110 protein-coding genes, 1 tRNA gene and 1 pseudogene (2 of these 112 running past the window's edge) are annotated in these 113,884 nt (G+C 59.9%); 55 read left to right on the plus strand and 57 right to left on the minus strand.

Features of this window, described 5'->3' with window-relative positions; all coding sequences use genetic code 11:
* The 4 genes in view from nirB to cobA are tightly spaced (at most 10 nt apart) and all read left to right on the plus strand, a layout consistent with a single transcriptional unit that may run on beyond the window.
* Positions 1-1,355, plus strand: partial view of a nitrite reductase large subunit NirB gene (nirB, locus tag KW841_RS07965; RefSeq protein ID WP_007971499.1) — the 3' portion only. The gene continues 1,099 nt to the left of window position 1, outside the view; only the last 1,355 of its 2,454 coding nucleotides appear in the window; its start codon lies beyond the left edge, outside the window; the stop codon is at positions 1,353-1,355.
* The gene (nirD, locus tag KW841_RS07970) at positions 1,352-1,669 is read left to right on the plus strand and encodes a nitrite reductase small subunit NirD (RefSeq protein ID WP_007971500.1); all 318 of its coding nucleotides are present in this window, start codon (positions 1,352-1,354) and stop codon (positions 1,667-1,669) included. Before nirB ends, nirD begins: the two co-directional genes overlap by 4 nt.
* Complete coding sequence (locus KW841_RS07975) at positions 1,669-4,386, plus strand: nitrate reductase (RefSeq protein WP_218475096.1); 2,718 nt, start codon at positions 1,669-1,671, stop codon at positions 4,384-4,386. The genes nirD and KW841_RS07975 overlap by 1 nt, the downstream gene beginning before the upstream one ends.
* A 10-nt stretch (positions 4,387-4,396) precedes the next feature.
* Complete coding sequence (cobA, locus tag KW841_RS07980) at positions 4,397-5,197, plus strand: uroporphyrinogen-III C-methyltransferase (RefSeq protein ID WP_218475098.1); 801 nt, start codon at positions 4,397-4,399, stop codon at positions 5,195-5,197.
* Positions 5,198-5,261: 64 nt separating this feature from the next.
* Here the strand turns inward: cobA and KW841_RS07985 are convergent, their stop codons facing one another.
* The 8 genes from KW841_RS07985 to ppsA all read right to left on the minus strand — a co-directional run bounded on the left by KW841_RS07985 (position 5,262) and on the right by ppsA (position 13,453).
* Positions 5,262-6,308: an OmpA family protein gene (locus tag KW841_RS07985; protein WP_007971503.1), complete on the minus strand. Its 1,047-nt coding sequence runs from the start codon at positions 6,306-6,308 to the stop codon at positions 5,262-5,264.
* Positions 6,309-6,415: 107 nt separating this feature from the next.
* Positions 6,416-7,006 carry an RNA polymerase sigma factor SigX gene (gene sigX / locus KW841_RS07990; protein ID WP_075949123.1) on the minus strand — a complete coding sequence of 197 codons (591 nt, stop codon included), beginning with the start codon at positions 7,004-7,006 and terminating at the stop codon, positions 6,416-6,418.
* 90 nt (positions 7,007-7,096) lie between these two features.
* Positions 7,097-7,921 carry a mechanosensitive ion channel domain-containing protein gene (locus KW841_RS07995; RefSeq protein WP_007916401.1) on the minus strand — a complete coding sequence of 275 codons (825 nt, stop codon included), beginning with the start codon at positions 7,919-7,921 and terminating at the stop codon, positions 7,097-7,099.
* A 2-nt stretch (positions 7,922-7,923) separates the two neighbouring features.
* Positions 7,924-8,172, minus strand: coding sequence for a hypothetical protein (locus KW841_RS08000; RefSeq protein WP_007971509.1), 249 nt, complete (start codon positions 8,170-8,172; stop codon positions 7,924-7,926).
* 62 nt (positions 8,173-8,234) lie between these two features.
* Complete coding sequence (locus tag KW841_RS08005) at positions 8,235-9,230, minus strand: zinc transporter ZntB (protein ID WP_218475100.1); 996 nt, start codon at positions 9,228-9,230, stop codon at positions 8,235-8,237.
* Positions 9,231-9,257: 27 nt separating this feature from the next.
* Complete coding sequence (gene rraA / locus KW841_RS08010; protein WP_173900792.1) at positions 9,258-9,746, minus strand: ribonuclease E activity regulator RraA; 489 nt, start codon at positions 9,744-9,746, stop codon at positions 9,258-9,260.
* A 140-nt stretch (positions 9,747-9,886) separates the two neighbouring features.
* Positions 9,887-10,876 (minus strand): alpha/beta fold hydrolase, encoded by a 990-nt coding sequence (locus KW841_RS08015; RefSeq protein WP_218475103.1) that lies wholly within the window; start codon positions 10,874-10,876, stop codon positions 9,887-9,889.
* A gap of 201 nt (positions 10,877-11,077) precedes the next feature.
* Positions 11,078-13,453, minus strand: coding sequence for a phosphoenolpyruvate synthase (gene ppsA, locus KW841_RS08020; RefSeq protein ID WP_007971525.1), 2,376 nt, complete (start codon positions 13,451-13,453; stop codon positions 11,078-11,080).
* A 174-nt stretch (positions 13,454-13,627) separates the two neighbouring features.
* Here ppsA and KW841_RS08025 point away from each other — a divergent pair, with 174 nt between their 5' ends.
* Complete coding sequence (locus KW841_RS08025) at positions 13,628-14,446, plus strand: pyruvate, water dikinase regulatory protein (protein WP_007971527.1); 819 nt, start codon at positions 13,628-13,630, stop codon at positions 14,444-14,446.
* 207 nt (positions 14,447-14,653) lie between these two features.
* On the opposite strand, the gene prpF is transcribed toward KW841_RS08025, so the two are convergent.
* The 5 genes from prpF to KW841_RS08050 form a co-directional block, all read right to left on the minus strand.
* Complete coding sequence (prpF, locus tag KW841_RS08030; protein WP_007971529.1) at positions 14,654-15,856, minus strand: 2-methylaconitate cis-trans isomerase PrpF; 1,203 nt, start codon at positions 15,854-15,856, stop codon at positions 14,654-14,656.
* Positions 15,857-15,922: 66 nt separating this feature from the next.
* Entirely contained in the window at positions 15,923-18,517 is a 2,595-nt protein-coding gene (gene acnD, locus KW841_RS08035) for a Fe/S-dependent 2-methylisocitrate dehydratase AcnD (RefSeq protein WP_102698814.1), read from the minus strand.
* 203 nt (positions 18,518-18,720) lie between these two features.
* Positions 18,721-19,848, minus strand: a complete 1,128-nt coding sequence (gene prpC / locus KW841_RS08040) for a 2-methylcitrate synthase (RefSeq protein WP_046042905.1) — start codon at positions 19,846-19,848, stop codon at positions 18,721-18,723.
* Between the two features lie 163 nt (positions 19,849-20,011).
* Positions 20,012-20,902 carry a methylisocitrate lyase gene (prpB, locus tag KW841_RS08045; protein ID WP_046816178.1) on the minus strand — a complete coding sequence of 297 codons (891 nt, stop codon included), beginning with the start codon at positions 20,900-20,902 and terminating at the stop codon, positions 20,012-20,014.
* Positions 20,899-21,618, minus strand: coding sequence for a GntR family transcriptional regulator (locus KW841_RS08050; protein WP_007971537.1), 720 nt, complete (start codon positions 21,616-21,618; stop codon positions 20,899-20,901). Before KW841_RS08050 ends, prpB begins: the two co-directional genes overlap by 4 nt.
* A 296-nt stretch (positions 21,619-21,914) precedes the next feature.
* On the opposite strand from KW841_RS08050, the gene KW841_RS08055 reads away from it, so the two are divergent.
* From KW841_RS08055 to pabB, 4 genes are all read left to right on the plus strand, one after another.
* Positions 21,915-22,451 carry an ATP-dependent zinc protease gene (locus KW841_RS08055; RefSeq protein ID WP_218475106.1) on the plus strand — a complete coding sequence of 179 codons (537 nt, stop codon included), beginning with the start codon at positions 21,915-21,917 and terminating at the stop codon, positions 22,449-22,451.
* A gap of 5 nt (positions 22,452-22,456) precedes the next feature.
* On the plus strand, positions 22,457-23,992 hold the full coding sequence (locus KW841_RS08060) for an inactive transglutaminase family protein (RefSeq protein ID WP_218475108.1): 1,536 nt from the start codon (positions 22,457-22,459) through the stop codon (positions 23,990-23,992).
* The gene (locus tag KW841_RS08065; protein ID WP_007971543.1) at positions 23,992-24,978 is read left to right on the plus strand and encodes an alpha-L-glutamate ligase-like protein; all 987 of its coding nucleotides are present in this window, start codon (positions 23,992-23,994) and stop codon (positions 24,976-24,978) included. Before KW841_RS08060 ends, KW841_RS08065 begins: the two co-directional genes overlap by 1 nt.
* A 234-nt stretch (positions 24,979-25,212) precedes the next feature.
* Complete coding sequence (pabB, locus tag KW841_RS08070; protein ID WP_218475110.1) at positions 25,213-26,556, plus strand: aminodeoxychorismate synthase component I; 1,344 nt, start codon at positions 25,213-25,215, stop codon at positions 26,554-26,556.
* A 112-nt stretch (positions 26,557-26,668) separates the two neighbouring features.
* Here pabB and thrH read toward each other — a convergent pair whose 3' ends face one another.
* Positions 26,669-27,286 carry a bifunctional phosphoserine phosphatase/homoserine phosphotransferase ThrH gene (thrH, locus tag KW841_RS08075; protein WP_218475113.1) on the minus strand — a complete coding sequence of 206 codons (618 nt, stop codon included), beginning with the start codon at positions 27,284-27,286 and terminating at the stop codon, positions 26,669-26,671.
* A 173-nt stretch (positions 27,287-27,459) separates the two neighbouring features.
* Between thrH and KW841_RS08080 the strand changes: the two genes are divergently transcribed.
* From KW841_RS08080 to KW841_RS08090, 3 genes are all read left to right on the plus strand, one after another.
* Positions 27,460-28,200, plus strand: a complete 741-nt coding sequence (locus KW841_RS08080; protein WP_218475116.1) for a phosphoadenylyl-sulfate reductase — start codon at positions 27,460-27,462, stop codon at positions 28,198-28,200.
* Between the two features lie 566 nt (positions 28,201-28,766).
* Complete coding sequence (locus KW841_RS08085; protein WP_218475118.1) at positions 28,767-30,308, plus strand: NCS1 family nucleobase:cation symporter-1; 1,542 nt, start codon at positions 28,767-28,769, stop codon at positions 30,306-30,308.
* 56 nt (positions 30,309-30,364) lie between these two features.
* On the plus strand, positions 30,365-31,093 hold the full coding sequence (locus KW841_RS08090) for an aspartate/glutamate racemase family protein (protein WP_218475120.1): 729 nt from the start codon (positions 30,365-30,367) through the stop codon (positions 31,091-31,093).
* A 132-nt stretch (positions 31,094-31,225) separates the two neighbouring features.
* On the opposite strand, the gene KW841_RS08095 is transcribed toward KW841_RS08090, so the two are convergent.
* Positions 31,226-32,149, minus strand: a complete 924-nt coding sequence (locus tag KW841_RS08095; protein WP_218475123.1) for a LysR family transcriptional regulator — start codon at positions 32,147-32,149, stop codon at positions 31,226-31,228.
* A 124-nt stretch (positions 32,150-32,273) separates the two neighbouring features.
* On the opposite strand from KW841_RS08095, the gene KW841_RS08100 reads away from it, so the two are divergent.
* Entirely contained in the window at positions 32,274-33,020 is a 747-nt protein-coding gene (locus tag KW841_RS08100) for a 3-oxoacyl-ACP reductase family protein (RefSeq protein ID WP_218475125.1), read from the plus strand.
* A 140-nt stretch (positions 33,021-33,160) separates the two neighbouring features.
* Here the strand turns inward: KW841_RS08100 and KW841_RS08105 are convergent, their stop codons facing one another.
* Entirely contained in the window at positions 33,161-33,856 is a 696-nt protein-coding gene (locus tag KW841_RS08105; RefSeq protein ID WP_218475127.1) for an HAD-IA family hydrolase, read from the minus strand.
* 247 nt (positions 33,857-34,103) lie between these two features.
* Here KW841_RS08105 and KW841_RS08110 point away from each other — a divergent pair, with 247 nt between their 5' ends.
* Positions 34,104-37,325 (plus strand): RHS repeat-associated core domain-containing protein, encoded by a 3,222-nt coding sequence (locus KW841_RS08110; protein WP_218475130.1) that lies wholly within the window; start codon positions 34,104-34,106, stop codon positions 37,323-37,325.
* On the opposite strand, the gene KW841_RS08115 is transcribed toward KW841_RS08110, so the two are convergent.
* The 6 genes from KW841_RS08115 to KW841_RS08140 form a co-directional block, all read right to left on the minus strand.
* Positions 37,306-37,530, minus strand: a complete 225-nt coding sequence (locus KW841_RS08115; RefSeq protein WP_218475132.1) for a hypothetical protein — start codon at positions 37,528-37,530, stop codon at positions 37,306-37,308. The genes KW841_RS08110 and KW841_RS08115 overlap by 20 nt on opposite strands.
* Positions 37,531-37,637: 107 nt before the next feature.
* Entirely contained in the window at positions 37,638-37,820 is a 183-nt protein-coding gene (locus tag KW841_RS08120) for a hypothetical protein (RefSeq protein ID WP_015096083.1), read from the minus strand.
* Positions 37,821-37,836: 16 nt separating this feature from the next.
* Positions 37,837-38,304, minus strand: a complete 468-nt coding sequence (locus KW841_RS08125; RefSeq protein WP_007971923.1) for a YMGG-like glycine zipper-containing protein — start codon at positions 38,302-38,304, stop codon at positions 37,837-37,839.
* A 112-nt stretch (positions 38,305-38,416) separates the two neighbouring features.
* Positions 38,417-38,785, minus strand: coding sequence for a hypothetical protein (locus tag KW841_RS08130; RefSeq protein WP_007971921.1), 369 nt, complete (start codon positions 38,783-38,785; stop codon positions 38,417-38,419).
* Between the two features lie 310 nt (positions 38,786-39,095).
* The gene (locus tag KW841_RS08135; RefSeq protein ID WP_033047548.1) at positions 39,096-39,284 is read right to left on the minus strand and encodes a hypothetical protein; all 189 of its coding nucleotides are present in this window, start codon (positions 39,282-39,284) and stop codon (positions 39,096-39,098) included.
* Between the two features lie 144 nt (positions 39,285-39,428).
* Complete coding sequence (locus KW841_RS08140) at positions 39,429-39,749, minus strand: YbjQ family protein (protein ID WP_218475135.1); 321 nt, start codon at positions 39,747-39,749, stop codon at positions 39,429-39,431.
* 300 nt (positions 39,750-40,049) lie between these two features.
* Here KW841_RS08140 and KW841_RS08145 point away from each other — a divergent pair, with 300 nt between their 5' ends.
* The gene (locus tag KW841_RS08145; RefSeq protein ID WP_218475138.1) at positions 40,050-40,634 is read left to right on the plus strand and encodes a hypothetical protein; all 585 of its coding nucleotides are present in this window, start codon (positions 40,050-40,052) and stop codon (positions 40,632-40,634) included.
* A 144-nt stretch (positions 40,635-40,778) separates the two neighbouring features.
* On the opposite strand, the gene KW841_RS08150 is transcribed toward KW841_RS08145, so the two are convergent.
* The 3 genes from KW841_RS08150 to KW841_RS08160 form a co-directional block, all read right to left on the minus strand.
* Entirely contained in the window at positions 40,779-41,111 is a 333-nt protein-coding gene (locus KW841_RS08150; protein WP_008017639.1) for a type II toxin-antitoxin system HicB family antitoxin, read from the minus strand.
* Entirely contained in the window at positions 41,108-41,362 is a 255-nt protein-coding gene (locus tag KW841_RS08155; RefSeq protein WP_218475140.1) for a type II toxin-antitoxin system HicA family toxin, read from the minus strand. The genes KW841_RS08150 and KW841_RS08155 overlap by 4 nt, the downstream gene beginning before the upstream one ends.
* 318 nt (positions 41,363-41,680) lie before the next feature.
* Positions 41,681-41,770, minus strand: a tRNA-Ser gene (locus KW841_RS08160).
* 308 nt (positions 41,771-42,078) lie between these two features.
* On the opposite strand from KW841_RS08160, the gene KW841_RS08165 reads away from it, so the two are divergent.
* From KW841_RS08165 to KW841_RS08175, 3 genes are all read left to right on the plus strand, one after another.
* On the plus strand, positions 42,079-42,768 hold the full coding sequence (locus tag KW841_RS08165; protein WP_218475142.1) for a crotonase/enoyl-CoA hydratase family protein: 690 nt from the start codon (positions 42,079-42,081) through the stop codon (positions 42,766-42,768).
* A 214-nt stretch (positions 42,769-42,982) separates the two neighbouring features.
* Positions 42,983-43,705, plus strand: coding sequence for a 1-acyl-sn-glycerol-3-phosphate acyltransferase (locus KW841_RS08170; RefSeq protein ID WP_218475144.1), 723 nt, complete (start codon positions 42,983-42,985; stop codon positions 43,703-43,705).
* 163 nt (positions 43,706-43,868) lie between these two features.
* The gene (locus tag KW841_RS08175) at positions 43,869-44,840 is read left to right on the plus strand and encodes a magnesium and cobalt transport protein CorA (protein ID WP_218475146.1); all 972 of its coding nucleotides are present in this window, start codon (positions 43,869-43,871) and stop codon (positions 44,838-44,840) included.
* On the opposite strand, the pseudogene KW841_RS29625 reads toward KW841_RS08175, so the two are convergent.
* The 4 genes and pseudogenes from KW841_RS29625 to KW841_RS08190 all read right to left on the minus strand — a co-directional run.
* Positions 44,836-44,922 (minus strand): annotated as a pseudogene (locus KW841_RS29625) (outer membrane lipoprotein carrier protein LolA); the annotation flags it as partial. The gene KW841_RS08175 and the pseudogene KW841_RS29625 overlap by 5 nt on opposite strands.
* Positions 44,923-45,002: 80 nt before the next feature.
* Positions 45,003-45,725, minus strand: coding sequence for an amidotransferase (locus tag KW841_RS08180; protein WP_007971914.1), 723 nt, complete (start codon positions 45,723-45,725; stop codon positions 45,003-45,005).
* Positions 45,726-45,820: 95 nt separating this feature from the next.
* Entirely contained in the window at positions 45,821-47,965 is a 2,145-nt protein-coding gene (locus KW841_RS08185; RefSeq protein WP_218475148.1) for a 3-hydroxyacyl-CoA dehydrogenase NAD-binding domain-containing protein, read from the minus strand.
* Between the two features lie 24 nt (positions 47,966-47,989).
* Positions 47,990-49,195 (minus strand): acetyl-CoA C-acetyltransferase, encoded by a 1,206-nt coding sequence (locus KW841_RS08190; RefSeq protein WP_218475150.1) that lies wholly within the window; start codon positions 49,193-49,195, stop codon positions 47,990-47,992.
* Positions 49,196-49,820: 625 nt separating this feature from the next.
* On the opposite strand from KW841_RS08190, the gene KW841_RS08195 reads away from it, so the two are divergent.
* Positions 49,821-50,621: a cytochrome c gene (locus KW841_RS08195; RefSeq protein WP_218475472.1), complete on the plus strand. Its 801-nt coding sequence runs from the start codon at positions 49,821-49,823 to the stop codon at positions 50,619-50,621.
* A gap of 123 nt (positions 50,622-50,744) precedes the next feature.
* Here KW841_RS08195 and KW841_RS08200 read toward each other — a convergent pair whose 3' ends face one another.
* From KW841_RS08200 to KW841_RS08245, 10 genes are all read right to left on the minus strand, one after another.
* Positions 50,745-51,554, minus strand: a complete 810-nt coding sequence (locus KW841_RS08200) for a transglutaminase family protein (RefSeq protein WP_116582385.1) — start codon at positions 51,552-51,554, stop codon at positions 50,745-50,747.
* On the minus strand, positions 51,551-52,501 hold the full coding sequence (locus KW841_RS08205; RefSeq protein ID WP_007971901.1) for an alpha-E domain-containing protein: 951 nt from the start codon (positions 52,499-52,501) through the stop codon (positions 51,551-51,553). Before KW841_RS08205 ends, KW841_RS08200 begins: the two co-directional genes overlap by 4 nt.
* A 12-nt stretch (positions 52,502-52,513) precedes the next feature.
* Positions 52,514-53,923: a circularly permuted type 2 ATP-grasp protein gene (locus KW841_RS08210; protein WP_218475153.1), complete on the minus strand. Its 1,410-nt coding sequence runs from the start codon at positions 53,921-53,923 to the stop codon at positions 52,514-52,516.
* 404 nt (positions 53,924-54,327) lie between these two features.
* Positions 54,328-54,672: a ribonuclease E inhibitor RraB gene (locus tag KW841_RS08215; protein ID WP_056721847.1), complete on the minus strand. Its 345-nt coding sequence runs from the start codon at positions 54,670-54,672 to the stop codon at positions 54,328-54,330.
* A 210-nt stretch (positions 54,673-54,882) separates the two neighbouring features.
* Positions 54,883-55,116, minus strand: coding sequence for a hypothetical protein (locus KW841_RS08220; protein WP_104449798.1), 234 nt, complete (start codon positions 55,114-55,116; stop codon positions 54,883-54,885).
* Between the two features lie 206 nt (positions 55,117-55,322).
* Positions 55,323-56,198 carry a polyamine aminopropyltransferase gene (gene speE, locus KW841_RS08225; RefSeq protein WP_218475155.1) on the minus strand — a complete coding sequence of 292 codons (876 nt, stop codon included), beginning with the start codon at positions 56,196-56,198 and terminating at the stop codon, positions 55,323-55,325.
* Positions 56,199-56,459: 261 nt separating this feature from the next.
* Positions 56,460-56,651 carry a PLD nuclease N-terminal domain-containing protein gene (locus KW841_RS08230; RefSeq protein ID WP_085716868.1) on the minus strand — a complete coding sequence of 64 codons (192 nt, stop codon included), beginning with the start codon at positions 56,649-56,651 and terminating at the stop codon, positions 56,460-56,462.
* Between the two features lie 83 nt (positions 56,652-56,734).
* Positions 56,735-57,265, minus strand: a complete 531-nt coding sequence (locus KW841_RS08235) for a hypothetical protein (RefSeq protein WP_218475157.1) — start codon at positions 57,263-57,265, stop codon at positions 56,735-56,737.
* Between the two features lie 249 nt (positions 57,266-57,514).
* Complete coding sequence (locus tag KW841_RS08240; RefSeq protein WP_218475159.1) at positions 57,515-58,033, minus strand: ankyrin repeat domain-containing protein; 519 nt, start codon at positions 58,031-58,033, stop codon at positions 57,515-57,517.
* 97 nt (positions 58,034-58,130) lie between these two features.
* Positions 58,131-59,969 (minus strand): long-chain-acyl-CoA synthetase, encoded by a 1,839-nt coding sequence (locus KW841_RS08245; RefSeq protein WP_218475161.1) that lies wholly within the window; start codon positions 59,967-59,969, stop codon positions 58,131-58,133.
* A 353-nt stretch (positions 59,970-60,322) separates the two neighbouring features.
* Between KW841_RS08245 and KW841_RS08250 the strand changes: the two genes are divergently transcribed.
* A complete protein-coding gene (locus KW841_RS08250) occupies positions 60,323-60,601 on the plus strand; it encodes a DUF3509 domain-containing protein (RefSeq protein ID WP_033047898.1) in 279 nt (92 codons plus the stop codon).
* Between the two features lie 119 nt (positions 60,602-60,720).
* Here KW841_RS08250 and mtnC read toward each other — a convergent pair whose 3' ends face one another.
* The 5 genes from mtnC to aroC are packed head-to-tail and all read right to left on the minus strand — an operon-like array spanning position 60,721 to position 64,870.
* Positions 60,721-61,404 carry an acireductone synthase gene (mtnC, locus tag KW841_RS08255; RefSeq protein WP_218475163.1) on the minus strand — a complete coding sequence of 228 codons (684 nt, stop codon included), beginning with the start codon at positions 61,402-61,404 and terminating at the stop codon, positions 60,721-60,723.
* A gap of 4 nt (positions 61,405-61,408) precedes the next feature.
* Positions 61,409-61,954, minus strand: a complete 546-nt coding sequence (locus KW841_RS08260) for an acireductone dioxygenase (RefSeq protein WP_007974895.1) — start codon at positions 61,952-61,954, stop codon at positions 61,409-61,411.
* 20 nt (positions 61,955-61,974) lie between these two features.
* Positions 61,975-62,601, minus strand: a complete 627-nt coding sequence (locus KW841_RS08265; protein WP_095964025.1) for a methylthioribulose 1-phosphate dehydratase — start codon at positions 62,599-62,601, stop codon at positions 61,975-61,977.
* A complete protein-coding gene (locus tag KW841_RS08270; RefSeq protein ID WP_218475165.1) occupies positions 62,598-63,749 on the minus strand; it encodes an MFS transporter in 1,152 nt (383 codons plus the stop codon). The genes KW841_RS08265 and KW841_RS08270 overlap by 4 nt, the downstream gene beginning before the upstream one ends.
* Before the next feature lie 29 nt (positions 63,750-63,778).
* Entirely contained in the window at positions 63,779-64,870 is a 1,092-nt protein-coding gene (gene aroC, locus KW841_RS08275; protein WP_007974902.1) for a chorismate synthase, read from the minus strand.
* Between the two features lie 83 nt (positions 64,871-64,953).
* Here aroC and KW841_RS08280 point away from each other — a divergent pair, with 83 nt between their 5' ends.
* Both KW841_RS08280 and KW841_RS08285 read left to right on the plus strand, forming a co-directional pair.
* Positions 64,954-65,952 carry an alpha/beta hydrolase gene (locus KW841_RS08280; protein ID WP_218475168.1) on the plus strand — a complete coding sequence of 333 codons (999 nt, stop codon included), beginning with the start codon at positions 64,954-64,956 and terminating at the stop codon, positions 65,950-65,952.
* Between the two features lie 99 nt (positions 65,953-66,051).
* Positions 66,052-66,843, plus strand: coding sequence for a hypothetical protein (locus KW841_RS08285; RefSeq protein WP_218475170.1), 792 nt, complete (start codon positions 66,052-66,054; stop codon positions 66,841-66,843).
* 127 nt (positions 66,844-66,970) lie between these two features.
* On the opposite strand, the gene prmB is transcribed toward KW841_RS08285, so the two are convergent.
* Positions 66,971-67,879: a 50S ribosomal protein L3 N(5)-glutamine methyltransferase gene (gene prmB, locus KW841_RS08290; protein WP_218475173.1), complete on the minus strand. Its 909-nt coding sequence runs from the start codon at positions 67,877-67,879 to the stop codon at positions 66,971-66,973.
* A gap of 239 nt (positions 67,880-68,118) precedes the next feature.
* Here prmB and KW841_RS08295 point away from each other — a divergent pair, with 239 nt between their 5' ends.
* The 5 genes from KW841_RS08295 (at position 68,119) to KW841_RS08315 (ending at position 70,896) form a co-directional block, all read left to right on the plus strand.
* Positions 68,119-68,709: a cysteine hydrolase family protein gene (locus tag KW841_RS08295; protein ID WP_007974909.1), complete on the plus strand. Its 591-nt coding sequence runs from the start codon at positions 68,119-68,121 to the stop codon at positions 68,707-68,709.
* 131 nt (positions 68,710-68,840) lie between these two features.
* Complete coding sequence (locus KW841_RS08300; protein ID WP_218475175.1) at positions 68,841-69,161, plus strand: hypothetical protein; 321 nt, start codon at positions 68,841-68,843, stop codon at positions 69,159-69,161.
* Between the two features lie 78 nt (positions 69,162-69,239).
* Positions 69,240-69,797 carry a Smr/MutS family protein gene (locus KW841_RS08305; RefSeq protein WP_007974913.1) on the plus strand — a complete coding sequence of 186 codons (558 nt, stop codon included), beginning with the start codon at positions 69,240-69,242 and terminating at the stop codon, positions 69,795-69,797.
* A 77-nt stretch (positions 69,798-69,874) separates the two neighbouring features.
* Positions 69,875-70,420: a GTP cyclohydrolase I FolE gene (folE, locus tag KW841_RS08310; protein ID WP_003204506.1), complete on the plus strand. Its 546-nt coding sequence runs from the start codon at positions 69,875-69,877 to the stop codon at positions 70,418-70,420.
* A gap of 104 nt (positions 70,421-70,524) precedes the next feature.
* Entirely contained in the window at positions 70,525-70,896 is a 372-nt protein-coding gene (locus tag KW841_RS08315) for a glutathione S-transferase N-terminal domain-containing protein (RefSeq protein ID WP_007974915.1), read from the plus strand.
* A gap of 173 nt (positions 70,897-71,069) precedes the next feature.
* Here the strand turns inward: KW841_RS08315 and KW841_RS08320 are convergent, their stop codons facing one another.
* Positions 71,070-72,236 carry a PLP-dependent aminotransferase family protein gene (locus KW841_RS08320; protein WP_218475178.1) on the minus strand — a complete coding sequence of 389 codons (1,167 nt, stop codon included), beginning with the start codon at positions 72,234-72,236 and terminating at the stop codon, positions 71,070-71,072.
* Between the two features lie 82 nt (positions 72,237-72,318).
* On the opposite strand from KW841_RS08320, the gene KW841_RS08325 reads away from it, so the two are divergent.
* From KW841_RS08325 to KW841_RS08335, 3 genes are all read left to right on the plus strand, one after another.
* Positions 72,319-72,765, plus strand: coding sequence for a MarR family winged helix-turn-helix transcriptional regulator (locus KW841_RS08325; RefSeq protein WP_218475181.1), 447 nt, complete (start codon positions 72,319-72,321; stop codon positions 72,763-72,765).
* 336 nt (positions 72,766-73,101) lie between these two features.
* Positions 73,102-74,451 (plus strand): NCS2 family permease, encoded by a 1,350-nt coding sequence (locus tag KW841_RS08330; RefSeq protein ID WP_015096117.1) that lies wholly within the window; start codon positions 73,102-73,104, stop codon positions 74,449-74,451.
* Positions 74,452-74,523: 72 nt separating this feature from the next.
* On the plus strand, positions 74,524-75,150 hold the full coding sequence (locus tag KW841_RS08335; RefSeq protein WP_053157031.1) for a LysE family translocator: 627 nt from the start codon (positions 74,524-74,526) through the stop codon (positions 75,148-75,150).
* Between the two features lie 193 nt (positions 75,151-75,343).
* On the opposite strand, the gene uraH is transcribed toward KW841_RS08335, so the two are convergent.
* Positions 75,344-75,697: a hydroxyisourate hydrolase gene (gene uraH / locus KW841_RS08340; RefSeq protein ID WP_007974925.1), complete on the minus strand. Its 354-nt coding sequence runs from the start codon at positions 75,695-75,697 to the stop codon at positions 75,344-75,346.
* A 434-nt stretch (positions 75,698-76,131) separates the two neighbouring features.
* Here uraH and puuE point away from each other — a divergent pair, with 434 nt between their 5' ends.
* The 8 genes from puuE (at position 76,132) to KW841_RS08380 (ending at position 84,298) form a co-directional block, all read left to right on the plus strand.
* Complete coding sequence (puuE, locus tag KW841_RS08345) at positions 76,132-77,058, plus strand: allantoinase PuuE (RefSeq protein WP_102673301.1); 927 nt, start codon at positions 76,132-76,134, stop codon at positions 77,056-77,058.
* A complete protein-coding gene (uraD, locus tag KW841_RS08350; protein ID WP_218475183.1) occupies positions 77,055-77,570 on the plus strand; it encodes a 2-oxo-4-hydroxy-4-carboxy-5-ureidoimidazoline decarboxylase in 516 nt (171 codons plus the stop codon). The genes puuE and uraD overlap by 4 nt, the downstream gene beginning before the upstream one ends.
* A gap of 89 nt (positions 77,571-77,659) precedes the next feature.
* Complete coding sequence (gene alc, locus KW841_RS08355; protein ID WP_007974931.1) at positions 77,660-78,655, plus strand: allantoicase; 996 nt, start codon at positions 77,660-77,662, stop codon at positions 78,653-78,655.
* A 124-nt stretch (positions 78,656-78,779) separates the two neighbouring features.
* Positions 78,780-79,283 (plus strand): ureidoglycolate lyase, encoded by a 504-nt coding sequence (locus KW841_RS08360; RefSeq protein ID WP_007960046.1) that lies wholly within the window; start codon positions 78,780-78,782, stop codon positions 79,281-79,283.
* Between the two features lie 50 nt (positions 79,284-79,333).
* The gene (locus tag KW841_RS08365) at positions 79,334-80,635 is read left to right on the plus strand and encodes a urate hydroxylase PuuD (protein WP_218475185.1); all 1,302 of its coding nucleotides are present in this window, start codon (positions 79,334-79,336) and stop codon (positions 80,633-80,635) included.
* A 192-nt stretch (positions 80,636-80,827) separates the two neighbouring features.
* Positions 80,828-82,180: a nucleobase:cation symporter-2 family protein gene (locus KW841_RS08370; RefSeq protein WP_102699324.1), complete on the plus strand. Its 1,353-nt coding sequence runs from the start codon at positions 80,828-80,830 to the stop codon at positions 82,178-82,180.
* Between the two features lie 169 nt (positions 82,181-82,349).
* Positions 82,350-83,135 carry an outer membrane protein OmpK gene (locus KW841_RS08375; RefSeq protein WP_218475187.1) on the plus strand — a complete coding sequence of 262 codons (786 nt, stop codon included), beginning with the start codon at positions 82,350-82,352 and terminating at the stop codon, positions 83,133-83,135.
* A gap of 377 nt (positions 83,136-83,512) precedes the next feature.
* A complete protein-coding gene (locus KW841_RS08380) occupies positions 83,513-84,298 on the plus strand; it encodes an outer membrane protein OmpK (protein ID WP_007974939.1) in 786 nt (261 codons plus the stop codon).
* A gap of 69 nt (positions 84,299-84,367) precedes the next feature.
* Here KW841_RS08380 and KW841_RS08385 read toward each other — a convergent pair whose 3' ends face one another.
* From KW841_RS08385 to KW841_RS08395, 3 genes are all read right to left on the minus strand, one after another.
* Positions 84,368-87,178 carry an RHS repeat domain-containing protein gene (locus tag KW841_RS08385; RefSeq protein ID WP_256357736.1) on the minus strand — a complete coding sequence of 937 codons (2,811 nt, stop codon included), beginning with the start codon at positions 87,176-87,178 and terminating at the stop codon, positions 84,368-84,370.
* Positions 87,179-87,249: 71 nt separating this feature from the next.
* On the minus strand, positions 87,250-88,419 hold the full coding sequence (locus KW841_RS08390) for a patatin-like phospholipase family protein (protein WP_218475190.1): 1,170 nt from the start codon (positions 88,417-88,419) through the stop codon (positions 87,250-87,252).
* Between the two features lie 164 nt (positions 88,420-88,583).
* Positions 88,584-89,516: a lipid A biosynthesis lauroyl acyltransferase gene (locus tag KW841_RS08395; RefSeq protein ID WP_218475192.1), complete on the minus strand. Its 933-nt coding sequence runs from the start codon at positions 89,514-89,516 to the stop codon at positions 88,584-88,586.
* 118 nt (positions 89,517-89,634) lie between these two features.
* Here KW841_RS08395 and minC point away from each other — a divergent pair, with 118 nt between their 5' ends.
* From minC to KW841_RS08430, 7 genes are all read left to right on the plus strand, one after another.
* Positions 89,635-90,372: a septum site-determining protein MinC gene (gene minC / locus KW841_RS08400; RefSeq protein WP_046037759.1), complete on the plus strand. Its 738-nt coding sequence runs from the start codon at positions 89,635-89,637 to the stop codon at positions 90,370-90,372.
* A 202-nt stretch (positions 90,373-90,574) separates the two neighbouring features.
* Positions 90,575-91,387, plus strand: coding sequence for a septum site-determining protein MinD (minD, locus tag KW841_RS08405; RefSeq protein ID WP_007974946.1), 813 nt, complete (start codon positions 90,575-90,577; stop codon positions 91,385-91,387).
* A 3-nt stretch (positions 91,388-91,390) separates the two neighbouring features.
* Positions 91,391-91,645 carry a cell division topological specificity factor MinE gene (gene minE / locus KW841_RS08410; RefSeq protein WP_007974947.1) on the plus strand — a complete coding sequence of 85 codons (255 nt, stop codon included), beginning with the start codon at positions 91,391-91,393 and terminating at the stop codon, positions 91,643-91,645.
* Between the two features lie 91 nt (positions 91,646-91,736).
* A complete protein-coding gene (locus KW841_RS08415; RefSeq protein ID WP_007974948.1) occupies positions 91,737-92,372 on the plus strand; it encodes an RluA family pseudouridine synthase in 636 nt (211 codons plus the stop codon).
* Between the two features lie 201 nt (positions 92,373-92,573).
* Positions 92,574-93,863 carry a M18 family aminopeptidase gene (locus KW841_RS08420; RefSeq protein WP_007974949.1) on the plus strand — a complete coding sequence of 430 codons (1,290 nt, stop codon included), beginning with the start codon at positions 92,574-92,576 and terminating at the stop codon, positions 93,861-93,863.
* 159 nt (positions 93,864-94,022) lie between these two features.
* Positions 94,023-94,199, plus strand: a complete 177-nt coding sequence (locus KW841_RS08425) for a hypothetical protein (RefSeq protein WP_008048365.1) — start codon at positions 94,023-94,025, stop codon at positions 94,197-94,199.
* Between the two features lie 78 nt (positions 94,200-94,277).
* Complete coding sequence (locus KW841_RS08430; RefSeq protein ID WP_218475194.1) at positions 94,278-96,428, plus strand: mechanosensitive ion channel family protein; 2,151 nt, start codon at positions 94,278-94,280, stop codon at positions 96,426-96,428.
* A 65-nt stretch (positions 96,429-96,493) separates the two neighbouring features.
* Here KW841_RS08430 and phnR read toward each other — a convergent pair whose 3' ends face one another.
* Entirely contained in the window at positions 96,494-97,207 is a 714-nt protein-coding gene (gene phnR / locus KW841_RS08435) for a phosphonate utilization transcriptional regulator PhnR (protein WP_007974952.1), read from the minus strand.
* A gap of 363 nt (positions 97,208-97,570) precedes the next feature.
* On the opposite strand from phnR, the gene KW841_RS08440 reads away from it, so the two are divergent.
* The 6 genes from KW841_RS08440 (at position 97,571) to KW841_RS08465 (ending at position 102,923) form a co-directional block, all read left to right on the plus strand.
* Positions 97,571-98,635, plus strand: coding sequence for an ABC transporter substrate-binding protein (locus KW841_RS08440; protein ID WP_007974957.1), 1,065 nt, complete (start codon positions 97,571-97,573; stop codon positions 98,633-98,635).
* A 178-nt stretch (positions 98,636-98,813) separates the two neighbouring features.
* Positions 98,814-99,620: an alkaline phosphatase family protein gene (locus KW841_RS08445; RefSeq protein WP_218475196.1), complete on the plus strand. Its 807-nt coding sequence runs from the start codon at positions 98,814-98,816 to the stop codon at positions 99,618-99,620.
* Positions 99,621-99,625: 5 nt separating this feature from the next.
* A complete protein-coding gene (locus tag KW841_RS08450; protein ID WP_165824810.1) occupies positions 99,626-100,462 on the plus strand; it encodes an ABC transporter permease subunit in 837 nt (278 codons plus the stop codon).
* The gene (locus tag KW841_RS08455; RefSeq protein ID WP_218475198.1) at positions 100,449-101,249 is read left to right on the plus strand and encodes an ABC transporter permease; all 801 of its coding nucleotides are present in this window, start codon (positions 100,449-100,451) and stop codon (positions 101,247-101,249) included. Before KW841_RS08450 ends, KW841_RS08455 begins: the two co-directional genes overlap by 14 nt.
* Positions 101,246-102,235 (plus strand): ABC transporter ATP-binding protein, encoded by a 990-nt coding sequence (locus KW841_RS08460; RefSeq protein ID WP_218475200.1) that lies wholly within the window; start codon positions 101,246-101,248, stop codon positions 102,233-102,235. Before KW841_RS08455 ends, KW841_RS08460 begins: the two co-directional genes overlap by 4 nt.
* Before the next feature lie 34 nt (positions 102,236-102,269).
* Complete coding sequence (locus KW841_RS08465; RefSeq protein ID WP_218475202.1) at positions 102,270-102,923, plus strand: HAD family phosphatase; 654 nt, start codon at positions 102,270-102,272, stop codon at positions 102,921-102,923.
* Positions 102,924-103,036: 113 nt separating this feature from the next.
* On the opposite strand, the gene KW841_RS08470 is transcribed toward KW841_RS08465, so the two are convergent.
* Positions 103,037-103,999: a zinc-binding dehydrogenase gene (locus KW841_RS08470; RefSeq protein ID WP_218475205.1), complete on the minus strand. Its 963-nt coding sequence runs from the start codon at positions 103,997-103,999 to the stop codon at positions 103,037-103,039.
* 138 nt (positions 104,000-104,137) lie between these two features.
* On the opposite strand from KW841_RS08470, the gene KW841_RS08475 reads away from it, so the two are divergent.
* Together KW841_RS08475 and KW841_RS08480 are read left to right on the plus strand one after the other, a co-directional pair.
* On the plus strand, positions 104,138-106,219 hold the full coding sequence (locus tag KW841_RS08475) for a carboxy terminal-processing peptidase (protein WP_007974972.1): 2,082 nt from the start codon (positions 104,138-104,140) through the stop codon (positions 106,217-106,219).
* Between the two features lie 146 nt (positions 106,220-106,365).
* Positions 106,366-108,156, plus strand: coding sequence for a bifunctional diguanylate cyclase/phosphodiesterase (locus KW841_RS08480; RefSeq protein WP_218475207.1), 1,791 nt, complete (start codon positions 106,366-106,368; stop codon positions 108,154-108,156).
* 173 nt (positions 108,157-108,329) lie between these two features.
* Here KW841_RS08480 and KW841_RS08485 read toward each other — a convergent pair whose 3' ends face one another.
* The 5 genes from KW841_RS08485 to KW841_RS08505 form a co-directional block, all read right to left on the minus strand.
* Positions 108,330-108,737 (minus strand): sel1 repeat family protein, encoded by a 408-nt coding sequence (locus tag KW841_RS08485; protein ID WP_218475209.1) that lies wholly within the window; start codon positions 108,735-108,737, stop codon positions 108,330-108,332.
* Entirely contained in the window at positions 108,738-109,109 is a 372-nt protein-coding gene (locus KW841_RS08490) for a hypothetical protein (protein ID WP_003223109.1), read from the minus strand.
* Positions 109,106-109,447 (minus strand): helix-turn-helix transcriptional regulator, encoded by a 342-nt coding sequence (locus tag KW841_RS08495; RefSeq protein WP_007974980.1) that lies wholly within the window; start codon positions 109,445-109,447, stop codon positions 109,106-109,108. Before KW841_RS08495 ends, KW841_RS08490 begins: the two co-directional genes overlap by 4 nt.
* 114 nt (positions 109,448-109,561) lie before the next feature.
* Complete coding sequence (locus KW841_RS08500; RefSeq protein WP_218475212.1) at positions 109,562-110,017, minus strand: YkvA family protein; 456 nt, start codon at positions 110,015-110,017, stop codon at positions 109,562-109,564.
* Between the two features lie 292 nt (positions 110,018-110,309).
* Positions 110,310-111,026 carry an FKBP-type peptidyl-prolyl cis-trans isomerase gene (locus KW841_RS08505; protein WP_102699340.1) on the minus strand — a complete coding sequence of 239 codons (717 nt, stop codon included), beginning with the start codon at positions 111,024-111,026 and terminating at the stop codon, positions 110,310-110,312.
* A 267-nt stretch (positions 111,027-111,293) separates the two neighbouring features.
* Between KW841_RS08505 and KW841_RS08510 the strand changes: the two genes are divergently transcribed.
* Together KW841_RS08510 and KW841_RS08515 are read left to right on the plus strand one after the other, a co-directional pair.
* Positions 111,294-113,096, plus strand: a complete 1,803-nt coding sequence (locus KW841_RS08510; protein ID WP_218475213.1) for a di-heme-cytochrome C peroxidase — start codon at positions 111,294-111,296, stop codon at positions 113,094-113,096.
* A 28-nt stretch (positions 113,097-113,124) separates the two neighbouring features.
* A protein-coding gene (locus KW841_RS08515; RefSeq protein WP_218475215.1) for a catalase family protein crosses the window boundary here: on the plus strand, positions 113,125-113,884 show its 5' portion. The gene runs 377 nt beyond the window's last position; 760 of the gene's 1,137 nt are visible here — the first part of the coding sequence; its start codon is at positions 113,125-113,127; its stop codon lies off the right edge, out of view.

Genomic DNA, 113,884 nt, shown 5'->3' on the forward strand with positions numbered 1-113,884 from the left:
CCTGCCTGTATGGCGATACGGCCGACGGCGGCTGGTACTTCCGGCAGATCCGTGAAAACCACGCCATCAGTGAGATCCGCGATCATCTGATGTTTGGCGAAAACGCTTTGGGTGACGTAGGGCACCAGGGCCAGGACAAAGCCATGAGCATGGCCGACACGGCCGAAGTCTGCGGCTGCAACGGCGTGTGCAAAGGCACCATCGTCAAAGCCATTCAGGAACACGGGCTGTTCAGTGTCGACGAAGTGAAGAAACACACCAAGGCTGCCAGCTCCTGCGGTTCGTGCGCGGGGTTGGTGGAACAGATCCTGATCAACACGGTGGGCGGCGCCGCCGACGTCAAACCGAAAAGCGAAAAGGCCATCTGCGGCTGCAGCGACCTCAACCACGGACAAATCCGCCAGGCCATCCGCGAGCAGCACCTGCTGACCATCGCCGGCACCCTGAGCTACCTGAACTGGCGTACACCCAACGGCTGCGCCACCTGCCGGCCGGCGCTCAACTACTACCTGATTTCCACCTGGCCGGGGGAAGCCAAGGATGATCCGCAATCGCGCCTGATCAACGAACGCGCCCACGCCAACATTCAGAAAGACGGCACCTATTCGGTCGTCCCGCGGATGTGGGGCGGCGTGACCAATCCTTCGGAACTGCGGCGCATTGCCGACGTTGCCGACAAGTACAACGTACCGATGGTCAAGGTCACCGGCGGCCAGCGCATCGACTTGCTGGGGATCAAGAAGCAGGACTTGCCGGGCGTCTGGAAAGACCTCGACATGCCGTCCGGCCATGCCTACGGCAAATCCATCCGCACCGTGAAGACCTGTGTCGGCAGCGAGTTCTGCCGCTTTGGCACGCAGAACTCCACACAACTTGGCATTGAACTGGAACATGACCTGTTCAACATGTGGTCGCCGCACAAAGTGAAACTGGCTGTCTCCGGTTGCCCGCGCAACTGCTCGGAAGCGGGCATCAAGGACGTAGGCATCATCGGCGTCGATTCCGGCTGGGAGATGTACATCGGCGGCAACGGCGGGATCAAGACCGAAGTCGCGGAATTCTTCGTCAAACTGAAAACCGCCGAAGAAGTCCGCGAATACAACGGCGCATTCCTGCAACTCTATCGCGAAGAAGCCTTTTACCTCGAACGCACCGTGCACTACCTGCAACGGGTCGGCATGGACCACATCAAGAAAGCCGTGCTGGAAGACCCAGAGCGGCGCAAGGCGCTCAACGATCGCCTGCAGTTTTCCCTGTCGTTCGAACAGGACCCGTGGAAGGAACGCCTGGAACAGCCGCAACTGAAAAAAGAATTCGACGTCATCCCTGTGAAAAACCTGGAGGTGCTGGCATGAACTGGCTGGATATCTGCGCACTGGATGAAATCAATGCCCTGGGCTCGCGGATCGTTGCCGGCCCTAAAGGCGACATCGCGATTTTTCGTACCAGCGACGATGAAGTGTTCGCCCTCGACGACCGTTGCCCGCACAAGGGCGGACCGCTGTCCCAAGGTTTGATCTACGGCAAACGCGTGGCCTGCCCACTGCACAACTGGCAAATCGATCTGGAAAGCGGCGAAGCCCTGGCCCCGGACGTCGGTTGCGCCCACCACCATCCGGCGCGGGTCGAAAATGGCCGAGTGATGCTGGCCCTGCGGGACGCAGGCTGATGGACCGCCAGATCACCGCGTCCACCTGCTGCTATTGCGGGGTCGGCTGCGGCGTGCTGATCGAGCATGACGGCGAGCGCATCCTCGGCGTCAGCGGCGATCCGGCGCACCCGGCCAATTTCGGCAAGTTGTGCAGCAAGGGATCAACCCTGCATTTGACCGGCGACTTGACGGCAAGGGCGCTGTACCCGGAACTGCGCCTGGGCAAAGGCCTGGCGCGCAGCCGCACCGACTGGGATACCGCGCTTGATCACGCCGCCAGCGTTTTCGCCCAAACCATTGCCGAACATGGCCCGGACAGCGTGGCGTTCTACATTTCCGGGCAGTTGCTGACCGAGGACTACTACGCCTTCAACAAACTGGCTCGGGCGCTGGTGGGCACCAACAACATCGACAGTAATTCACGGCTGTGCATGTCGTCGGCGGTGGTCGGCTACAAGCGCAGCCTGGGCGCCGACGCCCCGCCATGCAGCTATGAAGACCTGGAATTGAGCGATTGCGTGATGATCGTCGGCAGTAACATGGCCTACGCCCACCCAGTACTGTTTCGCCGACTGGAAGAAGCCAAATCCCGCCGGCCGCAGATGAAAGTCATCGTCATTGACCCACGTCGGACGGACACCTGCGATCTGGCTGACCTGCACCTGGCGATTTTGCCCGGCACCGATGTCGCCCTGTTCCATGGGATTTTGCATCTGCTGCTGTGGGAAGACTGGATCGACCGTGACTTTATCAAGGACCATACCGAAGGTTTGCCCGAGCTGAAGAAACTGGTGCGCGATTACACGCCGCAGATGGTGTCGCAGCTCTGCGGAATCAGCGTCGGGCAATTGCAGCAATGTGCTGAATGGGTCGGTACTTCACCGTCTTTCCTGTCGCTGTGGTGCATGGGGTTGAACCAGTCCACCGCCGGCAGCGCGAAAAACAGTGCACTGATCAATCTGCACCTGGCCACCGGGCAGATTGGCCGTCCGGGTGCAGGTCCTTTCTCCTTGACCGGTCAGCCGAATGCCATGGGCGGGCGGGAAACCGGTAGCCTGTCTAATCTGCTGCCGGGCCATCGGGACGCCGCCAACCCTGAGCACCGTGCCGAGGTGGCTACTTATTGGGGTGTTGATCAACTGCCTGAAAACCCCGGGCTGACTGCCATCGAGTTGTTCGAGCAGGTGGGCAGCGGCAAGATCAAAGCCTTGTGGATCGCCTGCACCAACCCCGCGCAGTCTCTTCCCGATCAGGCGGCCGTGCGCGCGGCACTGGAGGCCTGCCCGTTCGTGGTCTTGCAGGAGGCCTTTCGCACCACTGAAACCGCCAGGTTTGCCGACCTGTTGTTGCCCGCCGCCAGCTGGGGCGAAAAGGACGGCACGGTGACCAACTCCGAACGGCGTATTTCCCACGTCCGCCGCGCGATCGTCGCACCGGGTGAAGCACGCCCGGACTGGACGATCACGATGGATTTCGCACAGCGCCTGGAAAAACATCTGCGTCCGCAAGCCACCAGCCTGTTTGCCTTTGACACCCCGGCGCAGGTCTTCGACGAATACAAGCAGCTGACACAGGGCCGCGATCTGGATTTGTCCGGGATCAGCCACGGCTTGATCGACACCATCGGCCCACAGCAATGGCCCTTTCCTCCGGGGTCCAGCGCAGGCACCGCCCGCCTCTATCTCGACGGCATTTTCCCGACCGCCAGCGGACGCGCGCAGTTCGTGGCCGATCCATATCGCGCCGCCAAGGAACAACGTGATGCGCGCTTCCCGCTGACGCTGATCACCGGTCGTCTGCGCGATCAATGGCACGGCATGAGCCGCACCGGCACTGCCGCGCAGTTGTTCGGCCATGTCAGTGAAGCCGTGTTGAGCCTGCACCCGGATGAGTTGCGCAGGCATCGCCTGCAAGCGGGTGATTTGATCAGCCTGAAAAGCCGCCGCGGCGCGGTGATCGTGCCGGTCGCCAGTGACGACAGCGTGCGTCCGGGCCAAGCCTTCTTGCCGATGCATTTTGGTGACCGTTTTCTCAAGGGCGGCGTGAACAGCCTCACCCTGCCCGCCTTCGACCCATTGTCGAAACAACCGGAGCTCAAACACAGCGGCGTGCGCCTGGAACCGGTGCAATTGCCTTGGCACCTTTTCGCGCTGATAGAGGGCGATGTCCAACAACACTTTGAGACTCTACGCCCCCTCTGCGAGACGTTTTCCTACGTCAGCCTCAGCCTGACCGGTCGTGAGCGCCCTGCGCTGCTGATACGCGCTGCCAGCGCCACGGCGCCAGATCCGCAACTGCTGCGCGATATCGATCAATGCCTGGGGCTCAACGACGGACCGGTCCTGGCCTACGACGATCCACGACGCTCCATCGGTAAGCGGGTGCGGATCGAGAACGGCCGGATCACCGCAATCCGCCTGGCGGGTGAAACCCTCGCCCGGCACTGGCTGCAAAACCTCTGGCTCGAAGGTCGCGCCGATGAACAGCTAAGGCGCTGGCTGCTCGCGCCCTTGAGTGCCCCGCCGGGCCAGGTTGACGCCGAAGCGATCGGTAACAAAACCCTGTGCAACTGTAAAAACGTCAGCCAAAACGCGGTCTGCGCCGGCATCCGCCGCGGCCTGGACTTGCCGGGCTTGAAACAAGAATTGGGTTGCGGCACGCAATGCGGCTCCTGCGTCCCGGAAATAAAGCGTTTGCTGGCCGCTACCGCGCAGCCGCAAGCCGCCATCTCGTGAGGAAAACACTATGAGCGCAAAAGTCTGGCTGGTGGGTGCAGGTCCTGGTGATCCTGAATTGCTGACCCTCAAAGCCGTTCGGGCGTTGAGAGAGGCGGATGTCGTGCTGATCGACGATCTGGTCAACGATGCGGTGCTGGAGCACTGCCCCGGCGCGCGGATAATTCCTGTGGGTAAGCGCGGCGGTTGCCGTTCAACGCCGCAAGCCTTTATCCATCGCCTGATGTTGCGTTATGCCCGTCAGGGTAAATGCGTGGTACGCCTCAAAGGTGGCGACCCGTGCATCTTCGGGCGTGGCGGTGAAGAAGCGCAGTGGCTGCGCGAGCGTGGTGTCGAGGTTGAGCTGGTCAATGGCATCACCGCCGGCTTGGCGGGCGCGACGCAATGCGATATTCCATTGACCCTGCGCGGCGTGGCACGAGGGGTAACGCTGGTGACCGCCCACACTCAGGATGACAGCAGCCTGAACTGGCAAGCGCTGGCCCAAGGTGGCACGACACTGGTGATCTACATGGGAGTGGCGAAGCTCAGTGAAATTCGCGAGCAACTGCTGGCCGGTGGAATGGCAGCCGATACGCCTGTGGCAATGATCGAAAATGCTTCCCTGCCGCATCAACGGGAATGTCGAAGCAACCTGATGGCAATGGAGGACGACGCCTGTGCCTTCGAGTTGAAAAGCCCGGCGATCCTGGTGATCGGTGCCGTGGCGGCCTGTGATGAGATCAAAAGATCGCAGCCTTCGGCAGCTCCTGCACGGGTTCGGCATTTATCCCTGCACGATCCTTCAGTAGCAATGCAAAACCAATGCTGAAACCCAAATCGCAGACAAAGAAAAGCCCGGCCTGAGCCGGGCTTTTCTCAGAGCTGCGGGCTAATTACTTAGCTTGAGCTTCAACCTGCGCTTCTACGCGACGGTTAACAGCGCGACCAGCTTCAGTTTTGTTGTCAGCAACTGGGCGGGATTCGCCGTAGCCAACAGACTGAACGCGGGACGATTCAACACCGTACTGGTTGGTCAGAACTTGCTTAACGGCGTTTGCACGACGCTCGGACAGTTTCTGGTTGTAAGCGTCAGGACCGACGGAGTCAGTGTGACCTTCAACAGTAGTGGTGGTGGATGGGTACTGCTTCATGAAGTCAGCCAGGTTCTTGATGTCGCCGTAGCTGTTTGGCTTGACTACCGACTTGTCGAAGTCGAACTTCACGTCCAGCTCTACACGAACGACTTCAGCAACAGCTGGGCAGCCATCAGCGTCAACAGTTACGTTGGCTGGGGTGTCCGGGCACTTGTCAACGTTGTCGCAAACGCCGTCGTTGTCGCTGTCGGAGCAGACTTCTGGTGCTGGAACCGGAGCAGCAGCAGGCTTGTTGCCGCCACCGAAGTTCACACCCAGACCTACGGACGGGATGTAGTCCCAACGGCCGTTGTCCAGCTTGTAGTCAGCTTCTACGCCAGCACGAGCGTAGACGTTTTCGAGGAAGTAGTACTTCAGGCCAGCGCCAGCAGTCAGGAAAGTCGACTGGTCACGACCGGTGTGGCCGTCAGCGGCTACGTTGGTCATGCTGCCGTGCTTGACACCACCTTGAACGTAAGGACGCAGAGCGTCGCCAGCGTTGTTGAAGTGGTACTGAGCGTTCAGACCGAACTGGTCGCCCTCGATCTTCTGGTTGCCGGTGTTGTTGTTCGAACGGGTGTAGTCATCGTTGTTGTAGGTGAAGTTCAACGATACGTCGTCGGTCAAGAAGTAACCGATGGAGGCGCCAGGAGTGTAGCCGTCTTCAACGTTGTTAACGCTGTCGTTGTACTTCTTCCCGTAGTTGAGCTCGCCTTCAACTGCGCCTTGGCCTTGTGCCAATGCGCCGAACGAAGTAGCGGCAATAAGAGTACCAATGGCCAAGCCCAAGGTGTTTTTCAGTTTCATCCGTTAAATCCCCATCTGGTGATTGTGAAGCAGTCCCGCAAACCGGGGGACAACTCGGCGGCAAGTCTAACAGAACTTGCCTACACGTAAGAGATATTTGCGCTGAACTAAGTTTCAGCAATGCCTGCAAATTTCTCACGCAATTTATCTAGAGCGCGTTTGTACCGCATTTTTGTTGCACTCAAACCCATATGCATGATGTCTGCGATCTCCTGAAACTCCAGCTCTGCGACAAAACGTAGCACCAGAATTTCCCGGTCAATCGGGTTCACATACACTAACCAGCGATCAAGTCCACCCTTTTCTTCGGGTTTCGGCGCCTTTTCTTCGGACGCCTCCTCGAGGGGGTCAAGACTCAATGCGTCCATCAAGCGACGCTTTCGCCGTTCCTTTCGATACTGTGTGATGCACTCGTTGTACGTGATGCTATATAGCCATGTCTTGAACTTCGATTTGCCCTCGAAGTTCTTCAGACCATACAGCACCTTCAGCATGACCTCCTGACAGACATCGTCTGCATCGCGATCGTTCCCGAGATATCTTGCGCACACATTAAATAATGTTCGCTGGTAACGCCGCATCAGTTCTTCGTAGGCGCGTGTTACGTGAAACAGCTCGGTATGCGAGCGCGCGACCAACTCCTCATCAGAGAGCTCGCGGGGGTCGTAGCGCATGGATAGCGATTGAGCTTTATTCAAAACAAGTCGGGCCGACAGTCAGGTCAATATCCTCCGCAGCCAGCGTCAGCTGGAATTTTGCGGCGGCATACATTAGCAGGGTTTGCCGGGTTAGCGGCTACTCACATGCTGCTCGAGGAGGATCCGATTGGAAAGAGAGACTAGCTCACCCTCATCGGTCAGCAATGTGGTTTTAACCGTGCCGATCTCTTCGATCTGGCCTTCGACCTCGCCAACACGCACTTGTTGCCCAACCTGGTACAGCTCACGCACGTAGATTCCCGCAAGAATCTGGCCGGCAATTTCCCGGCTTCCCAACCCCATGGCCAGCGCTACCGCCAGACCAACGGTTATCAACACAATCACGATCACGTGGTTCAGCAGGTCGGTCTTGACCTCCAACTGGCTGATCGCCACCGAAATACTGATGATGATCACCAGGCCCTGGGCAATTCGTCCAAGCCCTGAAGCATAGTCCAGACCCACGCCTTCTGCCGCCCCGCGCACCAGCCCGTTGGCCAGTTGCGCCAGCAAAACACCTACCAGCAACACCAGCGCCGCGCCGAATACCTTCGGCAAATACAGCGCAAGCATATCCAGCGTAGCTGATACTCGCTCAAGTCCAAGGGATTCTGCGGCAGAAACCAGAAAAATAAGCAGAACGAACCAATAGACGATCTTGCCGATCAGGGTCGAAATGGGAACCTGCAGGCCGGCGCGGGACATCAGCTTGGTCAGACCGGTGCCGCCCATCAAGCGGTCCAGGCCCAGTTTGGCGAGCAATTTGGAAAGCAGGGTGTCCAGCAGTTTGGCCACGACAAAACCCAACAGCAGCACAACCAGTGCGCCGAACAGGTTTGGAATGAAGTTCGCAACCTTGGTCCATAACGCAGTCATTGCAGTGACGAGGCTCTGTGTCCAGAGATCAAGTTCCATATTCAATCAGCCTTATCAGCAGTGCGGGCAGCAGGTTTACGGAGACGGGATACCGGCGAGACATGGGCCGATCCGTTATTCAGGGCAATCATCAGTGCGGGCAACCAGCGCCCCAGCAGACTGAACAAATCACCGGCGCCGACCTGGCGGTTGGCGGTTTTCAGCACACGCCCCAGACACGCATCGTCGTCCCGGGTGGACGGTGAGGCGTTGAGCATGTCGCGCAAAGACTGTTCAAACGGATCGTGCATACGCACCTCTCGTGATGTCTGTGGGAGACGCGGTCAGTTTTGGTCGGGTCACATGCTTTCCCTCAGACCCAGCGCAATCGTCGGAATAACCACCATTGCCCCAGCGCCACCGAGACCATCATCAGGCAGGCGATCAGAAAGCCATAAGGGCTGGCAGAGAACGGAATGCCACCGACGTTGATCCCCAAAAGCCCGGTCAGAAAGCTCATCGGCAAAAAGATCCCGGTGATGATCCCGAAGCGATACATCGTGCGGTTCATGCGCACGCTCAAGCGACGGTCTTCAGCCTCAAGGACCAGCCCCACCCGCTCCCGGGTCAGTTCCAGCTCCTCGAGGTAGCGGGTCAGGCTGTTGTTCAATTCGTTCCAGTAATCACCGTCGTCCTCGACGAACCAGGGCAATTTGATCCGCGTCAACTGACCGAAAATATCCCGTTGCGGCGCGAGAAAACGCTTCAACGCGGCGGCCCTGCGACGGATCTGCAACACGGCGCCGTGTTCCGGCGCATACCGTTCGTCGGCATCGAGCTTTTCTTCTTCCTCATCGACCACTTCCGAGAGGTCGCTGACCAGATCCTGCACCTTGTTGGTGAGGTACTGCGCCATATACAGGATGAGTTCCGAGGCGGTTTTCGGCCCCTTGCCCTCGGACAGTTGCACCAGCAACTCGTCAGTGGCGCGCAATGGACGCAAACGCAGGGAAATGACTCGCTGGGCAGAACCGAAGATCCGCACCGACACCATGTCTTCCGGCTCGGCACCGGGGTTGAGATTGACCCCGCGCAAAAATAGCAGCAGTTCGCAGTCCGAAAGCTGCAAAAGTCGCGGACGGGTGTTTTCCTCGAGTAACAGGTCACAGCTGAATTCGCTCAGACCGCTGGATTTGCGTAGCCAGGTCTGGGTTTGCGGATGACTGCGATCCCAGTGCAACCACAGGCTTTCATGGGCCTGCAACTGCAAGTCGTCAAGTTCAGTCCGGGCAATCGAACGCGCACCGCCTCTACCGTCCAGCACCAGGGCATGCACCAGCCCCCATTGCGCGTTTTCTTCCTCGAACATCCGCACTCCTATGGTCTGCAGCCGTTTTTATTCAGGCATTTTCAGCGGGCTGGGCGAGATGATCACGCCGTTGTTGTCCGCATAGATGTAATGGCCCGGATGGAAGGTCACGCCAGCAAAGGTCACGGCAACGTTGAGATCGCCGATACCGCGCTTGTCGGTTTTCATCGGGTGGCTGGCCAGCGCCTGAACCCCCAGATCGGTTTGCGCGATGACGTCGACGTCACGGATGCAACCATAGATCACCAGGCCTTCCCAGCCATTGCTGGAGGCCTTCTCGGCGAGCATGTCACCCAGCAGCGCGCGGCGCAGGGAACCGCCGCCATCGACCACCAGAACCTTGCCATTGCCCTTGAGCTCGACTTGCTCCTTGACCAGCGAGTTGTCTTCGAAGCACTTGATGGTCACGATTTCGCCACCGAAGGAATCACGGCCGCCGAAATTGCTGAACATCGGTTCCAGCACCTGCACCAGTTCCGGATAGGCATCGCACAGGTCAGGCGTGAGGTAATGGATCATCGAGAAACTCCTGTAAAGAGGAAGACAGCACGAACATCAGTGATGACTCAGTCACGCAAAGTGACCGGAACAGCTCAATGCGTCATATCTTAGCCGCAAGCCGACCAGAGCGAAATGCCCTTGTTAGAGCATCAGGCTCAAACCGCCGCGGCCAAATCCCCTTGCTCACCCAACAAGGGTGTCTGCTGATCCGCCAGCCAGCGGGTCACCAACGGCCAGACTTCCGCCTGGGCAGGTTTACTGACGAGCATTTCAACGTGACCGAAATTGTCGCTGAAACCCTGATCACGACCCAGATTGATAAATTGCTTGTGCTCGGAACCGAACTGTTCGAACAGTTTGCGGCACGCCCACGCCGGGTCCTGATGATCACCCGCTGCACTCACGGCGAGCACCGGCAACCTGACCCCGGCCAAGCCGGCCCACCAGTCTTTATCGGCATCGCCAAAACGCCCGAACAGACCGAACCAACGCATGCTTTCCAGAGCCAGGCCGATCGGCTCATCCTCCGGGCCGCGCTTGAGCCTTGCTCCGGACAACTGGGCAAAACGCTTGAGAATGAAGCGACCGCTCCACTCCACCGGCGGAATCTTCAATGGCCAGTAGGTGCGACTGACTTGTGTACCGAAAAAAGCCGCCGAGGCCACCACCGGCTCACCGATGTACTCGCCACCCAGCGCTGCGGCCAGTGTAGTACCGCCCAGCGAGTGACCGATCCAGTGCGGCACCTGCCCGCTCTGTTCGCGCACGAACGCGCCGATGGCCGGCAGGTCATAGCGTGCATAGTCGGCGACCCGGTTCTTGCGGTAGTCGTGGTTACGCTGGGACAGGCCATGGCCGCGCATTTCCGGAATCCAGACGTCGAACCCCAAGCGGGCCAGATAGGCGCCCAACCCCAGCCCCTTGGGAGAGAACCAGAACCGGCGATTGGAAAAGCTGCCGTGCAGCAGGATCACCGGCACGCCACGGGATGACGGCTCATCGGCCATGCCAAGGCGTGTCACAGCCAGTTCGACGGTGAAGTCGGGGCTGTTACCGGGTTTCAAGCGATACACATCTTCGCTCAGATCGCCGCGCCGTTCGGCGCTGATCAGGGCGACAGGAAATAGGTTACTGCTGCTTTGCATAATCTCTTGCACAAAAAAGGGCGGCATCCGAAGGAGCCCGCCCTGCTTGAATCTCTAAAAGACCGCTCCCTGTGGGAGCGAGCCCTGCTCGCGAAAAACTTCAGGACACCTCGTTTATCCAGGATAAACGCGTGATCGTTGACGTCCATCGCGAGCAGGCTCGCTCCTACAAAGGCATGTGAGCGGTCCGTTCACACGGGGTCAAGCCTGCGCCTGACCCTCTGCCAGGAAGAACCAGGTCTCCAGTACGGAGTCCGGGTTCAACGAAACGCTTTCAATGCCCTGCTCCATCAGCCACTTGGCCAGGTCCGGGTGGTCCGAAGGACCCTGACCGCAGATGCCGATGTACTTGCCGGCCTTGTTGCAGGCGGCAATGGCGTTGGCCAGCAGCTTCTTGACCGCCGGATTACGCTCGTCGAACAGGTGCGCGATGATACCGGAATCGCGGTCCAGGCCCAGGGTCAGCTGGGTCAGGTCGTTGGAACCGATGGAGAAACCATCGAAGAACTCGAGGAATTCTTCAGCCAGGATGGCGTTGGACGGCAGTTCGCACATCATGATCACGCGCAGGCCGTTTTCGCCACGGGCCAGACCGTTTTCCGCCAGCAGATCGACCACCTGGCTCGCTTCACCCAGGGTACGAACGAACGGCACCATGATTTCGACGTTGGTCAGGCCCATCTCGTTGCGCACGCGCTTGAGGGCGCGGCATTCGAGTTCGAAGCAGTCGCGGAACGATTCGCTGATGTAACGCGAAGCACCGCGGAAGCCCAGCATCGGGTTCTCTTCTTCCGGCTCGTACAGCTTGCCGCCGATCAGGTTGGCGTATTCGTTGGACTTGAAGTCCGACAGACGCACGATGACCTTCTTCGGCCAGAACGCAGCCGCCAGGGTGCTGATGCCTTCGACCAGTTTCTCGACGTAGAAGCCGACCGGGTCGTTGTAACCGGCGATGCGCTTGTCGACGCTTTCCTTGATGTCCAGCGGCAGACCGTCGTAGTTCAACAGTGCTTTAGGGTGCACGCCGATCATGCGGTTGATGATGAACTCCAGGCGGGCCAGGCCCACACCGGCGTTCGGCAGTTGTGCGAAGTCGAAGGCGCGGTCCGGGTTGCCGACGTTCATCATGATCTTGAACGGCAGCTCCGGCATGGCATCCACGGAGTTCTTCTTGATGTCGAAGCCCAGTTCGCCTTCGAAGATGAAACCGGTGTCGCCTTCAGCGCAGGAAACGGTCACGCCCTGGCCGTCTTTCAACAGCTGGGTGGCGTTGCCGCAACCGACTACCGCTGGAATACCCAGCTCACGAGCGATGATCGCCGCGTGGCAGGTACGGCCGCCACGGTTGGTGACGATGGCGCTGGCGCGCTTCATGACCGGTTCCCAGTCCGGGTCGGTCATGTCGGACACCAGTACATCGCCTGGCTGGACCTTGTCCATCTCGGACACGTCCTTGATGATGCGGACCTTGCCGGCGCCGATGCGCTGGCCGATGGCGCGACCTTCAACCAGCACGGTGCCGGTTTCTTTCAGCAGGTAGCGTTCCATGACGTTGGCCTGGGTGCGGCTCTTCACGGTTTCCGGACGGGCCTGCACGATGTACAGCTTGCCGTCGTCACCGTCCTTGGCCCACTCGATGTCCATCGGGCACTGGTAGTGCTTCTCGATGATCATCGCCTGCTTGGCCAGCTCGCTGACTTCAGCGTCGGTCAGGCAGAAGCGTGCGCGTTCGGCCTTGTCCACGTCGACGGTCTTGACCGAGCGACCGGCCTTGGCCTCGTCGCCGTAGATCATCTTGATGGCCTTGCTGCCCAGGTTGCGGCGCAGGATGGCCGGACGACCGGCGGCCAATGTGCCTTTGTGCACGTAGAACTCATCCGGGTTCACCGCGCCTTGAACGACGGTTTCACCCAGGCCGTAGGCGCCGGTGATGAACACCACGTCACGGAAGCCCGATTCGGTATCGAGGGTGAACATCACGCCGGCGGTGCCGGTTTCGGAGCGGACCATGCGCTGCACGCCGGCCGACAGGGCGACCAGCTTGTGGTCGAAGCCCTGGTGCACGCGGTAGGAAATGGCACGGTCGTTGAACAGCGAGGCGAACACCTCTTTGGCGGCGCGAATGACGTTTTCGACACCACGGATGTTCAGGAAGGTTTCCTGCTGACCGGCGAAGGAAGCGTCCGGCAGGTCTTCGGCGGTAGCGGAAGAACGCACGGCCACGGCCACGTCAGGGTTGCCGGCGGACAGCGTGGCGAACGCGGTACGGATTTCGGCATTCAGTTTTTCAGGGAACTCGGCTTCCATGATCCATTGACGGATCTGGGCACCGGTCTTGGCCAGGGCATTCACGTCATCGACGTCCAGGGCATCGAGTGCGTCGTGAATCTGCTGATTCAGGCCGCTCAGCTCCAGGAAATCACGATAAGCCTGAGCGGTCGTGGCGAAGCCGCCGGGCACCGATACACCGGCACCCGCAAGGTTGCTGATCATCTCGCCCAGGGATGCGTTCTTGCCCCCCACATGCTCAACATCGTGTTTGCCGAGCTTATCGAGGGAAACTACGTACTCTACCAAGGTGATCTCTCCACTAACTGTGTTGGAAAAGCTCAGAAACCGGCTGCTTAAGTGAGCATTTACCGGCTATATGGCCTGGACCTGGAAAATAAGTGAGAATGCGGGCCATTGGCGGCCGGCAAATCGCGCCTATCATATCCAAGATTCGTTACTAGCTTAAGGCCCAAGGTGCAAATGAAACGATCTGCTTTCTTTATCTCCGATGGTACCGGCATTACCGCCGAAACCCTGGGTCAAAGCCTTCTGGCGCAGTTCGAAAACATTACCTTCAGCAAGGTCACGCGGCCGTACATCGACAACGTGGACAAAGCGCGGGCCATGGTACAACAAATCAACAAAGCCGCCGAAACCGACGGTTTCCGTCCAATTATCTTCGACACCATCGTCAATCAGGACATTCGTGAGATTCTCGCCACCTCGAATGGTTTCATGATCGACATTTTCTCGACGTTCCTGGCGCCGCTTGAACAGGAACTGACCGAGCATTCTTCCTACACCGTCGGCAAGTCCCACTCCATCGGCGCCAACACCAATTACATGGAACGTATCGAGGCCGTTAACTTCGCCCTCGACAACGACGATGGCGCCCGCACGCACTATTACGACAAGGCCGACCTGATACTAGTGGGCGTGTCGCGATGTGGTAAGACGCCGACGTGCCTGTATATGGCGATGCAGTTCGGCATCCGCGCGGCCAACTACCCGCTGACCGAAGACGACATGGAACGCCTGCAACTGCCAAACGCCCTGCGCGCCCACCAACACAAGCTGTTCGGCCTGACCATCGACCCGGATCGCCTCACTGCGATCCGCAACGAGCGCAAGCCCAACAGCCGCTATTCGAGCTACGCCCAGTGCGAGTTCGAGGTGCGCGAGGTCGAGAACCTGTTCCGCCGCGAAAACATTCCGCACATCAACTCCACGCATTTTTCCGTGGAAGAGATCTCCGCGAAGATTCTCGTGGAGAAAGGTGTGGAGCGGCGTTTCAAGTAAATCTCCCGGGTCGGTTCTGGCTCTTTCGCGAGCAGGCTCGCTCCCACAGGTTTTGGTTTGAATGCAATATTTGCCAACACCAGAAAACCTGTGGGAGCGGGCTTGCCCGCGATAGCGGTGTATCAGCCAACTCCCATTTTGGATGTGCCGGCCTCTTCGCGGGCAAGCCCGCTCCCACAGGGTCTTGTGTTGAGTTTCAGATAGGGTTTAGAACGAATCCCCCGGCACCCGCACAAACCCTTCCATCAATACCCGCGCACTGCGGCTCATGATCGCCTTGTTCACGGTCCATTCACCATTGACCAGGCTGGCCTCGGCGCCGACGCGCAGGGTGCCGGACGGGTGTCCGAAGCGCACCGCGTTGCGTTCGATACCGCCTGCCGCGAGGTTCACCAAAGTGCCGGAAATCGCTGCAGCCGTACCGATCGCCACGGCCGCCGTGCCCATCATTGCGTGGTGCAACTTGCCCATGGACAACGCACGCACCAGCAGGTCGACATCACCTGCGGCAATCGCCTTGCCGCTGGACGCCACGTAGTCCGCCGGCTTGGCCACGAAGGCGACTTTCGGCGTGTGCTGACGCTTGGCCGCTTCGTCGATGTTGGCAATCAGGCCCATGCGCAATGCGCCGTAGGCACGGATGGTCTCGAACATCAGCAAGGCTTTCGGGTCGCCGTTGATCGCGCCCTGCAACTCGGTGCCCTTGTAGCCGATGTCTTCGGCATTGACGAAAATCGTCGGGATTCCGGCATTGATCATGGTCGCCTTGAAGGTGCCGACGCCGGGCACTTCCAGGTCATCGACCAGGTTGCCGGTGGGGAACATCGAACCGCCGCCGCCCTCTTCTTCCGCTGCCGGATCGAGGAACTCGATCTGCACTTCGGCCGCCGGGAAGGTCACGCCGTCGAGTTCGAAATCGCCGGTCTCCTGCACTTCACCATCAGTGATCGGCACGTGGGCGATGATGGTCTTGCCAATGTTGGCCTGCCACACGCGAACCACGGCTACGCCGTTATGCGGGATACGGCTGGCGTCCACCAGGCCGTTGCTGACCGCGAACGAACCGACCGCCGCCGACAGGTTGCCGCAGTTGCCGCTCCAGTCGACGAAGGGCTTGTCGATGGACACCTGGCCGAACAGGTAATCGACGTCGTGATCGGCCTTGGTGCTTTTCGACAGGATCACGGTTTTGCTGGTGCTGGAGGTCGCGCCGCCCATGCCGTCGATTTGTTTGTCGTACGGGTCGGGGCTGCCGATCACGCGTAGCAGCAACGCGTCGCGGGCCGGGCCCGGGACCTGTGCCGCTTCAGGCAGGTCCTTGAGACTGAAGAACACGCCTTTGCTGGTGCCGCCGCGCATGTAAGTGGCGGGTATCCTTATTTGCTTTGGAAACGTAGCTGCGTGAGCCATGGTGCTCGTTACTCCTGATCTGAAAGCAGACACGGGACTTGAAGTCCCGTGTCTGTGTTGCGTGCGTTAAACGGCAACCGCCGACTCTTCGAGGAAGTCCTGGGCGAAGCGTTGCAACACGCCGCCGGCCTCGTAGATCGACACTTCTTCGGCGGTGTCGAGGCGGCAGGTCACCGGCACATCGACGCGCTCCCCGTTCTTGCGATGGATCACCAGCGTCAGCTCGGCGCGCGGCGTGCGATCGCCGATCACGTCGTAGGTTTCGCTGCCGTCGATGGCCAGGGTGTGGCGGTTGGTGCCCGGCTTGAACTCCAGCGGCAACACGCCCATGCCCACCAGGTTGGTGCGGTGAATGCGCTCGAAACCTTCGGCGGCAATCGCCTCCACACCCGCCAGACGCACGCCCTTCGCCGCCCAGTCGCGGGACGAACCCTGACCGTAGTCGGCACCGGCGATGATGATCAGCGGCTGCTTGCGATCCATGTAGGTTTCGATGGCTTCCCACATGCGCATCACTTTGCCTTCCGGCTCGACACGGGCCAGCGAGCCCTGCTTGACCTTGCCGTTTTCCAGAACCATTTCGTTGAACAGTTTCGGGTTGGCGAAGGTGGCGCGCTGCGCCGTCAGGTGGTCACCGCGGTGAGTCGCGTAAGAGTTGAAGTCCTCTTCCGGCAGGCCCATTTTCGCCAGGTATTCGCCGGCGGCGCTGTCCATCATGATCGCGTTGGACGGCGACAGGTGATCGGTGGTGATGTTGTCCGGCAGCACCGCCAGCGGACGCATACCCTTGAGCGGACGAGCACCGGCCAACGCGCCTTCCCAGTACGGCGGACGACGGATATAGGTGCTCATTTCACGCCACTCGTACAGCGGCGCGACTTTCGGGCCGGTGTCTTCGTGGATGGCGAACATCGGGATGTATACCTGGCGGAACTGCTCCGGTTTCACCGACGCCTTGACCACCGCGTCGATTTCTTCGTCGCTTGGCCAGATGTCTTTCAGGCGGATTTCCTTGCCATCCACCACGCCCAGCACGTCTTTTTCGATGTCGAAACGGATGGTGCCGGCAATCGCATAGGCAACCACCAAGGGCGGCGACGCGAGGAACGCTTGCTTGGCGTACGGGTGAATGCGGCCGTCGAAGTTACGGTTGCCGGACAACACCGCAGTGGCGTACAGGTCGCGGTCGATGATCTCTTGCTGGATCACCGGGTCCAGTGCGCCGGACATGCCGTTGCACGTGGTGCAGGCGAAAGCCACGACGCCGAAGCCGAGCTTGTCCAGCTCTTCGGTCAGGCCGGCTTCATCGAGGTACAGCGCCACGGTTTTCGAACCCGGTGCCAGGGACGACTTGACCCAAGGCTTGCGGGTCAGGCCGAGCTTGTTGGCGTTGCGCGCCAGCAGGCCGGCGGCGATCACGTTGCGCGGGTTGCTGGTGTTGGTGCAGCTGGTGATGGCGGCGATGATCACCGCGCCGTCCGGCATTTGCCCCGGCACATCGTCCCACTGGCCGGAGATGCCTTTGGCAGCCAGATCCGAAACCGCCACACGGGCGTGCGGGTTGCTCGGGCCGGCCATGTTGCGCACGACCGAGGACAGATCGAACGTCAGGCCGCGCTCGTACTGCGCGCCTTTGAGGCTGTCAGCCCACAGGCCGACCTGCTTGGCGTAGTTCTCGACCAACTGCACCTGCTCGTCTTCACGGCCGGTGAGCTTGAGGTAGTCGATGGTCTGCTGGTCGATGTAGAACATCGCCGCGGTGGCGCCGTATTCCGGGGCCATGTTGGAGATGGTTGCGCGGTCGCCGAGGGTCAGCGCGGAGGCGCCTTCGCCGAAGAACTCCAGCCATGCGCCAACGACTTTCTGCTTGCGCAGGAACTCGGTCAGCGCCAGCACCATGTCGGTGGCGGTGATGCCCGGTTGCAGCTTGCCGGTCAGTTCGACGCCAACGCTTTCTGGCAGACGCATCCACGATGCGCGGCCGAGCATCACGCTTTCGGCTTCGAGACCACCGACACCGATGGCGATCACGCCCAACGCATCGACGTGCGGGGTGTGGCTGTCGGTACCGACGCAGGTATCAGGGAAGGCCACACCGTCACGCACCTGGATCACCGGAGACATTTTCTCCAGGTTGATCTGGTGCATGATGCCGTTGCCCGGCGGGATCACGTCGACGTTCTTGAACGCCTTCTTGGTCCAGTTGATGAAATGGAAGCGGTCTTCGTTGCGACGGTCTTCGATGGCGCGGTTCTTCTCGAACGCGTCCGGATCAAAGCCACCACGCTCGACGGCCAGGGAGTGGTCGACGATCAGCTGGGTCGGCACCACCGGGTTGACTTGCGCCGGGTCACCGCCTTGCAGGGCGATGGCGTCACGCAGGCCGGCGAGGTCGACCAGCGCGGTCTGGCCGAGAATGTCGTGGCACACCACGCGGGCCGGGAACCACGGGAAATCGAGGTCGCGCTTGCGCTCGATGAATTGCTTCAGGGATTCGGTGAGCGTGGCCGGGTCGCAGCGACGCACAAGGTTTTCCGCCAGCACACGGGAGGTGTACGGCAGGGTGTCGTAGGCGCCAGGCTGGATCGCCTCGACCGCTGCGCGGACATCGAAGTAATCCAGGTGGCTGCCAGGTAGCGGTTTACGGAATTGTGTGTTCATCGTCAGGACTCGGTCACGGTAGTTACAAAAGGTGGGGCCTGGCACCAGACTTGAAGTTCACACCATCCACTGTGGGAGCGAGCTTGCTCGCGATGACTGAGTCACATCCAACATACATGTCGACTGACCCACCGCTATCGCGGGCAAGCCCGCTCCCACAGGGATTTCGGTGAACTTCAATATCAGTGCTTAGCCTCCACCATTCAGCGCTGTTCGATTGGCACGAACTTGCGCTGTTCAACGCCGGTGTATTCGGCGCTTGGACGGATGATGCGGTTGTTGGCGCGTTGTTCGTACACGTGTGCAGCCCAGCCGGTCAGGCGCGAGCAGACGAAAATCGGTGTAAACAACTTGGTCGGGATGCCCATGAAGTGGTACGCCGAGGCATGGTAGAAGTCGGCGTTCGGGAACAGCTTCTTCTGCTCCCACATGGTCTTGTCGATCGCTTCGGAGACCGGGAACAACACCTTGTCCCCCACTTCGTCGGCGAGTTTTTTCGACCAGCCCTTGATCACCTCGTTGCGCGGATCGTTGTCCTTATAGATCGCGTGGCCGAAGCCCATGATCTTGTCCTTGCGCTCGAGCATGCCGAGGGTGCCCTTGATCGCGTCTTCCGGCGACGAGAAACGCTCGATCATTTCCATCGCCGCTTCGTTGGCGCCGCCATGCAACGGGCCACGCAGCGAGCCGATGGCCGCGGTGATGCACGAATACAGGTCGGACAGGGTGGATGCGCAAACACGTGCAGTGAAGGTCGACGCGTTGAACTCGTGCTCCGCATAGAGGATCAGCGAAACGTTCATCACCTTGACGTGCAGCTCGCTTGGTTTCTTGCCGTGCAGCAGGTGCAGGAAGTGGCCGCCGATGGACTGCTCGTCGCTGACGCAATCGATGCGCTTGCCTTCGTGACTGAAGCGATACCAGTAAGTCATGATCGCCGGGAACGCAGCCAACAGGCGATCGGTCTTGTCGTGTTGCTCGGAGAAATTGTTCTCCGGCTCCAGATTGCCCAGGAACGAGCAGCCCGTGCGCATCACGTCCATCGGGTGGGCGTCGGCGGGGATGCGTTCCAGAACTTCTTTCAGCGCTTGAGGCAGGTCACGCAGCTTGCTCAGCTTGGTGATGTAGGCATTCAGTTGCGCCTTGCTCGGCAGTTCGCCGTACAGCAGCAGGTAGGCGACTTCTTCGAACTGTGCGTCAGCCGCCAGTTCACGTACGTCATAACCACGATAGGTCAGACCGGCACCCGACTGGCCCACGGTGGACAGTGCGGTTTGCCCGGCAACCTGGCCACGGAGCCCGGCGCCACTGAGTACTTTTGCTTCGGCCATTGCTGTCTCCAATTTTTTGAAATTTTTAGGGGAAACTCATTGCTCTTCTGTGGGAGCGAGCCTGCTCGCGATGGTGGACGGCACACCGCGGGGTATCAGGCTTCCCGCGTCATCGTTGACGTCTATCGCGAGCAGGCTCGCTCCTACAGGTACAAGGTGTTCGTTACTTCTTCGCGGCAAACAACGCATCGAGCTTCTGCTCGAAGGTGTGGTAGTCGATGCGATCGTAAAGCTCCATGCGAGTCTGCATGGTGTCGATGACATTCGCCTGCGTGCCATCGCGGCGCAGTGCGGTGTAGACGTTTTCCGCGGCCTTGTTCATGGCGCGGAAGGCCGACAGCGGGTACAGCACCAGCGACACGTCGACAGCGGCGAGTTGCTCGGTGGTGTACAGCGGGGTCGCGCCGAATTCGGTGATGTTGGCAAGGATCGGCGCTTTCACGCGGCTGGCGAACAGCTTGTACATCTCAAGTTCGGTGATGGCTTCCGGGAAAATCATGTCGGCGCCGGCTTCGATGCAGGCAGCGGCGCGATCCAGGGCAGACTCCAGGCCTTCCACCGCCAGGGCGTCGGTACGGGCCATGATCACGAAGCTGTCATCGGTACGGGCATCGACGGCAGCCTTGATGCGGTCGACCATTTCCTGCTGGGTCACGATCTCTTTATTAGGACGGTGGCCGCAGCGTTTGGCGCCGACCTGGTCTTCGATATGAATCGCCGCCGCGCCAAACTTGATCATCGACTTGACGGTACGAGCGACGTTGAACGCCGAGGAACCGAAACCGGTGTCCACGTCCACCAGCAATGGCAGATCGCAGACGTCGGTGATACGGCGCACGTCGGTCAGCACGTCATCCAGGCCGGTGATGCCCAGGTCAGGCAAGCCGAGGGAGCCGGCAGCCACCCCGCCACCCGACAGGTAGATCGCCTTGAAACCGGCGCGCTTGGCCAGCAGCGCGTGATTGGCGTTGATTGCGCCGACCACTTGCAGTGGATGTTCGCTGGCGACCGCATCGCGGAAACGCTGGCCTGGTGTGCTCTTGTTCAAACTCATGACTCACCTCGTTTGGCTGTCGGGTTGACGCCGTCCTGGTAATGACGGGCGATATTGCGTTTGGAGGCGCCGATGTGACGGCGCATCAACAACTCGGCCAGCTCACCGTCACGGTCGGCGATGGCATCGAGAATGCGGTGGTGCTCGGCGAACGCCTGGTGCGGGCGATTGGGCGTGGTGGAAAACTGGATGCGGTACATGCGCACCAATTGATAGAGCTCGCCGCAGAGCATTTGGGTCAGCGTGCGGTTGCCGCTGCCCTGGATGATTCGGTAATGGAAGTCGAAATCGCCTTCCTGCTGGTAGTAGCCGCGACCTGCCTGGAATGCCTCATCACGCTCATGGGTTTCCAGGACCCGACGCAGCTCGTCGATTTCTTCGAGACTCATGCGCTCGGCGGCCAGGCGACAGGCCATGCCTTCCAGGGATTCGCGGATTTCGTAGAGTTCAAGCAGCTCGGCATGATTGAGCGACACCACCCGCGCTCCGACATGCGGCACGCGTACCAGCAGGCGCTGGCCTTCCAGGCGATGGATGGCCTCGCGCAGCGGGCCCCGGCTGATGCCGTAGGTACGCGCCAGCTCCGGTTCGGAGATTTTGCTGCCCGGCGCGATCTCGCCTTTGACGATAGCCGCCTGAATACGGCGGAAGACGTTCTCGGAAAGTGTCTCCGTATCGTCTTGCGTAGAAACCGGGGGATCGAGTTGATCCAGCATATTGTCGACACCTTGTGAGCCAATGCCGCAAAAACTAACGAATACCGGGAGCACAGTCAAAGGATAAATCGATATTGTCGACAATCTTCTGATAACCGGTTGCACCATAACGAAGCAACCTGCTGGTTTATAGCCACCGGCCAGCGCTGGCGCCATCAAACCACCGTGCTAGAATGCCGCCGCATTTGTTTGTCACATCTGCACTGCCTGTCATAAAGATCTGCCAGGCATACGAGGGAGCTTGCGCAGCGATGCCAGGGCCTTGAATCAAGTCGGACCGCTGCGCACCAGGATTTATGAGACTCAAGCCCTTCCCTGCTTTCCTTTGTTTACTTTGCCTGCCCGGGTTCGCAATGGCCGGGGAAAAGACTGTGTATGGCCTCAATGAGTACGCCTCGCTCAATGGCATCGACCTGGAAGTGGCGGCCAAACTCGACACCGGGGCGAAAACCGCTTCCCTGAGCGCACGAGACATCAAACGTTTCAAACGCAACGGCGAATCCTGGGTGCGGTTTTACCTGGCCATCGACGCCGCCCATTCGCACCCAATCGAACGCCCGCTGGCCCGTGTCAGCAAGATCAAGCGCCGGGCCGGCGACTACGACCCCGAGGAAGGCAAGAAGTACACCGCCCGCCCCGTGATCGAACTGGACATCTGCATGGGCTCGGCCCTGCGCAGCATCGAAGTGAACCTGACCGACCGTAGCGCGTTCCAATACCCGCTCCTGATTGGCTCCGAAGCGCTCAAGCGTTTCGATGCCCTGGTTGACCCCAGCCTTAAATATGCTGCCGGCAAACCCGCCTGCACCACCGACGCTCATACCGCCGAGTAATTCAAATGCGCTCTCTTACCCTTCATCTGAAACTGCTGATCGCCATCCTGGTGGTGTTGGGCATTTCAGTTACGGCCTATCAGATCTTCGTGCTGGGCATCCCGGTGACCGAAGACGCCACTGACGACTTGTGGAACATCGACGCCAAGGTCGAGTTCGTCGCCAGCGCCAAGGATCCGGTCAAGATCCAGATGTTCGTGCCACCGCTGAGCCGCGACTTCGTCAGCCTCAACGAGAGCTTCATCTCCAATAATTACGGCGTAGCCGTGAACCGGGTCGACGGCAACCGCAAGGTCACCTGGTCGGCACGCCGGGCCAAAGGCAACCAGACGCTGTACTACCGCCTGGTGCTGACCAAGCGTTATTCCGGCGAGAAGGCCAAGATCAAAGGCCCGACCTTTCGCGACAGCATCACCATCGAAGGCCCGGAAAAAATCGCCGCCGAAGCCCTGCTCGCACCGATTCGCCAGCACTCGGCCGACGTCGAAACCTTCGTCGGCGAAGCCATCAAGCGGGTCAACAACCTCAACGACGACAACGTGAAACTGTTGCTGGCCGGTGATCCATCCACCGCGCACAAGGCGAAAATCGTCGAGCTGCTGCTGTCCATCGCCCACGTGCCGATCGAGAAGGTCCATACCATCCGCCTGGTGGCAGACCAGCCGCAGGTACCGGAACTGTGGCTGCGCAGTTTCAATGGCACCGACTGGCTGTACTTCAACCCGGAAACCGGTGAGCAAGGTCTGCCGACCGACCGCCTGCTGTGGTGGACCGGCGACGAAAACCTGATCACCGTCGATGGCGGCAAGAAGGCCAACGTGACCTTCAGCCTGAACAACAGCGAAATGAACGCCATTCGCCTGGCCAAGCTGACCGACGAAAACACCGACGCCAACTTCCTCGAGTACTCGTTGTACGGCCTGCCGCTGCAAACCCAGCAGACCTTCATGATCATGGTGATGATCCCGATCGGCGTACTGGTGATCCTGATCCTGCGCAACCTGATCGGCATCCAGACCCTGGGCACCTTCACCCCGGTGCTGATCGCCCTGGCCTTCCGCGAAACCCAGCTCGGCTTCGGTATCGTGCTGTTTACCATCATCACGGCGCTGGGGCTGTCGCTGCGCTCCTATCTCGAACACCTGAAACTGCAGATGCTGCCGCGGTTGTCGGTGGTACTGACTTTCGTGGTAGTACTGATCGCGGCCATCAGCCTGCTCAGCCATAAACTCGGCCTGGAACGCGGCTTGTCGGTCGCACTGTTCCCGATGGTGATCCTGACCATGACCATCGAACGCCTGTCGATCACCTGGGAAGAGCGCGGCGGTGGCCATGCCATGAAAGTGGCCATTGGCACGCTGTTCGCCGCGTCCCTGGCGCACCTGATCATGACCGTGCCGGAACTGGTGTACTTCGTGTTCACCTTCCCGGCGATCCTGCTGATCCTGGTGGGCTTCATGCTGGCCATGGGTCGTTATCGCGGCTATCGCCTGACCGAACTGGTGCGTTTCAAGGCCTTCCTGAAAAAGGCTGACGCCTGATGTTCGGCTTCTGGAAGACCTGGAAGGCCCTGGAAGCCCGGGGCATCATGGGAATCAATCGGCGCAACGCAGACTACGTGCTCAAGTACAACAAGCGCAGCCTGTACCCGATCGTCGATGACAAGATCATCACCAAGGAACGCGCCATCGCCGCCGGCATCCATGTGCCCGAGCTCTATGGTGTGATTTCCACCGAGAAGGAAATCGACAACCTCGAAGAGATCATCGGTGCACGCAATGACTTCGTGATCAAACCAGCCCAGGGCGCCGGTGGCGATGGCATCCTGGTCATCGCCGACCGCTTCGAAGGGCGTTATCGCACGGTGTCCGGCCGGATCATCAGCCATGAAGAAATCGAGCACCAGATTTCCAGTATCCTGACCGGCCTGTATTCACTGGGCGGTCACCGCGACCGGGCGCTGATCGAATACCGCGTGATTCCGGACCAGATCTTCAAGAGCATCAGCTACGAAGGCGTGCCGGACATCCGCATCATTGTCTTGATGGGTTACCCGGTGATGGCCATGTTGCGTCTGCCGACTCGCCAGTCCAACGGCAAGGCCAACCTGCACCAGGGCGCCATCGGCGTCGGCGTGGACCTGGCCACCGGCCTGACCCTGCGCGGCACCTGGCTGAACAACATCATCAACAAACACCCGGACACCACCAACGCGGTGGATGGCGTGCAACTGCCCTACTGGGACGGTTTCATGAAACTCGCCGCTGGCTGTTATGAGTTGTGCGGGCTGGGCTACATCGGTGTCGACATGGTCCTGGACCAGGAAAAAGGCCCGCTGATCCTTGAGCTCAACGCCCGGCCGGGGCTGAATATCCAGATTGCCAATGATTGCGGGCTGACGTTGCGTACTCACGCGGTAGAAGCACGACTGGAAGACCTGAAGGCTCGTGGCGCGACCGAAACGGTCGAAGAGCGCGTGGCGTTTGTGCAGGAGATGTTTGGGCATATTCCTGCGGTCGAGGGTTGATCCCTGTGGCGAGGGGGCTTGCCCCCGTTCGGCGGCGCAGCCGTCGCAAACCAGGCTGACTCGGTCTACCTGATAAACTAGGGGGCTGCTGCGCAGCCCAACGGGGGCAAGCCCCCTCGCCACAGGTTTCCCGCAGCCGCTCGTAATCTGCCAATCCCCGACATCCCCTCTAGGAGCAATTCTCCGAGGGGACTACAATCGCCACCCCGCCTCAATGGCTGATCTCCCCCGCCCATGTTGACCTGCTCCGTACACCCGCTGCCCTATCGCGCCAACCCCGCCCACTACTTCGCGGCGATTCGCCATGCCCCGGGCGCCGTGCTGCTCGACAGCGGCCGCCCCAGCGCCGACCGCGGCCGCTATGACCTGCTCAGCGCCTGGCCGCTGGAACAACTGACGGTAGCACCCGACGAAAGTGGCGAGGCCTTCCTGCAACGCCTGCGCGATAACCTGACACGCCTCGGCGAAGCCTCCTTGCCGGCACCCTATGAGTTGCCGTTTGCCGGCGGGTTGATCGGCTACCTGAGTTACGACTTCGGCCGACATCTGGAGCGCCTGCCGAGCCAGGCCAGTGACGACCTGCATCTGCCCGACGCGCGTTTCGGCCTGTACGGCTGGGCATTGATCAGCGATCACCTCGCGCTGACCAGCCAGTTGGTGTTCCACCCGACCCTGCCCGACAGCGAACGTCAGCGCCTGATCGAGCTGTTCAGCCAACCGGCACCGGAAGCGGTCGCGCCCTTCAAGCTGCTCACCCCGATGACCGCCGACTTGAGCGCTGACCAGTATCAACAGGCCATCGAGCGCATCCAGCAGTACATTCAGGCCGGTGACTGTTACCAGGTCAATTTCGCCCAGCGTTTTCGCGCGCCCTGCCAGGGTGACTCGTGGGCCGCCTACTGCGCCTTGCGCGCAGCGTGCCCGACGCCTTTTTCCGGTTTCCAGAGCTTGCCTGACGGCGATGCCGTACTCAGCCTGTCGCCGGAACGCTTCGTCAAAGTCAGCCAGCGCCATGTGGAAACCCGCCCGATCAAGGGCACTCGGCCTCGGGGCCTGACGCCTGAGCAAGATGCCGCGAACGCCGCCGAACTGCTGGCCAGCCCCAAGGACCGCGCGGAAAACCTGATGATCGTCGACCTGCTGCGCAACGATCTCGGCCGGACCTGCCGCATCGGCTCGGTCCGGGTGCCGGAGTTGTTCAGCCTGGAAAGTTACCCGAACGTGCATCACCTGGTGAGCAGCGTCACCGGTGAACTGGCGGATGATCGCGACGCTCTGGACCTGATCGCCGGCAGCTTCCCCGGCGGCTCGATCACCGGCGCGCCAAAGATTCGTGCGATGCAGATCATCGACGAACTGGAACCGACCCGACGCGGCCTGTATTGCGGTTCGTTGTTGTACCTGGACGTGCGCGGCGAGATGGACAGCTCCATCGCCATTCGCAGTTTGCTGGTCAAGGACGGGCAGGTGTGTTGCTGGGGCGGTGGCGGGATAGTCGCGGATTCCGAGTGGCAGGCCGAATATCAGGAATCGATCACCAAGGTGAAGGTGCTGCTCGATACCCTGCAAAACCTTTAAACGCATCGCGGGCAAGCCACGCTCCCACAGGTTTTGTGTCTAACCACAATTGTGCGATCAACACAAAACCTGTGGGAGCGTGGCTTGCCCGCGATGAGGCCCTGTCAGACGACTACAGACTCAAGGCCCGGTTGGAGGCTTTGATGAACTCCTGCTTCAAGTCTTCAAACGTGTGCACCGCCGGGAACTGCGGGAATTCACGGATCACGTTATCCGGCGCATGGAACAGAATCCCGGCATCGGCCTCGCCCAGCATCGTGGTGTCGTTGTAGGAATCCCCCGCCGCGATCACCCGGTAGTAGAGACTCTTGAAGGCCAGGACCGACTGACGCTTTGGATCTTTCTGACGCAGTTGATAGCCCGTGACTCGACCGCTGTCGTCGGTAATCAGGCGATGGCAGAGCAAGGTCGGGAAGCCCAGTTGGCGCATCAACGGCTGGGAGAACTCATAGAAGGTGTCCGACAGGATCACCACCTGGAAGCGCTCGCGCAGCCAGTCGACGAACTCGATGGCGCCGTCCAGCGGCTTGAGCGTGGCGATCACTTCCTGAATGTCGGAGAGCTTCAGGCCGTGCTCGTCGAGAATCCGCAGGCGTTGCTTCATCAGCACGTCGTAGTCGGGAATGTCCCGGGTGGTGGCCCTGAGGGATTCGATCCCGGTTTTTTCGGCGAAGGCGATCCAGATTTCCGGGACCAGCACACCTTCAAGATCCAGACAGGCAATTTCCACAAGACACTCCCATTTGTATTGATTATTGAGTCGAGCGAGCAAAAAGATTGCCGAACTCTAGCGACTCGGGCCTGCCTGCGCAACGCAGAGGATGCCCCGGCCCGCGCAGCTTTTTGTTACCATCGGCCCCATATAGAGCGCCCAGCGCCACCGACCTGTAGGAAGCCGCCCTGATGAGCCCAACGTTCGACGTCGTGGAACTCGCCACGACCTATGCCAACAAATCCGCCCAGGACATCCTGAAACTCGCGTTTGCCGAGTTCGGCGATGACCTGTGGATATCTTTCAGCGGCGCCGAGGACGTGGTGCTGGTGGACATGGCCTGGAAGCTGAACAAGAACGTCAAGGTGTTCAGCCTCGACACCGGCCGGCTGCACCCAGAGACCTACCGCTTCATCGATCAGGTACGCGAGCACTACAAGATCGACATTGAGCTGGTGTCGCCGGACTACACGAAACTCGAACCCTTCGTGAAGGAAAAAGGCCTGTTCAGCTTTTACAAGGACGGCCATGGCGAATGCTGCGGCATCCGCAAGATCGAACCGCTGCGCCGCAAGCTGTCTGGCGTGAAAGCCTGGGCCACCGGCCAGCGTCGGGACCAGAGCCCCGGCACCCGCAGCGCCGTCGCGGTGATGGAAATCGACAGCGCGTTCTCCACCGCGGAACGCACCCTGTACAAGTTCAACCCGCTGGCGCAAATGACCAGCGAAGAGATCTGGGGCTACATCCGCATGCTGGAGTTGCCGTACAACAGCCTGCACGAACGCGGCTTCATCAGCATCGGCTGCGAACCTTGCACCCGCCCGGTACTGCCGAACCAGCATGAGCGCGAAGGCCGCTGGTGGTGGGAAGAAGCGACGCAGAAGGAATGCGGGTTGCACGCGGGGAATATCATCAGCAAGTCCAAAGCGTAAACCCACTGTAGGAGCGAGCCTGCTCGCGATGGTCGTCAACGATAACGCGGGGTGCCTGATACCCCGCTGTGTTCTCGGGTTCATCGCGAGCAGGCTCGCTCCTACAGTGTTATCTGCAGCTTCAAAAAACGTGTACACACGATTGTCACCATAGGTGCCATTTTTGTGTGCACTTCTTGTTTCCACGCCCCCAAAAGTTACATTCCTCCCCCCGACGTGCGCCGCCACGCCCTCCTGAATCCCCCCTTCAAAATAAATACCTGTTTAAACGGTCAATTTATATTGTCAATTTTTCAATAACTTGGCGTAAAGCCATAACAAAACGAAATGAACAGCGCCGTTCATAGAACGCTCGGCTGGCATGGATCTGGCTTAAGTGCATACATGTTTTGTATACAATAACTCCAAAACATACACACACTTTAGATCCGCAAGCCTGAAGCGCCCTATCCCGTACAGGCTGCAGATGCCCCGTAACCAATGATATTCGCCACCCGCGACGAAGATTTGTCGAGCCAAGGCTCATGCACAGTCATCGCGGCGTCGAGCATCAGGAGCCTGCCGGAATGCGTACTAGTCTCTCCAACAACAATATCGCGCTGGATCTACCCTCCCCCCATTCCACCCACACCGCCGACCATCAGGCGCATCACTCCCCCGTGGTGCTCAGTCCCCGCCTGCACAACAAGGACCTCGCACCGACCAAGGCCGAAGGCCGGCGCTGGGGCCGCTACAGCATCTTTGCCTTGTGGACCAATGACGTTCACAACATTGCCAACTACTCCTTTGCCATCGGCCTGTATGCCCTGGGCCTGGGCGGCTGGCAGATCCTGTTGTCCCTGGGGATCGGAGCGGCGCTGGTGTATTGCTTCATGAACCTGTCCGGCTACATGGGACAAAAGACCGGGGTTCCGTTTCCGGTCATCAGCCGGATCAGTTTCGGCATTCACGGGGCGCAGATTCCCGCGTTGATCCGCGCCGTGATCGCCATCGCCTGGTTCGGTATTCAGACGTACCTCGCGTCCGTCGTCTTTCGCGTGCTATTGACGGCGATCCATCCCGGATTCGCCGACTACGACCACGACTCGATCCTCGGCCTGTCGACCCTGGGCTGGGTGTGTTTCGTCGCGATCTGGTTCGTGCAACTGGCGATCCTGGCCTATGGCATGGAGATGGTGCGGCGCTATGAGGCGTTTGCCGGCCCGGTGATTCTGCTGACCGTTGCCGCCCTCGCCGCGTGGATGTACTTGCAGGCCAACGCGACCATTGCCTGGTCGATCCGTGAGCCGCTGACCGGTGGTGAGATGTGGCGCAATATCTTTGCCGGCGGCGCACTGTGGCTGGCGATCTACGGCACCTTGATCCTCAACTTCTGCGACTTCGCCCGCTCTTCACCGTGCCGCAAGACCATCAAGGTCGGAAATTTCTGGGGCTTGCCGGTGAATATCCTGGTGTTCGCCAGCATCACTGTCCTGCTGTGCGGCGCGCAGTTTCAGATCAACGGCCGGATCATCGAAAGCCCGACCGAAATCATCGCCTCGATCCCCAACACCTTCTTCCTGGTACTCGGTTGCCTGGCGTTCCTCATCGTCACCGTGGCGGTGAACATCATGGCCAACTTCGTCGCCCCGGCGTTCGTCCTCAGCAACCTGGCGCCGAAGTACCTGACGTTCCGTCGCGCCGGACTGATCAGCGCCACCATCGCCGTGCTGATCCTGCCGTGGAACCTCTACAACAGCCCGCTGGTGATCGTGTACTTCCTGTCCGGCCTCGGTGCCCTGCTCGGCCCGTTGTACGGCGTGATCATGGTCGACTACTGGCTTGTACGAAAAGGCCAGGTCAACGTGCCGCAGTTGTACAGCGAAGACCCCAACGGCCCTTATTACTACAGCCGCGGGGTCAATTTGCGCGCCGTGGCGGCGTTCATTCCCGCTGCCCTGATCGCCATCGTCCTGGCCCTGGTGCCCGGGTTCCACAGCGTGTCGCCGTTCTCCTGGCTGATTGGTGCCGGCATCGCCGGAATGCTCTACCTGATCATCGCCAAGCGCCAACCGCACTATGCCGATGTCAGCGGCGAAGCCATCGCAGTCGAAAACGCCAGCCATTAACTCCATGGCGGCCCGGCAAAGTCGGGCCGCAGAACCATCCGCAATAAGGACTCCCCATGCGCATTCTCGTGGTCAACGTCAACACCACCGAATCCATCACCCAGGCCATCGCCCGCTCGGCACAGGCCGTCGCGTCGCCCGGCACGGAAATCGTCGGCCTCACCCCGCACTTCGGCGCCGACTCCATCGAGGGCAACTTCGAAAGTTACCTGGCGGCCATCGCGGTCATGGACCGGGTGATGTCCTACGACCAGCCGTTCGACGCCGTGATCCAGGCCGGCTACGGCGAACACGGCCGTGAAGGCTTGCAGGAATTGCTCAACGTACCGGTGGTGGACATCACCGATGCCGCCGCCAGCACGGCGATGTTTCTCGGTCACGCCTATTCCGTGGTCACCACCCTCGACCGCACCGTGCCGCTGATTGAGGACCGCCTCAAGCTCTCCGGCCTGTGGGATCGTTGCGCCTCGGTACGGGCCAGCGGCCTGGCGGTGCTGGAGCTGGAACACGAACCGCAGCGCGCACTGGAAGCCATCGTGCATCAGGCCGAACTGGCGGTGAGCCAGGACAAGGCCGAAGTGATTTGCCTCGGTTGCGGTGGCATGGCCGGGCTGGACGAGCAGATTCGCCGGCGTACCGGGGTACCGGTGGTGGATGGGGTGACGGCGGCGGTGACCATTGCCGAATCGCTGGTGCGGCTGGGGTTGTCGACCTCGAAGGTGCGGACCTATGCGACGCCGCGGCCGAAAAACATCATTGGCTGGCCGGGGGGGGTTGCCCGGTAGACCGCGTTATCGTTCATCGCGGGCAAGCCACGCTCCCACAAGTATTGCGTCGTTCTCATCACCGCGATACGACGCAGAACCTGTGGGAGCGTGGCTTGCCCGCGATGGCCACGACTCGGTCCCGAGCCTGACTCAAACCGCACTGAACCTCTGCCCCAACCCCCGCTCGGCAAACTGCTCGATGATGAAATCGACAAACGCCCGGGTCTTGCCGGGCAGCAGTTTGTGTTCGGCGTAATAGATGGAGGTGTAACCGTCGTCGATGTACCAGTCCGGCAACACCCGCTGCAACCTTCCCGTTTCCAGATAGCCCGCAGCAAACGGCATGCTCACCAGCGCGATGCCCAGCCCCTGCGCGGCCGTGACGCACGCGGCCTCGGAATCGCTCATGGTCATCCGCGCCTTGAGCGTCAACGGGCTGTGTTGCTGATTGCGATGGGTCAATTGCCAGGAGCGCACGCGACCGGTTTGTGGCGAGCGAATCAGAATCCCGTCGTGGTGCTTGAGGTCGTCCGGCTCGGTGATTGACGCATGTGCCTCCAGGTAATCCGGCGAGGCCACCAATACCCGATGCGCCGGACTCAGCTTGCGCGCGACTACGCCCTGGGGTAATTCGAAGCCGCCGCCGATGGCCGCGTCGAACCCCTGCCCGATCAGATCGACCTGGCGGTTGTCGAAGTGCCAGTCCGGGTTGATCGCCGGGAATCGCCGCAGAAACTCGCCGAGCATCGGCACTATGTACAGGCAACCGAATACCGTTCCCATGCTGACCTTCAATGTACCCGCTGGCTGCCCACCGGCGCTGGCGAGGTTGGCCACGGCATTCTGGATGGTGTGCAGGCTGGTGCTGACTTCGCCGAGAAACAACTGACCGGCCTCGGTCAGCGTCAGGCTGCGCGTGCTGCGTTGAAACAATCTGACGCCCAGGCGCGCCTCAAGCTTGGCAACGCTCTTGCCCACCGCCGCCGGTGTCAGGCTCAAACGTCGTGCCGCTTCGGCGAAGCTGCCGACCTCGGCGCTGCGCACAAAGCATTCGATACTGCTGAAGGTTTCCATAGGCGCCACTATAAACTTTTGGTTTACATAGACTATCGCAATCAGGGTCTACACAGCTCGTAATCCGGAATCAATACTAGGCTCCATCAACCGGGACATCTCGCCTCGGGACTTGGAGATCGACATGACTACTCAGAACCTCAGCGGCAAAGTGGCATTGATTCAAGGTGGTTCCCGCGGTATCGGTGCAGCCATCGTCAAGCGCCTGGCCGCTGAAGGCGCCACCGTTGCCTTCACTTATGTCAGCTCGACAGCCAAAGCTGAAGAGTTGCAACACAGCATCACCGCCCAGGGCGGCAAAGCCCTGGCCATCAAGGCCGACAGCGCCGACGCGGAAGCGATCCGCGGCGCCGTGTCCGCCACGGTGGAGGCCTTCGGTCGCCTGGATATCCTGGTCAACAATGCAGGCGTACTGGCCGTCGCACCGCTGGCCGAGTTCAAACTCGAAGACTTCGACCAGACCCTGGCCATCAACGTGCGCAGCGTGTTCGTTGCTACCCAGGCCGCCGCCAAACACATGACCGAAGGCGGTCGCATCATCAACATCGGCAGCACCAACGCCGACCGCATGCCCTTTGCCGGTGGCGGCCCGTACGCCATGAGCAAGTCGGCACTGGTCGGCCTGACCAAAGGCCTGGCCCGTGACCTCGGCCCGCAAGGCATCACCATCAATAACGTGCAGCCGGGGCCGGTCGACACTGACATGAACCCGGCCGAGGGTGACTTTGCGGAAAGCCTGATCCCGTTGATGGCGGTGGGCCGGTACGGCAAGGCCGAAGAGATCGCCAGCTTCGTCGCCTACCTCGTCAGCCCGGAAGCCGGCTACATCACCGGGGCCAGCCTGACCATCGATGGTGGCTTCGGCGCCTGATGCATATCTGTCAACTGCAATAACTGTGGGAGCGAGCCTGCTCGCGAAGAGGGAGTATCAGACACGTTGATGTTGGCTGAAACACCGCTTTCGCGAGCAGGCTCGCTCCCACATTTGCCAGAGTCATCCCGTCTTTTCAGCTAGGCCCACTCAAGCGCAGGCAAACCAAAGGCGTCCGGCTCGAACGCCTTCAACGTACGAAGAATGCCATCGGCGTGTGCGTACCGGGCGTCGGCCATTGCCGCATCCGGAATCGCAATCGCCGTCATCCCCGCCGCTTTCGCCGCGGTGACACCAAAGGGCGAATCCTCGAACACCAGGCAATCCTCGGGCGCGACGCCCAGACGCCGCGCCGCCGTCAGGAAGATATCCGGTGCCGGTTTGGCTGCCCCCACCTCGGGGTCATCGGCGGTGACGATGAAGTCGAACAAGGTGAACCAGTCGCGGTGCAGGGTGGTTTTCTGGCCGAACGACTGGCTCGATGAACTGGTACCCACGGCAATGGGAATGTGGTTGGCCTTCAGATGCCGTACTAGTTCCTGTGCGCCAGGCATTGCTTGCGCTGTAGGAAAACGCTCGCGCATCAGCGGTTCGCGGATCACCAGAAACTCTTCGGCGGTAATCGGCAGGTCGAGCGCTTCAACAACATAACGCGCCAGATCCCCTGCGCCCCGACCAATGATGTTCTGCTTGATGCTCCAGTCGAACGTGCGGCCGTAACGCGCGGCAATGATGGACGTGACTTCGGTGTAGATGCCCTCGGTGTCCAGCAGCAAGCCGTCCATATCGAAAATCACGGCCTTGATCGAGCCGAATGTTTTGAGCGGTGCATTCATCGCATCTGATCCGTTTTCCAAGGCATCCCGGGCGGCGCAGGTGAGGCCCGCACCCGAATGGATTAAAGGATTCAGCAGCATATCGAGCGCGGCTGTCTTAGAGCAACGATGAAATCCCGATCCACGCCGAATGGCTCTCGTAATTTAGCGATTCGCCCTACATCAAACGCCAACTTTCCCGACTTCTTTCCATGAAGATCCTACGCAGAGTCTCACGTCCTACATTCCGCCAAGCGAAAGTCTGCAGATGTTCGATCCCCAAAAGGTATTGGCATGTCCCGCCAGCGGTCCCCTAACACAGGCGCACAGGTTCGCCGCCTGTATCGATACCCTTGAGCGCTCTGCCCCCCACAACGGCCCGGTGTCGATGGTCACCGGTGAAGTATCGCTGGCACTGACGGACGGCACCCTCGACGGGATCTTGCCGTTCGACTTCACCCGCTTCTATCGCACCCGTGCCGTCGAACTCGACAGCGGGCTCGGTTTCGGCTGGCGGCACTCGCTGTGCCAGCATCTGGAATTCCACGGCGAGCAGGTGCTGTGGATCGACGCCGAAAACCGACGCACGCCATTTCCATGGCCGACGACGGCGCGCCCGTTGATCCGTAACAGACTGTCGCGGGCGGCGATTTACCTCGGCGACGAATCGGGCGAACTGATCCTCGCCCAGGCCGGCGACGTGGCGCGTTTTTTTCATTTCCGCGACGGCCGACTGACCGTGATCAGCGACGCCTACGACAACCGCCTGACGGTGCAGCGGGACGGCCTTGAACGGATTCAGCGCCTGGACAACGGCGCCGATCGTGCCTTGCTGCTGCGTTATGACCTCAAGCACCTGGTGGCCATCGACTATCAGGTGTTTCAGCGCTGCGGGCCCCAGGCGTACACCTGGCGCACCGAACAGACAGTGGCCAGCTACCGCTACGACGCGCGCCAGCGTCTGGTCGAGGTGACCAACGCCGCGGGTGAAAGCGAGCGTTATGACTACGACGAGCAGCACGTGATCCTGCAACGGCAACTGGCGGGCGGCGCGAGTTTCTTCTGGGCGTGGGAACGCTCCGGCAAAACCGCCCGCTGCGTCCATCATTGGGCCTCGTTTGAGCAGATGGAGGCGCGTTACACCTGGGACGATCAAGGCACCGTGACGATCAACAACGCCGACGGCAGCCAGGAGGTTTACGTTCATGATCCAAGCGCGCGACTGGTACGCCAGATCGGGCTGGACGGCGGCGAACGGCACAAGGCCTACGACAATCTGGGCCGGTTGATCTTCGAGCAGGACGCTCTCGGCGCCGTCACCCAATACCATTATGACGAAGCCGGGCGACTGATCACGCTACTTGCGCCGGATACGGCGCCCACGTCCTACAAGTATCACCACGGTTTCCTGCACACCCGCACCCGCGGTCGGGCGACGTGGAGCTACCAGCGCAATGCCCAGGGAGACATCACGGCCGTCACTGATCCCGACGGACAGATCACCCACTATGGCTACGACTCGCTGGGGCGCTTGCTGACGATCCGCTTTCCAGACCAGAGCATTCACCGGTTTGCCTGGAGCGCTCTGGGACAATTGCTGGAAGAAACCTTGCCCGATGGTTCCCAGCGCATGTTTTCCTACGATGCGTTAGGGCGGCGGATGACCGGGCAGGACGAACACGGTGCCATCACCCGTTATGAGTGGGATGCCGTCGGTCGACTGAGCCGGACCACGCTGCCCATGGGGGCCTGCCGTGCCTGGCGCTACAACGCCTACGGCCGGATCACCGCCGAGACCGACGAACTGGGACGGGTAACCCGTTACGAATACGCCGACGACCTGCACTTGATCAGCCGTCGGATCAACCCCGATGGCAGCGCGCTGAAGTACCGCTACGACCATGCGCAATTGTTGCTGACCGAGATCGAAAACGAGGTGGGCGAGACATACCGTCTGGACTACACACCGGGAGGATTGATCCGACAGGAAACCGCCTTCGATGGACGCCGCACCACCTACAGCTACGACCGCAATGACCAATTGCTGAAGAAGACCGAGTTTGGCGACGACGGTTCGCAGCTGGTCACCGACTATCAGCGTGACAGCGCCGGGCGGTTACGGGTCAAAACCTTGCCTGATGGGGTCGGGGTCGAGTACCACTACGACACGCTCGGGCGACTGGTCAGCGTCAATGACGGTCGGGCCCCTCCCTTGCAGTTCGAATACGACCTTCAGGACCGACTGATCACCGAGCATCAGGGTTGGGGCATTCTGCGTTACGACTACGACGTCTGCGGTCGGCTCAAGTGCCTGCGCCTGCCGGACACCTGTATCCTCGTCTACCACCACGCCAAGGGAGGCGCCCTCACGGCCATCGACCTCAACGGCACCCCCCTGACCCGCCATCGTTTTGTCGGCGGGCGCGAACAGCAGCGCCAACAAGGCCTTCTGCTCAGCGATTACGCCTACGACGGGCAAGGCCGTTTGCAGGCCCATGTCATCAACCAAAAACAACGAACGTTGTACTGCCGGAACTATGCCTACAGCGCCAAGGGCAATCTCTTGAAGGTTACCGACAGCCGCCACGGTTCACGCCACTATCAATACGATGCACTCGACCGCCTGACCGGCGTACGTCACCCCCGCGACCAGTGCGCAGAGCACTTCACCCACGACCCGGCCGGCAACCTGTTGATCCACGGGCGTCCCGGCCCATGTGTTTATCAGGACAACCGCCTGCAGCGCAGTGGCAGTGGCAATGACGGCAGTTACTACGACTACGACGCCTTCGGCAATCTGATCCGCGAACGCCGCGGCCTGCCGCCCCAGGTCACCGAATACGCCTACGACAGCCAGCATCGCCTGATCGGCGTCAGTTCCCCGGACGGTAAAAGTGTCAGCTATTGCTACGACGCTTTCGGCCGGCGCATCCAGAAAACGGTTGATGGCTACACCACGCAATACTTCTGGCAAGACGACCGGCTGGTCGCTGAAAGCGGCACCCGGCACTACCGCAGCTACATCTACGAACGCAGTGAGCCCGGCGAACCCAGTAGCTTCCGCCCGCTGGCGCTGCTCGACGGCAAAGGCCGGGCACACACCTGCCCGTACTACTATCAACTCGACCACCTCGGCACCCCGCAGGAACTGACCGGGCACGGCGGTGCGATCGTCTGGTCGGCCCAATACACCGCCCACGGCAAACTCCGCGAGTCGAGCGGCGAAGGACTCGAACAACCCTTACGGTTTCAGGGGCAATACTTCGATACTGAGAGTGGACTGCACTACAACCGGCATCGCTATTACCATCCGGATTTCGGCCGCTTCCTGACGCCGGATCCGCTCAGGTCGGGCGGTGGGTTGAACCCATATCGGTACACCCGCAACCCGATGGGGTGGGTGGATCCGCTGGGATCGGGCGACCCCCTCGGCTCGATTCGCTCAGGAAGCATTCGAGCGTCGAATGTCCTCACCGCCGCTTCGAAGTAGCCGGGTCTCCCGAGCCATCGATATCTGCATCGCGCCGATCGTGCGGTTCTGCCTCGACACTTTCGTCGCCCTCGTCGCTCGGCACTTGCTCAACGCCGGCATCGTCGTCCGGCGGTCGTTGGTCGCGGCTCAAGGAATCGGTAGGTGACGGCAGCGGGTACTCCGGCGTTTCATCATCGTCGACGGTCTTTGGATCAGTGTTCATATCGCACCTCTCATCTGGCCTCAAGCGCAGGTCATGACATATCGAGGGCTGCGCGATGGACGCGTTCGACCCAGTAGACGATCGGTTGATTCGGCATCTGGCCTGAATCAGTCTTCGTCCTCTTCCTCATCATCAAACTCGATATTCCCCACATCGCCTGCGTCATCAGCATCGTTAAGTGGCACCGTCGCATCATCCATCAGCGATCCCGGATCTTCATTGCCGGGATCGTTGATGGATGGCTGGCCACTTGGGTCTTTGTCTTCCGTGCCTTCGGATTCCAGAGTCATGGTGTGCCTCACTCAATCAGTGATGCTTTTTGTGGTGCTTGTTCGAGTGTTTATGTCCGCCACCGGAATGGGAATGGCCACTGTCATCCCCCAGATCATTGCCGATCGCACCGCCGGCTGCACCGCCAAGACCGGCACCGATGGCCGATCCGGTCGAACCGCCAAGACTGTTGCCGAGCACCGATCCGCCCGCCGCGCCCAAACCACCGCCTACCGCCGCTTCGGTGCGATTGTGCTTGGGCGCGGCAACAGCACTGCCGGCCGCCCCGCCGACACCCGCACCAATCGCTGCGCCAGTACTGCCACCCACCTGGCCACCGACCACGTTGCCCAGCACCCCACCAAGACCACCGCCCACCGCGGCATCTCCATTACCGCCTGCCAGCGCCACCTGGGAGAGCAGCAATCCAAAAACAATCGCTGGCAACATCAATCGTCGAGTCATCAAGCTTGCGTTCTGTTTGCCGTCGGTTTTGGGGTTCATGGCACGCCTCGCATTCTTCAGGGGTATAGAAGATTTGAGCCGCTGCGGCGGAAATCGTTCATATATGAAAAAGCCCGGCATCAAGCCGGGCTTTTTCACATCTGGATCAGCATCAGTGACGCTTGTGACCGTTGGCCAGGTTGCTGCCTACGCCGCCGCCCAAGGCACCGCCCAGGCCTGCGCCGATGGTGGCACCGGAATTGCCACCCAGGCTTTTACCGATCACCGAACCACCGGCTGCGCCAACACCGCCGCCGATGGCAGCGCTGGTGCGATGACCTTTCTTGGCGGCAACTGCGCTGCCCGCCGCGCCAGCAACGCCCGCACCGATCACTGCGCCAGTGCTGCCGCCCATCTTCTGGCCGACCACGTTACCCAATGCGCCGCCCAAGCCACCACCCAGCGCGGCAGTACCGTCACCGGCCATTGCACCTTGAGCAACCAGAAGCCCCAGAACCAGAGCAGGCAGTGTTAAACGCATGACAAAAACCTCAAAAAATAGGGGTACACACAAAGGAGGCGAGATTGAATGCTTTTGCGCGGATAGAGTCCAGCACGCCGGTCCAACTTCGCGATTGGCGACGGTTGGACAGCAATTTTGGAAAAGGTTTTACGACGGGCAAAAAAAAGCCCGCTGGGGAAACGGGCCAGGTATTGCTTTCTAACGGATGAGTCGAGACTACGGAGGTTGTTGTGAAAAGTTTGTGAAAGATCGCCACTTTAAAAATTAGTCATGAAAACCTTTCAGACATGAAAAACCCCGCTCAATGACGGGGTCTGCCTGCGTTCGCCTACTTCCTGACCGGTGCTGTCACCTTGGGCAGGAACTTGCCCTTCAGGACCCGGCACGCCCTGGTCTTGATCTTGTCGACCTCTGTCTGGTCCTCGCCGAAACTGGCCACATACTGGGTCTGGCCACACTGCACGCAATTGTTGATCGGAAACTCTGCGCCATCGTCCTCGATATACGGATCAGCCATCTCTTCACCCCTTTCAACGAGCGGGATCGACACCGGCAAGCCCTTTGCCTGAAAAATATCGACCGCCAAGGATTTTCAGACTAGCCGGTCACTAATGGACTTTCCGTTCGAATTTCCATGTGACCGACGAATGGCTGCGATCCCTCATCGCAACTTGACCGCTGTCCCGGTCACAAACACGACGACCATCCCGCCCTTGCCGGCCGGCATGCTGATCTCATAGTCAAGCCCCACCACAGCGTCCGCCTGAAGCGCCCGTGCCCGCTCCTTGATCTCATCGGTGGCCTGAATGCGTGCTTCGTTCAACGCTCGCTCCAACGTCTGGGAGCGCCCGCCGAAAAAGTCGCGCATCCCGGCAAATACGTCACGAACAACGTTGATCCCTTGCACTGACTCGGCACTGACGATGTCCAGGTAGGCGGTAATTTGCCGGCCTTCAATGGAGTGGGTTGTAGTGGTGATCATTGCTGTTTATTCCTGTTCAGATATTCGGCCAGCGCATCAAACGCCGGCAAAGTCACGGGATCATTGGCCGAGTTGCTGGCCACCGGGCGTAATGCGTAACGGACGATGGCTATCGTCACAGTCGCTATGAACCTGGCGGCCACACGAACACTTGCGGAGGATGGAGCATGATGTCGATTCCATTCGAAGAATCCAGACAGTCTAACAGCCGGCTCACCTTGTTCACTGCTTGCGTGGCCGATGCCAGAGTGCCCTACTGCTATGCTGAAAGATCGGTTCCCTGCGCTGGAGACCATCAGCATGGCGGCAGAAGGCAATCATTCCCCGTTCACTTGCAAGGCTATGGCCTACTCGGCTGCAGGTTTCCTTATTGCCCTGATCATTGCCACAAAGCTGCTCGACACTTACTTCGAGCTGACGTTGTTGGCAGAGACCAAGGGCTGGCTGCTACGCACATGGAGCTGGCTTCAACTGGAAACGCCAATGCCGAACTGGTCGCTGCTGATGGCTATCGGGGCGTTCGTCAGCACACTGACCTTAGTGATTTACTACTACCGCAGCAACGACGGAGCCTACAGTGAGCTACATGAGATAGAGCGAAAAATTTACAAAAAGAACAACCCACAGTTTCCACAGCTGACAGATAACCAAACGCTACTGATGGAAGCGTTGGCCTATCACGCAAACTTCAGAAAAGTTGCAAACCTGGACTCGATTTGCAAGCTGGTCTCACTCAGCAAGCTGGAAGTTGAAGAGGGTCTGAAGCAACTCCAGGCTAAACGTCTTGTGAATCAAAAAGTGACTCGGGGTACGTTCGGCGCCACCATTTTTGAACTTACCCTGGCAGGTAAGGATTATGCGCAAGAGCGGTTTGAGCTGACGTAGTGGCTTTTTCTGCCGCGATTTAAAATGAATGTGGTGCAGGCCAGTGAACCTGGCCATTTCTCTGCAAAAGCACTGATGCCATTGCAGCAGTCCGATTCCGCAGTCACACCTGACCAGATACCGCAGTGAACAAATAACACAACCTTAGGCATGCGCTTCGCGATCAAGCACGTCGGCGACCCACTGATTGATACTCTTGTGAGCTAACTGCGCTTTTACCGCGACCGTCGCATGCAGTGCGGGGGCCAGACGCAGACTCAGGTTGCCCGAGTAGGGTTTCTGCGGTGCACGTCCGAGCTTGGCGCACGTTTCCAGATAGTCAGTGACGGCCTCTTCGAACGCCGCTCGGAGTTCCTGGACTGACTCGCCGTGAAACCCAACGACATCCTTGATCCCTGCGATGTGGCCGACAAACAAGCCATCTTCGTCGCTGTACTCAATTCTGGCTGCATAGCCGTTGTAATTCATCACGTTCACGGCGTAACTCCTGCTTGTTCAAGGAAAGCCCGAGCGTCACGCACTTGGTAGGGCTTGGCTTCTTTGTCGGGGTGGGGACGGTGAAAGGTGGCCACCACGCCATTGAGTTCAAAACGTACTCGCGATCCATGACCTTCAATGGTTCTGGCGCCTGCTGCGCCGAGCAAGGACTCGATACGCGCCCATTCCAGTGTGGCTGGGGTAGGCCTTGAGAACACGGCTTTGAGCGTGCCGAGCTGTTTATTATTCATGGTATTATATCATGATACCGCACCGGGTTTAGCAACCGCGAATGACATCGCTGATGCATGAAGCGCCCCTCCAACACGCGAGAAGAAAACGCCGCTTACCCAGCAACAGGAAAGCGGCGTTTTCGTGTCTGAGGTTCAGATTTTGTTTGGGGCGGTTACAAGAATATCCGGTGGGTCTCGCTGAAGTTGTAGGCAAACTCTGAGAGTTGCGTAAGGAGGTACGCTGCTTATTGTTCCCATATCGCCTTTTTTCAGACGCAAAAAACCACAAACCCCCGACTCTCTCTAGGAAAATCAGGGGTTTGTGTTTACTGAATGTGGCGGTGAAGGAGAGATTCGAACTCTCGATACAGTTTCCTGTATACACACTTTCCAGGCGTGCTCCTTAAGCCACTCGGACACTTCACCGTATCTCTTCAAACATGTTCTGTCTGTCGAGGCGCGCTAATGTAGTCGAAAGCTTTTCCGATGGCAAACATTTTTTTCAGAATTTTCATGCGGTTAACGCGATTCAGCGTTTGCGCTCCCTCTGGGCCATGGCAAACCGGCCAATCTCCGGCTTCGTGCCCTCTTCTATATAGAGGGGAATGCGCAGCAGGCGCGGCGGGCTGCGCCTGGCTGGCGGGCAAAGGGTGACTGGCGGGTCAGTCACGGCGCTTTACCTGGCCTGCGGCGGTGGGTAACGTCTGCCCAACTTTATTGAAAGGAATAGCGTCATGAGTGAGTTGATTTCCTACCATCTCGAAGACGGTATCGCGACCCTGACCTTGAGCAATGGCAAGGTCAATGCCATCTCCCCGGATGTGATTGCCGAGTTCAACGCTGCGCTGGATCGGGCAGTGACTGATCGTGCGGTGGTGATCATTACCGGGCAGCCGGGCATTCTCTCTGGCGGTTATGACTTGAAGGTGATGACGGCGGGTCCTAGAGAAGCCGTGGCACTGGTGACCTCCGGCTCGACCCTGGCCCGCCGTCTGCTGTCGCACCCCTTCCCGGTGATCGTAGCGTGCCCGGGGCATGCGGTGGCCAAGGGTGCGTTCCTGCTGTTGTCGGCCGACTATCGCATCGGCGTAGACGGTCCGTTCAGCATTGGCCTGAACGAAGTGCAGATCGGCATGACCATGCACCACGCGGGCATCGAGATCGCCCGTGACCGTCTGAACAAAGTGGCGCTTCAGCGCTCGGTGGTCAACGGTGAGATGTTCAGCCCGCAAGGCGCCGTGACTGCCGGCTTCCTGGATGTCGTGGTGTCGGCTGAAGAGCTGCAAGGCACGGCACTGGCGGCGGCTCGTCAGTTGAAGAAGATCAACATGACCGCGCACAAGAACACCAAATTGAAAGTACGCAAAGCGTTGCTGGAGGCCCTGGACAACGCGATCATCCAGGACCAGGAGCATCTGGGTTAAGCCCGTATCTGCTGCAACGAAAAGCCCGACCGTCGTGTCGGGCTTTTTCGTACCTGTCCTGGTTAAACACCTGTAACCGCTCTAGACCGCGTCTGACCCATTAGTCGGAAACATCAGCACAAACATCGGCTATCTCTCACTACTCTGGCAGCAATTGCCGAAAACAGTGCACATCCGTACACTGCGCCACCTTTTGTCCCGGTGGGGCCTGTAAATGCTGTTTTTGTTCCGTATGTCATTGATGGGCCTGCATTTTATCGTGGCGGGTGTGCTGGGTGTGATCCTCGGCCTGTGCCGACCTTTCAACCCGGACAACAGCCGCCTGTGCGCACGCCTGTATGCGTGGCCGGCCATGTGTATTTTGCGTTTGCGGGTGAAGACCGATGTCGGGCCGTTGATGGATAAACCTGACAGCTGCGTGATCGTCGCCAATCATCAGTCCAACTACGACCTGTTTGTGTTTGGCAACGTGGTGCCCCGCCGTACCGTGTGCATCGGCAAAAAGAGCCTGAAATGGGTGCCACTGTTCGGGCAGCTGTTCTGGCTGGCCGGCAATGTGCTGATCGACCGCGGCAATGCGCACAAGGCGCGCAAGTCGATGTTGACCACCACCCACACCCTGCAAAACAAAGACACCTCGATCTGGGTGTTCCCGGAAGGCACGCGCAACCTGGGTGAGGAGTTGCTGCCCTTCAAGAAAGGCGCCTTCCAGATGGCCATTGCCGCCGGGGTACCCATCGTGCCGGTGTGTGTCAGCAGTTACGTCAAACACATGCGATTGAACCGCTGGCGCAGCGGGAAAATCCTGATTCGCTCGTTGCCGGCGATTCCCACCGCCGGATTGAGCCTGGACGACATGCCCCTGCTGATTGCCCAGTGCCGCGAGCAGATGCGTGAATGCATCGAGTCGATGGACCGGCAACTGCAAGCCGCCTGAACAAGAAAACCCGCCTGGTGCGGGTTTTCTTTTGCCTGCGAGACTTTACCGGCGAACTCGGCAGATTTAACTGACTCTCAAACCCTTGCAGGGCTAAGCTGATCGACACTGCCATTGCATTTGTTGCCAATTGAAAGCTGCCAAGAAGAAGTGAATCACCATCATGGGTAGAGTTGTTGCTGCTGCGGTTTATAGCGCCGGTAAGAAAGTCACCAATATCACCCTCGACGAAGGCGCAGCCTGGGCGGCAAAGCCCGGGCACTTTGTCTGGATCGGTCTGGAAGAGCCGAACGCCCAGGAACTGACCAATCTGCAACGCCAGTTCAACCTGCACGAACTGGCGATTGAAGACGCCCTGGAAAAACACAGCCGGCCGAAGCTGGAAACCTTCGGCGATGCGCTGTTCATCGTTACGTACTCGCCGATTCGCAATGAAGGCAAACTCGAGTTCATCGAAACACATATATTTGCGGGCAAGGGCTACATCATTACCGCACGCAACGGCCATTCGGCTTCCTACGCCTATGTCCGACAGCGCTGTGAGGCACGTCCGATTCTGCTGGAGCACGGAGAAGATTTCGTACTTTACGCCATCCTCGACTTCGTCATCGAAAACTACCAGCCAATGGGTGAAGCCATTCATGCTGAAATCGATGAGCTGGAACGCAATGTGCTGTGCAGTGCGCTGAATGAGCGTGACATTCAGAAACTTCATGGCTTGCGTCGGGATGTATTGCGCCTGCGTCGTTACGCGGCACCGATGGTGGAGATTGGCGAGGAACTGCAAAAGCTGAGCTTCCCGTTCATCGACAAGAACATGCGTCCGTACTTTCGCGATGTGCAGATCCATGTAACGCGGCAGATGGAAGACCTCACGACCCTGGCGGATATTGCCAGCCAGACGATTGAGGTCGGAGTGCTGCTGGAGGCCTCTCGTCAGAGCGTGGTGCAACGCAAGTTTGCGGCCTGGGCGGCGATTCTGGCCTTTCCGACGGCGGTGGCGGGGATCTACGGGATGAACTTCCAGAACATGCCGGAGTTGAGCTGGCACTACGGCTATTTCGGAGTGCTGGGGTTTATTACGCTGGGCTGCGTGGGGTTGTGGGCGAGTTTCAAGAAGTCCGGCTGGTTGTAGGAGCGAGCTTGCTCGCGAAAAACCTGAGAGCACCGTGGGCTTTCAGGTTTGGCGCGTTATCGTTCACGACCTTCGCGAGCAAGCCCGCTCCCACATGTTGATCGCATTTCAATGTGGGAGCGGCGGTGCGGCGATCCGACTTGCTCGCGAAGCATTCAGGTTTTAAACAGCGGCCGGCTTGTGCGCGACAAACCGCATCATCCACTCTGCAACCGTAGTGCCGTGGTGCTCCTGCTCCAGGCTCGCAATGCCTTTGGAGTAGATCTGCTGGCCCAGCGCATCCTGACGAATCTCCAGCAGGGCGCGGGAGTAGTCGTGGATGAACTCCGGATGCCCCTGGAAGCACAGCACCTGATCGTTGATGTGATAGGCGGCATACGGGCAGAAATCGCTGGAGGCGATGACCGTGGCGTTTTCCGGCAGCGACGTGACTTGATCCTGGTGGCTGATCAGCAGTGTCAGTTCCTCGCGCACCGGGCTCATCCATGGCGCCTTGGCAGCCAGTTTGTAGTTGTGGGTGCCGACGCCCCAACCCTGGGTCGCACGCTCGCTCTTGCCACCGAGCAGCAATGCCAGCAACTGATGACCGAAGCAGACGCCGAGCAACTTGTCGCCACGCTCGTAGCGGGTCAACAGGTACTTCTTGAGGGTTTCGATCCACGGGTCGGTGCCGAAGGAATCGGCCTTGCTGCCCGTCACCAGGTAGGCGTCGAATGTCAGGTCGTCGCTTGGGTATTCACCCTGCACCACGTTGTAGACCGTGAACTCGGCGGCAATCGGCTGCTGCGAAAACAGGTGTTTGAACATCTGCCCGTAGCCCTGATATTGGTCAACCAATTCCGGACGCAGGTGGTCGGTTTCCAGAATGCAGATGCGTAACGACATAAAAAATACCTGACACGTGATGGGAATAATGCACACCCCAGAGCCTGCCTCGAAACACGGTGACAAGGCAAGCCCCGAAATGTGTCATCACACCCTTAGAAGACCTCCCCTTTCGCCGCTTTTTCCAGGAGCAGCGCAGGCGGCGCGAACCGTTCGCCATATTGCTTGGCCAGGTACTGGGCGCGGGCGACAAAGTCCTGTACGCCGTACTGATTGATGAACTGCAGTGCACCGCCGGTCCAGGGGGCGAAACCGATGCCGAAGATCGAGCCGACGTTGGCGTCCGCCGTAGAGGTCAACACGCCCTCCTCCACACAACGCACGGTTTCGATGGCTTGCACGAACAGCAGGCGATCACGCACATCCACTGGCGAAATCTGCCCGTCGGCTTTCTCGAAGCGTTTTTTCAACTCCGGCCACAGGTGTTTCTGGCCGCCCGCCGGATACTCGTAGAAACCGCCACCGGCAGCCTTGCCCGGGCGCTTGAACTCATTGAGCAGCAAGTCGATGACGGCAAACGCAGGATGTTCTGTCAGTGGCTTGCCTTCTGCTTGCAGGTCCTTGGCCGTTTGCAGGCGGATATGGCTCATCAGGCTGAGGGAAACTTCATCAGAGATCGCCAGCGGTCCTACAGGCATGCCGGCCTTGCGTGCTTCAGTCTCGATCATCGCCGCGTTCACACCTTCGCCCAGCATGGCAATGCCTTCGTTGGTGAAGGTGCCGAACACCCGCGACGTGAAGAAACCGCGGCTGTCATTGACCACAATCGGGGTTTTCCTGATTTGCAGGACGTAATCGAATCCGCGGGCCAGGGTTTCGTCGCTGGTATTGGCACCCTTGATGATTTCCACCAGCGGCATTTTTTCCACGGGGCTGAAAAAATGCAGGCCGATGAACTTGCTCTGATCGGGCACGGCGCACGCCAGGCCGCTGATCGGCAAGGTCGAGGTGTTGGACGCGATCACCGCGTCCGCGCCGACGACCTTCTGCGCGGCCAACGAGACTTTGGCCTTCAGGTCACGATCCTCGAACACCGCCTCGATGATCAGGTCGCAACCGGCCAGGTCAGCATCGTTTTCGCTGGTTTGGATGCGCGCCAGCACCGCGTCACGTTGCTCGATGCTCATTTGTCCGCGAGCGACTTTCTTGTCCAGCAGCGCTGCCGAATGGGCCTTGCCCTTCTCGGCTGCGACGAGGTTGATGTCCTTGAGTACCACATCGATACCCGCCGACGCGCTGACAAACGCAATACCGGCGCCCATCATCCCGGCGCCGAGCACGCCGACCTTGCGGGTGACATAAGGCGCAAAACCTTGCGGCCGCGAGCCACCGGCGTTGATTTCGTTGAGTTGGAACCAGAACGTGCCGATCAGGTTTTTCGAGACCTGGCCGGTGGTCAGTTCGGTGAAGTAGCGGGTTTCGATCAGGTGCGCGGTGTCGAAATCCACCTGCGCGCCCTCGACCGCTGCGCAGAGGATTTTCTCCGGCGCGGGCATCGTGCCCTGGGTTTTGCTGCGCAGGATAGACGGGGCAATCGCCAGCATCTGGGCGACTTTCGGGCTTGACGGTGTGCCGCCCGGAATCTGATAGCCCTTCACATCCCAGCGTTGTACCGCCACCGGGTTGGCGAGAATCCACGCCCGCGCCTTGGCCAGCAGATCTTCGCGGTCGGTTGCCAACGCGTCGATCAAGCCTGCCTGCAATGCCTGTTGCGGCCGCACCTTCTTGCCTTCCAGCAGGTACGGCAGGGCTTTTTCGATCCCGAGCATACGCACCATGCGCACCACGCCACCACCGCCCGGCAGCAGGCCAAGGGTGACTTCCGGCAGGCCGAGTTGCACCGCAGGATTATCCAGCGCCACCCGATGATGGCAGGCCAGGCAGATTTCCCAGCCGCCGCCGAGTGCCGCGCCGTTGATCGCCGCAACCACCGGTTTGCCGAGGGTTTCCAAGGTGCGCAACTGCCCCTTGAGGGTCAGCACCATGTCGTAGAAGGCTTTGGCTTCGGGCTTGCCGACCTTGATCAATTCATTGAGGTCGCCGCCGGCAAAGAAGGTTTTCTTGGCCGACGTGATGATCACACCGGCGATGTCGTCCTTGTCGCCTACCAGGCGCGAGACGCAGTCGGCCATGGCCTCGCGGTACACCGCGTTCATGGTGTTGGCGCTCTGGCCAGGCAGGTCGATGGTCAGGACGACAATGTTGTCCTGGTCTTTTTCGTAACGAATGGCTTCGCTCATAACGGGGTTCCTTGAAGTCCGGGCTCAGAGGCGTTCGATGATGGTGGCAATGCCCATGCCGCCGCCGACACACAGGGTCGCGAGGCCATATCGCAGCCGTCGGGCTTCCAGTTCATCCAGCAGCGTGCCGAGAATGGCGCAACCGGTGGCGCCCAGCGGGTGGCCCATGGCGATGGAACCGCCGTTGACATTGACCTTGTCTGGGTCGACCGCCATGTCCTTGATGAATTTCAACACTACCGAAGCAAACGCCTCATTGACCTCGAACAGGTCGATGTCTTCAACCCGCAGCCCGGCCTTGGCCAACGCCTTGCGGGTCGCCGGCGCCGGGCCGGTGAGCATGATGGTCGGGTCGGTACTGGTGACCGCCGTGGCGACAATCCGCGCCCGCGCCTGCAGCCCCAACTCCCGGCCCTTGGCTTCGGAGCCGATGAGCATCAACGCCGCGCCATCGACAATCCCGGAGCTGTTGCCCGGAGTGTGAACATGATTGATCCGTTCGACATGGCTGTAGACCCGCAGCGCGGTGGCATCGAACCCCATCTGCCCCATCATCTCGAAACTCGGCTTGAGCTTGCCCAGGCCTTCCAGGGTCGATTCGGCGCGAATGAACTCATCGTGATCGAGCAGGATGATGCCGTTCTGGTCCTGCACCGGCACCAGCGACTTGTTGAACGAACCGTCGGCCCGCGCCCGCGCTGCCTTCTGCTGGGAATGCAGGGCGTAGGCATCGACGTCCTGACGGCTGAAACCTTCAAGGGTGGCGATCAGGTCGGCACCCACCCCTTGCGGAGTGAAATGGCTGTGCAGGTTGGTCGCCGGGTCCAGCGCCCAGGCGCCGCCATCGCTGCCCATCGGCACCCGTGACATCGACTCGACACCACCGACCACCACCAGATCCTCGAAGCCGGAACGCACTTTCATTGCGCCGAGGTTGACCGCCTCCAGCCCCGAAGCGCAGAAACGGTTGATTTGTACCCCCGCCACACTGACATCCCAATCGGCCACCTGGGCGGCGGTCTTGGCGATGTCAGAACCTTGATCGCCAATCGGCGTCACGCAGCCGAGCACCACGTCATCGACCTGGCTGGTGTCCAGCGCCGTGCGCTGCTGCAGCGCGTTGAGCAAACCGGCCACCAGGTTCACCGGCTTGACACTGTGCAAGGCGCCGTCGGCCTTGCCTTTGCCACGGGGCGTGCGTAATGCGTCGAAAATCAATGCTTGGGTCATGACGTCCTCGAACCGCAGTGCAGGAGAGTAAAGGCAGAGTGCCCACTCTTGGCCCGAGCCGCGTTTGATTCAATGACCGCAGCGCTCACAGATGTTGACGCACACGCTCAGACGGACGGTCGTGAACGAGCGGATTAACCGATTCAGGACACCAAGCTGTCTAGCCAAAGGGCGGCAAAGAAGCTGGCAATAGGCCTCATGCCTTTTTTAAAGCAAATCGCAACCTCACCATATGAAATGGATCTAAACCAAGCGCAACGCGGGCTCTAAGGTGAACTTGTACGAAGTTGTCGTCGGGTTTTGCCGAGGCGCTCGTCACTACAGGAAGTGCAACGCGCTGCCATCATGGAGCTATGCAGGCAGGCATCAGGAAATAACAATAAAGGCGGTCAAGCCATGTTCAAACAATCGAAAGTACGTCAAGCCGGGCTCATCCTTTTTGCCACCACGCTGTTGTTGATACTGCCGAACCTGACCAAGGTCATCGGCTAGTCGCGTCCAAGAGATACGGCGTCACAGTTTTTGAATTGCCACTATCAAAATGTGACTGGCCCGCTACCCGGGCCAGCGTGGCTGTGCCACCCTTCATGGCACTTCCACGACAAGGACGGCAATCAATTTGAAAATGCTCATTCTGCTCGGGGCCCTGCTGATCGGCTCGCCCCTTTATGCCGCACAGCTGAATCTGGAGCTGGGCGCGAACAGTCGCACCTGGCAGACGGAGGAATTGCTCAAGCATCCCCAGGTGCAAACCCTCAATATCAGCAACGACGTTTCCTACAAAAGGGACATGAGCTACCGCGCCGTGCCTCTGTCCGCCCTGCTGACCGGCATCAAGCCGGACGACCACCTGCAAGCCGTGGCCCTAGATGGCTTTGCCGCCGAAATGGCCGCGGCGCCACTGCTCAATACCCTAGGGGCGCGGGCCTGGCTGGCGATTGAAGACCCGGCCAAACCGTGGCCGGCGCTAGCGGAAGGCAAGCCGGGTGCCGGGCCGTTCTATCTGGTCTGGACCGAACCGCAGGCCGGCAACATCAGCCCCGAGCAATGGCCGTTCCAGGTGGCGAGCATCAAGCGCCTGGCGCCCGTGGCCGAGCGTTTCCCTGCCCTGCTGCCCGATCCGTCCTTGAAGGCGGATGATCCGGTGAACAAGGGTTTTGCGTTGTTCCAGAAGAACTGCCTGGCGTGCCATCGACTCAATGGTGCCGGGGATGCGCAGTTCGGGCCGGACCTGAATATTCCATACAGCCCGACCGAGTACTTCGGCGCGGACTTCCTCAAGCGCTACATTCGCGATCCACAGAGTTTGCGCCAATGGCCACAGGCGAAGATGCCCGGGTTCTCGGCCGAGGTGTTGCCGGATGGGGAGCTGGGGATGCTGGTGGGGTATTTGCAGCATATGGTCGGGCGCAAGATTCAGCACTAGCACTGACATGATCCCTGTGGGAGCGAGCTTGCTCGCGATAGCGGTGTGTCAGTCACGGTAGTATCGACTGAAAGGTCGCCATCGCGAGCAAGCTCGCTCCCACAGGATTTTGCAGACCTCTAGTTATTGCTGCTGCACTGAAATCACCGGCGCGGGCGTCGGTGAGACCAGCACCTTCGCATGCATCTGCTCACACCCGCCGCCCCGGCGCATCCCGCGTACCGGGCAGGCATCCAGGTAATCCAGGCCCACCGCCAGTTTCAGGTGACGCTCCGGCCGGGCCAGTTCGTTGGTCACGTCGAAGCTGTACCAGGCGTCATCCAGCCAGGCTTCGGCCCAGGCGTGGCTGGCCAGGTGTTCGCTGCTTTCGCTGTACAGATAGCCCGACACATAACGTGCAGGAATGCCCAGGCTGCGGGTGCAGGCAAGAAATGCATGGGTATGGTCCTGACAGACGCCAGAGCGTCCGGCAAAGGCCTGGGCCGCGCTGGTGTCCACTTCCGTGGAACCCGGCGTGTAGGTCATATGCTGGTTGAGGCCATGCATCAGATCGATCAACGCCGTGCGGTCGCGGCGTTGCTTGCATTGCTTCTCGGCGAACGCACGCAGGGCGGCGTCGGCTTCAGTCAACCGGGTAAAGCGCAGAAACGGCAGTGCCGACTGGCTTTCGTGCTCGGCCTCACGCCATTCATCGATATCGACCTGGCCGCGGGCACCGATGATGATCGCCTCGTGAGGCTCGTCCATCGTTAGCACATGCAGGATGTTGCCGAATGGATCGAGTTGCGCCCGCACCGGGCGCGGCAGGTCGAGCTGCCAACTGAGCACGTGCTGGCGCTCGCTGTCGTGGGGCGTTAGCCGCAGGTACTGGATGCTCGCCCGCACCTTGTCTTCGTAGTGATAGGTGGTCTCGTGGCTAATGGAAAGTCTCATGCGGCCTCCAGATAAGAACTGTGAATCGCGTTACCCAACTGGCGCACCAGCGGGATGAACTCGGTCAGCCAGGCGTGCAGGCCTTCTTCGAGAATTTCATGGATGCCGGTGTAGCGCAGGCGCGCGTCCATTTCTGCCGCCAGGCGCTGTGCGGGACGACCGTTGGCCCCCGGCAATTGCGCGAGGATCTGGTCGATCTCTTCGGTGCAGGCGCGCAGGGAGCGCGGCACATCGGCGCGCAGCAACAGCAATTCGGCGACATGTCGGGCGCCAGGGGCGTCACGGTAGATTTCCGTGTAGGCCTCGAACGACGACAACGCCCGCAACAACGCGCTCCACTGGTAATACGCGTGAGCGGTGCCATCGCTGACCGCTTCGGCCTGGTCGCCGGCCATTTCGTAACGGGCATCGAGCAGGCGCAAGGTGTTGTCCGCCCGCTCGATGAAAGTCCCCAGACGAATGAAGCGAAACGCATCGTTACGCATGATGGTGCCGTAGGACGCGCCCCGGAACAGGTGGGAGCGCTCCTTGATCCACTCGCAGAAACGGCTCATGCCGTAGCGACTGAGACCCTGTTCGGCGATGCCGCGAATTTCCAGCCAGGTGGCGTTGATGTTTTCCCACATGTCGGCGGTGATGCGCCCACGCACCGCATGGGCGCTGGCCCGTGCGGCACCGAGGCAGCTGTAGATGCTCGCCGGGTTGGCCGCATCCAGGGCGAAGAAATGCAGCAGCCGTTCGGCATGCAGTTCGCCATGGCGCTCCAGGTAATCGTCCAGGGTGCCGGTGATCAACAGTGGCATGGCCAATTCGTGCAAACCGTCGCCACGGCCGTCTTGCGGCATCAGCGACAGCGAATAGCTGATGTCGAGCATCCGTGCGAGGTTTTCCGCCCGCTCCAGGTAACGCGACATCCAATACAAATCCGAGGCAGTTCTACTTAACATGGCAGGCTTCCTTTAATCCTCGACCACCCAGGTGTCCTTGGTTCCGCCACCCTGGGAGGAGTTGACCACCAGGGAGCCTTCGCGCAGGGCGACACGGGTCAAACCGCCGGGCACCACCCGGATCTCGCGACCCGACAGGACAAACGGCCGCAAGTCGATATGGCGTGGCGCGATACCGTTTTCGACAAAGGTCGGACAGGTCGACAGCGACAGCGTCGGTTGTGCGATATAGGCATGGGGCTTGGCGATGATCCGCGCACGGAAGGCTTCGATTTCCGCCGCCGTCGCGGCCGGCCCCACCAGCATTCCGTAACCGCCGGAGCCCTGGGTTTCCTTGACCACCAGTTCTGGAAGATTGGCCAGCACGTGGGAAAGTTCAGACGGATTACGGCACTGCCAGGTCGGCACGTTCTTCAGGATCGGCTCTTCATCGAGGTAGAAACGGATCATGTCGGTCACGAACGGATACACCGATTTGTCGTCCGCCACCCCCGTGCCGATGGCATTGGCCAATACCACGTTGCCGGAGCGGTAGGACGACAGCAGCCCCGGCACGCCTAGCATCGACTCCGGGTTGAAGGCCAGCGGATCGAGGAAGGCGTCGTCGAGGCGACGATAGATCACGTCGACCGCTTTCGGCCCGTCGGTGGTGCGCATGAAGACCTTGTCGTCACGCACGAACAGGTCCGCACCTTCCACCAGTTCCACACCCATTTCCCGCGCCAGAAACGCATGCTCGAAGAACGCGCTGTTGAAGCGTCCCGGTGTCAGCACGACCACGCTGGGGTTGTCGATGGGGCTTGAGCTTTTCAGGGTATCGAGCAACAGGTTCGGGTAGTGGTCGATGGGCGCGATGCGTTGCGCCGCGAACAGTTCGGGGAACAGGCGCATCATCATCTTGCGGTCTTCGAGCATGTAGCTGACGCCGCTCGGTGTGCGCAGATTGTCTTCGAGCACGTAGTAGGTGCCGTCGCCGTCGCGCACCAGGTCGACACCGGAGATGTGCGAGTAGATATCGCGGTGCAGGTCCAGCCCCTGCATCGCCAACTGGTACTGCTCGTTGGCTAGCACCTGCTCGGCCGGAATGATGCCGGCCTTGATGATGCGTTGCTCGTGATACAGGTCGGCGAGGAACATGTTCAACGCCTTGACCCGCTGGATGCACCCGCGCTCGACGACCCGCCATTCACTGGCGGGGATGCTGCGGGGGATGGTGTCGAAGGGAATCAGGCGCTCTGTGCCCTGCTCGTCCCCGTAGAGCGTGAAGGTAATCCCGGCGCGATGAAACAGCAGATCGGCCTCGCGTCGCCGTTGTGCCAGAAGCTCGTCAGGCGTCTCGGCCAGCCAACGGGCAAACTCCCGATAATGCGGGCGGACCTGGCCGCCGGCATCGTACATCTCATCAAAATAGGTGCGGATCATGCCGTACTCCTTGTCACTCGGACGTCCAGACCTTCGCAAGGCCCGTGCCAGCGGCATAAACGCTTTGATATCAATCAGTTGGATAATCAATGCGCAACTACCGCACCATTCCTGTGCGGCAAATGCTCCAATCTGATCGCCCCCGCTTCATTGCAAGGCGTGGCTATCGCCTATCACCAGCATAGCCAGAGTTGATTTCACTGCCCGGTAACGGGTGCGGATAATCCAGGCATTCGCTGAAAAGCCCACCGAACTTCCCTTTTAGCCGCCTGCTCAGGCGGCTTTTTTTTGCCTTGTTGAAACAAAATCAAAAGATCGCAGCCTTCGGCAGCTCCTACAGGCCAAAAACGAAAACGGCCAACCCGAAGGTCAGCCGTCAATGCCGGTTGTCACTGTTCATAAGCCTATGCGAGTCGCCCTCGTACCTCCTGTTTCACACCCCAGCCTTCGATGATGCCGCCCAACGGCTCGACCACCGCTTCGAAACCTTGTTCGAAGTCGCCGATATCGTCGTAGGTGGCATACATGACTTTGCACAACTCCAGCGCCCAGGCGCCATCGTCGCGCGCACTGACTTGCGCATCCAGGGATTCACCACGGTGGAAATGACCTGCCGCCCTGCGTGCCCGCTCCTCATCCGGGAAAATGGCGTAGAACTCGATGGGATGAAACCGCGAAAAGTCAAAACCGCCTTCTTTCATGCGGCGCAACACGCTGCTGCTGATGTCTTCTTGATAGGCTGTGCTCATGAAACGTCCTCCTCAAAACGATGGATAGACTTTCCGTACTCCCTCACCCGCAACCGAACAGCGCGAGCGACGGCAACCGATGTGCCGGCGGGAAACAAGCATGGAGCTGACAAGACCAGACCTTAGCGATTCATTCGCTGATCTCGCTTGCAGAGTAGCCTCAAGATAGAGCCTCTGCCAAGGCCTGGATGTGAATGCGACAGGTGCCGTTCAGATTGGAGTAATGCCGAGGATTTCAATGCTGTTCTGGGACTTGAGCTCTTTGACGCTCGCATCGGCGGTCCGCCCTTCCAGATCGTTCAGATCCAGTTCGGCAGCTACAGGAAGAAGCCGTTCCTTGATGAGCTTGGCGGCACGCTCGTTGTCCGGGCGCTCGGTGCACTCGAAGACTTCGTCGGTAGTTTCGCCATGATCATCCACGAAAGTGATTTTCCACTTTTGCATTGATGCCTCCTCGATAAAACCCATGGATGGGCTTACACATATCTGGACCTTGTTAGCCGGCTAATTGTTCCATCGGGGTCAGATAAGGAGCTGTGGGAGCGTGGCTTGCCCGCGAAGGCGGTGTTTCAGCCACATTAATGTCAACTGACACACCGTATTCGCGGGCAAGCCACGCTCCCACAGGCTTGCGAACCAACCGATGGAAATCAGTCGTTGCTTGGCTTGTTCACGGCCTGCAACACGTATTGCGGCAGGGCGAACGCGCCGATGTGGATTTCAGGATTGTAGTAGCGCGTGACGATGCCGCTGCCCGTGAAACGTTGTTGCAGGGTTTCGCGGGACAACTTGCGATAAGCGGTATCGGTCGCGCCCCAGGCGAAGGTCATCGAGCCGCCGATGTAGGTCGGCACGGCGGCCTGGTAGAAGTGCCAGTCCGGGAACAGGCTCTGCAGGCGACCGGCGGTAGTCTTCACTTCTTCGATCTGCATGAACGGCGTGCCGTTCTGTGTCACCAGGATGCCGCCTTCGTTCAGGCAGCGGTGGCAAGCCTGGTAAAAGTTTTCCGAGAACAGCACTTCGCCCGGCCCGATCGGGTCAGTGGAGTCGGAAATGATCACGTCGAACTTTTCAGTGGTGGTGGCGACGAAACGCATGCCGTCGTCGATCACCAGGTTCAGGCGTGGATCATCGAATGCACCCTTGGAGTGATTCGGCAGGAACTCCTTGCACATGTCGACCACGGTGCCGTCGATCTCGACCATGGTGATGTGCTCGACACTGCGGTGCTTGGCCACTTCACGCAACATGCCGCCGTCGCCGCCGCCGATGATCAGCACGCGCTTGGCGCTGCCATGGGCGAGGATCGGCACGTGGGTCAGCATTTCGTGATAGATGAATTCGTCGGCTTCGGTGGTCTGGATCACGCCGTCCAGCGCCATCACGCGGCCCATGCGCGGGTTCTCGAAGATCACCAGGTGCTGGTGTTCGGTGCGCACTTCGTGCAGCAGTTTTTCCATGCGAAAACGCTGGCCGTAGCCTTCGTAGAGGGTTTCCAGGTAGTCGCTGGTCGGGGTGTTGCTCATGGGAAGTGCTCCGATGAATGCGGGTGGCAACGGACGGTTACCCGCCCATGATGGCCATTCGTTCGTCTCGAATGACCGGGAAAGGCGCGCATTCTACGTCGCGGAACATGACAGGTCGAACCTCACTTGCTCGACTTGCCAGAATCCTGTGGGAGCGGGCTTGCCCGCGATGCAGACGCTGCGGTATGTCAGAGACACCGCGGCGATATCATCGCGGGCAAGCCCGCTCCCACAGGGTCGGTGTTGTTTGTGGGAAATCCGTCAGAATTTGACGTTACCCCGCGGCCCGGCGATGGCCCAGATGATCAGCCCCAGCACCGGCAACAGGGCGATCAACAGTACCCAGAGGATTTTCATCCCGGTCTCGGCGCTGCTTTTGAATACGTTGATGATGGCCCAGATGTCCAGGACAAAAATGATCAAGGCAACCAGGCTGTTGAACGTGGAACCCATGGTGACGCTCCTGAAGAGTGATTTGCCCTCTTAGGATAGACGGTCGTCGCGAGGGTTCCCTTTGATTTGACAGTATTTGGCTATCAGACGTGGATCGCCACTTTCAGGGCTTCCAGGGCGGGCGCGGCTGCGATGCCCGCTTCTGCACACAACTCCAGCACGCGGGGCACGTCATTGCCGTACACCAGCACCACCTGCAATTCGTCATCGAGCAACTGGCTGAAGTTCATCAGCGTGTAGCCCCCGTTTTCCTTGTTCAGGCTGCTCATTTGCACCTGGATGCGGTTGAGCGCGGTCAAGGCTTCAGTCTTGGCCAGTTGCTTGGGCTTGAGATTGAACTCCACGCCCGGTCCGAACGAAGCGACGATCTGCGCGAACAGGTCCATGTAGGTGTCAGCCTGGAACAGCACCGTTTCCGGCAGGCTGCCGACCACCACCCACTCACCCAACGGGATCGGAAAGGTTTCGTCGTAGTTGATGTCCGGATTGGCGCTCAGAAAAGCCTGCGGATCGGCGTAGGCCTGGGCCGCTTCGTCTGCGACCTTGAGGATTTCGTCTTCGCCCATGCACCCGGAGCTGATTTTGCTGATGAGTTCGACGAGTGCGGCTTTCATGGGGGCAGATCCTGTAGCGAGGGGGATTTTGAGGGCGCGAAGGATACCGCATTAATGAGGGAAATGCGGGCCTGTGGTGAGGCATTCCCTGTGGCGAGGGGGCTTGCCCCCGTTCGGCTGCGAAGCAGTCGCAAGTCCATTCAGCGCGGTCTGCCTGACAAATCACATTGTCTGAATTTGGGGCCGCTTCGCAGCCCAACGGGGGCAAGCCCCCTCGCCACAAAAGCGCCCTCGCCACAGGATATGGTGTCAGCCCGAGAGTTTTTCCAGTTGCGCCACAGTATCGGCAGCCCCCATGGTCCTGGCAGCCTCCAGTGCAGTGATGCCATTGGCGTCCTTGGCTTTCGGGTCGGCCCCCTTGCTGATCAGGTAGTCGACCACTTCGACGCGGTTGAACATCGCCGCCATCATCAGCGCCGTGCGGCCGTCGAAGGACGAGCCTTCAACCTGCGCGCCGCCCTCGACCAGGGCCTTGATCACCGCCAGGTCGCCCTTGAAGGCGGCGCCGGCAATCGGGCTCTGGCCGTTGTCGTTGCGGATCTCCGGGTCGGCCTTGTGCTCCAGCAGGACCTTTACCGTGTCCACATGACCGTGGTACGCGGCCAGCATCAGCAAGGTATCGCCCTTGTGGTTACGCAGGTTCGGCGGCAAACCCTTGGTCAGCAGCGCGGCCATCATCGCCGCATCGCCCTCCCGTGCCTTGTTGAATACCTGTTCGGCAAATTCGGCGGCTTCTTCGGGGGTCATCTGGCGGCTTTTGTCTGACATTGGGCACTCCCTTTTCTGTCATTCGTAAAAGCCGACAGTTTCCCGAGCGGTCCCGGCACTGTCACTTGTTTTTTCTCATGGGCGGCCATAGCCAGATTCAATAGCGGTACTTGCCGCCGTGAATGTCGGACAACAATTGCTCCGTGACTTGCACGTAAGTCTGGGTTCCCGGCAGCCAGGCATAGATCGGATCATCACCCGTCCTACCCGGGTCGAAGGCTTCGTCCTTGAGCCGGGTCTTCTGATACTTGAAAGTCCCGGTGGTTTCCATTTTCACTTTCACCCGCAGGAACAACGGCACCGCATAGGCCGGCATTTGCTCGCGGACAAAGGCCAGCAGTTCGCTGAAGTCCAGGGTGGCCAGGGATTCGGCGGGCGTGATCGCCGCCATCCCGGCCCGGCCATTGGTGTTGCGGATTTCCACGCCGTAGGCCACGGCCTCGGAAATATGCGGGTGTTGCAGAAGGATGTTCTCGACCTCCGTGGTCGAGACGTTTTCACCCTTCCAGCGGTAGGTGTCACCCAGGCGGTCGACAAACTGCGCATGACCAAAACCGATGTTGCGCAACAGGTCGCCGGTGTTGAAGTAGCGGTCACCCTTTTCGAACACATCCTCAAGCACGACCTTGGCGGTTTTCTGCGGGTCGGTGTAGCCGTCCAGCGGAGCCTTGTCGTCGATTTTTGCCAGCAACAACCCTTGCTCGCCCTTGGCGACCTTGCGCATCAAACCGTTGGCGCCACGAATCGGCGCCCCGCTGTCGTGGTCGTACGCGACCAGTTCCCAGGACATCAGGGAAAAACCGATCGTGTTGTCGAAATTGAGAATGTTGGTGAACCCGATGTTGCCGTCGCTGGCGGCATAGAGTTCGCAAATGTGGTTCACCGCAAAGCGGGTCTTGAACTCGTTCCAGGCGCCGGGACGCAGGCCGTTGCCGATCATCTTCTTCACATCGTGCCGGCTGTCGTCGGCGCTCGGTGGTTGATCAACCAGGTAGCGGCACAGCTCGCCGACATAACCGATGGTGGTTGCCTGGTATTTGCGAACGTCGCTCCAGAATTGACTGGCGCTGAATTTGCGGCGGATGGCGAACCCGCTGGCACCACTGACGGCCGAGCCCCAGCACACGCAAAGGCCGGTGGCGTGGTACAGCGGCAAGGTGCAATAGACGACATCCTCCGGGCGCATGTCCAGCGCGATCATGCCGAAGCTCGCGGAGCTGCGCATCCAGCGGCCATGCTTGAACACTCCGGCCTTGGGCAGCCCCGTGGTGCCCGAGGTGTAGATATAAAAGCAGGGATCGTCGAAGAAAATCCGCTGGCTGTTGGCCGGGTTGTCGCAGGCGTCGTCGAGGCTGACAGTCATCAGGTTGATGAACCCTTCAGGCGCGATACCCGGTTGGCGAGAGGTGTCCTGATCGGCGACGAACCAGGTTCGGGCAGGCTGGACCGACACCCGATCCCGTATCGCCTGGTAGGCCGGGACCAGCTCCTCACCGACAATGATCGCCACCGGCGCCACCAGATTCACACTGTGCACCAGGGTGTCGCGGGTCTGCGAGGTATTGAGCAAGGCACTGATCGCGCCGACCTTGGCCACCGCCAGAATCGTCACCAGCAATTCCGGGCGGTTCTCGATGAAGACCGCCACCACGTCACCCTTGCCGATACCTTGGCCGATCAGGTGATGGGCGATGCGGTTGGCCCACTGGTTGACCTCGGAGTAACTGAGCGTGACGTCGTCCTGCAGCAGCGCCAGGCCGTCCGGGTTGCGCAACGTGGCTTGCTCGAAACTCCAGCCCAAACCACACGCCTGGGTCGGGTCCTTGACGTTGGCGACCTTCATGCCCTTGACCACCCGGGGGATGACTTTGGCGATGGAAGGCAGCTTGCGGAGCATCATGCCCCAGGTAATCGTGTCGTTCGACGTGCGGCTCATGATGCTCCCGTTCGATCTTTTTATTGTCGGGCTGCGATGACTGAGCCCGAAAATACGTCAACGGTTCTTGAGCTGTACACGCGGTTTTTGAAATGTTTTGTATCCGCGATCTTGATCCGCGATCGATAGGTTGCCCGGCGAGAACCCCGACTTGAGCAATGGTTCCATCGAATCGCCGAGCGACCTCGCAAAATGCAGGATGCACGATGGTCAATCATGCAGATTGCACGACTACAAAAATCATCAAAAACAGTAAGTTATTGATTTTTATTGATATTAGCCAACTAAAAACACTGGCACAAAGGCTGCAACGGTCTCTCCACGCCATTCAAGTCATCACGGAGCTGAACGACATGAGCCTGATCCAGGAAAAGTTTTCGTCCCTGTTCTCCAACTACACAGTCGCCACCCATCCCCGCCCTGATGGCGGGATCCTGCTGACCCTGAGCGGCGGCGAAGGCAAAGTGTTCAAACGCTCGATTTCCTATCAGCAATTGCACAACGGCGACCAACTGACGTGGGTCATCAGTGCGATTCGCCGCGACCTCGCCGAACAAGCCAGTGAGCTGCCGCAGATTTCCTTGCTGCAAAGCCAGCAACGGTTTGCCTTGCCGACTTATCACTCGCTGTAAAACGGTAAATAAAACTGTGGGAGCGGGCTTGCTCGCGAAAGCGGGGTGTCATTCAACATTGATGTTACCTGACACTCCGCTTTCGCGAGCAAGCCCGCTCCCACAGGGGTTTGTGGCGTTTAGAAATTAGCGGGGTTTATCCGCGCAAAGCTGTCCACAGTGACGTGACCTGCCAGTTCCCCGCCTTCGCGAGCCAGGCCGCAAGTGGCCATTCCTGCCGAACGCGCCGCGTCGAGCTCTTCGACGATGTCCGACAGGAACAGAATCTGCCCCGCCTCGAGGTTGATCGCCTGAGTGATGTTGGCGTAGGACTGCGCCTCGCGCTTTGGCCCTGAAGTCGTATCGAAGTAGCCGCTGAACAGCGGCGTCAGGTCCCCCGCCACCGAACAGCCGAAGATCAACCGCTGGGCCTGGATAGAGCCGGACGAATAAACGAACAGTTGAAAGCCATCCTGATGCCAGCGCTTGAGCGCTTCAACGGCGTCCGGGTACACGTGGCCCTGCAACTGTCCGGTCTGATAGCCCTGCTCCCAGACCATGCCCTGCAACGCTTTCAACGGCGTGGCCTTGCGGTCTTCGGCAATCCAGCCCAACAGGATCTCGACGATCCGCTCGACGTCGGCGTCCGGCTCATTGCTCTCGCGGCGTACGGCGGCCAGTTGTTCGGCCACGTCAGCGCGCCCGGCGTGCTCTCGAACAAACGCCGGCAGGTGTTTGGCGGCATAGGGAAACAGCACGTCGAAGACAAAACTCACCGCGCTGGTGGTGCCTTCGATGTCGGTGAGAATCGCTTTGATCGGCATCGACTCAGTCCTCCAGACGCGGAAATTGGCTGGCGATGTCTTCACCGGTGAAGTTGGCCACCCAGCCTTCCGGGTTGTTGAACAGGCGGATCGCAATGAAATGCGGGTGCTCGCCCATGTCGAACCAGTGTTTGGTTCCGGCTGGCACCGAGATCAGATCGTTTTTCTCGCACAGCACGGCGTAGACGTAATCGTCGATGTGCAGGGTAAACAGACCACGGCCGGCAACGAAAAATCGCACTTCGTCTTCGCCATGGCGGTGTTCGTTGAGGAACTTGGCGCGCAGTTCGGCTTTTTGCGGGTGATCGCTGTTGAGGCTGATCACGTCGACGGTGATGTAACCGCGCTCGGTCATCAGCTGGTCGATTTGCGCTTGATAGGCGCCAATCACTTCTTCCTGAGTGGCGCCCGGCTGCAGCCGGGTGGCGGCTTGCCAACGGTCGAAGCGCACGCCTTGTTCAGCCAGGGTCGAGGCGATGTCTTCGAAATGGGTCAGCACCTTGTTGGGGATTTCAGGGCTGGAGACGTGATAAACGGACAGGCTGCTCATCAGGGCAACTCCTTAACGGTTCATGCTTTAACGTTCAAGAGCGAGCGCATCTTCAACTCGCACTCGAACAAAAATTCAAAGGCCTCGATCTGCCGCAGGGCATCGCTCATGCGTGCGCCCCAGGTGTAGAGGCCATGGCCGCGAATCAGGTAGCCGACGCAATCGGGATGGGCGTCCAGCCAAGGCTGCACCTTGGCGGCCAGGCGCGCAATGTCCTGGTCGTTGTCGAAAATCGGTACACGCACCCGGGACTCGTGGGTCGTCACACCGCTGAAGGCTTTTTGCAGTTCGTAGTCTTCGAACTCGATGAAGTCTTGCGGCGTCAGGCGTGACAGCACGGTGGCATTCACCGAATGGGTGTGCAGCACCGCACCGATCTCCGGCCGCCAGCTGTAAAGCTGAGTGTGCAGCAGGGTTTCGGCGGACGGCTTCTTGCCCGGCTCCAGGCTATTGCCTGACAGGTCGGTGGCCAGCACATCGTCCATGCCCAACTGGCCCTTGTGCTTGCCGGAGACGGTCAGCAAGGCTTCGGTCGGCGACAGACGGGTCGAGTAATTGCTGCTGGTGGCCGGCGACCAGCCGCGGCCATAGAGAAAACGCCCGGCGTCGATGATTTCCTGGGCGAGGTGTTCACGGGTAAGGCTCATGGCCTGTCCTCTTGCATACATGTGGCAATGATAACGGCAGCCGCGAGCGCTGCGAGGCTGGCAATACTAAAGGTCAATGCGGCGCCAAGGGTGTTCCAGCTGTAGCCGGAATACAACGCACCCAATGCACCGCCGGTACCGGCCAGGGCGGCGTACAACGCCTGGCCCTGGCCTTGCTGGCGTGCGCCGAAGCTACGTTGCACGAATGAAATGGCAGCGGCGTGAAAGCTGCCGAACGTCGCCGCGTGCAACACCTGGGCAAACAACAGCACCCACAGAAACTCCGCGAGCGAGCCCAGCAATAGCCAACGCAGCGCCGCCAGCAGAAAACTGGCCATCAGTACCCGACGCAATGAGAAGCGCGTGAGGATCCTGCTCATGGCCAAGAACATCAAAACTTCAGCCACCACGCCAACCGCCCAGAGCATGCCGATCACACCGCGGCTGTAACCCAGTCGCTCAAGGTGCAGCGTTAAAAACGTGTAATACGGCCCATGGCTCATCTGCATCAGCGCCACGCAGACGTAAAACGCCAATACACCGGGGCTGCGCAGTTGCTTGAGAAATCCGTCCCCCGCCACCCGGTTGCCCGGTGTCGGCTGGGCATTGGGCACCCACAGGCTGCTGAGGACGATGCCGGCCAGGATCAGCACCAGCGCCGCGGGGTAGATGTCCAGGCTCAGCCATTCGAACAGCCGGCCCAGCGCGACCACGGTGATGATGAAACCGATCGATCCCCACAGGCGAATCTGGCTGTAGCGCGAGGTCTGCCCCTGCAAGTGCGCCAGGGTGATGACTTCGAACTGCGGCAACACCGCGTGCCAGAAGAACGCATGCAAGGCCATGACCATCGCCAGCCAGGCGTAGGTCTTGCTGACGAAAATCAGCGAGAAGGTCAGCAGCGTGCACACCGCGCCAAAACGCACGATGGCCCGCCGCCGACCCGTGAAGTCGCCCAGCCAGCCCCAGATGTTCGGCGCCACGCAGCGCATCAGCATCGGGATCGCCACCAGCTCGCCGATGCGCGCGGCGCTGAATCCCAGGTGATCGAAATACAGCGCCAGAAACGGCGCTGTCGAACCGAGCAAGGCGAAATAGAACAGATAGAAACTGGAGAGCCGCCAGTACGGGAGCGCCGCAGTCGCCATCAGACGGCTGCGACCAGCAGGTCAGCCATTTACAGCTGACCCAGCACCGGCGTGCTCACACGCACATCGGCGTTCTGCCCACGGTGACGCAGCAGATGATCCATCAGCACGATGGCCATCATCGCCTCGGCGATCGGCGTGGCACGGATACCGACGCACGGATCGTGACGGCCCTTGGTGATCACTTCCACCGGGTTGCCGTGGATGTCGATGGAACGGCCCGGCGTGGTGATGCTCGACGTCGGCTTCAGCGCCAGGTGCGCAACGATAGGCTGCCCGGAGGAAATACCGCCGAGAATGCCGCCGGCGTTGTTGCTAAGGAAACCTTCCGGGGTCATTTCATCGCGATGCTCGGTGCCGCGCTGGGCGACGCTGGCGAAACCGGCGCCGATTTCCACGCCCTTGACCGCGTTGATGCTCATCAGCGCATGGGCCAGTTCGGCATCAAGACGGTCGAAGATCGGTTCGCCCAGGCCTGGCATCACACCTTCGGCCACCACGGTGATTTTCGCGCCGACCGAATCCTGGTCGCGGCGCAACTGGTCCATGTAGGCTTCCAGTTCCGGCACTTTGTCCGGGTCCGGGCTGAAGAAGGCGTTCTGCTCGACCGATTCCCAGGTCTTGAACGGGATTTCAATCGGCCCGAGCTGGCTCATGTAGCCGCGAATCACGATGCCCTGGCTGGCCAGGTATTTTTTCGCAATCGCCCCTGCCGCGACGCGCATCGCGGTTTCACGGGCCGAGCTGCGACCGCCACCACGGTAGTCGCGCTCACCGTACTTGTGGTGGTAGGTGTAGTCGGCGTGGGCCGGACGGAACAGATCCTTGATCGCCGAGTAGTCCTTGGACTTCTGGTCTGTGTTGCGGATCAACAGGCCAATGGCGCACCCCGTGGTGCGGCCTTCGAACACGCCAGAGAGGATTTCGACTTCGTCGGCTTCCTGGCGCTGGGTGGTGTGGCGGCTGGTGCCGGGCTTGCGGCGGTCGAGGTCACGCTGCAGATCCTCCAGGGATATCTCCAGACCCGGCGGGCAGCCATCGACAATGGCGACCAACGCCGGGCCATGGCTTTCGCCCGCGGTGGTGACAGTGAACAGCTTGCCGTAGGTATTGCCGGACATGCAGGACGCTCCGTGAAATGAACCTGAATACGTAATGCGCGCCAGTATACGCAGGCTACCCAAGTAGTTCATCCTCGAACCTTATGGGTGCCTGTGAGTCCAACCGGCATCTTCTTGATGATGGCGTGATGATGCTGCGAGTTCTAGCCTTGAGCCTTACCCTGATTTCCGGCTTCGCCCAGGCGACTGTCCTGCAACGGCCGATCACGTTGGACACCGGCACCGGTGAGCTTTTCGGCTCGTTGCTGCTGCCCAAGTCCGACAACCCGGTCCCCGTTGTCCTGATCATTTCCGGCTCCGGTCCTACGGATCGCGACGGCAACAACCCTGACGGCGGGCGTAACGACAGTCTCAAACGCCTGGCCTGGGTGCTGGCCAAACACAACATTGCCAGCGTGCGTTACGACAAGCGCGGCGTTGCAGCAAGCCTGGCCGCGACGCCGGACGAACGCAATCTGACGGTCGACGCCTACGTTTCCGACGCCGAGGCCTGGGGCCAGAAGCTCAAGACGGATCCGCGTTTCGGCAAACTGATCGTGCTCGGGCACAGCGAAGGCGCCTTGATCGCCAGCCTGGCCGCGCCGACCATCGACGCCGATGCGGTGATTTCCGTCTCGGGCAGCGCGAGGCCGGTCGATCAGGTGATCCGCCAGCAACTGGGCAATCGCCTGCCACCGCCGTTGCTGCTGCGCAGTAACCAGTTGCTCGACAGCCTCAAGGCCGGGAAGCCCGACGACAATGTGCCGCCACCCTTGCAGGCCATTTTCCGTCCGAGCGTGCAGCCGTACCTGATTTCCCTGTTCCGCCAGGACCCGGCCGCGGCATTTGCCAAGCTGAAGATGCCAGCGCTGATCATCCAGGGCAGCAACGACATCCAGGTCGGCGTCAATGACGCCAGGCTGCTCCAGGCCGCCAAACCGGACGCCGAACTAGCCCTGATCGAGGGCATGAACCACGTCATGCGCATCGTGCCCAACGACGTCAAACGCCAGCTGGCTTCCTATAAGGACCCGCAATTGCCCCTGGCGGCGGAACTGGGCACGCGAATCCTCGGGTTTATCGACGGACTTCGTACCAGTTAACGGCTCCATACCCTCCAGTCTTGGGAAAAACGGCCGATAAGCCTTTGTCGCCAACACATTGGTTGGCGACAAGCTGAGCTTGGACAGGATCTCGCCGTTATGACTGACACCCAGACTTCACCCGACACCCCCGCTGAAACAGAAGCACCGCCAGCGGTCGAGCTGCCCTGGGCGGACGTCCACGTCGAGCACCACAAGATGCTCCGTCTGGCGCCGCTGCAGACTGACCGCAATACAGGCGGGCGCCCATTGCGCTTTGTCGAGTTCGGCTATGCCGAGCGCAACGACAAGGCGCACAGCCTGATGCGCATGAGTATCACCCTGCCCGCCCAGCGCGTGCGCAAGGAACAGAATCATCTGGATGTGTGGGTCGACCACGCCCAAAAGCGCGTGCATTTCGGACCGGAAAGCGGTTTGCAGGTCGAACCGCTGAACCGCGGCATCGGCCGATTCATGATCGCCCAGGGCATCAACTGGGCGAAGAAACGCTGGCCCACCTACACCGTCGACGACTTTGACCTGAACAACAAGGAAGCGCTCAACGAAGACACCCGCCAGCGCCGCGATCATTTTTTGCGCGTGCACGGTTTCGACGTGGTGTATGCCGATGCCCAGCATTTGAAAGGCAGCGTCAAAGCAGTCAAGGTCGGCGACCTTGCGGGGGACTGGAACAGCGAAAAACTGCAGGTCGTGGAGATCCTCGAGGCGGCACAGATGCTCCAGCAAGCCGAGCAGAACCTGGCCGAGCAGGAAGTCAAACTCAAGAAACACGAAGAGAAGGTCAGCAAATACAAGCGCGAAGACGCCGGGTTGCGCTTCACCATTACGTGCCTGGTGGCGTTTGCGGTGTTTCAGGCGGGCTTGCTGATCTGGATTGCCACGCACCGTTGAAGGCTTGAGACCGCGGCGCGGCTATCGCGGGCAAGCCACGCTCCCACAGGATTCGCGCCGTACTCAAATGATGCGGCACACACTGAACCTGTGGGAGCTGGCTTGCCAGCGATAGGATTTCAGCCAATCAGACGCGGGAAGCGAACAACGCCTGATGCTCCCGGCACTGCTGCGCGCTCAGCATGAACACACCGTGACCACCGCGCTCGAACTCCAGCCAGGCGAAGTCGACTTCCGGGTACAACGCCTCGACGTGCACCTGGCTGTTGCCCACTTCGACAATCAGCAAGCCTTTCTCGGTCAGATGATCCGCCGCTTCGGCAAGCATGCGTCGCACCAGGTTCAAACCGTCATCGCCGCAGGCAAGGCCCAGCTCCGGTTCGTGCTGGTATTCGTCCGGCATGTCGGCGAAATCTTCCGCATCGACGTAGGGCGGGTTCGACACGATCAGGTCGAAACGTTGTCCCGGCAGGCCCTCGAAACCGTCCCCCTGCACCGTGTACACGCGCTCATCGACACCGTGGCGCTCGATGTTCTGGTTGGCCACTTCCAACGCTTCGAACGACAGGTCGGCCAACACCACTTCGGCATGCTGGAACTCGTAGGCGCAGGCGATGCCGATGCAGCCGGACCCGGTGCACAGGTCGAGAATCCGCGCCGGCTCGTTGGCCAGCCACGGGGTAAAACGGTTTTCGATCAGCTCGCCAATCGGCGAACGCGGAATCAGCACGCGCTCATCGACGATGAACGACATGCCGCAGAACCACGCCTCGCCCAGCAGGTAAGCGGTAGGCACCCGCTCTTCAATGCGGCGCTTGAGCAGCAGCTGCAGGCGAACCACTTCGTCTTCTTCAAGATTGCAGTCGAGGTAGCTGTCGGCGATTTCCCACGGCAGGTGCAGCGCGCCCAGCACTAGTTGACGGGCTTCGTCCCAGGCGTTGTCGGTGCCATGGCCGAAAAACAGATCCTCCCCATGAAAGCGGCTGACGGCCCAACGGATATGGTCACGCAGGGTGCGAAGGCGGGAAGTGATCACGACGGCAAACTCCAGAAAAATCGACGGGCGATTCTACCAGTCAAACGGCGCCACGACGACGCAGGAAAACGACCGACTCAAATGTAGGAGTTATCCGTTTTTTCGCCAGGCAATTGAACAAAACGTGACTATTGACAAGGCTAGAGGCCAGCAACCACGGCACCTACGATCGTAGCGATTCACATAACCGCTCAGCCAGAGGACAATGGCGCAAAAGCCCCACTCCAAGGAGCCCCAGAATGTCCGTTCCAAAAACGATGTTTCAACTCAGCGGCCGCGGTTATCCGGCAGCCAAGCTGAGTCATGCGACCCTTATCATCATCGATGCCCAGAAAGAGTATTTGAGCGGGCCGCTGGCCCTCAGCGGCATGGATGAGGCCGTCGCGAACATCAAGCAGTTACTCGCTGCGGCCCGTGCCGCCGGCCGGCCGATCGTGCATGTCCGCCACCTCGGCACGCTCGGTGGCATGTTCAACCCGCAAGGCGTCGGTGGTGAATTCATTCCGGGTCTTGAGCCACAGAGCGACGAAACCATCATAGGCAAATTGCTGCCGAGCGCGTTCCACGGTACCGAACTGGCCAAACGCCTGGAGGACCTCGGCGCCCTCGACCTGATCGTCTGCGGCTTCATGAGTCACTCGAGCGTCAGCACCACTGTGCGCGCCGCGAAGAACCTGGGTTTCCGCTGCACACTTATCGAAGACGCCTGCGCCACACGCGACCTGCCCTACAAGGGCGGTGTCCTGAGCGCTGCGCATGTTCATCAGACCGAAATGGCGATCATGGGCGACAACTTCGCCACCCTCGCGCTGACCTGTGAACTGATCTGATCGACGCTCAATGAGCGGCCTGGAACGCCGCTCATCCGCAAAAACCTCTCATTTGCCGTAATTGTCTTAGCCTCAGGAACATCCCGGTCAACTCCCGGTCGAAGGGCCGATACCCATTGAGGAAGGTCGGAATGAAGTTATCCGATGGTTTTGACGCTCGCCGCTTGCGGCCCAAAGGCCAACGCAACTGGCGTTTTCGAATCGGCGCGACGTTCGCGGCATTGCTGGCGATGTGCGGCGTGTTGCTCGCCATGGCCGGTGCCGCCGGCCTGCTCGGCCACGCACCCGCCCTGGGTGAGTTGAACACCAGCCGCACCGCTGCTGCCGTGATCCTGGCCATCGGCCTGTTCGTGCTGTACCTCGGTGTCTGGCTGTGGCGCCGTTGCCGCCGTCGCTCGCGGCAGTCGCGGGAACTGGCCATGTCCCCGCACCTGATGAAAAAACACGACTGAGCCAAGCGCTGCGCGCGTTTTTGTCGCGCCCGATTCGCTTCGAGTTGGGTAAACTGGCCGCCCTTCGCGGAGGCTGACATGCAAGACGACGATTTTTCCCTGTTCAAAAGCGCGATCCAAGGCGTCAAGCCGATCAAGCACGATCGCGCCGAAACCGGCAAACCCAAGGCTGACCGTGCGCAGATTGCCAAACTGCGTCAAGCGGCCACCGTGCGCACCGAATCCACCACCGTTGACGGTCTGTCCGATCAGTTCGTCATCGACGTCGGCCCTGAAGACGAGCTGATGTGGGCGCGTGACGGCGTGCAGGAAAGCCAGATGCGCAAGCTCAAGATCGGTCAGATTCCATTCGAAGGCAGCCTCGACCTGCACGGCATGAGCGTGGAAAAGGCCCGGGAAACCCTCTGGGCGTTCCTCGCCGAAGCAACCAGATTCGAAATCCGCTGCGTGCGCGTCACCCATGGCAAGGCAGTACGCCTGGACGGCAAGCGGCCGATGATCAAAAGCCACGTCAACACCTGGCTGCGCCAGCATCCGCAAGTGCTCGGCTTCACCTCGTGCCAGGCCAAACATGGCGGTGCCGGGGCGGTTTATGTGATGCTCAAACGCACCATGATGGAAGGCCGCGACGAGTAAAGCTGATGCGCCACGCTTGCAGCGTCGTGTCCGTCACCGTACCCTTGCCCTTTGCGTAAAATCCCACAGGTAGTTTCATGTCCCTGGAACAGAATTACACGGCGATCCTCGGCCAGCTCGGCGAGGACGTTTCCCGCGAAGGCCTGCTCGACACGCCAAAACGTGCCGCCAAAGCCATGCAGTACCTCTGCCGCGGCTATGAACAGACACTGGAAGAGGTCACCAACGGTGCCCTGTTCAGCTCCGACAACAGCGAAATGGTGCTGGTCAAGGACATCGAGTTGTACTCGTTGTGCGAACACCACCTGCTGCCGTTCATCGGCAAGGCGCACGTTGCCTACATCCCGAGCGGCAAGGTCCTGGGCCTGTCGAAGGTGGCGCGGATTGTCGACATGTACGCCCGTCGCCTGCAGATCCAGGAAAACCTCAGCCGCCAGATCGCCGATGCGGTCCAGCAAGTCACCGGCGCCCTGGGCGTTGCAGTGGTGATCGAGGCCAAGCACATGTGCATGATGATGCGCGGCGTGGAAAAGCAGAATTCGTCGATGATCACTTCGGTGATGCTCGGTGAATTCCGCGAGAACGCCGCCACCCGCAGCGAATTCCTCAGCCTCATCAAGTAATTCGCGGCACGAAGAAAACCGGCATTCATCGCCGGTTTTTTTTCGTCCGCGAAAAATCAGGTAAGCTGCGCGCCCTTCTTCGTTAGCACCGTGAGGCTTTCAACGTGTTCGTAAAAGCGCTTCGTGTCGGCCTTGGCCAACTGATCATCTTCATCGACTTCCTGACTCGCCCAAGCAAAAAGCAGCGCCCTGCTGCCGCCCAGGCCCAGGTTGAATCCGCCGCCAAGGGGCTGACCCTGTATCAATTCCACGCCTGCCCGTTCTGCGTGAAGACTCGCCGCACCCTGCGCCGCCTGAACGTGCCGGTGGCCCTGCGCGATGCGAAGAACAACGAACAGGATCGCCAGGCCCTGCTCGAGCAAGGCGGCAAGATCAAGGTGCCGTGCCTGCGTATCGAAGAAAATGGCCAGACCACCTGGATGTATGAGTCCAAGGTGATCATTGATTATCTGGACAAGCGATTTGCGGCTGCCTGATGTTTTTGTGGTGATCTGACTGACGCCATCGCGAGCAAGCTCGCTCCCACAGGGGGCTTGTGGCGTGCACAAAACCTGTGGGAGCGAGCTTGCTCGCGATGGGGCCGGCTCAGACAACGCAAACCCCGAACAAAGATAAACCGGCTCAAGGGCCGGTTTATCTTTGTCTGCTTTCAGGCCGCTTTGGCGGCTTGGGCTGCCCGTACCACCCCCGCCAAGCCCTTGAGCCCCTCCTCCAGCCGCGCTGGGTCAATGTGGCTGAAGTTCAACCGCAAATACCCGTGATGCTTGTCCGGATCGGGGAAGAACGGCTCGCCCGGCATGAACGCCACATCGTTGGCCAACGCCGCATTGAGCAAGGTTCGAGTGTCCAGCGGCTGCTTGAGTTTCAACCAGAAAAACAGCCCGCCCTGCGGTTCGTTCCAGTCCGCCAGATCAGAAAAGTGGGTTTGCAGTGCCAGCTGGAACGCATCCCGGCGCACCCGGTAAAAATCCCGTAGCTCACTGCGATGCTGTTGATACTTCTCGGTTCCGATCCATTGCAACGCCTGCCACTGGCCGACCCGGTTGGTGTGCAGGTCCGCCGACTGCTTGAGTTTCAACAGATGGGGAAACAGGTCCGGGCTGGCGATCAGATAGCCGACGCGCAAACCTGGCAACAGGGTTTTCGACACGGTCCCGGTGTAGATCCAGCTGGCTTTTTTCAAACGACCGGCAATCGGCGTGGCGCTGCCACCATCGAAGGTCAGCTCGCGATAAGGCTCGTCTTCGATCAGGGTGACGCCGAACTCGTCGAGCAGCGCTGCCACCGCGTCGCGTTTGGCTTCGCTGTAACGCACCGCCGAAGGATTCTGGAAGGTCGGGATCAGGTAGATGAAGGCCGGGCGGTGTTGCTCCAGGCGAGCGCGCAGCTCCGTAAGGTTAGGCCCGTCAGCCTCCAGCGGCACGGTCAGGCAATCGGCGCCGAACAGCTGGAAAATCTGCAATGCCGCCAGATAAGTCGGCGCTTCGAGCAGGATTTCGGTGCCCTTGTCGATGTAGAGCTTGGCGGCCAGATCCAGAGTTTGCTGTGAACCACTGACCACCAGTACCTGGCTTGCCTCACATGCCACACCCAACGCTCGCGCCTCGGCGGCCAGCGCCTCACGCAGCGAAGGTTCGCCCTCGCTCATGCCGTATTGGCCCATGGAAAGCGGCATCTCGGCCCAGTCGACCTTTGGCAACATGGCTTCGGCAGGTAAACCGCCGGCAAACGACATCACCTGCGGGCGCTGGGCCGCGGCAAGGATTTCACGGATCAAAGAACTTTTAAGGCGTGAGACACGTTCGGAAAAAGCCATGGGGATCACCGGTAGCGAGGCATGAGGAAAATGAGTCAAACTTGTTGACCGAAATTACGCTTCTTCGAATGGATACGTCAACATGCTTGACCTTAAAAACCCGCTTTCCCAACAGCAAGCCATGGAAGCGTTTTTCTTCGGCTACCAGGCTTTCACCGCCAAGGCCGATGAAATGCTCGAACGCCGAGGGCTGAGCCGGGTGCATCAACGCATCGTGTTTTTCATCGCCCGCTATCCGAACCTGAGCGTCAAGGAACTGCTCGCCTTGCTTGGCGTGAGCAAGCAGGCGCTGAACATGCCGTTGCGACAATTGCTGGAGATGCATCTGGTCGACAGCGTCGCGTCCGAGACGGACAAGCGTAAGCGTCTGCTGGAGTTGACTGCGGAAGGCGCGCGGTTTGAGCAGGCGTTGAGACGTGAGCAGGTGAAATTGCTGGAGCGGGTGTTTGCCGAGGCTGGGGAGACGGCGGTGAATGGGTGGTTGGCGGTGAATCTGGCGTTGGGGAAAAGTCAGGCCCATACCGACTGAATTGCTGATTTTGATGCTGGCTGATCCGGCCTCTTCGCGGGCAAGCCCGCTCCCACAGTGATGGATGGTGCCCACAAATCTTGTGCCTGACCGGGCTTCCTGTGGGAGCGGGCTTGCTCGCGAAGGGGCCGGAACAGGCGATATATCCCTAAAGCCAAACTTTTCGTCGACAAAATCAAAAACATTATTTGCATTCTTTGTATACAAAAGCATAATCCACTTCGTGCGAGTTCCTGACCAATCGGTCAACAAATTCGCAAGTGCCTCAAAGGGCCGCTGCCACCCTCATGGGTCCGGCCCTGGAAATAACAATAAAACTCTTGAGGAGTATTCGCTGTGGAAAGCCGCAAATCCGAAGCATCGACGCTGGATCTCTCGCCGCCATTACGCAATGGCTTGCTGGAGCGTCTGTTCAAACTCAGCTTGCACGGCACCACGGTGAAGACCGAGCTGATTGCCGGTCTGACAACCTTCATCACGATGGCCTACATCATTTTCGTCAACCCCAACATCATGGCCGACGCCGGGATCGATCACGGTGCGGCATTCGTCGCCACCTGCATCGCCGCTGCACTCGGTTGCCTGTTGATGGGCCTGTACGCCAACTGGCCAGTCGGCCTGGCGCCAGGCATGGGGCTCAACGCCTTCTTCACCTACACCGTGGTCGGCACCATGGGCTACAACTGGGAAACCGCCCTCGGCGCGGTGTTTGTGTCCGGTGTGTTGTTCATGATCCTGACCTTCTCGCGGATCCGCGAATGGCTGCTCAACAGCATCCCGGTCAGCCTGCGCTTCGCCATGGGCGCCGGCGTGGGTCTGTTCCTGGGGCTGATCGGCCTGAAAACTGCAGGTATCGTCGTCGATAGCCCGGCCACGCTGATCAAGCTCGGCTCCCTGCGCGAACCCGGCCCGCTGCTCGCCGCCGTGTGCTTCCTGATGATCGCCATCCTCAGCTATCACAAGGTGTTCGGCGCGATCCTCATCAGCATCATCACCGTGACCCTCGCTGGCTGGGGTCTGGGCCTGGTGCACTACGAGGGCATCATGTCGGCCCCGCCAAGCCTGGCTCCGACCTGGATGGCCATGAACGTCGCCGGCGTGTTCAACGTCAGCATGATCAGCGTGGTCCTGGCGTTCCTCTTCGTACACATGTTCGACACCGCCGGCACCTTGATGGGGGTTGCCCAGCGCGCCAACCTGGTGGGCGCTGACGGCAAGATCGAAAACCTCTCCCGCGCCATGAAAGCCGACAGTGCTTCCAGCGTATTCGGTGCAGTAGTCGGCGTTCCGCCGGTCACCAGCTACGTGGAAAGTGCTGCCGGTGTCGCTGCGGGTGGTCGGACTGGTCTTACCGCAGTCACCGTGGGTGTGCTATTTATAGCGGCAATGTTTTTCGCACCACTGGCCGGCATGATTCCCGCCTATGCCACCGCGGGCGCACTGATTTATGTCGCAATGCTGATGATGGGCGGCATGGCCCACATCGAATGGGATGAAGCGACCGACAGCATTCCGGCGATCGTCACCGCAATCATGATGCCACTGACCTTCTCGGTCGCTGATGGCATCGCGCTGGGCTTCATCACCTACGTGGCGTTGAAGGCCGGCACCGGCAAGTACAAGGAAATCTCCGTCAGCCTGTGGGTGCTCTGCGCGATCTTCATCGCCAAGTTCATCTTCCTGTAAGTCTTACGCGGGACCCGCTTCAAAACAGCCTCACCCCGTCGGGTGAGGCTTTTGTGCAAATGGAGGAAAGTGATGAGTCTGGAAACCTGGCTGCTGTTCAGCGGCGCTGCGCTGATAGTGATCCTGATCCCGGGGCCCCTGTCTTTGCTGATGATCAGCAACAGTCTGAATTACGGCCTGCGCCGCTCTTACCCGGCCTTTCTCGGCGGCGTGTCCGCATCGATCTGTCTGCTGAGTGCGTCGGCGCTAGGCCTGGGTGCGTTGTTGCTGGCGTCGGAACAGCTGTTCAGCGCCCTGAAGATTCTGGGTGCCCTATACCTGTTCTACCTCGCCTGGCAGAGCTGGCAGCAATCGCGCCTGCCTTCCCATGGCGCTGAAGTGCCACAGGCCGCACCGGTGCCACGCTTTCGTGCACTGTTCGGGCGTGCGTTCATGCTGGGCGCCAGCAACCCGAAGGACATCCTGTTCTTCGCCGCTTTCCTGCCGCAGTTCTTGAGTGCCGAACAGCCGTTCCTGCCGCAGCTGCTGGTGATGATTGTCACTTGGACGCTGCTGGATCTGGCCTGCAAGTTGGCTTATGGCCTCGGCGCCCATGGCGCGGCACGTTATCTGCGTAGCGGCAAGGGGCAGAGCTGGTTCAACCGGATCAGTGCCGGGTTGTTCAGTGGTGCGGGGGCTGCGTCTCTGCTGAGCCGCTAACAGCTGTAGGAGCGAGCTTGCTCGCGATGGACGTCAACGATGACGCGGGCCATCTGAATGCCCGCGTTGTCTGGACCTCCATCGCGAGCAAGCTCGCTCCTACAGACGAAAAAAAGCCCGCAGTGTGAGCGGGCGAAAGACCAAAGAAGCTATATGCGCAGTCGCTTCCAGGGTGCAGCAGCTGCTTGGGGGATCAGCTGCCGCGATAGGTGGAGTAGCTGTAAGGTGAAATCAACAACGGCACGTGGTAGTGATCCTGCTCGGCAGAGATGCCGAAACGCAGCACCACCACATCCAGGAAGGCCGGCTCCGGCAGCTTGACGCCGCGGGCGCGGTAGTAATCGCCGGCATGAAACTGAACCTGATAGACCCCGGTGCGGTAGTCATCGCCTTGCAGCAACGGTGCATCGACACGGCCATCGCTGTTGGTTATCGCGCTGGCGACCAATTCCAGGTGCGATCCTTCAACGCGGTACAACTCGACCTTGATCGAGCTGCCCGGGCAACCGTGTGCTGCGTCCAAAACGTGTGTAGTCAAACGTCCCATTGATTCTGCGCGCCTGCCTGCGTGGAGCAGTCAGACTTCGCGCCTCCCGAAGTCAGTTGAAAAGGAGACCGCACCGATTCGGAGCACGAAAAGTTGCGGCGAGCGACTGATTAAGACACTTTTCAAAAAAATTGTACACAATAAAAACGACATTTTTCGCGCCATACCCGGCACCTGCACATTTACCGCCGATTTCCCGCCGAACAGCACACTCCATGAACCCTTCATCAAATTACTGACCAGTCAGGCAGATTTCTTGCAGGCTCACGCCAATAGCAGTAAAAGATGACAGTCGGTTAAAAATGCGAAAATTCAGGCTTACAAAGTGAATATAAAGTTGTATACAATCAGCCCATCGCTGTGACGCCAGCCTGCCAACCAATCTTCAGCTGCGTCACACCAACCGTCATCATCGAACAAGAAGGAAGCCTGCAGTGAGCGCTGACTACCCACGCGACCTGGTCGGTTACGGCAGTAACCCTCCTCATCCACACTGGCCGGGCAATGCCCGTATTGCCCTGTCGTTCGTACTCAATTACGAAGAAGGCGGCGAGCGCAACATCCTGCACGGCGACAAGGAATCCGAAGCCTTCCTGTCGGAAATGGTGTCTGCCCAGCCGCTGCAAGGCGCGCGCAACATGAGCATGGAATCCCTTTACGAGTATGGCAGCCGTGCCGGCGTATGGCGGATCCTGAAGCTGTTCAAGGAATTCGACATTCCGCTGACCATCTTCGCCGTGGCCATGGCCGCCCAGCGTCACCCGGACGTGATCCGCGCCATGGTCGATGCCGGCCACGAGATCTGCAGCCACGGCTACCGCTGGATCGACTACCAGTACATGGATGAAAACCAGGAACGCGAGCACATGCTCGAAGCGATCCGCATCCTCACCGAAATCACCGGTGAACGCCCACTGGGCTGGTACACCGGCCGCACGGGTCCGAACACCCGTCGCCTGGTGATGGAAGAAGGCGGTTTCCTCTACGACTGCGACACCTACGACGACGACCTGCCCTACTGGGAACCGAACAACCCGACCGGCAAGCCGCACCTGGTGATTCCGTACACCCTGGACACCAACGACATGCGCTTCACCCAGGTCCAGGGTTTCAACAAGGGCGACGACTTCTTCGAATACCTCAAGGATGCGTTCGATGTGCTCTACGCGGAAGGCGCCGAAGCACCGAAGATGCTGTCGATCGGCCTGCACTGCCGCCTGATTGGCCGTCCGGCGCGTCTGGCTTCGCTCAAGCGCTTTATCGAATACGCTAAAAGTCATGAACAGGTGTGGTTCAGCCGTCGCGTCGACATCGCGCGCCACTGGCAGGAAACCCACCCGTACCAAGGGGCCGCGAAATGAGCGCCTTTCAAACATTGAAACCATCGACATTGAGCCGCGACGCCTTCGTCAAAGCCTTCGCCGACATCTACGAACATTCGCCATGGGTGGCCGAAAAGGCCTTCGACCTGGGCCAGGACGCCTCGATCGACGAGATCGAAACCCTGCACCAGCGCATGAGCGACATCCTGTTGAGCGCCGATCACGCCAGCCAGTTGGCGCTGATCAACGCTCACCCGGACCTGGCCGGCAAAGCCGCCGTCCAGGGCGAGTTGACCGAAGCCAGCACTAATGAACAGGCTGGCGCCGGTATTCACCAATGCACGGCCGAAGAGTTCCAGCGCTTCACCGAGCTGAACGACGCCTACAAAGCCAAGTTCAAGTTTCCCTTCATCATGGCGGTAAAAGGCAGCAACCGGCATCAGATCCTCGCAGCGTTCGAAACGCGCATCCACAACCCGGTCGACACCGAGTTCAAATGCGCGCTGGCGGAGATCAACAAGATCGCCCTGTTCCGATTACTGACCCTATAGCAAGCCTGGCCCAGCGATTTCATGAACGCCGAAACCGCCCAGGGCCTTGCAAGCATCCCAAGCCAACTTATTAAAGGCAGACAAGAAGAATGAAAGCTTACGCCGTACCTTTCGAGAAGTTCGTCAACCTGGCCGATGCCCGCCTGGGCACCAAAATCATCTCGGTCACCGATGACTGGTTCGCAGACGCCAACCGTCTGTTCCAACCGACCCCGGCCGTATGGAAGGAGGGCGTGTTCGATGACAACGGCAAGTGGATGGACGGCTGGGAATCGCGCCGCAAGCGCTTCGAAGGCTTCGACAGCGCCGTGATCCGCCTGGGTGTACCGGGTTCGATCAAGGGCGTCGACATCGACACTTCATTCTTCACCGGCAACTTCCCTCCATCGGCGTCCCTGGAAGCCTGCTTCCTGGCGTCGGGCGAGCCTGATGAAAACACTCAGTGGACTGAAGTGCTGTCCGCCGTCGAGCTGCAAGGCAACAGCCACCACTACCACGAAATCAGCAACGACCAGGCCTTCAGCCACCTGCGCTTCAACATCTACCCGGATGGCGGCGTGGCCCGTCTGCGTGTGTACGGCGTGCCGTTCCGCGACTGGTCGGCCATCGGCGACAACGAGCAAGTCGACCTGGCCGCAGCACTCAACGGTGGCCGCGCCCTCGCCTGCTCCGATGAACACTTCGGCCGCATGAGCAACATCCTCAACCCGGGCCGTGGCATCAACATGGGCGACGGCTGGGAAACCGCGCGTCGCCGTACCCCAGGCAATGACTGGGTCATCGTCGCGCTGGGTCATGCCGGCGAAGTCGAGAAAGTCATCGTCGACACCCTGCACTTCAAGGGCAACTACCCGGACAGCTGCTCGATCCAGGGCGCTTTCGTGAAGGGCGGCACCGACAGCCAGATCGAAACCCAATCGCTGTTCTGGCGCGAACTGCTGCCAAGCCAGAAGCTGGAAATGCACGCCGAACACACCTTCGCCGAGCAGATCAAGGCACTGGGCCCGATCACCCACATCCGCCTGAACGTGTTCCCGGATGGTGGTGTGAGCCGCCTGCGTGTACTGGGCAAGGTCGCTAAATAAGCGCTGAACCCAATCGCGAGCAAGCTCGCTCCCACAGGTTTTGTGAACGCCACAGTCCACTGTGGGAGCGAGCTTGCTCGCGATGGCGTCAAAACAAACAACACAGAATTCGGAAAAGAACAGCATGCGCACACTGACGATTGAACCGCTGACCAAAGAAGCCTTCGCCCCTTTCGGTGACGTGATCGAAACCGACGGCAGCGATCACTTCATGATCAACAACGGTTCGACCATGCGCTTCCATAAACTGGCGACGGTCGAAACCGCTACGCCAGAGGACAACGCGATCATCAGCATCTTCCGCGCCGACGCGCAGGACATGCCGCTGACCGTCAGCATGCTGGAGCGCCATCCGCTGGGCAGCCAGGCTTTCATTCCGCTGCTCGGCAACCCCTTTCTGATCGTGGTCGCGCCACTTGGCGATGAACCTGTATCAGGCTTGGTCCGCGCCTTCGTCACCAACGGCAGGCAGGGCATTAATTACCATCGCGGCGTCTGGCACCACCCGGTGCTGACGATCGAAAAGCGGGATGACTTCCTGGTGGTTGATCGCAGTGGCACAGGCAATAACTGCGATGAGCATTTTTTCAAAGAGGATGAGCGTTTGATCCTCGCCCCCCACCAATAAGAGAAGGTCTGATCACTCGACAACAGAGTGACAGGCGAGAGGTAAAGACTGTGGAAGCACATCTGTTGGAATGGCTGAACCTGAGCGTGCGCTGGGTTCACATGATTACTGGCGTGGCCTGGATCGGTGCGTCGTTCTATTTCGTCTGGCTGGAAAACAACCTCAACCGGGTCAACCCGAGAACCGGCCTGGCCGGTGATTTGTGGGCGATCCACGGCGGCGGCATCTACCACCTGGAAAAATACAAGCTGGCCCCACCGACCATGCCGGACAACCTGCACTGGTTCAAATGGGAAGCCTACTTCACCTGGATGTCGGGGATCGCGCTGCTGTGCGTGGTGTTCTACTCCAACCCGACGCTCTACCTGCTGGCTCCGGGCAGCACCCTGAGCGGCCCGGAAGGCGTAGCCATCGGTATCGGCTCGCTGTTCATCGGCTGGTTCGTCTACTCCTTCCTGTGCGACTCGGCCCTGGGCAAACGCCCTGCCCTGCTCGGCTTCATCCTGTTCGTCCTGATCATCGGCGCGGCCTATGGCTTCAGCAAGGTGTTCAGCGGTCGCGGTGCGTACCTGCACGTCGGCGCGATCATCGGGACCATCATGGTCGGCAACGTGTTCCGCATCATCATGCCGGCACAGCGCGCACTGGTCGCGGCGATCGCCGAGAACCGCACGCCGGATCCGGCCCTGCCGGCCAAAGGCCTGCTGCGTTCGCGTCACAACAACTACTTCACCTTGCCGGTGCTGTTCATCATGATCAGCAACCACTTCCCGAGCACCTACGGCAGCCAGTACAACTGGTTGATCCTGGCCGGGATCGCGGTACTGGCGGTGTTGGTGCGTCACTACTTCAACACCCGTCATGACAGCCACAAGTTTGCCTGGACCCTTCCAGTCGCAGCCGTCGGCATGATCAGCCTGGCCTACGTCACCGGCCCTGCACCGTTGAACAACCCGGAAGTGGCCAAGGCACCCGCGAAGATCGAATACCAGCCGCTGCCGGAAACCGCAGTGGGCGGTGGTTTGAAACCCGCTGAAGCCAAACCTGCAGAAGCGCCAGCCGCCGCTCCGGCGCAAGCGTCCAACGCCGGCCCTGGCTTTGACAAAGTGCACAGCGTGATTCAGGAACGTTGCGCGGTTTGCCACTCGGCCAAGCCCACCAGCCCGCTGTTCAGTGCGGCCCCTGCCGGCGTGATGCTCGACACCCCCGAGCAGATCCGCCAGAACGCACCGCGGATCCAGGCGCAAGCCGTCACCAGCCAGATCATGCCACTGGGCAACATCACCCAGATGACCCAGCAGGAACGTGACCTGATCGGTGCCTGGATTGTGCAGGGAGCCCAGACCAATTAATCGTTAAAAGCTTCGCGAGCAGGCTCGCTCCCACACAGGCAACACAGATCCTGTGGGAGCGGGCTTGCCCGCGAAAGCGTCAGGTCAGTCAACAACGATGTTGAATGTTATGGCCTATTCGCGAGCAAGCCCGCTCCCACAGGTTTGCCTGACGCACAAAATCACAAGAATAAAAAAGATCCGAGGTGTTGCATGTCCGAGCTATCCGCAGCGCGCATCCCCGACGCACCCGCCATTCAGCGTTTGCCCCTCTTGCAACTGATCCTGGTCGGTTTGCAACATGTTCTGCTGATGTACGGTGGCGCCATCGCGGTGCCGCTGATCATCGGACAGGCCGCTGGCCTGAGTCGTGAAGAAATCGCCTTTCTGATCAACGCCGACCTGCTGGTGGCCGGTATTGCCACCATCGTCCAGTCCCTCGGCATCGGCCCCATGGGCATTCGCATGCCGGTGATGATGGGGGCCAGTTTCGCCGCCGTCGGCAGCATGGTCGCCATGGCCGGCATGCCTGGTATCGGCCTGCAAGGGATCTTCGGCGCGACCATCGCTGCCGGTTTCTTCGGCATGCTCATCGCGCCGTTCATGTCCAAGGTCGTACGTTTCTTCCCGCCATTGGTGACCGGCACGGTCATCACCTCGATCGGTTTGTCGCTGTTCCCCGTGGCCGTGAACTGGGCCGGCGGCGGTGCCAGCGCCGCTCAATTCGGCTCTCCGATCTACCTGACCATCGCCGCCCTGGTGCTGGGCACCATTTTGCTGGTGCATCGTTTCATGCGCGGCTTCTGGGTCAATATTTCCGTGCTGATCGGCATGTGCCTGGGCTACGTGCTCTGCGGCCTGCTCGGCATGGTCGACCTCAGCGGCATGGCGCAGGCGCCATGGCTGCAATTCGTTACGCCGCTGCACTTCGGCATGCCGAAATTCGAACTCGCACCGATCCTGTCGATGTGCCTGGTGGTGGTGATCATTTTCGTCGAGTCCACCGGGATGTTTCTTGCGCTGGGCAAAATCACCGGCCAGGAAGTCTGCCCACGCATGCTGCGGCGCGGTTTGCTGTGCGATGCCGGCGCCTCGTTCTTCGCCGGGTTCTTCAACACCTTCACCCACTCCTCCTTTGCCCAGAACATCGGCCTGGTGCAGATGACCGGTGTGCGCTGCCGCTCCGTGACCATCGTCGCCGGCGGTTTGCTGATCGTCCTGAGCCTGCTCCCCAAGGCCGCGTTCCTGGTGGCCTCGATCCCTCCGGCAGTCCTGGGCGGCGCAGCGATTGCGATGTTCGGCATGGTCGCCGCCACCGGGATCAAGATTCTCCAGGAAGCCGACATCGGTGACCGTCGCAACCAGTTGCTGGTGGCGGTGAGCATCGGCATGGGCCTGATCCCGGTGGTGCGCCCGGAGTTTTTCGCCCACCTGCCCGTGTGGATGAGCCCGATCACCCACAGCGGCATCGCCATGGCCACCCTCAGCGCGCTGACGCTGAACCTGCTGTTCAACATCCTTGGCGGCGCCGAACGCGCGGCCATCAACGACTGCCACGCCCACTAAGACAGAAACGCACACCCCCTGTAGGAGAGAGCCTGCTCGCGATGAACCCGAGAACACCGCGTTTATCCAGATAACACGCGTAATCGTTGACGACCATCGCGAGCAAGCTCGCTCCTACAAGGGCAGGGGTTTCCTGTGCCTCAAAAATAAAAACAAGAGGGAGCAACAGATGATTCGGACACAAACCAACCTGCTGTTGGGTGCTGGCCTGCTGGCTGCGAGTCAGGCCATGGCCGGCGATTTACTGCTGTGGCAGACCAACAGCCTGAGCTATCTGTACGGCAAGGATTTCGTGGTCAACCCGTCGATCCAGCAGACGATAACCTTCGAACACGCCGATCGCTGGAAGTACGGTGACAACTTCATGTTCATCGACAGCACCTACTACAACGGCGAGAAAGACCGGAACAAAGGCGTCCACGCCTACTACGGCGAGTTCAGCCCGCGCCTCTCCTTGGGCAAGATCCTCGACCGTCGCTTCGAATTCGGCCCGATCAAGGACGTGCTGCTGGCCATGACCTACGAGAACGGCGAAGACGACACCGAGGCCTACCTGATCGGCCCCGGATTCGACCTCGCGGTACCGGGCTTCAATTTTTTCACCTTGAACGTCTACTACCGCCAGACCGAAGGCTCGCGTCCCGGCGACGACGTCTGGCAGATCACGCCGGCCTGGTCCTACACCCTGCCACTGGGCAACTCGAACCTGTTGATCGACGGCTACATTGACTGGGTCGTGGATAACGACCAGAACGCCCATGGCACCTATCACGCCAACCTGCACTTCAACCCGCAGATCAAGTACGACCTGGGCAAAGCCCTGGGCTGGCGGGAGAAGCAGGTGTACGTCGGCGCCGAATACAGCTACTGGAAAGACAAGTACGGCATCGAAAACAGCGGCAAATTCGACACCAATGAAAACACCACCAGCCTGCTGGTGAAGGTGCATTTCTGATGCTGCCCCGCAACCGTGCGCCAAACCTGTCGTCGGTGCGCCGTTGCGGAGCACTTGAGACCTGGCCGAGGAGTCAGTATTCTCCGCGGCCGCCCGAATCCGGTTTAAAAAAAAGCCCGGATGTAAAACCTGACCAGCAGGCCAACTTATCCCGGCGCTGGCAGGCACCAAGGCACCCCAAAACCCCTCTCAATCGACTGCTCTTGAGCCGTCGAGCGGGAGTTTTTTTGCTTTTTGAAAGCCTTGGCTCAGCTCTTGCTAACAGCACCAAAGCTGACCGATTGGATGATTTTTTACCGCTACGGAAACAGGCGCCACACCAGAGCGCCGACCTTAAAAAAATAACGTGGAACCACCTACTTTTTGGGAGCAACCGAATGAAACGTACGTGCACTAGCCTGATGCTGGCGGGATCGATGCTGGCCGGGGGCCAGGCCATGGCCGGCGATTTGCTGCAGTGGCAGACCAACAGCCTGACCTACCTGTATGGCAAGGACTTCCAGGTCAACCCGCGCATCCAGCAGACGGTGACCTTCGAACACGCCGATGGCTGGAAGTACGGCGACAACTTCTTCTTCATCGACAAGATCTTCTACAACGGCAAGGAAGACCACTTCGCGGGTGAAAACACCCACTATGGCGAGCTCAGCCCGCGCCTGTCGTTCAACAAGATCTTCGACCAGAAGTTCGAGTTAGGCCCGATCAAGGACGTCCTGCTGGCCATGACCTACGAGTTCGGTGAAGACGACACCGAGTCGTACCTGATCGGCCCAGGCTTCGACCTGGCCATCCCGGGCTTCGACTACTTCCAGTTGAACTTCTACAACCGTCACACCGAAGGCGACCGCCCGGGCGACAACATCTGGCAGGTCTCGCCGGTCTGGTCCTACACCATCCCGGTGGGTGAATCGGACGTGCTGATCGACGGTTTCATGGACTGGGTCGTCGACAACGACGTCAACAGCAAAGGCGAATACCACGCCAACCTGCACTTCAACCCACAGGTAAAATACGACCTGGGCAAGGCGCTGAACCTGGGTGCCAAGCAGTTGTACGTCGGTGTCGAGTATGACTACTGGAAAAACAAGTACGGGATTGAAGACAGCCAGGGCTTCAAGACGGATCAGAGCGTGACCAGCTTCCTGGTCAAGGTTCACTTCTGATAAAAAAACGTTAAATAGATATCGCCCGATAGTCGTTATATCGGGCAGATATTTTCACAACTTTCTTCATTAGTAATAGACATTTAAAATCTGTCTGGATGCCTGCCCTAAGCGCTGCTCAAAACCATCAAAATCTATAGGCTCGCCCGTGCGCATATCAAAGACATTGTCAGGTAAAACAATAGCCGACCCAAATACCCCATTACCAACCGCTATCTTGGGGGGGATTACCTCACACAGGGACACCTTCACATAATTCTGTTCCTGCCCGTCCAGTAAAATATCAGTCAAGCTTACCGATATAATTTCAAACGCCGCACCGGGATTTGCCAGTGACTCAGACTCAAAGAATGGGTAACCACTCCTTGAGGATAACGGTGCCAACGGCTTGGGGCTAAAATGATGATCGACTTCAAAAATTACAGAGGTCTCGTCAAACCTGCGATCCTCACCACCTGAGCGATATCCCGCAAACTCGGCGGCAACAATAGGGTTTTCTGTAAAGGAAGCAAAATCGGTATTGATCAACACATCTCCGGTACCTAAACCACCTTGTCGAAAAAAAGCTCCCGACGTCCCACGACTCCCTGACCCACCCCTATAGAGTGTTACAGCGCCGGTGTGAGGAAGCACGTCTATTATATTGGCCAAGTCAAATACACGACTCGCATTGTCGCTGGCTATGCGAGCCTCTTTAGGAAAGTACCCTTCTGGGTAATTTCTTTGCTTACCTGTTCTTAAATAGTCGTTAACAAAAGGTCCTGAATCAAACGTATAAGCCTTCAGATAGGTACGTTTATGCACATCGTCCGCCAAGTTAAAATCCATCAACACCGCCTGCTGTCGCACAACAACAGCCTTGCCTATAGTCGCCTTTAAATTTTCATGATCATTTCCAAGTAATAAATCGTTAAAACTCTCCCCCACTAACCCATACAAGTCCTTGAGCGCCAGTGGGTTATTCAAAACGTAACAAAAAAAATTAAGACCATTGGCAACCAAAGCTGGATCAGTACTCACCCATCGCTGCAACCAAGGCGCATAGTACCGATACCCATAATAATAAAGCCCCGTCGCATCCCGCTCTTTACCCGAGTAACGAATCGTCTTGTACCCAGATTCGGTTTCGCTGGCAGCCGCCCACAACGCCGTACCGCCAAACGGGTAATAAACCTCGCGACTCAACACTGCGCCCAACTCATCCAGTTCCAGCATGCACGAGCTCAGATGGTCACTCAGGCAAAAACGCAGTTGATCATTGCGTACGCCCTTGGGCAGTTTCTCAACCCAGTGCAAGGCCCGCACACGGCCAAGCCCCGTCTCGACACTAAGCACATGCCGCTCTTCGCCAGTAGCCGTATCCCGATGGATTTCCAACCCCGGCAAGTAACGTACTTCGGCACGCAGTGTGCGACGAGCCGTCTCGGTGAGTCGGACTTTTCTCAGTCGATGCCCGGGACTGTCGTAGAAATAACACTCGGTATCGTCGGGCCCATCCTCACGCCGCACCATCGTCACGCGACTCAATTGATTGCGAATGTCCCAACTCATTGCCTGACCGCGCAACAGTTCCCGCTGATTGCCATTGGCATCGAAGCCATCCGCCAGATTGCCTTCCTCCGCAACGCTGCGATTGCTGGCGGTCGAGGTAAACATCTCAAACGTTTCCGCACCGCTGTGTTGGCGGGTTTGCAAATTGCCGGCAGCGTCGTAGTTGAAAGATTGGGTGTAATTGCGCAGTTGGTTGGGGTCCAACGGTGTGGTTTGCCAGGCAGGTAATGCGGGACCATGACCGGGCTGGCTGACTTCCCTGCCAGTGGCTTCAACCAGTTGATACAGGCTGTCATAGCGATAGCGATTGATCGGGTCGATCCGCTGATGATTGAAGTAACGCGTCAGCGCCACCTTGTCTTCGACACTTGAGATATTGCCGACCGGATCGTAGGAGTATTCGAGGTGCTGAAGCGGCACACCTCGGGCATCGCAAGAGAGCAATCCGGCCAACCGCCCATCTTCAGCCGCGTACCGGGCCGTAGTCAGGACACCATTTGCCGCAAGCTCTCTTTCAACCTTGCCAAGGGCGTCATATCGGATGTCACCCACCAGTACTTGAGGAGGGCCGGAAGCACCAGCCAACCTCAGTCGGGTTTCCAGCAACTTGCCAGACAGGTTGTAAGCGAAGGTTCGCAGGTTTCCCCTGACGTCCGTCTGACAGAGCATTTCCCCTGAAGGCCCATGCTGTTGAACTGTCCCGAAAACCTCGTCCTCAAGGCGCGCATCGGCGGATTCGGCCGACCAATCCGGCGGGGCCAGATCGAGCATAAAGCGGGTTTCTTCCGCCAGAAGCCAACCACCCACGCCATATTCGCAAAGGCTGTGCCGACCAGCCGGATGGTCATGGCGAATAAGTTGGCCACATTGGTTATAAACAGCAGACTCTTCTCCCGCACCGCCGTAAGCAAAACGCTCGGAGACGCGCGACATCTCATCCTTCATCTGCTCCGTCACGGTCGTCGGACGAAGAAGCTCATCGTACTCAGTGTGCCGCTGGCTCCCGCGACCGTCCCAGAACGATCGCGCCATACCGGCCTGATCCAGCAAACTCAGCTGCCAACCGGCATCGACGCTGTCCACCAGCAGTGGCTGATTTTGCAGGTTGTGCGTCGTGACGAGGTTCGGTTTTGGCGCCGTGCCCCACAATCGCGGGTCCCAGGAAGCCACCAGCCGTCCGGCAGCGTCAAAGTGATTGCGGGTGATGCGAGCCTCAATGGACGGGTTCCGCGGATGACGGCAATAGGCGACATTTCGCACAGCCAAACTGCGCGAATCCACCACCGACAGGTTCGGTGTGTGAGCATCAATCCAAGGTGCAGCCGCCATCTTCGAACCCTCTGCCGGGGGCTTCAATCTGATGGAAAAACCTGACCACATCTACTGGCAGATCTGACAGTTCAGACGCTTTCAGCCACCGAGAGCCCGAGAAACCGGCTCAACTCCCCGCGCTTGGCCAACGCATCCCGTCGCCCCAGTTCGATCAACTCGCTGCAATATCCCGCCTCGAACAGCAGGTAACTCAGCACCCCTGCCCCGCTGGTCTTGGTCGCACCCGGCCCCCGCAGGAACAGACGCAGCGCCGCCGGTAATTCCTGACGATGCCGCGCGGCAATCTCGTCGATCGGCTGGCTCGGTGAAATCACCAGCACGTCCACCGGCGCCACGCCCAATGCGCGGGTCGGTGTGCCGTCAGGCATCAGGTGACTGAACTGGTTCAGGCGCTGCAACAGTTCGATGTCACTTTCCAGGCTGTCAATGAACGTACTGTTGAGCATATGCCCGCCGATCTGCGCCAGGGTCGGCTGCTGACCGGTGTAGCTGCGCTGCAAGGGTTGTTGCGGGTCGATACCGCGGGGGTTGCCGCTGACGCCCACCACCAGCACCCGACTGGCGCCCAGATGCAGCGCCGGGCTGATCGGTGCCGACTGACGCACCGCGCCATCACCGAAATACTCTTCGCCGATTTTCACCGGGGCGAACAGCAGCGGAATCGCCGAACTGGCAAGCAAGTGTTCAACCGACAGTTGGGTGGGAACGCCAATGCGTCGATGACGCAACCAGGCATCGATCTTGCCGCCACCCTGATAAAAGGTGACGGCCTGACCGGACTCATAGCCGAACGCCGTGACCGCCACCGCATGCAATTGCTTCTGGGCGATCGCTTCGGCGATGCCGCCCATATGCAGCTTGTCGTTGAGCAGATCCCGCAGCGGCGAACTGTTGAGCAGCGCCACCGGAACCTGGGAGCCGATGCCGAGCAAACTGTGGCTGACAAAGCGAGTGGCCTGGCGAATGACCCCGGGCCAGTCGCTGCGCAATACCAGAGGGCTGCGAAAGCCCTGCCAGAAGGCGGTCAGGCGTTGGATGGCATGACGAAAGTCCATTGCCCCGCTGGCGAGGCTGACGGCGTTGATCGCGCCCGCCGATGTGCCGACGATCACCGGAAACGGATTGCTCGCCCCCGGCGGCAGCAATTCGGCAATCGCCGCCAGCACCCCGACCTGATAAGCCGCCCGAGCCCCGCCGCCGGAAAGAATCAACCCTGTAACCGGTTCAGCTGGACTCATGCACAACTCTCCATGGTGCTTGATGGGGTTTCGTTGTTACGGCCTGCTCCCTTGTGGGAGCGAGCTTGCTCGCGATGGACGTTAACGATGACGCTGGGAGCCTGACGCCCCGTGGCGCTCTCCAGTCCATCGCGAGCAGGCTCGCTCCTACAGGGGATCGGGGTTCAACGGCGTTTGGCGTACAGCTTCGGCTCGCCCGGTGGACGGCTCTTGAAGCGGCGGTGGGCCCACAGGTATTGCTCGGGATATTGGCGCAGGACGCCTTCGATCCATTGGTTGATGCGGATGCAGTCTTCTTCCTCGGTTTCACCAGGGAAGCCTTCGAGCGGCGCATGGATCACCAGGCGATAACCGCTGTCGTCCGCCAGACGCTCCTGGGTGAACGGCACCACCAGCGCCTTGCCCAGCCGCGCAAACTTGCTCGTGGCGGTGACGGTCGCTGCCTGAATGCCGAACAGCGGCACAAAGATGCTTTGCTTGGCGCCGTAGTCCTGATCCGGCGCGTACCAGATCGCGCGGCCCGAGCGCAGCAATTTGAGCATGCCGCGCACGTCTTCACGCTCTATCGCCAGCGAATCGAGGTTGTGCCGCTCGCGGCCCTGGCGCTGGATGTAGTCGAACAGCGGATTCTTGTGCTCGCGGTACATGCCGTCGATGGTGTGCTGCTGACCGAGCAACGCCGCGCCGATTTCCAGCGTGGTGAAGTGCAGCGCCATCAGGATCACGCCCTTGCCTTCGCGCTGGGCCTGCTGCAGATACTCCAGCCCCTCAACGTGAGCGAGACTCGCCAGGCGCTTGCGCGACCACCACCAGCTCATCGCCATCTCAAAAAATGCGATACCGGTGGAGGCGAAGTTTTCCTTGAGCAGGTGTTTGCGTTCGGCGGCGGTTTTTTCCGGAAAACACAGTTCCAGATTGCGCTTGGCAATGCGCCGTCTGTCGCCGGCCACGCGATACATCAATGAGCCCAGTGCACGGCCGATCCACAGCAGGGCCGGATACGGCAACTGGACGATCAGCCACAACAGCCCCAGGCCACACCACAGCGGCCAGAAACGTGGAGATAGAAATGCTTTTCGAAAACGCGGGCGGTCCATTAATGCTTCCGGAATGACAATGGCCGCGCATTCTACATCGTTCGACCCGGCTTGCGGCCTGCGGGCGTTCTCGTTATAAGTCTCGGCACTTTTAGTGACAAGTCGTTGTATGCCGACCATGAGCCAAACCGAACCGCTAGACCAAGATCCCGTGTTCCAGTTGAAGGGCAGCATGCTGGCCATTACGGTGCTGGAACTGGCCCGTAACGACCTGGAAAGCCTTGATCGGCAACTGGCCGCCAAGGTCGCCCAGGCGCCCAACTTCTTCAGCAACGCGCCGCTGGTACTGGCCCTGGACAAACTCCCGGCCAACGAAGGCGCCGTCGATCTGCCCGGCCTGATGCGCGTGTGCCGCCAGCATGGCCTGCGTACCCTGGCGATCCGCGCCAGCCGCATCGAAGACATTGCCGCCGCCATTGCGGTCGACCTCCCGGTGCTGCCACCGTCCGGTGCCCGGGAGCGTCCACTGGACCTGACCGAAGGCGAACCGAAGAAAAAACCGGAAAAACCGCCTGAACCGACCATCAAGCCGACAAAAATCATCACCTCGCCGGTACGCGGTGGCCAGCAGATTTATGCCCAGGGCTGCGATCTGGTGGTGATCTCCTCGGTCAGCCCGGGGGCGGAACTTCTCGCCGATGGCAACATCCATGTATACGGCCCTATGCGTGGTCGCGTGTTGGCCGGCGTCAAGGGCGACACCAAGGCGCGGATTTTCTGTCAGCAAATGAGTGCTGAACTGATCTCCATCGCCGGGCATTACAAGGTTTCCGAAGATCTGCGCCGCGATCCTCTGTGGGGTTCGGGTGTGCAGGTCAGCCTGTCCGGCGACGTGTTGAACATCATTCGGCTTTAACGGATACTGCCGCATTTTCCAAGCATCTCTAAAACGTAGCGAAAACGGCTCAAACGAAGTAGGAAAAGGCCGAAAGCAGTGTTTACCGGGGGTAAACGCCGCTCAAAACCCGATTCCAGCCAAGGCTGTCCGACTGCAGTAGTTTTTCAGGAGATGTTTTTCAGGGGCTGTAAAAGTCCTTTTTCCTTAGGGGTGAAACACCTTGGCCAAGATTCTCGTGGTTACATCCGGCAAGGGTGGTGTGGGTAAGACCACCACCAGCGCCGCTATCGGTACCGGCCTCGCTCTGCGCGGCCACAAAACAGTTATCGTCGACTTCGACGTGGGCTTGCGTAACCTCGACCTGATCATGGGTTGCGAGCGCCGCGTGGTGTATGACTTCGTCAACGTCGTCAACGGCGAAGCCAACCTGCAACAGGCCCTGATCAAAGACAAGCGCCTGGAAAACCTCTACGTGCTGGCTGCCAGCCAGACCCGCGACAAAGACGCGCTGACCGTCGAAGGCGTGGAAAAAGTCCTGATGCAACTCAAGGAAGACTTTGAGTTCGTGGTCTGCGATTCCCCGGCGGGCATCGAGAAAGGCGCCCACTTGGCCATGTACTTCGCCGATGAAGCGATCGTCGTGACCAACCCGGAAGTTTCCTCGGTACGTGACTCCGACCGCATGCTCGGCCTGCTGGCCAGCAAGTCCCGTCGTGCCGAACGCGGCGAAGACCCGATCAAGGAACACCTGCTGATTACCCGTTATCACCCGGAGCGTGTGAGCAAAGGCGAAATGCTCGGCGTAGAAGACGTCAAGGAAATCCTTTCGGTGACCCTGCTCGGCGTGATCCCTGAATCCCAGGCGGTGCTCAAGGCATCCAACCAGGGTGTTCCGGTGATTCTCGACGACCAGAGCGATGCCGGCCAGGCCTACAGCGATACCGTTGACCGCCTGCTGGGCAAGACCGTGGATCATCGATTCCTTGATGTACAGAAGAAGGGATTCTTCGAGCGCCTGTTTGGAGGCAACTAAGCAATGAACCTTTTTGACTTCTTTCGTGCCAACAAAAAGCAAAGCACCGCGTCGGTAGCGAAAGAGCGTCTACAGATCATCGTGGCGCACGAACGCGGCCAACGCAGCACCCCGGACTACCTGCCGGCCTTGCAGAAGGAACTGGTCGAGGTGATCCGCAAGTACGTCAATATCGGGTCCGATGACGTGCATGTCGCACTGGAAAGCCAGGGCAGCTGCTCGATTCTGGAACTCAACATCACCCTGCCTGATCGCTGAGTCGATCCGCCAGGAGCCACGGCGGCTCAGGCCCCTTCTGCAACCGGAAGGGGCCTGAGCCGCCGTTGGCGTTTGTTACGAGGCTGTTTTAATGCCGCTGTCCAACATCCACATCATCCATCAGGACGCTGCCGTACTGGTGGTGAACAAACCGACCCTGTTGCTCTCTGTCCCTGGCCGGGCCGATGACAACAAGGACTGCCTGATTACCCGCCTGCAGGAAAACGGCTACCCGGAAGCGCGAATCGTCCATCGGCTGGACTGGGAAACGTCCGGCATCATCCTGCTGGCCCGCGACCCGGATACCCATCGCGAACTGTCCCGGCAATTTCACGACCGCGAGACCGAAAAGGCCTACACCGCCCTGTGCTGGGGTCAGCCGGAACTGGACAGCGGCAGCATCGACCTGCCCTTGCGCTACGACCCGCCGACCAAGCCGCGCCACGTGGTCGACCATGAATTCGGCAAACATGCGCTGACCTTCTGGCGCGTGCTGGAGCGTTGCGGCGACTGGTGCCGCGTTGAGCTGACACCGATCACCGGCCGCTCCCACCAGTTGCGCGTGCACATGCTTTCGATCGGTCATCCGCTGCTGGGTGACGGGCTCTATGCCCACGAGCAGGCGCTGGCGGCCTGGCCGCGCCTGTGCCTGCACGCGAGCATGCTGACTTTCACCCATCCGCAGACCGGCGAGCGCCTGCGCTTCGAGTGCCCGGCACCGTTTTAAAAATGTGGGAGCGGGCTTGCTCGCGAAAGCGGTGTAACAGTCACTATTGATGTTGTCTGACACTACGCCTTCGCGGGCAAGCCCGCTCCCACAGGGGATCTCCTCCAGATTCGATTTCCGTGGCCATCCCCGCCATTCAGTGCGACGCCATTTACCAAGCCAATACGTTAAACTGGCGCCACTGCTGTCTGGAGCTACTTTATGCGCGAAGAGTTGAACCAAGGCCTGATCGATTTTCTCAAGGCCTCCCCTACCCCGTTCCATGCCACCGCCAGCCTTGTTCAGCGCCTGGAAGCGGCGGGCTATCAACGCCTCGACGAGCGCGAGCCGTGGAATACCGAAGCCAACGGTCGCTACTACGTCACCCGCAATGACTCTTCGATTGTCGCGATCAAAATGGGCCGCCATTCGCCACTGCACGGCGGCATTCGCCTGGTCGGCGCCCACACCGACAGCCCGTGCCTGCGCGTCAAGCCGCAACCGGAGCTGCAACGCCAGGGCTTCTGGCAGCTGGGTGTCGAAGTCTATGGCGGCGCGCTGCTGGCACCGTGGTTCGACCGCGACCTGTCCCTGGCCGGCCGCGTGACCTTCCGGCGTGATGGCAAGGTCGAGAGCCAGTTGATCGACTTCAAGGCCCCGGTCGCGATCATTCCGAACCTGGCGATTCACCTCAACCGCGAAGCCAACATGGGCTGGGCCATCAACGCCCAGACCGAACTGCCGCCGATCCTCGCGCAATTCGCCGGTGACGAGCGCGTGGACTTCCGCGCGGTGCTCACCGACCAGCTCGCCCGCGAACACGGCCTGAATGCCGATGTGGTACTCGATTACGAGCTGAGTTTCTACGACACCCAAAGCGCTGCGGTCATTGGCCTGCACGGCGATTTCATCGCCGGCGCGCGCCTGGACAACCTGCTGTCGTGCTACGCCGGCCTGCAAGCGCTGCTGACGGCCGACACCGACGAAACCTGCGTGCTGGTCTGCAACGACCACGAAGAAGTCGGTTCCTGCTCGGCTTGCGGTGCCGACGGCCCGATGCTTGAGCAAACCCTGCGTCGCCTGCTGCCTGAAGGTGATGAATTCGTACGTACCATTCAGAAATCCCTGCTGGTTTCGGCTGACAACGCCCACGGCGTGCATCCGAACTACGCCGACAAGCACGACGCCAACCACGGCCCGAAACTCAACGCCGGGCCGGTGATCAAGGTCAACAGCAACCAGCGCTACGCCACCAACAGCGAAACCGCCGGGTTCTTCCGTCACCTGTGCATGGCTGAAGAAGTGCCGGTGCAAAGCTTCGTGGTGCGCAGCGACATGGGCTGCGGCTCGACCATCGGCCCGATCACCGCCAGCCACCTGGGCGTGCGCACCGTGGACATCGGCCTGCCGACGTTCGCCATGCACTCGATCCGCGAACTGTGCGGCAGCCACGACCTGGCGCACCTGGTCAAGGTGCTGAGCGCGTTCTACGCCTGCCGCGAGTTGCCGTAACCCCTGTAGGAGCTGCCGCAGGCTGCGATCTTTTGATTTTGCTTTTTTAAAAACAAGATCAAAAGATCGCAGCCTGCGGCAGCTCCTACACACGCACATCACTTCGGCCGCTTCAAAAGCGGCCTAGACTTCAAGTATCCCTTCGACAAGGCTGTCTCCATGATTTCGATGTCCACCTTTCACGCCATGCTGATCCCGATTCTTGCCGGGATGCTCTTGCTGGCCGTTGGCTTCAACTTTCGCGACAAAAACGCCGGTGTGTTCGCCATGTGGATCGGCATGCTGACCATCCTCGCCACCGTGGTGATCAAGATCCTCGCCAAACTCAACGAATAATTCATCGCCCTTGGCTCGCATTGATTTTGACGGGCTCGTACACTCGGTCGATCCGCTCCTTGCGAGGTTGACCGCCTAGTGTTCGCTCGTCTTTTTGCCCTTCCGTATTTTTTCCTTGCCTGCCTGTTGCTGCTGCCAGTGGCACCTGCCCAGGCGGCCGGCCTGCCAAGCCTGCTCGGCGGCCAGGCCAAGGCGCAGCCCGAAGCACAGGAACCGCTGGGGCAGTCCCTGGACGAAGTGATCAAGTCACTGGAAAACGATCAGCAGCGCACCAAGCTGCTGGCCGATCTGAAAAGGCTGCGTGACACCACCAAAAAGGCCCAGCCGACTACCGAAGAAGGCGTGCTGGGCCTGATTGGCGGAACCCTGGCCACGATCGAAAAGAAATTTTCCGGCGACGACAGTCCGCTCACGCGCTGGTCCAGCGAGTTCGACCAGGCCCAGGAAGAGTTAATGGCCCTGGCGCTGCCGGCCAATGAGTGGCTGCCGATGCTCTTTGCGTTCGCCATGATCCTGATGGTTTGGAGCCTGCTGGCCGCCGCGCTGATCTGGATCAGCCACCGCGTACGCATGCGTTTCGGCCTGACTGAAGAACTGCCGCAGCACCCCCGTGCCCTGGACATGTTGCGCTTTGCCTTGCGCAAACTCGGGCCATGGCTGATCGCCCTGGTGATCACGATCTACATGAGCTATGCCCTGCCCTCGTCCCTGGGCAAAAGCCTGGCCATGGTGCTGGCCTATGCATTGGTCGTCGGTACCTGCTTCTCGGCCATCTGCGTGATTGCCTTTTCCCTGCTCGACGGCCCACACCGCCACCGCGCCTTGTACATTCTGCGGCACCAGGCGTTTCGGCCGCTGTGGCTGATCGGCAGTTTCGCCGCGTTTGGCGAAGCGCTGAGTGACCCAAAACTGGTCGACAGCCTCGGCAGCCATCTGGCCCATACGGCTGCCACGATTGCCAATGTCCTGGCAGCCTTGTCCACGGCCCGATTCATCTTGCGTTTCCGCCGCCCGATCGCCCACCTGATCCGCAACCAGCCGCTATCCCGACGCCTGACCCGCCGCGCCCTCAACGACACCCTGTCGATTCTCGGCACCTTCTGGTACGTGCCGGCGCTGGTGCTGGTGGCCATTTCCCTGTTCGCCACCTTCATTTCCGCCGGCGACACCAGCACGGCCCTGCGCCAGTCGCTGATCTGCACCGTGTTGCTGGTGTTGTGCATGGTCATCAACGGCCTGGTACGCCGCCACGCCCTCAAGCCCCAGCGCGGCATCCGGCGTTACGCCGTGTATTCGGAACGGTTGAAAAACTTCTTCTACACAATCCTCCACCTGTTGGTGTGGCTGGCCTTTATCGAGCTCGGCCTGCGGGTCTGGGGCATGTCGTTGATCCGCTTTACCGAAGGCGACGGCCACGAAGTCAGCGTCAAGCTGTTCAGCCTCGCCGGCACGCTGCTGTTCGCCTGGTTGATCTGGATTCTCAGCGACACCGCCGTGCACCACGCACTGACCCGCTCGCGCAAAGGCCTGGCCAATGCCCGCGCGCAGACGATGATGCCGCTGATTCGCAACGTGCTGTTCGTGGCCATTTTCATTGTCGCGCTGATCGTTGCCCTGGCGAACATGGGCATGAACGTCACGCCCCTGCTGGCCGGTGCCGGTGTGATCGGTCTGGCCATCGGCTTTGGTGCGCAGTCGCTGGTGGCCGACCTGATTACCGGGCTGTTCATCATCATCGAAGACTCACTGGCCATCGACGACTACGTGGATGTCGGCGGCCACCTCGGTACGGTCGAAGGCCTGACCATCCGCACCGTGCGGCTGCGGGACATCGACGGCATCGTCCACACCATTCCGTTCAGTGAAATCAAAAGCATCAAGAACTACTCCCGGGAATTCGGCTACGCGATCTTCCGGGTCGCGGTGCCAGCCAACATGGACATCGACAACGCCATCAAACTGATGCGCGAAGTCGGCCAGAAAATGCGCACCGATCCGTTGCAGCGACGCAATATCTGGTCGCCGCTGGAGTTCCAGGGGGTGGAAAGTTTCGAGTCGGGTAATGCGATCCTGCGCGCCCGCTTCAAGACCGCGCCGATCAAGCAGTGGGAAGTGTCGCGAGCGTTCAACCTGTCGCTCAAGCGGCACATGGATGAAGCCGGACTGGACCTGGCGACACCGCGGATGAGCATTCAGGTCACCGCCGGGTCCCCGGAACAACCCTTGTAGGAGCTGCCGCAGGCTGCGATCTTTTAACAATCAAAAGATCGCAGCCTGCGGCAGCTCCTACAAAGTCAAACGACGTCTACGCCGACATGAATCGCATCATGCCGCCAGAACTCCAGGTCGCAGTCGATCAGGCGTTCATGCTGGTCATAGTTGACGCGGGCAATCCGTAAGCCCGGGCTCCCCGCCGACACCTTCAACGCCGCTGCCGCATCCACCGACAACGCCGTGGGCACAATCTCGAAGCGCACCCGTCCGTAGTGCAGGTCGTAATGCCGCGCATACAACTCGGTGATCGACTGATTCAAGTCGAAATCGAGGATTCCCGGAAAGTACTGCGGGTTCAGATAGTGCTCCACATACAGCACCAACCGCCCGTCGATCCGCCGTGAGCGGCAGATCTGGATCACGCTCGACAGCGCCGGCAATTGCAGCCAGGCACAAACGGCCGCCGACGCCGGTTGCAATCGTGCCGAAATCACCTCGGTGGACGGCACCCGCCCCTGGGCACTGACCATCGCGTGAAAGTGGCTGCGCTGCATCAGGTTGTACGCCAGGCGTGGCGGTGAGACGAACCAGCCGCGACGCTCCTCGCGATAGATTTGCCCCTGCGACTCCAGCTGCAACAACGCCTCACGCAAAGTGATCCGCGTGGTGCCGAACAATTCACTGAGCTTGCGCTCGGCCGGCAATTTGCTACCCGGGGCCAACAGGCCGTGGTCAATCTGCTCCTGAAGCACCTGGCCGATGGCTGTTACCGCTTTTGTCGCCTCTTCACGCATCAATGTTTCCTATCTGGACTAGACCAGCACCAATTCAGGGCAGAACCGCCGCGCAAACCGGCTCATTCAATAGTCTGCAAGCGTAGGCAGCGTAGATGACCGAGATGTGACAAAGCTGCCCAACGGTCGCCATTCCGCGAACTCGAAAACCTGCAATTCATCGGCCAAGTCCCTTGTCAGCCGAGGCCTTGACCATGGTCTACGCTTATCAGGCCAGTCGCGATACCGCTGAACAAAAAGTCCTCCAGGGCGACGAGCGACATCAAAGTGTCATCCAGCCCCCTTAAATTGGCTCAGGTATTGCTGACCTAGACCAACACAAACCGCAATCGCAGCGTTGAACACGACCCAAGGAGCTTCGGAATGAAAAAGCTTTTCCTGGCATCACTGTTAGGCTCGACCATCGCAATGTGCACCGCCGCCATGGCGGCCGATGATTTGAAAACCCTGGAAGCCGCTGCGAAAGCGGAAGGTGCCGTCAACAGCGTCGGCATGCCCGATGACTGGGCCAACTGGGCCGGCACCTGGAAAGACCTGAGCGACAAGTACGGCCTCAAGCACATCGATACCGACATGAGTTCAGCCCAGGAGATCGCCAAGTTCGCCGCGGAAAAAGACAACGCCAGCGCCGACATCGGCGACGTCGGGGCAGCGTTCGGCCCGATCGCGGTCAAGCAAGGCGTGGTCCAGCCCTACAAGCCTTCCACCTGGGATCAGGTGCCAGCCTGGGCCAAGGACAAGGACGGCAACTGGGCACTGGCCTACACCGGCACCATCGCTTTCATCGTCAACAAGAAGTTGCTGCACGGCTCCGAAGCCCCGACCAAATGGGCTGACCTCAAGAGCGGCAAATACAAGGTGTCCATCGGTGACGTGAGCACCGCGGCTCAGGCAGCCAACGGCGTACTGGCTGCGGCACTGGCCAACGGTGGCGACGAGAAAAACCTGCAGCCTGCCCTGCTGCTGTTCGCCGACATCGCCAAGCAAGGTCGCCTGTCGATGTCCAACCCGACGATTGCCACCATGGAAAAAGGTGAAATCGAAGTCGGCGTGGTCTGGGACTTCAACGGCCTGAGCTACAAGGCCAAGATGGCCAACCCGGATGACTACGTGGTGCTGATCCCGTCCGACGGCTCGGTGATTTCCGGTTACACCACCATCATCAACAAATACGCGAAAAACCCGAACGCCGCCAAGCTGACCCGCGAATACATCTTCAGCGACGCCGGCCAGATCAACCTGGCCAAGGGCAACGCCCGTCCGATCCGTGCTGAGCACATCACACTGCCGGCCGACGTGAAGGCCAAGCTGCTGCCTAACGAGCAATACAAGAAAGTGACGCCGATCAAAGACGCGGATGCGTGGGAAAAGACCTCCAAGGCCCTTCCTCAGAAGTGGCAGGAAGAAGTCATCATCAATATGCAATAACCGGGAAGATCCCCATTTCGGGATCTGATGGCGATCCAAATGTGGGAGCGGGCTTGCTCGCGAAAGCGGACTGACATCCAGCATCGATGTCGACTGACACACCGCTTTCGCGAGCAAGCCCGCTCCCACAGTGGATCGAGTGAGCTTCGAATATCTGTTACACGGAGTTTTTGCCCCTATGAAGCACAACGTCATCCTTGTGGTGCTCGACGGCCTCAACTACGAGGTCGCCCGTCACGCCATGGGGCACCTGCAGGCCTACGTCGGAGCAGGACGTGCGGCACTCTACAAACTGGAGTGCGAGTTGCCGGCCCTGTCCCGCCCGCTGTACGAATGCATCCTGACCGGCGTTGCGCCCATCGACAGCGGTATCGTCCACAACAACGTTTCGCGCCTGTCCAACCAGCGCAGCATCTATCACTACGCCACCGACGCAGGTCTTGTCACCGCCGCGGCGGCCTATCACTGGGTCAGCGAACTGTACAACCGTTCGCCCTTCGTGGCGGCACGGGACCGCCACACCGATGACCCGCAACTGCCGATCCAGCATGGGCATTTCTACTGGAACGATCACTACCCCGATTCGCACCTGTTCGCCGACGCCGAAAACCTGCGTCAGCGCCATGCGCCGCACTTCCTGCTGATCCACCCGATGAACATCGACGACGCCGGGCACAAGCACGGCCTCGACACCCCGCAGTACCGCAACAGCGCCCGCTCGGCCGACATCATCCTGGCCGACTACCTGCAAGGCTGGCTCGATGCCGGTTATCAGGTGCTGGTCACCGCCGACCACGGCATGAACAACGACCGCTCCCACAACGGCCTGCTGCCGGAAGAACGTGAGGTGCCGTTGTTCGTTCTCGGCGACGCATTCAGCTTCGACGCCGGTGCAGCGCCGAAACAGACCGAGATCTGCGGCACCGTCTGCGAGTTGCTGGGCGCGCCCCACGACAAACCGGTCTGCAGGGAGCTGCTCAAGTGAATGCCATGACCCGCAGTAAATGGTTGGCCGCCTTATGCCTGGTCCCGTTCGCACTGTTCTTCATCGTGTTCGAGATCGCACCGCTGACCTGGGTGATGATCAACAGCCTGCAATCGGAAGAGTTCGGCTGGGGCCTGGCCAACTTCAGCAAGATCTTCAGTTCGAAGTTTTACCTGCAGGCGATCCAGTACAGCCTTGAGATCAGCTTCTGGTCCAGCGTGTTCGGGATCATCATCGCGATACTGGGCGCCTACTCCCTGCGCCGGGTCGATTCGAAACTGCGCAATTTCGTCAACGCCTTCGCCAACATGACCAGCAACTTCGCCGGCGTGCCCCTGGCCTTTGCGTTCATCATTTTGCTCGGTTTCAATGGCAGCTTCACCATCATGCTCAAGCAGGCCGGCATCATTCAGGATTTCAACCTGTACTCGAAAACCGGGCTGATCATTCTCTACACCTACTTCCAGATTCCCCTCGGCGTGCTGCTGCTGTACCCGGCCTTCGATGCACTGCGCGAAGACTGGCGTGAGTCCGCTGCGCTACTGGGCGCCGACGGTTGGCAGTACTGGCGGCACATCGGATTGCCGGTGTTGACGCCGGCACTGCTGGGCACCTTCGTGATCCTGCTGGCCAACGCCCTCGGCGCCTACGCCACGGTGTACGCCCTGACCACCGGCAACTTCAACGTGCTGCCGATCCGCATCGCGGCGATGGTGTCCGGTGACATTTCCCTGGACCCGAACCTGGCCAGCGCCTTGGCCGTAGTGCTGGTGGCCTTGATGACCCTGGTGACCATCGTGCATCAGTTGCTGTTGAAGAGGAGCTACCATGTCTCGCGCTGAACTGGGGCCCGTCGGTGTCTACCACCGCGTCGTGGTTTACCTGTTGTTTGCCATCCTGCTGTTGCCGCTGGCCGGCACGCTGGTCTACTCGATCGCCAGCAGTTGGTCGGCCACCATTCTGCCCAGCGGTTTCACCCTCAAGTGGTACATCCAGCTGTGGAGCGATCCGCGCTTCTTGCATGCGTTCGGGCAATCGCTGCTGGTCTGCGTCGGCTCACTGATTCTTTCCGTGGTGCTGATCCTGCCGTTGCTGTTCGTGGTGCATTACCACTTCCCGAAACTCGATGCGCTGATGAATATCCTGATCCTGCTGCCCTTCGCCGTGCCACCGGTGGTGTCGTCGGTGGGGCTGCTGCAGCTCTATGGTTCCGGACCGTTTGCCATGGTCGGTACACCCTGGATCCTGATCGGTTGCTACTTCACCGTGGCGCTGCCGTTCATGTACCGGGCGATCACCAACAACCTGCAAGCGATCAACCTGCGCGACCTGATGGATGCCGCCCAGTTGCTCGGCGCCAGCACCTGGCAAGCCGCCCTCCTGGTGGTGCTGCCGAACCTGCGCAAGGGCCTGATGGTGGCGCTGCTGCTGTCGTTCTCGTTCCTGTTCGGTGAGTTCGTGTTCGCCAACATCCTCGTCGGCACCCGCTACGAAACCCTGCAGGTCTACCTCAACAACATGCGCAACAGCAGCGGTCATTTCACCAGTGCGCTGGTGATTTCCTACTTCTTCTTTGTGCTGGTTCTGACCTGGATTGCCAATATCTTGAACAGGGACAAAAGCGAATGAGCTATGTCAGCGTCCAACATCTTCAGAAAAGCTTCGCCGGCACCACGGTGTTCAGCGACATCAACTGCGAAATCCAGAAAGGTGAGTTCGTCACCCTGCTCGGCCCGTCCGGTTGCGGCAAATCCACCCTGCTGCGCTGCATCGCCGGCCTGACTTCGGTGGATGGCGGAAAAATCCTGCTCGATGGTGCCGATATCGTGCCGGTGAGCCCGCAGAAACGCGGGATCGGCATGGTGTTCCAGAGCTATGCGCTGTTCCCCAACATGACCGTGGAGCAAAACGTCGCCTTCGGTCTGCGCATGCAAAAGGTCAATGCCGATGACAGCCAGAAACGTGTCGCCGACGTACTGAAACTGGTGGAGTTGCAGGACTTCGCCGCGCGCTATCCACATCAGCTGTCCGGTGGCCAATGCCAGCGCGTCGCCCTCGCCCGCTCGCTGGTGACCCGGCCACGCCTGTTGCTGCTGGACGAACCGCTGTCGGCGCTGGATGCGCGCATTCGCAAGCACCTGCGCGAACAGATCCGTCAGATCCAGCGCGAACTGGGCCTGACCACGATTTTCGTCACACACGATCAGGAAGAAGCCCTGACCATGTCTGACCGGATTTTCCTGATGAATCAGGGAAAAATCGTACAAAGCGGCGACGCCGAAACCCTCTACACTGCGCCGGTGGATGTGTTCGCTGCCGGTTTCATCGGCAACTACAACCTGCTGGACGCCGACAGCGCCTCGAAGCTGCTGCAGCGGCCAATCAACAAGCGCATCGCCATTCGCCCGGAAGCCATCGAACTGAGCCTCAACGGTGAACTGGACGCGCAGGTACGCAGCCACAGCCTGTTGGGCAACGTAATCCGCTACCGGGTCGAAGCCCGGGGCGTGGAACTGGTGGTGGATGTGCTGAACCGCTCGGCGGCCGACCTGCATCCCGATGGTCAGCGCCTGGCGCTTTCCATCGATCCGACGGCCCTGTGTGAGGTAGCCTGATGCCTTTGCTTATGCTGAAGAGAGAACTGCACTGATGGCCCTGGCAATTTTTGATCTGGACGAAACCCTGATCCACGGCGACTGCGCCACCCTTTGGAGCGAGCAGATGGGCCGCCTGGGCTGGGTCGACCCCGAATCGTTCATGCGACAGAACAACGAGCTGATGGACGCCTACAGCCACGGCAAATTGCGCATGGAAGAATTCATGACCTTCAGCCTGGAGCCGATGATCGGCCGCACGCCACAAGAGGTCGAGCATCTGGTTGGCCCCTGGGTGGAAGACTACATCGAGCCGATCATTTTCAGTGACGCCACCAAGGCCATCGCGGCGCATCGCAAGGCCGGCGACCGGATTCTGGTGATCTCGGCCTCGGGCACCCACCTGGTAGGCCCCATCGCCGAGCGCCTGGGCATCGACGAGATTCTGGGCATTGAACTGGAAGTGGCTCAGGGCGTTTACACCGGCCATACCGTGGGCACCCTGACCTACCGCGAAGGCAAGATCACCCGCTTGCTGGAGTGGCTGGATGCTGAAGAGGAAAACCTCGAAGGCGCGAGTTTCTATTCCGACTCACGTAATGATTTGCCGCTGTTGCTGAAGGTGGACTACCCGCATGTGGTCAATCCTGACCCTGTGTTGCGCGAGCAGGCCGAAAAGGCCGGGTGGCCGATCCACGACTGGAAATAACCCGGCCCCCCTGTGGGAGCGAGCTTGCTCGCGATGGCGGCGAGTCAGTTGCATTAATATCAACTGACACTCCGCTAATCGCGAGCAAGCTCGCTCCCACAGGTTTCTCGTTGTCAGCTCAGACTCTCATCAATCACCAACACCACCTTCCCCGCCACGTTATTACTCGCCAGCTCGGCAAACGCTGCCTCGGCATCCTTGATAGGGAATGTCCTGGCCAGTTGCGCACTCAAGCGCCCCTCGGCGAACAACGGCCACACGTGCAGGCCAAGATCGCTGAACAGATCTGCCTTGAACTGATCATCCCGGCTGCGCAGGGTCGAGCCCAGCAACTGCACGCGCTTGGCCAGTACCTGGGCCAGATCCAGCTTGGCCTCGCGCCCGCCCATCAGACCGATCAACACCCAGCGACCATCCTGAGCCAGCAACTTCAGGTTCAATGCCGCGTAATTGCCACCCACCGGGTCGAGAATCACGTCGAACGGCCCCAGATCCCGCAAGCCCTCCAGATCACCGTTACGCACCACGCCACCCTGGGCACCCAGCGCTTCGCAGTACGCCAGTCGCTCGGCAGAGCCGACGCTGACCCAACACGGATTACCGAAGGCCTTGCACAGCTGAACGGCCGCTGAACCAATGCCACTTGCTCCGGCATGCAGCAGAACTTTCTGTCCCGGTTTGAGCGCAGCCAGTTGAAACAAATTCAGCCAGACTGTTGCATAAACTTCGGGCAATGCCGCCGCTTCGACCAGTGACATTCCGTCGGGAACCGGCAGTACATGCCGCCCGTCGACAACCACCTCTTCGGCCATCCCGCCCCCGGCCAGCAAGGCGCAAACCCGATCGCCCACCTGCCAGGAGGAGCCGGCGCCAACCTCGCTGATGACCCCCGAGCACTCTAGACCGAGCACCTGGCTGGCCCCTGGCGGTGGCGGATATAGACCGGCCTTCTGCAACAAATCGGCGCGATTTAGGCCCGCTGCCGCCACTCGAATACGAACTTGCCCTACATCGCATGCAGGACTGGGTTCATCAACCCATACCACTTGACCGTCAACGCCTTGCAATGCTTTCACAGTGCCTCCATAGTGAGTCTGGACTGAGCCCGAAGCTATAGCGCCGGGCTTTTTGCATTATGCGACCGGCTCCCAAAGAGCCGGCGACTTCAAAGACGGCCTAATATGCGTTATCAATTGTCCCCGCGTCGAATCAGCATGAAGCATCTGTTCCCCAGCACTGCCCTCGCCTTATTCATCGGTATCGGCTTGCTGCCGATGTCGAGCAATACATTCGCAGCCAATAGCTGGGACAAGCTTCAACCCGATCGTGACGAAGTGATCGCCAGTCTGAACGTCGTGGAATTGCTCAAACGCCACCACTACAGCAAGCCGCCACTCGATGACGCGCGCTCGGTGATCATCTACGACAGCTACCTCAAGCTGCTGGATCCATCGCGCAGCTATTTCATGGCCAGCGACATTGCCGAATTCGACAAGTGGAAGACGCAGTTCGACGACTTCCTCAAGAGCGGCGACCTGAACGCCGGGTTCACCATCTACAAGCGCTATCTGGACCGCGTAAAGGCGCGTCTGGACTTTGCCCTTGCCGAGCTGAACAAGGGCGTCGACAAGATCGACTTCAACACCAAGGAAACCTTGCTGATCGACCGCAAGGACGCCCCTTGGCTCAAATCCACCGCGGAACTCGACGACCTGTGGCGCAAACGCGTCAAGGACGAGGTCCTGCGTCAGAAGATCGCCGGCAAGGATTCCAAGCAGATCCAGGAAACCCTGACCAAGCGCTACAAGAACCAGTTGGCGCGCCTGGACCAGACCCGCGCGGAAGACATCTTCCAGGCGTACATCAACACCTTCGCCATGTCCTACGACCCGCATACCAACTATCTGTCGCCGGATAACGCGGAGAACTTCGACATCAACATGAGCCTGTCCCTCGAGGGCATCGGCGCCGTGTTGCAGAGCGATAACGACCAGGTAAAAGTCGTGCGCCTGGTGCCGGCAGGTCCGGCAGACAAGACCAAGCAGGTTGCACCGGCCGACAAGATCATCGGCGTTGCCCAGGGCAACAAGGAAATGGTCGACGTCGTGGGCTGGCGCCTGGACGAGGTGGTCAAGCTGATCCGTGGTCCGAAAGGCACCGTGGTGCGCCTGGAAGTCATCCCGGCCAGCAATGCGCCGAACGACCAGACCACCAAGATCGTGCCGATCACCCGTGAAGCGGTGAAGCTCGAAGACCAGGCCGTGAAGAAATCGGTCTTGAACCTCAAGCAGGACGGCAAGGACTACAAGCTCGGCGTCATCGAGATCCCGGCGTTCTATCTGGACTTCAAGGCCTTCCGTGCCGGCGACCCGGATTACAAGAGCACCACCCGCGACGTCAAGAAACTGCTGACTGAACTGCAGAAAGACAAAGTCGACGGCGTGGTCATCGACCTGCGCAACAACGGCGGCGGCTCCTTGCAGGAAGCCACCGAGCTGACCAGCCTGTTCATCGACAAAGGCCCGACCGTGCTCGTGCGTAACGCCGATGGCCGTGTAGACGTGCTGGAAGATGAAAACCCGGGCGCGTTCTACAAAGGCCCGATGGCGTTGCTGGTCAACCGCCTGTCCGCCTCGGCTTCGGAGATTTTTGCCGGCGCCATGCAGGACTACCACCGCGCACTGATCATCGGCGGCCAGACCTTCGGCAAAGGTACCGTGCAGACCATCCAGCCGCTCAACCATGGCGAGCTGAAACTGACCCTGGCCAAGTTCTACCGGGTTTCCGGACAGAGCACCCAGCATCAGGGCGTCTTGCCGGACATCGATTACCCGTCGATCATCGACACCAAGGAAATCGGCGAAAGCGCCCTGCCCGAAGCCATGCCGTGGGACACCATCAAGGCGGCGATCAAGCCGGCGGTCGACCCATTCAAGCCCTACCTTTCGCAGCTCAAGTCCGAGCATGACATTCGTACGGCCAAGGATGCGGAGTTTGTGTTCATCCGCGACAAGCTGGCCCTGGCGCAGAAACTGATGGCCGAAAAGACCGTCAGCCTCAATGAAGCCGAGCGTCGTGCCCAGCACGCCGACATCGAAGCCAAGCAGCTGACCATGGAAAACATCCGTCGCAAGGCCAAGGGCGAAGAACCGCTCAAAGAGCTGAAGAAAGAAGACGAGGATGCCATCGCGGCCGAGGACGACAAAACCAAACCGGAAGACGATGCCTACCTGAGCGAAACCGGGCGGATTCTGCTGGACTACCTGAAGCTCAATACGGCAGTGGCGAAGCACTGAGTGTTTACAAACAGCTGATGGCAATTTAATGCTAACGCCCTCCGGGGCGTCATCAAACAGTCATCATTCTGTCGTGAAATACGGGACTGGCGTGCTCCTTGTAGAAAGGGACCACGCCAGTCCTTTTTTTATCGCCAGAGATCGCCATGACCACATCCGAACAGCTGAGCGCATTGAGCTCGATCCTGACTCAAGGCGGTTTGCACAGTTTGTTCCAACCGATCATCAGCCTCTCTGAGCGGCGCATTCTCGGCTACGAAGCCCTCAGTCGCGGGCCGTCCAACAGCCCTCTGCACTCCCCTGTCGCCCTGTTCGCCGTCGCCCGTCAGGCCGGTCGTTTGAGCGAGCTGGAAATTGCCTGCCGCGAAAGCGCTTGCCGACGCTTCAATGAACAACAACTGCCTGGCCTGCTGTTCCTCAACGTCTCCCCGGAATCCCTGCTCGAAGCAGCCCATCAACCGGGACGCACCCTGCAATTGCTGCAGGACTTCGGCATTGCGCCGAGTCAGGTGGTCATCGAGCTCACGGAACAGACGCCGACGGATGATTTCCAGCTGCTGCAAACCGCCCTGCATCACTATCGGGCGATGGGATTTTCGATTGCGCTGGACGATCTGGGGGCGGGTTATTCGAGTTTGCGCTTGTGGTCTGAGTTACGGCCGGATTACGTGAAAATCGACCGGCATTTCATTGATGGCATTCATCAGGATGCGCTCAAGCGCGAGTTCGTCGGCTCGATCCTGCAAATCGCCAAGGCCTCGAGGGCGCAAGTCATTGCCGAAGGTATCGAGTTACCGGAAGAGCTCACGGTACTGACCGAGATGGGCGTCGATCTGGTCCAGGGCTATCTGCTCTGCCGCCCCCAGGAACACCCGCCACGGGATGCCCGGGCAATGATGCCCCGCCAGGACAGCACCAGCGTTGTACTGAGCGAAGACGGCAGCGACCTCAGCGCACTGCTCAACGAGCAACCCGCCGTGAACCGGGACACCCCGACCGCCACGGTGCTCGAAGCCTTTCGCCGCCAGGCCAACCTGAACTCGCTGGCGGTCCTGGATGCACAGGGTCAGCCTTGCGGTATCGTCCATCGGCATTCGCTCTCCGATGCCCTGCTCAAGCCCTTTGCCACCGATCTGTTCGCCCGCAAACCCATCAGCCGCCTGATGAACGATGACTTCCTCGCCGTCGAGCTGAGTCAGTCGCTGCAACAAGTCAGCCGCCTGATCACAGGCCGTGCCCGCCAGCGCATCGAAGAGGATTTCATCATCACCCTTAATGGCGGCTATCTCGGGCTGGGCCGCGTAATAGACGTACTCAAACTGATCACCGAACTGAAGATCCAGCAAGCCCGCTACGCCAACCCGCTGACCCTGCTCCCGGGCAACGTGCCGATCCAGCAATGCCTGACGCGGTTGCTGCAACAGCAACGGGAATCGGTGATCTGCTACGTGGACATCGACAGTTTCAAACCTTTCAACGACATCTACGGCTACGGCCGCGGCGACGAAGTCCTGTTGTGCCTGGCGCAATGCCTGAACGACCGCATCGACCCGTCCCGCGACTTCGTCGGCCACATCGGCGGTGATGATTTCCTGCTGGTGCTCGGCCCGGAAGACTGGCGCAAACGTCTGAACCAGTTGCTCGACGACTTCCAGAGCCAATGCCGACGCTTCTACCGCAGCGAGCACCTGGAAGCCGGCTGCTTCATCGCACCGAATCGCCAGGGCATGCGGCAGGAGTTTGCGCTGTTGTCGCTGTCGATCGGCGTGGTGCACCTTCATCCACAGGCCTGTGGACAACTCGATGCGAGCCAGCTGGCGGAAATGGCGTCACAAGCCAAGCACCATGCGAAGAATGTGCAGGGCTATAGCGTGCATGTGATGGATAGCCGGGTGGTGCAGGAACGTGAAGGTGCTTGCCTGATGGGGCAGCGGTGATTGACAGGCCGCCTTCGCGGGCAAGCCCGCTCCCACAGTATTTGTGTCGCTTGAAATTGTGCGAACGACATAAAACCTGTGGGAGCGGGCCTGCCCGCGAAGGCGTCCGATCAAACAACCCGAAACTTGAATTGATCCTCCACTATCCCCTTCATCCCCCCGCCAGCCCAGGGTTATAGCTCAGACTCGCGAGACGCCAACTCTTGCAACTTGATCGACGCCAACGGATGCCCGGCCTTCGCCGCGATCTCCCAGAATCGCGCCGCTTCAAGGGGATCCGGCGCCTTGCTCGCCGTCCCGGCCAAACAGATCACGCCCACTTGATAAGCCGCCTTGCCATCGCCCGCCAACGCCGCCAGGCGCAACAAACGCACGCCCTCCTCACGAGCGCCGAGGCCGACACCGCGAAACGTCAGGATGTGTCCATAGAAGCTCTGGGCGCCGACGTCGCCCAGGTTGGCCATGCGTGCAAACTGGCCTTCGAGCCAGCGCCAGCCCTGCGGCTGGCGAACAAACCACGACCAGTGAAACAACCGGCGCGCGAGCCAGTACCCGGCTCGCGCCTTGAGTTGCAAAAACATTCAGGCCTCGGCCGATTCCGGGTATTCGTACTCGAACACCCGCACCACTTCCGAAGCGTGCCAGGACGCGGCGGCAACGCCGTCCGACGGCCCGGAAAAACGCCCAAGGCGCTCGACACACTCAAAGAATCCGGTGCGCGGCAAACGGCTGGCGCCCTGGCTGATCACCAGCGAACTGCGCAATGGCTGCTCCGCCTTGGCGTCCAGAGCCGCCAGATGCTCAAGGGCCGCCGTCAGGGTCTGCATGGCCGGGGTCGGCAACTGCAAACGCTCCAGCAATGCCCTATACGTCAACAGATGGCGCTGGCGCCGCGCCTGATCCAGTTCGCCCAACAATCCGTCCCAGTGTTGACGACTGATGCGTACACTCACGATTCATCCCTCCACCCTGGCACCGTCAATTCCCAAGCCAGGCTGCGGCGAATCGCGGCGTCGGGCAGACGCTCGCCACTTTCGATCATGGCCAGGTAAGACGGGCTGATGCCTACCGTGCGGGCCAGCGCCTCGATGGCGATGCCCTTCCCCTCGCGCAAACTGCGTAGTTGATCCAGACCCGGAAGAATCGCGTCTGGTGTCGCCGCCTGAGGCTTCGTGGCTTGAGGCGACGCTTGCTCCTTGATGCCCGCTGCTTTCAATAACGCCTGATATTGAGCCCATGGCAGAACCGCATACTCGGGCTCGCCTTCGCGTGTAATTATCTGAATATCCATCACTACCCCGTAGGACAACAACACTTAGCGAGTCGGCACTTTTCCCTAGAAGTGTAATCCTAACAGCGGCCAAGGTCGCGGGGGGCATCAATCTATGAAGTCGTCAAAATCGACTCAGCGTTTTTTCGGGCCTTGCAGTTGAAGTTGCTCGGGGGTATCGGGCAGGCGCTCAACCACCGCGAGCTTCTCCGGGACCTGCCGTTTGCGCCAGGCGCGGAAGGCATTGAGCTCGTCGTCGAGCACTTTCATCAACCACGCCAGGACTGCGATGTCATCGAACATGCCGAACACCGGAATGAAATCCGGGATCGCATCCACCGGGCTGAGGAAGTACATCAGGCCCGCGACAACCGACACCAGCGCCTTGGGGCTGATGGCGCGATACTCGCCACGCCAGTAGGCCAGGCAAAGTGCCTGCAACAGCTTCAGGTCGTCCTTGATCTTGCCCAGTCGATTGCCCTGGCTTGCGCCTTTACTGGCGACCGCGAACAACAGGGTCGGCAATCGACCGCGTGCCAGCAGACGTCCGGCCAGCGGCAGGAAACGAGCGAAATTCCAGGGTGCTTTCATCATTCCTCCCGTTGAAATGTTATCCACACAAATTGTGGATAACCTTGTGAACAGAGCTGCTTTTCATCGCTGTAAGCCCCGTCTTACAAGGCCTGCGTTCAGATCGGGCGTTTTTTACTCATCAAAAAAAACCCATAATTTCATTGACTTGGCGGCCTTGTGCGTCTACCGCCGAGACTACTATGCCTAAGACTCCGGCCTAGAGCGTCTGTTCGTTTTGTTTACCCCTGCCGAACGCCAGATGCAACAACGCCCCGCATGAGCGAGGCGTTGTTGTCGAAGCAGGCGCTGGTTACTTGGCAGCGGCGTCTTCTTTTGCCGGGTCCTTGATGGCCAGCAGTTCCAGGTCGAATACCAGCACCGAGTTGGCCGGAATCGCCGGGCTTGGGCTTTGAGCGCCGTAAGCCAGGTCAGCAGGGATGTACAGCTTGTACTTCTCGCCAACGTGCATCAGTTGCAGGCCTTCGACCCAACCCGGAATCACACCGCTGACCGGCAGATCGATCGGGCTGCCGCGCTCGACGGAACTGTCGAATACGGTGCCGTTGGTCAGCTTGCCGGTGTAGTGAACGGTCACTACGTCAGTCGGCTTTGGCTGAGGGCCATCGGCTTTCTGCACGACTTCGTACTGCAAGCCCGAAGCGGTGGTCGTCACACCGGCTTTCTTGCCGTTTTCCTCGAGGAATTTCTTGCCGGCAGCGGCCGACTCTTCGCTCATCTTGGCCATGCGCTCTTCGGCACGCTTTTGCAGTGCGGCGAACGCCTCGACCAGTTCTTCGTCCTTGAGCTTCTGCTCTTTCTTGCCGACGGCGTCTTCGATGCCCTGGGCTACAGCTTTGGAATCCAGGTCATCCATGCCTTCCTGAGCCAGGCTCTTGCCCATGTTCAGGCCAATGCCGTAGGAAGCTTTTTGCGCCGGAGTTTTCAGCTCTACGCTGGTCTGCGAATCACAACCCGCGAGTACCAGGCCAACCAGGGCCACCGCCGCCGCCAACCGATGCTGTTTCATGCTATTTCCTTGTTCATGCGCCTAAAGGGCAATCGAGTAAAGCCGCGAGCTTATCAGGCCGCCACGACCAATGGCTACCGGCATGAGAGCCGGAATCAATTGATAAGTTCAGGTGTTTAAACGCTTTTCACAATTGGAGTGATGAAGCTTCTTTCATCTCGTTCCGACAGAGGCTGATTCCTGAACCTGCAATCTGGCGTAATGGCCCCTTGCCGCACCTTGGGCACTCGGGCATAACGGCATAATAATTCGACAAGGATGTTTATCTTGCGCCTCTTCCTACGCTTGCTGGCTCTCATCGCGGTCCTGCTCGGGCTGGCCCTGGCCATGGTGCTTTATTACGTCGCCAACCCGAAACTGCCGGCCTGGTCGCCTGCACAACAGGTGCATTACCTGGAGCAATGGAGCGCCGTCGACCGAGAGACTTATTACTTCACACCCCAGGGCACCCAGGTCAAAGGCTTGCGTTATGACTGGTTCACCGCCCTCGAGCTGCCCTTCTCGCAGCAACGCTTCGCCGCCCCCGAGTACCTCGCGCGCTTCGGCTTTCTGGTGGACCCCGGCCAGAAACCCTCACCGAACAACCCCGGCAACCTCCCCGCAGGCTTTACCCGACATCAGAATGCGGGGAGCCCGGATATGTTTCTGGATATCACCTGTGCGGCCTGCCACACCGGTGAACTGCGCTTCAAGGGGCAAGCCGTGCGTATCGACGGCGGTTCGGCGCAGCATGTCCTGCCGTCCAGCGTTCCTACGCTCAAAGGGGGCAGTTTCGGACAAGCGCTGGTCGCCAGCCTGGTCTCGACCTACTACAACCCGTGGAAATTCGAACGTTTCGCACGCAACGTACTGGGCCAGGACTACGAGACGCGTCACAAACAGCTGCGCAAAGAGTTCAAGGCTTCACTCGATACTTTCCTCAAAGTGGCCTGGAACGACACCCATCGCGGGCTCTATCCCACCGAGGAAGGCCCGGGCCGCACCGATGCCTTCGGGCGCATTGCCAACGCCAGCTTCGGTGACGCGATTTCCCCCGACAACTACCGCGTGGCCAATGCTCCGGTCGATTATCCGCAGTTGTGGGACATGTGGACGTTCGAATGGGTGCAGTGGAACGGCTCGGCGAAACAACCGATGGCCCGCAACATCGGCGAGGCGCTGGGCGTCGGTGCCACGCTGAACTTCTTCGACCAGAACGGCCAGCCACTGATGAGCGATGCCCGCTATCCCTCCAGTGTCCGTGTGCGCGACCTGCACCTGATCGAAGAAACCCTGCAACGACTCTCGCCGCCGGCCTGGCCGGAAGACCTGCTGGGCGCGATCGACAAGCCGCTGGCCGCCAAGGGGCGCACCCTGTTCGCGGAAAACTGCGCGGGCTGTCATGTACCGCGAACCACCCAGGGCGAGGGACGATACGTTCAGCACCTGAAAATGCTCCCGGTGGATGACATCGGCACAGACCCGGGCGCGGCCAACAACATCGCCGACCACCGCTTCGACCTGACAGCGCTGCAATGGAAGCAGGCGGAACTGGAAAAACTCGATGTAGAGCCAAAACCCGTCGAACCACTGGACCTGAGCAAGATGTCCGTGGCCACGGGGCTGGCCTATGTCACGGCATTTGTCCGCGACCGCGCCTATCAGGACGCCAGTGTCACCCCCGCCGAGCGCCCGGAAATGGACGGATTCGGCCTGCCAATCGGCGTACGCGAATTACGTTCGTACAAAGCCCGACCGTTGGCGGGTGTATGGGCAACGGCGCCGTTTCTGCACAACGGTTCGGTACCGAGCATTTATCAATTGCTGTCGCCGCAGGATGAGCGTGCAACCACGTTCTACAAAGGCACTTTCGAATATGACCCGGGACACCTGGGTTACCGCACCGAAGCCTTTGCCAACGGTTTCCTGTTCGACACGCGAATCACCGGCAACCACAACAGTGGTCATGAATTCCGTGCCGGTAAACTCGGCAATGGCGTGATCGGCCGCTGGCTGCAGCCGCAGGAGCGTTGGGCACTGCTGGAATATCTGAAAGTGCTGGGCGGCCCGCTGGAAGCGCAATTGCCATGACCACAACCTCAGCCAAAAGGACGCTCTCATGCTGATTACACTCTGGCTGCGCCTGGGCGCCTTCCTCAGCAGACTGTTGCTGTGGCTGCTGGTTCTCGGCGCGCTTGGCTGGGCATTGGCCACCGCCTGGTTTGCCTGGCAGCAGCGTGGACCGGTGTCGGCGCAGGAGTCGATTGCGGACGGTGAAGCCGCGATGACCCGGGACATCATCCAGACCGCCGTGCGCATCGTCGATCAGCACCGCGAAAGCACCCGCTACCTGCGCGATGCCCACGCCAAGGCCCACGGCTGCGTCAAAGCCGAAGTCCAGGTGTTGCCGGAACTGGCCAGCGAGTTGCGCCAGGGCGTGTTCAGCGAGCCGGGCAAAACCTGGCAAGCGACGATGCGCCTGTCCAATGGCAACGCCTACCCGCAGTTCGACAGCATCCGCGATGCCCGGGGCATGGCGATCAAGCTGTTCGATGTACCGGGCAAACAACTGTTGAGTGATCAGCCGGGGCGAAGCGAACAGGACTTTGTGATGTTCAGCCATCCGAACTTCTTTGTAAGTAACGTGGCCGAATACCGTCAGAACGTCGCCGCCCAGGCCGAGGGTAAAAAAATGATGGCGTTCTTTCCGGGGTGGGATCCGCGTTCGTGGCAGGTTCGCCACCTGTTTATTGCCCTGGCGACGTTGTCCCCTGCGCCATCGAGCCCAACCCGGACGACGTACTTTTCGGTTTCACCCTACAAATTCGGTGAAGCCAATGCGAAATTCCGGGTCATGCCCGATCCGGACAGTTGCCCGG

The sequence above is a fragment of the Pseudomonas sp. PDM28 genome, assembly GCF_019219115.1.
In the GTDB taxonomy this organism is placed as follows: Bacteria; Pseudomonadota; Gammaproteobacteria; order Pseudomonadales; family Pseudomonadaceae; genus Aquipseudomonas; species Aquipseudomonas laurylsulfatiphila.

Excerpts from the sequence above, each read along its gene's own strand:
- KW841_RS08450 (WP_165824810.1), top strand. The coding sequence starts at position 99,626 with ATGACCCGCAGTAAATGGTTGGCCGCCTTATGCCTGGTCCCGTTCGCA.
- KW841_RS08185 (WP_218475148.1), bottom strand. The coding sequence starts at position 47,965 with ATGAGCGAAGCCATTCGTTACGAAAAAGACCAGGACAACATTGTCGTC.
- minE (WP_007974947.1), top strand. The coding sequence starts at position 91,391 with ATGAACCTTTTTGACTTCTTTCGTGCCAACAAAAAGCAAAGCACCGCG.
- KW841_RS08085 (WP_218475118.1), top strand. The coding sequence starts at position 28,767 with ATGCGTACTAGTCTCTCCAACAACAATATCGCGCTGGATCTACCCTCC.
- KW841_RS08465 (WP_218475202.1), top strand. The coding sequence starts at position 102,270 with ATGGCCCTGGCAATTTTTGATCTGGACGAAACCCTGATCCACGGCGAC.
- KW841_RS08260 (WP_007974895.1), bottom strand. The coding sequence starts at position 61,954 with ATGAGCAGCCTGTCCGTTTATCACGTCTCCAGCCCTGAAATCCCCAAC.
- KW841_RS08445 (WP_218475196.1), top strand. The coding sequence starts at position 98,814 with ATGAAGCACAACGTCATCCTTGTGGTGCTCGACGGCCTCAACTACGAG.
- prpC (WP_046042905.1), bottom strand. The coding sequence starts at position 19,848 with ATGGCCGAAGCAAAAGTACTCAGTGGCGCCGGGCTCCGTGGCCAGGTT.
- KW841_RS08475 (WP_007974972.1), top strand. The coding sequence starts at position 104,138 with ATGAAGCATCTGTTCCCCAGCACTGCCCTCGCCTTATTCATCGGTATC.
- KW841_RS08385 (WP_256357736.1), bottom strand. The coding sequence starts at position 87,178 with ATGGCGGCTGCACCTTGGATTGATGCTCACACACCGAACCTGTCGGTG.
- KW841_RS08240 (WP_218475159.1), bottom strand. The coding sequence starts at position 58,033 with ATGTCAGACAAAAGCCGCCAGATGACCCCCGAAGAAGCCGCCGAATTT.
- KW841_RS08155 (WP_218475140.1), bottom strand. The coding sequence starts at position 41,362 with ATGAATAATAAACAGCTCGGCACGCTCAAAGCCGTGTTCTCAAGGCCT.
- KW841_RS08170 (WP_218475144.1), top strand. The coding sequence starts at position 42,983 with ATGCTGTTTTTGTTCCGTATGTCATTGATGGGCCTGCATTTTATCGTG.
- KW841_RS08325 (WP_218475181.1), top strand. The coding sequence starts at position 72,319 with ATGCTTGACCTTAAAAACCCGCTTTCCCAACAGCAAGCCATGGAAGCG.
- KW841_RS08285 (WP_218475170.1), top strand. The coding sequence starts at position 66,052 with ATGACTGACACCCAGACTTCACCCGACACCCCCGCTGAAACAGAAGCA.
- prpF (WP_007971529.1), bottom strand. The coding sequence starts at position 15,856 with ATGGCTCACGCAGCTACGTTTCCAAAGCAAATAAGGATACCCGCCACT.
- KW841_RS08130 (WP_007971921.1), bottom strand. The coding sequence starts at position 38,785 with ATGCGTTTAACACTGCCTGCTCTGGTTCTGGGGCTTCTGGTTGCTCAA.
- KW841_RS08305 (WP_007974913.1), top strand. The coding sequence starts at position 69,240 with ATGCAAGACGACGATTTTTCCCTGTTCAAAAGCGCGATCCAAGGCGTC.
- alc (WP_007974931.1), top strand. The coding sequence starts at position 77,660 with ATGAAAGCTTACGCCGTACCTTTCGAGAAGTTCGTCAACCTGGCCGAT.
- nirD (WP_007971500.1), top strand. The coding sequence starts at position 1,352 with ATGAACTGGCTGGATATCTGCGCACTGGATGAAATCAATGCCCTGGGC.
- KW841_RS08110 (WP_218475130.1), top strand. The coding sequence starts at position 34,104 with ATGTTCGATCCCCAAAAGGTATTGGCATGTCCCGCCAGCGGTCCCCTA.
- KW841_RS08295 (WP_007974909.1), top strand. The coding sequence starts at position 68,119 with ATGTCCGTTCCAAAAACGATGTTTCAACTCAGCGGCCGCGGTTATCCG.
- KW841_RS08415 (WP_007974948.1), top strand. The coding sequence starts at position 91,737 with ATGCCGCTGTCCAACATCCACATCATCCATCAGGACGCTGCCGTACTG.
- KW841_RS08190 (WP_218475150.1), bottom strand. The coding sequence starts at position 49,195 with ATGACCCAAGCATTGATTTTCGACGCATTACGCACGCCCCGTGGCAAA.
- KW841_RS08320 (WP_218475178.1), bottom strand. The coding sequence starts at position 72,236 with ATGGCTTTTTCCGAACGTGTCTCACGCCTTAAAAGTTCTTTGATCCGT.
- cobA (WP_218475098.1), top strand. The coding sequence starts at position 4,397 with ATGAGCGCAAAAGTCTGGCTGGTGGGTGCAGGTCCTGGTGATCCTGAA.
- KW841_RS07995 (WP_007916401.1), bottom strand. The coding sequence starts at position 7,921 with ATGGAACTTGATCTCTGGACACAGAGCCTCGTCACTGCAATGACTGCG.
- KW841_RS08000 (WP_007971509.1), bottom strand. The coding sequence starts at position 8,172 with ATGCACGATCCGTTTGAACAGTCTTTGCGCGACATGCTCAACGCCTCA.
- KW841_RS08250 (WP_033047898.1), top strand. The coding sequence starts at position 60,323 with ATGAGCCTGATCCAGGAAAAGTTTTCGTCCCTGTTCTCCAACTACACA.
- KW841_RS08395 (WP_218475192.1), bottom strand. The coding sequence starts at position 89,516 with ATGGACCGCCCGCGTTTTCGAAAAGCATTTCTATCTCCACGTTTCTGG.
- KW841_RS08015 (WP_218475103.1), bottom strand. The coding sequence starts at position 10,876 with ATGCAAAGCAGCAGTAACCTATTTCCTGTCGCCCTGATCAGCGCCGAA.
- KW841_RS08135 (WP_033047548.1), bottom strand. The coding sequence starts at position 39,284 with ATGGCTGATCCGTATATCGAGGACGATGGCGCAGAGTTTCCGATCAAC.
- KW841_RS08420 (WP_007974949.1), top strand. The coding sequence starts at position 92,574 with ATGCGCGAAGAGTTGAACCAAGGCCTGATCGATTTTCTCAAGGCCTCC.
- KW841_RS08335 (WP_053157031.1), top strand. The coding sequence starts at position 74,524 with ATGAGTCTGGAAACCTGGCTGCTGTTCAGCGGCGCTGCGCTGATAGTG.
- acnD (WP_102698814.1), bottom strand. The coding sequence starts at position 18,517 with ATGAACACACAATTCCGTAAACCGCTACCTGGCAGCCACCTGGATTAC.
- KW841_RS08080 (WP_218475116.1), top strand. The coding sequence starts at position 27,460 with ATGAGCCCAACGTTCGACGTCGTGGAACTCGCCACGACCTATGCCAAC.
- KW841_RS08065 (WP_007971543.1), top strand. The coding sequence starts at position 23,992 with ATGTTCGGCTTCTGGAAGACCTGGAAGGCCCTGGAAGCCCGGGGCATC.
- uraD (WP_218475183.1), top strand. The coding sequence starts at position 77,055 with ATGAGCGCCTTTCAAACATTGAAACCATCGACATTGAGCCGCGACGCC.
- folE (WP_003204506.1), top strand. The coding sequence starts at position 69,875 with ATGTCCCTGGAACAGAATTACACGGCGATCCTCGGCCAGCTCGGCGAG.
- KW841_RS08210 (WP_218475153.1), bottom strand. The coding sequence starts at position 53,923 with ATGATCCGCACCTATTTTGATGAGATGTACGATGCCGGCGGCCAGGTC.
- KW841_RS08270 (WP_218475165.1), bottom strand. The coding sequence starts at position 63,749 with ATGGCGACTGCGGCGCTCCCGTACTGGCGGCTCTCCAGTTTCTATCTG.
- pabB (WP_218475110.1), top strand. The coding sequence starts at position 25,213 with ATGTTGACCTGCTCCGTACACCCGCTGCCCTATCGCGCCAACCCCGCC.
- KW841_RS08235 (WP_218475157.1), bottom strand. The coding sequence starts at position 57,265 with ATGAAAGCCGCACTCGTCGAACTCATCAGCAAAATCAGCTCCGGGTGC.
- KW841_RS08200 (WP_116582385.1), bottom strand. The coding sequence starts at position 51,554 with ATGAGACTTTCCATTAGCCACGAGACCACCTATCACTACGAAGACAAG.
- KW841_RS08500 (WP_218475212.1), bottom strand. The coding sequence starts at position 110,017 with ATGAAAGCACCCTGGAATTTCGCTCGTTTCCTGCCGCTGGCCGGACGT.
- KW841_RS08175 (WP_218475146.1), top strand. The coding sequence starts at position 43,869 with ATGGGTAGAGTTGTTGCTGCTGCGGTTTATAGCGCCGGTAAGAAAGTC.
- KW841_RS08460 (WP_218475200.1), top strand. The coding sequence starts at position 101,246 with ATGAGCTATGTCAGCGTCCAACATCTTCAGAAAAGCTTCGCCGGCACC.
- KW841_RS08380 (WP_007974939.1), top strand. The coding sequence starts at position 83,513 with ATGAAACGTACGTGCACTAGCCTGATGCTGGCGGGATCGATGCTGGCC.
- KW841_RS08440 (WP_007974957.1), top strand. The coding sequence starts at position 97,571 with ATGAAAAAGCTTTTCCTGGCATCACTGTTAGGCTCGACCATCGCAATG.
- KW841_RS08280 (WP_218475168.1), top strand. The coding sequence starts at position 64,954 with ATGGGTGCCTGTGAGTCCAACCGGCATCTTCTTGATGATGGCGTGATG.
- minC (WP_046037759.1), top strand. The coding sequence starts at position 89,635 with ATGAGCCAAACCGAACCGCTAGACCAAGATCCCGTGTTCCAGTTGAAG.
- KW841_RS08120 (WP_015096083.1), bottom strand. The coding sequence starts at position 37,820 with ATGACTCTGGAATCCGAAGGCACGGAAGACAAAGACCCAAGTGGCCAG.
- KW841_RS08375 (WP_218475187.1), top strand. The coding sequence starts at position 82,350 with ATGATTCGGACACAAACCAACCTGCTGTTGGGTGCTGGCCTGCTGGCT.
- KW841_RS08495 (WP_007974980.1), bottom strand. The coding sequence starts at position 109,447 with ATGGATATTCAGATAATTACACGCGAAGGCGAGCCCGAGTATGCGGTT.
- KW841_RS08195 (WP_218475472.1), top strand. The coding sequence starts at position 49,821 with ATGCTCATTCTGCTCGGGGCCCTGCTGATCGGCTCGCCCCTTTATGCC.
- KW841_RS08485 (WP_218475209.1), bottom strand. The coding sequence starts at position 108,737 with ATGTTTTTGCAACTCAAGGCGCGAGCCGGGTACTGGCTCGCGCGCCGG.
- KW841_RS08370 (WP_102699324.1), top strand. The coding sequence starts at position 80,828 with ATGTCCGAGCTATCCGCAGCGCGCATCCCCGACGCACCCGCCATTCAG.
- KW841_RS08055 (WP_218475106.1), top strand. The coding sequence starts at position 21,915 with ATGAGACTCAAGCCCTTCCCTGCTTTCCTTTGTTTACTTTGCCTGCCC.
- KW841_RS08480 (WP_218475207.1), top strand. The coding sequence starts at position 106,366 with ATGACCACATCCGAACAGCTGAGCGCATTGAGCTCGATCCTGACTCAA.
- aroC (WP_007974902.1), bottom strand. The coding sequence starts at position 64,870 with ATGTCCGGCAATACCTACGGCAAGCTGTTCACTGTCACCACCGCGGGC.
- KW841_RS08115 (WP_218475132.1), bottom strand. The coding sequence starts at position 37,530 with ATGAACACTGATCCAAAGACCGTCGACGATGATGAAACGCCGGAGTAC.
- KW841_RS08265 (WP_095964025.1), bottom strand. The coding sequence starts at position 62,601 with ATGAGCCTTACCCGTGAACACCTCGCCCAGGAAATCATCGACGCCGGG.
- KW841_RS07985 (WP_007971503.1), bottom strand. The coding sequence starts at position 6,308 with ATGAAACTGAAAAACACCTTGGGCTTGGCCATTGGTACTCTTATTGCC.
- KW841_RS08390 (WP_218475190.1), bottom strand. The coding sequence starts at position 88,419 with ATGAGTCCAGCTGAACCGGTTACAGGGTTGATTCTTTCCGGCGGCGGG.
- KW841_RS08100 (WP_218475125.1), top strand. The coding sequence starts at position 32,274 with ATGACTACTCAGAACCTCAGCGGCAAAGTGGCATTGATTCAAGGTGGT.
- KW841_RS08060 (WP_218475108.1), top strand. The coding sequence starts at position 22,457 with ATGCGCTCTCTTACCCTTCATCTGAAACTGCTGATCGCCATCCTGGTG.
- KW841_RS08005 (WP_218475100.1), bottom strand. The coding sequence starts at position 9,230 with ATGTTCGAGGAAGAAAACGCGCAATGGGGGCTGGTGCATGCCCTGGTG.
- KW841_RS08505 (WP_102699340.1), bottom strand. The coding sequence starts at position 111,026 with ATGAAACAGCATCGGTTGGCGGCGGCGGTGGCCCTGGTTGGCCTGGTA.
- KW841_RS08095 (WP_218475123.1), bottom strand. The coding sequence starts at position 32,149 with ATGGAAACCTTCAGCAGTATCGAATGCTTTGTGCGCAGCGCCGAGGTC.
- KW841_RS08455 (WP_218475198.1), top strand. The coding sequence starts at position 100,449 with ATGTCTCGCGCTGAACTGGGGCCCGTCGGTGTCTACCACCGCGTCGTG.
- KW841_RS08140 (WP_218475135.1), bottom strand. The coding sequence starts at position 39,749 with ATGATCACCACTACAACCCACTCCATTGAAGGCCGGCAAATTACCGCC.
- KW841_RS07975 (WP_218475096.1), top strand. The coding sequence starts at position 1,669 with ATGGACCGCCAGATCACCGCGTCCACCTGCTGCTATTGCGGGGTCGGC.
- KW841_RS08090 (WP_218475120.1), top strand. The coding sequence starts at position 30,365 with ATGCGCATTCTCGTGGTCAACGTCAACACCACCGAATCCATCACCCAG.
- KW841_RS08360 (WP_007960046.1), top strand. The coding sequence starts at position 78,780 with ATGCGCACACTGACGATTGAACCGCTGACCAAAGAAGCCTTCGCCCCT.
- KW841_RS08050 (WP_007971537.1), bottom strand. The coding sequence starts at position 21,618 with ATGCTGGATCAACTCGATCCCCCGGTTTCTACGCAAGACGATACGGAG.
- KW841_RS08180 (WP_007971914.1), bottom strand. The coding sequence starts at position 45,725 with ATGTCGTTACGCATCTGCATTCTGGAAACCGACCACCTGCGTCCGGAA.
- speE (WP_218475155.1), bottom strand. The coding sequence starts at position 56,198 with ATGAGCAACACCCCGACCAGCGACTACCTGGAAACCCTCTACGAAGGC.
- KW841_RS08025 (WP_007971527.1), top strand. The coding sequence starts at position 13,628 with ATGAAACGATCTGCTTTCTTTATCTCCGATGGTACCGGCATTACCGCC.
- KW841_RS08245 (WP_218475161.1), bottom strand. The coding sequence starts at position 59,969 with ATGAGCCGCACGTCGAACGACACGATTACCTGGGGCATGATGCTCCGC.
- KW841_RS08220 (WP_104449798.1), bottom strand. The coding sequence starts at position 55,116 with ATGCAAAAGTGGAAAATCACTTTCGTGGATGATCATGGCGAAACTACC.
- mtnC (WP_218475163.1), bottom strand. The coding sequence starts at position 61,404 with ATGCCGATCAAAGCGATTCTCACCGACATCGAAGGCACCACCAGCGCG.
- uraH (WP_007974925.1), bottom strand. The coding sequence starts at position 75,697 with ATGGGACGTTTGACTACACACGTTTTGGACGCAGCACACGGTTGCCCG.
- KW841_RS08425 (WP_008048365.1), top strand. The coding sequence starts at position 94,023 with ATGATTTCGATGTCCACCTTTCACGCCATGCTGATCCCGATTCTTGCC.
- KW841_RS08165 (WP_218475142.1), top strand. The coding sequence starts at position 42,079 with ATGAGTGAGTTGATTTCCTACCATCTCGAAGACGGTATCGCGACCCTG.
- phnR (WP_007974952.1), bottom strand. The coding sequence starts at position 97,207 with ATGCGTGAAGAGGCGACAAAAGCGGTAACAGCCATCGGCCAGGTGCTT.
- KW841_RS08215 (WP_056721847.1), bottom strand. The coding sequence starts at position 54,672 with ATGAGCACAGCCTATCAAGAAGACATCAGCAGCAGCGTGTTGCGCCGC.
- KW841_RS08145 (WP_218475138.1), top strand. The coding sequence starts at position 40,050 with ATGGCGGCAGAAGGCAATCATTCCCCGTTCACTTGCAAGGCTATGGCC.
- KW841_RS08300 (WP_218475175.1), top strand. The coding sequence starts at position 68,841 with ATGAAGTTATCCGATGGTTTTGACGCTCGCCGCTTGCGGCCCAAAGGC.
- prpB (WP_046816178.1), bottom strand. The coding sequence starts at position 20,902 with ATGAGTTTGAACAAGAGCACACCAGGCCAGCGTTTCCGCGATGCGGTC.
- KW841_RS08205 (WP_007971901.1), bottom strand. The coding sequence starts at position 52,501 with ATGTTAAGTAGAACTGCCTCGGATTTGTATTGGATGTCGCGTTACCTG.
- KW841_RS08230 (WP_085716868.1), bottom strand. The coding sequence starts at position 56,651 with ATGGGTTCCACGTTCAACAGCCTGGTTGCCTTGATCATTTTTGTCCTG.
- KW841_RS08105 (WP_218475127.1), bottom strand. The coding sequence starts at position 33,856 with ATGAATGCACCGCTCAAAACATTCGGCTCGATCAAGGCCGTGATTTTC.
- KW841_RS08125 (WP_007971923.1), bottom strand. The coding sequence starts at position 38,304 with ATGAACCCCAAAACCGACGGCAAACAGAACGCAAGCTTGATGACTCGA.